Here is a 112,877-nt window from a genome sequence, read left to right as displayed (position 1 = left end):
CCGGCGTGATGCGTTCCTTCACCCACGCGTAGCCGTGCTGTTCCAGCTCGAGCGCGAGTTCCGGGCCGCCGGTCTCGACGATGCGGCCGTCGGCCAGCACGTGCACCACGTCGGGCTTGATGTAGTCGAGCAGGCGCTGGTAATGCGTGATCACCAGGAACGCGCGCTCCGCTGAGCGCAGCGCATTGACGCCATCGGCGACGGCCTTGAGCGCGTCGATGTCCAGGCCCGAATCGGTTTCGTCCAGGATCGCCAGCTTCGGCTCGAGCAGCGCTAGCTGGAAGATCTCGTTGCGCTTCTTCTCGCCGCCGGAGAAGCCTTCGTTGACGCCGCGATGCAGCAGCTCGTCCTTCAGGTGCAGCACGGCCAGCTTCTCGCGCACGAGTTTGAGGAACTGCATCGAATCCAGTTCGCTCTCGCCGCGCGCCTTGCGCTGCGCGTTGAGCGCCGAACGCAGGAAGTAGGTGTTGTTCACGCCCGGGATCTCGACCGGGTACTGGAACGCGAGGAACACGCCGGTCGCGGCGCGCTCTTCCGGCTCCAGCGCGAGCAGGTCGCGGCCTTCGAACGTGACGGTACCTGCGGTGACCTCGTAGCCTTCGCGGCCGGCGAGCACGTTGCCGAGCGTGGACTTGCCCGCGCCGTTGGGACCCATCACCGCGTGCACCTGGCCGGGCGTGAGTTCCAGCGTGAGGCCCTTGAGGATCTCCTTGCCGGCGACGGAGACGTGGAGGTTTTCGATCTTGAGCATGGGGGCGTGATTCGTGATTCGTGATTTGTGATTCGAAGCGCGCGTCAGCCGACGCTGCCTTCCAGCGACACTTCCAGCAGCTTCTTGGCTTCCACCGCGAACTCCATCGGCAGTTCGCGGAAGACGCTCTTGCAGAAGCCGTCGACGATCATCGACACGGCGTCTTCCTCGCCGATGCCGCGCGAGCGGCAATAGAACAGCTGGTCCTCGCTGATCTTCGAGGTGGTCGCTTCGTGTTCGACGGTGGCGCCCGGATGCTTCACTTCGATGTACGGGAAGGTGTGCGCGCCGCACTTCTTGCCGATCAGCAGGCTGTCGCACTGCGTGTGGTTACGCGCGCCTTCCGCGCTGCCGAGCACCTTCACCAGGCCGCGATAGGTGTTCTGCCCGCGGCCGGCGCTGATGCCCTTGCTGATGATCTTGCTCTTGGTGCGCTTGCCTACGTGGATCATCTTGGTGCCGGTGTCGGCCTGCTGGCGATGATGCGTGAGCGCGACCGAATAGAACTCGCCGACCGAGTCGTCGCCGACCAGCACGCACGACGGATACTTCCACGTGATCGCCGAGCCGGTTTCGACCTGCGTCCAGCTGATCTTGCTGCGCGCGCCGCGGCATTCGCCACGCTTGGTCACGAAGTTGTAGATGCCGCCGCGACCTTCCTCGTCGCCCGGATACCAGTTCTGCACCGTGGAGTACTTGATCTCCGCGTCGTCCAGCGCGACCAGTTCGACGACCGCCGCGTGCAGCTGGTTCTCGTCGCGCATCGGCGCGGTGCAGCCTTCCAGGTACGACACGTAGCTGCCTTCCTCGGCAATGATCAGCGTGCGCTCGAACTGGCCGGTGCCCATCGCGTTGATGCGGAAGTAGGTGCTCAGTTCCATCGGGCAGCGCACCCCCTTGGGGATGAACACGAAGCTGCCGTCCGAGAACACCGCCGAGTTCAGCGCGGCGAAGTAGTTGTCGCCGGTCGGGACCACCGTGCCGAGGTACTGCTTCACCAGTTCCGGATGATCGTGGATCGCTTCGGAGAGCGAGCAGAAGATGATGCCCTTCTCGGCCAGTTCCTTTCGGAACGTGGTGCCGACGGAGACCGAGTCGAACACGGCATCGACCGCGACGCCGGCGAGCTTCGCACGCTCGTGCAGCGGCACGCCGAGCTTCTCGTAGGTGTCGAGCAGTTCCTGCGGGACGTCGTCCAGCGAGGCGTACTTGGCCTTCGGCGCGGAGTAGTAGCTCACCGCCTGGAGGTCGATCGGCGCGATGTTGAGCTTGGCCCAGTGCGGCATCGGCATCGTGAGGAAGTGCCGGTACGCGGCCAGGCGCCAGTCGGTCATCCACTGCGGCTCGTTCTTCTTCGCCGAGAGCGCGCGGATCACGTCCTCGTTGAGGCCGGGCGGGAGGCTGTCGGATTCGATGTCCGTGACGAAGCCGGCCTCGTACTTGCGGCCGAGCTGTTCGTGGATCTCGCGGTTTTCAAGGATTTCGGTGGCCATTGGCTGCCTACTGATCAAGCCATGTGCAGGTCGATGCGCCTGCGGGGTGGTTCGTTGGGCGGCGGGGCGAGCATCTGCGCGAGCGTCACCGCGCGCAGCGCCTCCACCACCACGTCGTTGATGCGGCGCCAGTTGGCGCGCACGCCGCAGGACTGCTCCAGCCCGCAGTTACCGGTGTGGACACTGCATTCGGTCATGCCCAGCGGCCCTTCCATGGCTTCGACGATCTCGATGAGGCCGATGTCGTCGGCCGGGCGCGCCAAGCGGTAACCGCCGTTCGCGCCGCGGAAACCCTCCACCAGGCCGGCCTGCGCCAGCGGTTTGAGGACCTTGGCCACGGTGGTGGCCTCCAGGCCCGAGCGCTCGGCCAGTTCGGAGGCGCTGAGCACGGCGGCATCGCCATGGGCCAGGACGGTCATGACGACCGTTGCGTAGTCGGTGAGCTTGGTGACGCGGAGCATGGGGCAGGGGTCTTTCAATCCGTACCGGAATTGTACGGTTTCCGGGCGCCGGGGCCAAGGGTGCGGTCGCGGCGGGATTCAGCTGGCCCGACGCGCCCCGAATTCCGCGAACGTGCCGGCATCGAACCGCAACGGCCGCGTCCGTGATGGGCATGCGATGGCGATGTCGCGCCGATCCGTACAGAATGGCCGCTTTCACCCAACCGGACCTCCGCATGCCCCGCAAGATCGTCGCCCGTCGTTCCGCCATCCACGGCAACGGTGTCTTCGCCGTCGCCCCGATCGCAAAGGGCGAGCGCATCGTCGAATACAAGGGCCGCCGCCGGACCCACGAGGAAGTGGACAACGATGTCACCGGCGACCCCGATTCGGGCCACACGTTCCTGTTCACGCTGAACGACGAATACGTGATCGATGCCAACTACGAAGGCGGCGTGGCGCGCTGGATCAACCACAGCTGCTCGCCCAACTGCGAGGCGGTGCTGGAAGAGGCCGACGGCGACGACCGCACGAAGGACCGCGTGTTCATCGAGGCGATCCGCGACATCAAGCCGGGCCAGGAGCTGTCGTACAACTACGGCATCACGCTCGAGGAAAAGCACACGCCCGAGCTGAAGAAGATCTGGGAGTGCCGCTGCGGCTCGCGCAACTGCACCGGCACGCTGCTGCAGCCGAAGACGCCGAAGAAGAAGGCTTCGAAGGCGAAGAAGGCTGCCTCGAAGAAGGCTTCCTCGAAGAAAGCCGCCGGCAAGAAGGCGACGAAGACCGGCGCGAAGAAGGCCGGACGCAAGGCAGCGTAAGCCTCGCGGCTCTTGTAGCCCGGGTAAGCGAAGCGCACCCGGGAATGCGGTCGCGTCTCCATCCCGGGTGCGCTTCGCTTACCCGCGCTGCAAACGCTGAAAGGAAACGGGTCGCCGCCCAACGCCGGCAAGCCGCAGCGCCCCGGCGCTGCGAAACAATCCCGCAATCCCCCATCCCGTACCATCGAACAATGGCGCCCGCGCCGACGCATGGCCACACTGCGTCCGCGCCGTCGGCGCACCCCACGCATCGACCAGGAGCCCGCATGACCGCCATCCCCCGCGTCCTCGACGGAAAGACCGCCCTCGTCACCGGCGCCGCCAGTGGCATCGGCCGGGAGATCGCGCTGGAACTCGCGCGCGCCGGAGCACGCGTGGTCATCGCCGACCTCAACGCGCAGGGCGCCCAGGCGGTGGCTGTCGAGATCGAAGGACAGGGCGGCGAGGCGCTCGGCATCGCGATGGACGTCGCCGACGAAGCCGCGGTCGAGGCCGGTGTCGCGCGCGCTAACGAAACCTTCGGCGGCGTGGACATCCTCGTGTCGAACGCCGGCATCCAGATCGTCAATCCGATCGAACAGTTCGCCTACGCCGACTGGAAGAAGATGCTCGCCATCCACCTCGACGGCGCGTTCCTGACGACCAAGGCCGTGCTTCCGTACATGTACGGCGCCCGGCCCGACGGCACGCAGCGGGGCGGCACGGTCATCTACATGGGCTCGGTGCATTCGCACCTGGCCTCGCCGCTGAAATCCGCCTACGTGACGGCCAAGCACGGCCTGCTGGGCCTGTCGCGCACGCTGGCGAAGGAAGGCGCGAAGCATGGCGTGCGCAGCCACGTCGTGTGCCCGGGCTTCGTCCGGACGCCGCTGGTGGACAAGCAGATCCCGGAGCAGGCGAAGGAACTGGGCATCAGCGAAGGGGAAGTGGTCAGCCGCGTGATGCTGGGCAACACCGTGGACGGTATCTTCACGACCGTGGAGGACGTCGCGCGCACGGTGCGCTTCCTCGCGGAATTCCCGACCGCCGTCTTCACCGGCCAGAGCTTCGTGGTCAGCCACGGCTGGCACATGCAGTAACGCCCGCCCCGTGATGACGGGGTTCCACATCCCCTGATGCGCCGCGGAACGAAAGGGTTGCCATGACTCACGCCACTGCGTAGGGTTCGCCGCGCCGCTTAGTCTGCGCCTCGCCCGGGGACACGCCGCGGGCCGGCACGAAGCCGAATCTCCAGCACGGAACGCCGGTGGCCGCGCAACGCGCAGCCGGGGCGACGCGCTGGGCCACATGGACCGCGAAGACCTTCCGCATGCGCGCAACGCTGCTCCTCATCCTGGCCGTTTTCTCGATGCCCACCTTCGCGGTGGAAATCGACGGCCGCATCGACCCCGCCGAATGGCAGGGCGCACGCCACGTCACCGACTTCCGCAAGGTCCAGCCTCTGTCGCTGGAACCAGGCACGCTGCCGACCGAAGCCTGGATCCTCGCCACGCCCGAAGGCCTGGCCATCGCGTTCCGCAACCAGCAGCCGCTGGACACGCGCACGCGCCAGCGCGTCCGCCGCGACTTCGAGGAGCAGGTCGACCGCGTCAACCTGATGATCGATTACGACGGCGACGCGCGCACGGGCTACAACTTCACCGTGTCGTCCACCGACGGCATCGCCGATGCGGTGATCACCAACGAGAACCAGTTCAACGACGACTGGGACGGCAACTGGCGCCACGCCGTCAGCGAGGACGACACGTCGTGGTCGGTGGAGATGCTGGTTCCCTGGTACATCGCGCCGATGCGCGAGGGCAGGAATGGCGTGCGCACGGTGAGGATCTACCTCGACCGCGTGATCGGCTCGACCGGCGAACGCTCGGCTTGGCCCGGCGCCAGCTACACGCGCCCGCGCTTCCTGTCCGATTTCGCGCCGGTGGAGATGCCGCAGTACGACCAGTCGCTGCTGGCGATCACGCCGTACGTGTCGGGGCTGCACGACATCGCCAACGGCGGCGACGAGTTCGACGGCGGCGCGGACCTGTTCTGGAAGCCGAACGGGCAGTTCCAGCTGTCGGCCACGGTCAACCCGGATTTCGGCCAGGTGGAGAGCGACGACCTCGTCGTCAACTTCGACGCGACCGAGATCTTCATCAGCGACAAGCGCCCGTTCTTCACCGAGAACCAGGGCATCTTCGAGTTCACGACGCCTTCGGATTACAGCCAGCTGCTGTACACGCGCCGCGTCGGCGGCCCGGCCGACGACGAAGACGGCGCCGGCGACATCACCGCGGCGGTGAAGCTCAACGGCAGCATCGGCGCGACCAAGTACGGCGTGTTCGCCGCCGACGAGGCCGATGAAGTCGGCCGCACGTTCGGCGCGGTGCGCGTGGTACGCGACCTGGCGAAGCAGAACCTCGGCGCGATGGTGACCTACGTCGATCGCCCGTTCCTGGATCGCACCGCCACCGTGATGGGCGTGGACCACAACTGGCGTCCCACCGCGCGCGTAAGCGTGGAAACGCGCGTGATCGGCAGCCAGATCGACGAGCAGGGCCGCACCACCGACGACAACGGTGCGACGGTGTGGGTGAACTACGAGATGGACCATGGCTGGCGCCAGCAGTGGCTGGCGATGCACTTCGGCAACGAGCTGGAGATCAACGATTTCGGCTACCTCCAGCGTGCCAGCACCAACTACCTCAACTGGCAGGTGATGCGCCGCTTCACGGATCTGCCGAAGGAGTCGCGCTACGCATCCAAGGACTGGCGCGCGCGCATCAGCGGCACCGACAACGACCACGGCGACACGCTGCAGCGCCAGCTGCGCATCAGCCGCGAAAGCAACCTGCGCAACGGCAGCTACGAATACGCGCAGATCAACATCAACAGCTCCGGCGTGGACGACCTGCTCACGCGCGGCAACGGCGTGGTCGACAAGCCGGCGAACTTCAACGCGTACTTCGAGTTCGAACGGCCGCGCAAGGGCGACTGGGGCTGGGAAATGGAGTCGGAGGTGTTCTCAGGCGGCTTGGCCGGCAACGACAAGGTCGGCTACAACCTGCGCATCCAGCCCACGTATTTCATCAGCGATGCCTTCAGCGTGTACCTGGGCGGCTTCTACGAGCGCATCCCGAGCTGGCTGGTGTGGCAGGAAGACAACCTGATCGGCGAGTTCGACGAACGCATGCTGCAGCTCGACGCCGGCCTGGACTGGACGATCACCAACAAGCAGGAACTGCGCGTGAAGATGCAGGCCATCGGCCTGGACGCGAGCATCGAGCAGGCGTATCGCGTGATGCCGGGCGGCGCATCGATCGCGTCGAACGACGACGTCGAGGATTTCAGCGTGCGCAACCTGGGTTTCCAGGTGCGCTACCGCTACGAGATCGCGCCGTTGTCGTACCTCTACGTCGTGTACGGGCGCGGCGGGTATCGGCAGGATCCGTTCACCGAACGGGTGGACGACGTGCTGCGCGACAGCCTGGAACTGCGCGACGACGAGCAGTTGCTGGTGAAGTTGAGTTACCGGTTCGAGCTTTGAGGCGAACCCACCCGCCTCACCGTATTCCGTCAGCGCCGCCAGTTTTCCACCCATTCCCGTGGCGCAAGGATGTCGAACGCACCATCCCGCTTCATTCTTCGCGCCAGCTTCAACAGCGCATCGTCCCGGCTGAGCAGCCACCGCGCGCCGCACGCGGCGGCGAGCTCCAGGAATTTCTGGTCGTCCGGATCGGCACAGCGGGGCAGGGCGATGTGGGGAGGGCAGGCTCCGTCGGCCTCACGCATCGCGGCGTCGTATTCGACCCGCCGTGCCGCACGCGCCGCTTCGTCGAGCCGCAGCACCGGATAGGCGAGCACACGCTCCCATTCGCTGCGGCACGCATCGCTGGTCATGCCGGTGACCGCGCCGGATGCCAGCGCCTCGCGCAACACGGCGACGGCCGGATCGCCGAACACGAACAGATCCAGGCACACGTTGGTATCGAGCACGATGCGCGGCGTGGCATCGTCGCGGACATCGTTCACTTCATGCCGCCCGCATCACGGCGCCACCTCGCGAAGATCCGCGGTGCCGATGCGCCACGCGCGCTGTTCGGCGGTGGCGCCATCGACCATCGCGCGGCGCAGCGTGTAGGCGCCGACGAAACGCTGCTGGCGACCGTCCGCATGCGTCGCGGTCAACGCCACCGGCACTTCAATGTAGCGCGAACCGGCCGCGGCATCGACCCGTCCCGGCGCCATGATCTCGACCGACACGCCCGTCGTATCGGCGAATCCCGCGGCGAACTGCTCCGGCGTCTGGTTGCTCGACCGGCCGCCGTCGGACCACAGCGCATAGGCCTGGGCGAAATCGCGGCGGTTGATCGCGGCGTAGTACTCGCGGATGACGGCGACGGCGTCCTGCGGCGTCGGTTCGGTCGCTGCGGTATCGGCCGGGGCGTTCGGATCACCCGGCGCATCCGGATCCAGCGGCGCGGCCGGGTCCATGACGGTCTCGCCCGTCGGCAACACCGGATTGCCTTCGGCATCCAGCGGCACGGCGTCCTCGGGCTTCGGCGGACCGATCGGGCCGGGGCCGGGCGCATCGGGCATGCCCGTCACGCTGCCGGGCGCGCCGGCCGGGGCGGGCAGGGCTTCGGTGTCGTCGGCGGTGGCGCCGGGCGCGCGCGATCCATCGCCGCCGCAGGCCGACATCACGATGCACAGGGAGAGAAGCGAGGCAAAACGCAACGGCAGCATCGTCATTGATCCAGATGGACGACCACGTTGCCATTCTCGATGGCGGTCGTGCCGATGCGGCGTGAACCCAGGCGGTCGAGCAGGCTGTTGTCGAAACGGTAGACGGGCTCTTCGCGTGCGTATTCGCCCAGCCAGGAATTGAGCAGGGCGCGTGCGCTGGTGTTCATCGCGCCGCCGAGCGCCGGCACTTCGACCTGTTCGATGCGGGGATCGAGCAGGTGCAACCCGCGCGTGGACGGATCGAAGCGCAGCGCGCTGGTCAGCGCGAAATGGCCGGACGGCTTGCCGCTGTCGCTGCCCAGCGCGCCCAGGCCCAGGTCGAAATCCAGGCGCAGGCGGTCGTCGTTCTGCGGGATCGTCAGGCGCGGGTTCATCAGCGTCAGCGAGACCAGCCCGCCTAGCTTGTCGTAATGCCTGGGGAAATTGCGGTCGAGCGAACGCTGCAGTTGCATCGGCGTGAACCGCACCTCGTCGCCCAGCAGCGCGCCCACGGTGGAACAGGCGGCCAGCAACGAGAGGGAGACGGCGGCGAAGAAGGCGGCGAACGGAATGCGGAGATTGCGGCGCGGGTTCATCTCGTGCTCCACGGGGATGCCCGGACGATACCCGCGCCGCATGAACAACACCACTCACCGGCGCGCAGCGATGCTAACGCCGGCGCGTCCACGCGGGGTGACGACCCGACGGACGGACCTCGCGGCGCGGGAATCAGCCGCGCTGCTGCATCGCCAGTCGCAGGCCCAGCCCGATGAAGAGCGTGCCGGTGACGCGCTGCGTCCAGCGTCCACCCCCGCCGGCGAAGCGTCGGCCGAAGCGTCCCGCGGCGAAGCTCAGCACGAGGTCGTTGCAGAAGCCGATCGCCGCCAGCAGCGCGCCCAGCACGAGGAACTGCAGCCACACCCAGCCGCGTTCGGGATGCACGAACTGCGGCAGGAACGCGAGGAAGAACAGCGCCACCTTCGGGTTGAGCACGCCGGTGACGACCGAGCGCAGGTAGACGCTGCGGCCGGACACGCGCGGCTTGGGCGCTTCGGGATCGGCTGGCGTCGTGTCGCCGTCGCCGTTGCGCCAGGCCTTGATGCCCAGCCACACCAGGTACGCGGCACCGAGGTATTTGACGAACTCGAACGCCATCGCCGAGGTCGCCAGCAGCGCAGACAACCCCAGCCCGGCGGCGAGCGCGTGCAGCAGCGTCGCCGTTTCCAGCCCGAGCCCCGCCTGGATGCCGCGCCGCGTGCCGCCGGCCAGGCTCTGCCCGACGATCCACGCCGTGCCCGGCCCGGGCAGCAGCACCAGCACGAGCGCGGCGGCGGCATAGGCCAGCAGGGTCTGGAGGTCGAACAGATGCATCGTGCGGGTGTCCGGTAGGGGGACGCACAGGTTACGCGGCGTTCGTCGCCTGCGGGTGTGCGGCGACGGGGACGGATTGTTGCAGTGGCGCGTGCACCTATCCGTGCGCCTTCATTCCTGCCAACGGAGCCCGCAACGTCACCTACGGCGAAGCCGCGTCCGCTTTCGCCCGCCCTCCGCGCGACTGCAAAGGCACCGGCGCCTGTCCGCGTCGTGCGCCTGCATAGCGCGCGTAATCGCGGTAGAGCATCTGCACCGTCGGCGTGCCGTCCAGGTCGTGCGCGACGTTGCCGCCGGCGCGCGCCTTGAGCACCGCGAACCAGCGGTGCGCGCCGATGACGTCGGCGTCGGTCAGCGGCCGGCCCTTCGCATCGGTGGCGATCACCGACATCGTGACCGCATGGTTCACGTTCCCGCCGATCGCATAGAGCCGGTTGTGCTTCGTGTCGGTCTTCACGACCAGATCGCAGTGCAGCGCGTTCGACGAACTGTTGCCGTTGCGCACGTCAGCGATGGACCGGAACGTACTGTCGCTCCGTGCGGTGCACAGCAGGTCGCCGGCGTCCGGCGTCGCTTCGCCGAGGTCGTAGGCGATGAACGCGTGCTCCGGATCCTGCCCGTCGCGCGCGCGCACCGCCGCGCGCACGTAGTCGATGTGGCCGCCGCTGCGGCGGAACTGCGCGGTCGACAACCCGGCTTCGCACGCGAGCCAGGAAATGAACGCCGCCGACCACGGCATTGCCCAGCCGGCCCCGTCCCAGCCGTAGTCGACGATGCTCTGCACGCGCATCGCTTCCTCGCTGCCGGTCGCCGCCCAGTAGCCGGCGATGGCATCGCTCACCTCGTAGTCGTCTTCCGACAGTCCCAGGCGCGGCGCCCGGCGCAGCACGCGATCGCCGATGGACGCGTTCTTCTGTGGTGAGATGATCTCCACCACGCCCGACGGCTGCGGCACGCGCGGCACGATCGCCGCCGGTTCCACCGCCATGTCGAGGATCGGCAGGCCGAAGTACGCCCACTCCGCGGCGGCGAGGTCGATCATGCGCGAGCGGTAATCGGCGCGGGTCGTGATCGACGGACACGACGTCATCGCGATGCGGTAGCCCGCCGCGCGCGCCGGTGCGTAGCCGCCATCGGGCGTGCGCCGGTACAGCGGCTCGAACGTGTTCTCTCCGGTGCGCACCATCAACGGCGGCGCCTCGTCGGCGCGCGCGTAGGTCACACGGAAGGCCGGGTTGGGAAAGCCGCCCGGGCGCGGGAACGCCAGGATCGAACGGCTGGCGCCGGGGGCGGTCTGCGCCAGCGCGGGCAAGCTCACGAGCACGGCCAGAGACAGGCCGAACGCAAACCCCAGAGCCTGCGGAACCTTTCGTGACGGTCGCATTGTGGCTTCTCCTTTGGTCCTGGCCAGCATGAACACAGCGGTGTGAAGCCTGCATTCGCAGAGGAAAGAAAAGTTCCCATGGACGCAAGAGGCCATCGCAACTGACCTTGCCGGCTTCCCATCACGGAGCGAAGCATGGCAGCAGCGCAATCGGATCTGTCATTCCAGTTCGAAGGAGTGGGAGGAGCGACATTCGATGTCGTCCGTTTCGAACTGATCGAAGGACTGTCGCAGCCATTCCGGCTGGAGCTGGAGCTCAGCAGCCCGGAGCCCAACGTCGAGTTGGACGCGCTGCTCGACTCCGAAGTCACCTTCACCATTGCACGGGACGGCAAGCCGGTGCGCACGGTGCACGGCATCGTGACGATGTTCGAGCAGTCCGAAACGGGCTTCCGACGCACGCGCTACAGGGCCACCGTCGAACCCACGCTCGCAAGGCTCGGGTTCGGGCATGGGAGCCGGATTCATCAGCAACTTTCAGTGCCGGACATTCTGAAGTTGCGACTCAAGGAGCGCGGCCTGCATGCACGCTTCAATGTGTCCCGGCCGCACGAAACGCGGGAGTACTGCACGCAGTACCGCGAAGCCGATCTCGCCCATTTCGCCCGGCTCGCTGCGGAGGAGGGCATCGTCTACTACTTCGATCCGCGGCACCGCTCGGAGCTCGTGCTGACGGATGCGCTCCCGTCCGGGCCGGCGTTGCCGGGGGCCGACGACATCGGCGCCGTGATCTATCAGGCCCTTCCCGGCGGTACGGCGGTCGAACCGCGGCTCTGGCACTTCGCGCTGCGCCAACAGCTTGCGCCGGCTTCAGCGGTGCAGCGGGACCATACCTTCAGAAATCCGAGGTACTCCCTCGAGCATCGCAGCGACGCACGCGATGCCGTAGGCCGATACGAGCACTACGACTACCCGGGGAGATTCAAAAGGGATGAATCTGGCCGGCCATTCACTGCGACGAAACTGCGGGCGCTGCGCAGCGATGCCTTGGTTGCCACACTCGAAGGCGACGACGCGCGGCTCTGGCCGGGGCTGAATTTCCTGCTCGAAGACCATCCGTCCGAGCCGCTCAACCGCGACTGGCGCGTCGTCGCCATGCATCACGTGGGCGAACAGTCGGTATCGCAGGAAGAAGACGGTGCGAACGGCGAACGCGGAACGCACTACTCGTACACCGCACGGGCCGTGCCGGGCGATATGGAGTGGCGTCCGAAGCCGCTGCCGCGACCGGTCATCGACGGGCCGCAGATTGCCCACGTCGTGGGCCCGCCCGGGGAAGAGATTTTTCCAGACGAGCACGCGCGCGTGAAGGTGCACTTCCCGTGGGATCGCGAGGGCACCCGGCAGGAAAACGACTCGTGCTGGATCCGCGTCGCGCAAGGCTGGGCGGGGCCCATGTATGGCTTCATGGCCATTCCACGCGTCGGCATGGAAGTGATCGTCAGCTTCATCGATGGCGACCCCGATCAACCGTGCGTCACGTCTTGTGCGTTCAATGCGGAGAACAGGCCGCCGTACCCGCTTCCCCAGCACAAGGCGAGGACCGTATTTCGTACGAACACCCACAAAGGCAAGGGCTACAACGAACTTCGTTTCGAGGACGAAGCCGGCCAGGAAGAGATCTTCGTCCACGCGCAGAAGGACCGGAACATCGTCGTCGGGAACGACGAGACCACGCGTGTCGGGCACGACCGCAGCGAAGACGTCGGCAACGACGAAACGATCCAGATCGGTCACGACCGCAAGGAGACCGTCGGCAACGATGAAACGCTGGGCATCGGCCAGGATCGGCGCGAAACCATCGGTCGCGACCACACGCTGGAGATCGGCCGAACGCGGCAGGTCACCATCGGCAAGGACCTGATCGAAGACGTCGGAAATACCCGCACCGAGACAACCGCTTCCGACCGCAAGGTCGAAACCGGCGGCCATTACGAACACCAGGTCGCAGGCAAGCACGACATCGAAGCCGGTGAGCGCATCACGCAGCGAACACGTCAGTACACGCTCGCCGCGGCCGGTTCGCTCACCATCCGTGGTCCAGGCGGCACCATCAGAATCGACCGCAATGGCGTCACGCTGGAAGGCGTGCAGATCCAGCTCAAGGGGCAGATCAAAGCCGATGCGGAAGGCCTCGGCAACGACTTCTCCATTCACGGCGTTCCGGCATTGGCCGAAGTCATCGACCGGCGCTACTGGATCGGCCTGCACTACCTGGATCAGGAGACGGGTGAACCGATCGACGGAGCCGATTACGAGATCCATTTCAAGGATGGTTCGATGCTCGAAGGCACGCTCGACGCGCAAGGGCAAGCGCGGCACGACGATATCGATCCGAAGCGTGTGGAGAAGGTGCTGTACAAGCCGCGCAAGGCGAATGATGAACCGGCCATTCCCCAGCTTGAAGACCTCGCGCGGACGAAGAGCGGGGGCGGCCGATGAACGCAGCCGACCGGCAGAACGAAGCCCCGCTGCTGAACGTCGATCAGTTGCGCGAAGCGCTGGCCTTCATGACGCGTCAGTACGGCCGCGTGGCCGACAGTACGCAGAACGTGTTCGTGTGGTTGTGGGAGGCGATACAAGGCGACTTCAACCAGGAACGCTCGCTGGGTCAGGTCGCCTTCGATACCGCCATTTCGATCATCCCCGGCGTGGATCAGGTCTGCGACGTGCGCGACCTGATCGCCAACGGCAAGCAGATCAACGAGGACAAGACCAACGTCTGGGCCTGGGTGTCGCTGGGCCTGACGCTGATCGGGTTGTTCCCCAGCCTTGGCTCGCTGGTCAAGGGCGTGCTGAAGATCTTCTTCCTCTTCATCCGTCGCAGCGGCGGCAATGCCGTGGCGAAAGCGGTAGACGAAGCGATGACGTGGGTCATCGCCTTCCTGCGCCGTCGCGAGGTGGCGAAGTACTGGAAAGCGCTGAAGTGGGACGACCTGTTCGGAGAACTGGCGCGATATGTACGACAGGTTCGCGAGCGACTGAACCTGCAGGCGTTGCTGCAGGCGTTCGATCGGGGGATGGCGTTGTTGCGGAATCTGCTGGGAATGGTGGCGAACATTCCCGTCGTCGGAAGGCGCGCGGCTGAAACCGTGGAGATGATGGCCCGCATCCGGCGCGAGGCGGACGAGTACCTCCAGCACGCGCTGAAACCGCTGCAGGATGCGCTCGACGCGATCATCCGCCGGCTGGAACTGGAAGACCTGGCGCAACGCTGCGGCATCCTCAACGCGCGGAACGTGCATTTCCGCGGCGGCTTACCGGAGGCGCGCGCGGTGACGTTGATGCGGGAGGCCAAGCCGAGGCCGAAGTGGTTGAGTGATGGGGCGGTGGAGTTCAAGCCGGTGAAGCCCGCGAAGTTCAAGCCGGAACTCGAACATGCCCGAAGCCTGGGATGGCCGACGCTTACTGATGACGAGATCAAGACGTTTGCTGAGGGGCTCCGGGCGGTGGAACTGAAAGGGCCCCTGCGCCTTTACCGTGTAGTGGGCCCGGGAAATATGGCTGCGGCGAAGGACTGGGTGAGCGAAGAGGTCTTCAAGCGGTTGCAACAGGCAGACGATCCAAAAACAGCTTGGCGCCGACATCTCGCGGTGTGGCCGGACTGGAACCCGGACGGCCAGTTCGTCGTGTTCGACCTCCAACCCGGCGAGTCCATCAAGGTGTGGGCGGGCCCGGCGTCCAGCCAGTTCAAGCCTGAAAAGCTTGAAATGGGAGAATTGCATCTGGAAGGCGGTTACGAGCAGATCAAGTTCGACGCCGCCCTGCCGCGCACGCCGGAGGACGGCTACCGCTTCGAACCGCGCAGCGGCCAACTGTACGACGAGATGCAGTATTACGAAGTGGACCGGCATACCGGCCAGATGCGCGCGACGCGACTGTCTCGTCAGGAATACCTGGCCTTGTCGCCACGAGAACGGGCGCGGTACGAGTCCGTGCGCGTCCGCATCACCAACCCCCGCATCAGCGGCCCGTTCGAGACCGGTTGGAGCTACACCGACTTCGACGCGCAATTGCCGGATGTGACGCTCGGCCTGCCGGCGTTGCCCGGCCAATTGACCCAACTTGGGAACACCCGATGAGCACGAACCCGACCGATCTAAGCCCGCGCCGCAAACGCCAGGTGGCGCTGATATACCACTTCGCATCGCTGGAGTATCTGAAAGGGCTGCTGCCCCGCGTGGAAGATCTGATCCTCTACGCCAGCGCCTTGGCGGACGGCCGTGCGCACCTGGACAAATTCCTGATGAGCGAGCGTTGGGGCGCTCGTGATACCAGCGCGAACTGGAGCACTTATGGGTTCCCTTCGCTGGTGGAATTCCGCGAAACGACCTTATGGGATATCCAGGCCCGTTCCCGCGATGTCTACGGCATCACCGGCGCCAACCAGTGCGCCCGCATGCTGGCCGAGTACAGCCTGATGTGGCTGACGCCGGAGCAGGAACAGCAATTCAAGGAACGCTTCGGTCTGGTGTATCGGTACGCCAGCCGGATCGATGATGTGACGGAACGTGATTCCACCATGGACGACTACACCTTTTGGGTCATCTGGAACGAACACAAAGAAGCGTTCTCACGCCTGCCCAGGTTCCGCGTGCGCACCGACATCGAGGGAGAAAGCGGCAAGGTGCCGCCTCGCACTGGCGTGTACATACCCCAGGATGACCCATGGGGCACGCCGCAGTTTGCGTGGGCAGGTGGCAGCCTCCGGAAGGACGGTAGCCGCTGGCACGGTGGCCGGCTGGGGGATGCCGTAACCTTCAATGCCATGGGCCTGGAAGCGATGGAAACAGTAGGCGGCTCGCACATCTGGCCGTGGGACGATGGCGCGGGCGCGGTGGATTTCCTGCGACGCAAGGAAATCAAAGACTGGGAAGGCAATGAGGTTCGCGACGAAAGCGATGCTGTTGCGCTTCTTGGCGGCGCCTCTTATGGAGAAGGAGTGTTTGACCCGAACGTGGCTGGAGGAACGACCACCCGCCCCTGCAAGTGGTACTACGTCGAACTATTGAAAGGCGAGTACGAAGACACGAACGAACCTGTGGCGAAGTCAGTGCCCCGACGCAGCGGTCCCGGCATGTACGCAAAGACAGGTGAGCACTGCCCGTATCCCGGCGTCTGGGAGTGCGTGGAGCGGCCAGTGGGAACCCAGACCATCGCCTATGGCGTGCCGATGCCGCAGGTCGATGGACAGGATGTCACCTGGCGTCTGAAGCAAGGCATCTGATGCGATCCGCGATGGAGCTGTCTCCCCGGCGCAAACGCCAGGTGGCGCTGATGTACCACTTCGCGTCGCTGGAGTATCTGAAAGGGCTGCTGCCCCGCGTGGAAGATCTGATCCTCTACGCCAGCGCATTGGCGGACGGCCGTGCGCACCTGGACAAATTCCTGATGAGCGAGCGTTGGGGCGCTCGTGATACCAGCGCGAACTGGAGCACTTATGGGTTCCCTTCGCTGGTGGAATTCCGCGAAACGACCTTATGGGATATCCAGGCCCGTTCCCGCGATGTCTACGACATTACCGGCGCCAACCAGTGCGCGCGCATGCTGGCCGAGTATAGCCTGATGTGGCTGACGCCCGAGCAGGAACGGCAATTCAAGGAACGCTTCGATGAGGTCTACAAGTACGCTGGTCAGATCGATCGCGTGGTGGACCGGAATCGCACTGTTGACGACTACGTTTACTGGGTCATCTGGAACGAGCACAAGGAAACGTTTCCGCGCCTGCCCAGGTTCCGCGTGCGCACCGACATCGAGGGAGAAAGCGGCAAGGTGCCGCCTCGCACTGGCGTGTACATACCCCAGGATGATCCATGGGGCACGCCGCAGTTTGCGTGGGCAGGTGGCAACCTCCGGGAGGACGGTAGCCGCTGGCACGGTGGCCGGCTGGGGGATGCCGTAACCTTCAATGCCATGGGCCTGGAGGCGATGGAAACAGTAGGCCGCTCGCACATCTGGCCGTGGGACGATGGCGCGGGCGCGGTGGACTTCCTGCGACGCAAGGAAATCAAAGACTGGGAAGGCAATGAGGTTCGCGACGAAAGCGATGCTGTTGCGCTTCTTGGCGGCGCCTCTTATGGAGAAGGAGTGTTTGACCCGAACGTGGCTGGAGGAACGACCACCCGCCCCTGCAAGTGGTACTACGTCGAACTATTGGAAGGCGAGTACGAAGACACGAACGAACCTGTGGCGAAGTCAGTGCCCCGACGTAGCGGTCCCGGCATGTACGCAAAGACAGGTGAGCACTGCCCGTATCCCGGCGTATGGGAGTGTGTGGAGCGCCCGGTGGGAACGCAAACCATCGCCTATGGCGTGCCGATGCCGCAGGTCGATGGACAGGATGTCACCTGGCGTATTCTCAAATCCGTCTGACGTAGACGAATTGAAACTGGAGCTGCGCACGAATCGAGATCGTGCGCAGCAAGCGGCCTCAGTCCTCTTCGTGCCTGGGCTTGTACGCCTCGACGAGCTTCTGCTGCACGTTCGTCGGCACCGGTTCGTAGTGGCTGAAATCCAGCGAATAGCGTCCGCGGCCGGCGGTCACCGACTTGAGTTCGGCCGCGTAGCCCTCCAGTTCCGACAGCGGCACCTGCGCCTTCACCACGATCTCGTTGCCACGCACGCTGTCGGTGCCGCTGATGCGCGCGCGCTTGCTCGCCAGGCCGCCGCTGACGTCGCCCATGTGCTGCTCGGGCGCGTTGACCTCCAGTTCGACGATGGGCTCCAGCACCTGCGGACGCGCCTTGCCGATCGCATCGAGGAACGCCTTCTTGCCCGCGGCGACGAACGCGACTTCCTTGCTGTCCACCGGATGATGCTTGCCGTCGTACACGATCACGCGCACGTCCTGGATCGGATAGCCCGCCACCGCACCGCTGCGCAGCACTTGGCGAACGCCTTTCTCCACCGCCGGCATGAACTGGCCGGGAATCGTGCCGCCCTTGACCTCGTCGACGAATTCGAAGCCGGTGCCGCGCGGCAACGGTTCGATGCGCAGGAACACTTCGCCGAACTGGCCCGCGCCGCCGGTCTGCTTCTTGTGGCGATGATGGCCTTCGGCCTTGCCGCTGACGGTTTCGCGATACGCGATGCGCGGCGGACGCGACGTCACTTCCACGCCGTAGCGTTCCTTCAGCCGTTCCAGGTTGATGCGCAGGTGCAGGTCGGATAATCCGCGGATCACGGTTTCGTTGGTTTCCGCCTCGTGCTCGACGATGAAGCAGGGGTCCTCTTCGGCCAGCTTGTGCAGGGCGGTCGCGAGTTTCTGTTCCTGTCCCTTGCTCGCCGCTTCCACCGCCAGGCCGAACATCGGGCGCGGGAAATCCAGCGGCGACAGGCGGATCTGGTCCTCGTCGTGGCTGTCGTGCAGCACCGCGTCGAAGTGCAGTTCCTCGACTTTCGCCACGGCCGCGATGTCGCCGGGGATCGCCTGTTCGATCTCGACGTGGTCCTTGCCGCGCAGCTTGAACAGATGGCCGACCTTGAACGGCTTCTTGCCGTCGTCGACGAACAGCTGCGTGTCCTTCTTCACCGTGCCCTGGTACACGCGGAACACGCCAAGCTTTCCGACGAAGGGGTCGTTGACGATCTTGAACACGTCGGCGATGACGTGGGCCTTGGCATCGGGCGAGGCCTGGATGCGCGCACGCTCCGGGCCTTTCTCGAATGGTGGTGCGTTGGCCTCGGCCGGATTGGGGAACCAGCGTTCGGCGGCATCGAGCAGCTCGTTGATGCCCACGCCGGTGCGCGCGGAACAGAACAACACCGGCACCAGGTGGCCTTCGCGCAGGCATTGCTCGAACGCGTCGTGCAGTTCCTCGCCGGACAGGCCTTCCTCGCCCATGTCGAGGTAATGCTCCATCACGGTCTCGTTGATTTCGACGATCTGGTCGATGATCTTCTGGTGCCAGTCCGCGACCGGGCCGAAATCGCTGTCGCCCTGCGGGTTGATCAGGCAGTCGACCACGCGTTTTCCACCATCGGCAGGCAGGTTGAGCGGCAGGCATTCGGGGCCGAAGGTGTCGCGAAGATCGGCCAGCACGCCGTCGAGCGCGACGCCGTCATGGTCGATCTTGTTGACGACGATGGCCCGGCACAGGTTCCGGCCGCGGGCGTACTCCATCATGCGGCGCGTGCCGTATTCCACGCCGGCGGCGGCATCGACGACGATCGCCACCGTCTCCACCGCGCCCAGCGCCGACAGCGCGGGGCCGCGGAAATCCGGGTACCCGGGGGTGTCGATCAAATTCACGTGCATGCCTTCGTGGTCGATCGACGCGATGCTGGCGTCGATGGAATGCCCGCGTTGTTTCTCTATCGGATCGAAGTCGGACACGGTGTTGCCGCGTTCGATCGTGCCTGCCGTCTGGAGTGCGCCGCCGGCCTGCAGCAGGGCTTCGAAGAGCGTTGTTTTGCCGGCGCCGGGGTGGCCTGCCAGGGCCACGTTGCGGATGGATTGTGTGCTGTAGGACATGAGCGGACTTCTCCCGTGAGGGTGGGAAGGCCGTCATGGCTGTCCGGCGCTGCGCCTGCGCGGTGGGCGCTCGGCGGGCGGTCATGGCGGGTGCCGGCCGGAAGGCCGGGAGCGAAAGCCTCGCGCAAGGGGGAAGGGTGGTCAAGCCGGCGCGGGGCGAACTGCGAAGCGGCGACGGATTTCACGCCGGCCACCGGCTGGCGGCCCACCCCCATGCGCGCCTAACACCCGGCAGGGTAGGCTGCCGGTTCTTTCACCCCACGAAGGAGCAGCGACATGGCGTTCAAGCGTATTGCCGAAGCGGTCTGGAAAGGCGACCTGCAAGGCGGCAAGGGCAGCATGAGCACACCGCAGAGCGGTCTGTTCACCGATCAGAACTATTCCTTCAAGACCCGCTTCGGCGACGAGAAGGGCACCAATCCCGAGGAACTGCTGGCCGCCGCGCACGCGGGCTGCTTCTCGATGGCGCTGTCGGCGGTGCTGGGCAAGGCCGGCCTCACGCCGGAGACCATCCAGACCCGCGCCGAAGTGACGATGGAGCCCGGCATGGACCCCGGCCCGACGGTCACCGGCGTGAACCTGGTGGTCACCGCGAAGGTCCCCGGGGTGGACGAAGCCGGCTTCCGGCAGCACGCCGAAGCGGCCAAGGCCGGCTGCGTGATCTCGCGCGCGCTGTCGGTTCCGGTGACGCTGCAGGCCTCGTTGCAGGGCTGATCGCGGTCGATGACGTCCAGGGCGATCCGCCGCGCCGTGCTGGTGCACGGCGCGGGCGGAGGCGGTTGGGAATGGAACGTGTGGCGGCGCGTGTTCGCCGCGGTCGCAGTGGACGTCCACGCGCCCGACCTGCAACCGGTCGCCGCGGGACTCGCGGCGACCGGGTTCGACGACTACGCCGCGCAGGTACGCGCCGCGCTCGAAGCCGTGCCCGGCCCGCGCGCACTGGTCGGTGCGAGCCTGGGCGGCCTGCTCGCCCTGGCCTGCGCCGACGCGGCCGATGCGCTGGTCCTGGTGAATCCCTTGCCGCCGGCGCCGTGGGCCGACCGGCTCCCCGCGCGCGACTGGCCCGACAGCGTGCCCTGGCGGCGGAACGCGCGCCTCGCCTCGACGCGCCGCGCGCTGCCGGATTCGGACGACGCCACCGCGCTGTTCGCCTTCCGCCGATGGCGCGACGAGTCCGGCGCGGTGCTGCGCCATGCGCACGCAGGCCTGGTGCTGGATGCGCCGGCGTGCCCGACGCTGTGCATCGCATCGAGCCAGGACGAGGACGTCCCACCCGAGCTCACCGCCGAACTGGCGCGTGCCTGGGACGCGGACCTGTTGCGGGTCGCCTCGACCGGGCACGTCGGGCCGCTGCTCGGGCGCGATGCGGCGGCGGTCGCGATGCAGGCCGCGGCCTGGCTGTCGGCGCGGTAAACCCCGCCGCGCCTTGGTCCGCAAGGACACCCGGATTCAGCACCCGTTGCCGGCACGGGCCGGACGATGCGGGCACGCCCTCCCGGCGCCGGAGCCTCCCCATGAATCGCCTGATCGCCGTTTCCCTCGCGCTGGCCGCCGCCGCGAGCGGCCCGGTCCATGCCCAGTCCTACCCGCGCTCCTATCCGGCGTACGGCTCCACCAGCAGCAGCGACTACGCGCGCGTGGTCCGCGTTGATCCGGTGTTCGACCGCTACGAAACCGCCGCGCCGCAGCAGCGCTGCTACGAGCGCCCGGCCTATGTGGGTGGAGACGGATACCGCAACGACGGTTATCGCGACGATGGCTACTACGGCAATGGCAGCAGTTATCCATCCGGCGGCACCCAGACCGGGCGCACCGTCTCGACGATCGTCGGCACCATCGTCGGCGCGGCGGTCGGCAGCCAGATCGGCGGCGGCAGCGCGCGCTATGCGACCTCGGCGATCGGTTCGGTGGTCGGCGGCATGGCCGGTCGCCAGATCTACGACCAGAGCCAGCGCGAACGCGTCGGCACGGTGCGCGTGTGCGATCCGGTGTACGAAGGCGACGGTTACTACACCTCGCGCAACGGCGCGCGCAGCGCGAGCGCTTACGACGTGACCTACGAATACGCCGGGCGCACCTATACCACGCGCACGAACTACGACCCGGGCGACCGGATCCGCGTGCGGGTGGATGTCACGCCCGAGTAATCGCCTGCTGTCGTAGCCCGGCTAAGCGGAGCGCACCCGGGGCGGGCGCATGAATCCCCAGGTGCGATTCGGCTGCCCGGGCTGCGAAACGTCACGCCCAGTCGATCGTCCCGCGCACCACGTTGCACACCTGGCCGCCGGACCACACCTCGCCGTCCGCGTCCACGCGCAGTTGCAGGCGCGCGTCGAACCCGACTTCGCGACCCTGGCTCACGGCGTACCGGCCATCGCGGCCGGGCAGCGCATCGTTGTGCTTCAGCCACGCGGCGAGCGTCGCGTTGGCCGCGCCGGAAGCGGCATCCTCGAACCGCGCCGGTGCACCGACGAAGGCGCGCACGACCAGGTCGTAATCGCGGCCGGCATCGGCGCGGGCGAACGCGCAGAGCCCCATCGTCTCGGTCGATTCGGCCAGCTGCGCGATCGCATCCCAGTCCGGCGCAGCGCCGCGCAGCGCCGCTTCGCTGGCGACTTCGGCCAGCCACCAGCGCCGACCGCCGTCCATCAGGGCGACCGGCAGCGCACCGGGTTCGAGCGGCGCCAGCGCCGCCGCCAAGCGCGCATCGCCGGCTTCGGCCACCTCGACCACCCGCGCGCGCGGCGTGCGAACCGCGATCGTCCGCGTCGCGCCGCTGCCTTCCACGGCCAGCGGCAGCGTGCCGACCACGCCTTCCTGCACCAGCTGCCCGTCGACGAGCTCGGCCAGGCCCGCATCCAGCACGACGTGCGCGGTGCCGACGCTGGGATGTCCCGCGAAGGGCACCTCGCGGCGCGGGCTGAACATGCGCACCCGGTACGCCGAGCCCGGCTGCGTGGGCGGGAAGACGAAGGTGGTTTCCGGAAGCCGCGTCCAGCGGGCGATCGCCTGCATGCGGGCGTCGTCCAGGCCCTGCGCGTCGAGCACCACGGCCAGCGGGTTGCCGGCACCGGGCCGGTCGGCGAACACATCCAGTTGCAGGTAGCGGCGAAGCGTCATCCGGGCGGGGGTCCGAGTGGATTATTCGACTAGAATTGCGCAGTTTACGGCGACGTCTCCGCCTGCGCAGGCGAGCGCGCCATTCTAGTTTCCGTGACGGCTCCGCGCCGGCATGGTTTCGGCGGCAATCACATTCCATCTCCTCATCTACACACTCCAGAACCTCATCAAAGGAACCGTTGCAGTGGCGGAAGCGAATCGCTGGGTAGTACTCAAGTTCGGCGGCACCTCGGTGTCCCGCCGGAACCGTTGGGACACCATCGGACGCCTCGCCGGAAAACGCATGTCCGAAGAGGGCGTTCGCGTGCTGGTCGTGGTGTCCGCGCTGTCGGGCGTCACCAACGAGCTGCAGGCGATCGCGAACGGTGAGGACGTCGACAACCGCATCGCCGCGCTGGTCGAACGCCATCGCGCGTTCTGCAGCGAACTCGACCTCGACGCCGACACCGTGCTCGGGGAGCGCGTGGCTGCGTTGCAGGCGCTGGGCACGGACGCGCGCGCCGCGACGCGTCCGCTCGACTGGCAGGCCGAAGTGCTGGCGCAGGGAGAACTGCTGTCCTCGACGCTCGGCGCGGCGTACCTGCGCACGCAGGGGCTGGACTTCGGCTGGTGCGATGCGCGCGACTGGCTCGATGCGGTGTCGCTGCCCAACGCCAGCGCGTGGTCGCAGCGGTTGTCGGTGAACTGCCGCCTCGACGGCGAGGGCTTCGGCGAGCGCTTCTCCACGCAGCCGACGCGCGCGCTGATCACGCAGGGTTTCATCTCGCGCCACGGCGACGGTGGCACGGCGATCCTCGGCCGCGGCGGTTCCGATACGTCGGCCGCATACTTCGGCGCGTTGCTGAAGGCGCAGCGCGTGGAAATCTGGACCGACGTGCCCGGCATGTTCAGCGCCAACCCGCGCGACGTGCCCGAAGCGCGCCTGCTCACGCGTCTGCATTACGCCGAAGCGCAGGAAATCGCGACGACCGGCGCGAAGGTGCTGCATCCGCGATCGATCGCGCCGTGCCGCGATGCCGGCGTGCCGATGGCGATCCTCGATACCGAACGCCCCGAACTGCCCGGCACGCGCATCGACGCGACCGCCGCGACGGTGCCGGGCGTGAAGGCGATCAGCCGCCGCAACGGCATCGTGCTGGTGTCGATGGAAAGCATCGGCATGTGGCAGCAGGTCGGCTTCCTCGCCGACGTGTTCGAACGCTTCAAGCGTCACGGCCTGTCGATCGACCTGATCGGTTCGTCGGAAACCAACGTCACCGTGTCGCTGGATCCCAGCGAAAACCTGGTCACGACGAACGTGCTCGAAGCGCTGAGTGCGGACCTCGCCGAGATCTGCCGCGTGAAGGTCATCGCGCCGTGCGCGGCGATCACGCTGGTCGGCCGCGGCATGCGTTCGCTGCTGCATCGCCTGTCGGACATCTGGGCGACGTTCGGCCGCCAGCATGTGCACCTGATCTCGCAGTCGTCCAACGACCTCAACCTCACCTTCGTCATTGACGAAGCCGATGCCGAAGGCCTGTTGCCGCACCTGCACGCCGAACTCATCCGCTCGCGCGCGATGCCGGTGCGCGATGCGACGGTGTTCGGCCCGAGCTGGCGCGAGATCGCGTTCGGCGCGCCGCAGCGCGTGCCGGCGTGGTGGCGCGCTCGCCGCGACGAGCTGCTTTCGCTCGCCGCGAAGGGCACGCCGCGCTACGTCTACGACCTCGCCACCGTGCGCGATCGCGCGCGTTCACTCAGTGCAACGAATGCGGTGGATCGCTGCTTCTACGCGATCAAGGCCAATCCGAACGCGGACATCCTGCGCACGCTGGTCGGCGAAGGCTTCGGCCTGGAATGCGTATCGCAGGGCGAGTTCGACCACGTCTTCGCGACTCTGCCGCACATCGCGCCGAGCCGCGTGTTGTTCACGCCGAGCTTCGCGCCGCGTCGCGAGTACGAAACGGCCTTCGAGCGCGGCATCATCGTCACGCTCGACAACATCGAAGCGCTGCAGCGTTGGCCCGAGGTGTTTCGCAACCGCACGATCTGGCTGCGCATCGACCTCGGCCACGGCGAAGGGCATCACGAGAAGGTCAAGACCGGCGGCGTCGCGGCGAAGTTCGGTTTGCCGATGACGCGCTTCGATGCGTTCGTCGAAGAAGCGCGCAGGCTCGGCATCCGCATCAGCGGCCTGCACGCGCACCTGGGCAGCGGCATCGAGGATCCGCAGCACTGGCGCGGCGTGTACGCGCATCTGGCGGGCCTGGCGGATAGCATCGGCACGATCGAGACCATCGACATCGGCGGGGGGTTGCCGATCCCGTACACGCCCGAAGCGCCGCAGTTCGACCTGCCGCTTTGGCGCGCGGGGCTGGAGGAAATCAAGGCGGCGTATCCGCGCTACGGGCTGGTGATCGAGCCGGGCCGCTACCTCGTCGCCGAAAGCGGCGCGCTGCTGCTGACCGCGACGCAGGTCGTGGAAAAGGACGGCGTGCGCCGCGTGGGCTGCGACGCCGGCATGAACGCGTTGATGCGTCCGGCGATGTACGAGGCCTACCACGGCATTTTCAACCTGAGCCGTGACGATGCGAACGGCACGGCGGTGTTCGAGGTCGTCGGTCCGATCTGCGAAAGCAGCGACGTGATCGGCCGCGGGCGCACGTTGCCGGCCGACACGACCGAAGGCGACGTGATCCTGGTCGCCGACGCCGGCGCCTACGGCATGGCGATGGCCAACACCTACAACCTGCGGGCCCTTCCGGCCGAGGAAGCAATCGAATGAGTGAGTGGAAATTCAACCGCGACGCGATCCGCGCGTTCCGTTTCGTGCGTTGCGGGTTCGACGCGCAAACGGGCGTCGCGCAGCTGGTGTACGCCTTCGACGATGGCCCGGAAATGATCGAGACGATCACCGTGCCGGGTGCGCCGTTCGTCCTCGACGTGCAACGCGCCGAGGCAGCCGAGCGCGCGCTGCGCCTGCTGCACCTGATCGCCGGCGTGAGCTATTACAAAGCGGCGGTGCCGTCGGAAATCCGCATCGATTCGTACGCGATCGATGCGGACACCGCCGCATTGATCGAGCTGATCTACGTCAACGGCCTGGGCGAATTCGCCTATCGCAACGGCCTGAACCTGCACGGGAAGATCAACTTCCCGGTGAGTGAGCCTTCCCCGGCAAGGGGCGGGTTGGGTGGGGATGGTGTTCCGGGTAGCGCCAAAACCCTCGGCCTGCGCCATCACGCCCTCGTCGCCATCGGCGGCGGCAAGGATTCGCTGGTCAGCATCGAAGCGCTGCGCACGCTGGGCGTCGAACAGACGGTGACGTGGATCGGCGGCTCGCAGCTGATCCGCGCCTGCGCCGAACGCACCGGCCTGCCGACGCTCAACCTAGGTCGCGCGCTGGCGCCGCAGCTGTTCGACTACAACCGCGAAGGCGCGTGGAACGGGCACATCCCGGTCACGGTGCTGAACTCGGCGATCATGGTGTTCGCCGCGGTGCTGCTGGGCGTGGACCAGGTGGTGTTCTCGAACGAACGCTCCGCCAGCTACGGCAGCGTGATCGAAGGCACGGGCGAGGTGAATCACCAGTGGTCGAAGGGCTGGGCGTGCGAGCGCGCGTTCGGCGAATACGTGCAGCGGCACGTCGCGGCGGATCTGCATTACTACTCGCTGCTGCGTCCGCTGAGCGAACTCGCCGTCGCGCGCCAGTTCGCGAAGACCGATCGCTACGACGCGCACTTCAGCAGCTGCAACCGGAATTTCCACATCCTCGGCGAACGTCCTGCGAGCCGCTGGTGCGGCGTGTGCCCGAAGTGCCACTTCGTGTTCCTCGCACTCGCACCGTTCATGCCGAAGCCGCGCCTGATGGGCATTTTCGGCCGCAACCTGCTCGACGATCCGGCGCAGATCCCCGGCTTCGACGCGCTGCTGGAATACCAGAACCACAAGCCGTTCGAATGCGTCGGCGAAGGGCGCGAATCGCGTGCGGCGATGGCCGCGCTGGCCGACCGCCCGGAATGGCGTGAAGACGCGTTGGTCGACCGCTTCGCGCACGAGATCCGCCCGCAGCTGGATGCGGGCGAACTCGCCATCGAGCCGCTGCTCGTCATCGACGACGAGCACCGCATCCCGGCCGTCCTGTGGGAACGCCTGCGTGCGCAGTTCGCCGCCTGACATCGCCTCGCTCGACGGTCGCAAGGTCGCGCTCTGGGGCTGGGGCCGCGAAGGACGCGCGGCGTATCGCGCGATCCGCGCGCGATTGCCGGCGCTGCCGTTGACGCTGTTCTGCTCGACAGCCGAAGCCGTGGAAGCGACGGCGCTGCACGATGCGAACCTCGTCGCCGAAACGGACGTGTCCGCGCCGACGCTCTCGGCGTTCGACATCGTCGTGAAATCGCCCGGCATCAGCCCGTACAAGCCCGAGGCCGTCGCCGCCGCGCAGGCCGGCACGCGTTTCATCGGCGGCACGGCGCTGTGGTTCGCCGAACACGCGGGCGTCGATGGCGTCGCCGCGAACACGATCTGCGTCACCGGCACCAAGGGCAAAAGCACGACGACGGCGCTGCTCGCCCATCTGCTGCGCGCCGGCGGCCATGTCACCGCGCTCGCCGGCAACATCGGGCTGCCGCTGCTGGAAGCACTGGAGCCGGACATCGCGCCGGAATTCTGGGCGATCGAGCTGTCCAGTTACCAGACCGGCGACGTGGCCGGGAGCGGGGTACGGCCGCAGGTGGCGATCGCGCTGAACATTTTTCCCGAACACCTCGACTGGCACGGCTCGCACGAGCGCTACGTCGAGGACAAACTCCGCCTGATCACGCAGGCTCGGCCGCGCACCGCCGTACTCAACGCGAACGATCCGCGACTGGCGCAGCTGGGCGCGTCGCTCACCGACAGCGAGGTGCGCTGGTTCGGGCGCGCCGACGGCTGGCATCTGCGCGGGGACGACCTGTACCGCGGCGATGCATTCGTGATGGACACACGCGCACTGCCGCTGCCGGGACGCCACAATCGCGGCAACCTGTGCGCGGTGCTGACGGCGATCGAAGCGCTGGGGCTGGACGCGGCGCCGCTCGCGCCGCATGCCGCAAGCTTCCGCCCGCTGCCGCACCGCCTGCAAACGATCGGCACGCGTGACGGCATCACCTACGTCAACGATTCGATCAGCACCACACCACACGCGAGCCTCGCGGCGCTGGAGTGTTTCGCCTCGCGTCGCGTGGCGATCCTGATCGGCGGGCACGATCGCGGCCTGCCGTGGGAGGACTTCGCCGACGCGATGCACACGCACGCGCCGCTGTCGATCGTCACGATGGGTCAGAACGGGCCGCGCATCCACGCGCTGCTCGCACCGCTCGCCGCGCAGGCGGGCTTCGTGTTGGGTGAAGCCGGCGATCTCGCCGATGCGATGGCGCAGGCGAAGTCGGCGCTGGGCGGGGAGGGCGTCGTGCTGCTGTCGCCCGGCGCGCCGAGTTTCGGCCCCTATCGCGATTACGTGGCGCGCGGACGCCACTTCGCCGAACTGGCGGGATTCGATCCGGAAATGATCAGCGCGATTCCGGGACTCGGCGTCGCCTGAGTCCCGATGTCGCGCAAGATCGCGACCTCGTCAGTGATCGCGACTGACCGCGTAACGCGCCAGTCCACGCAGCGCCAGCGTGTAGTCGTTCTCGTCCAGGCCGTCGAGCGCCCGCTCGGCGGCCTGCGCGTATTCGTGCGCGCGGCGGCGGCTGTAATCGAGGCCGCCGGTGGCGTGGATCGCGGCCAGCACGTCGGGCATCGCGTCGGTGTCGCCGTGCTCGACGGCGTTGCGCAGGACCTCGCGCGTAGCCGCGTCGCTGTGCGCGATGGCGTGGATCAGCGGCAGCGTCGCCTTGCCTTCGGCGAGGTCGTCGCCGAGGTTCTTGCCGAGCGTCGCCGTGTCGGAGGCGTAATCGAGCACGTCGTCGGCGATCTGGAACGCGTAGCCCAGGTTCAGGCCGTAGTCGTGCAGCGCATCGCACGTCGCTTCGTCCGCATCCGCCAGCAGCGCGCCCAGGCGGGTGGCGGCGGCGAACAGCACCGCGGTCTTGCGCTCGATCACGCGCAGGTAGGCGGCCTCGTCGGTATCGGGGTTGCGCACGTGCAGCAGTTGCAGCACTTCGCCTTCGGCGATGCGGTTGGTGGTGTCGGCGAGGATCTGCATCACCGCCATGCGTTCCAGCTCGACCATCAGCTGGAAGCTGCGCGAATACAGGAAATCGCCGACCAGCACGCTGGCCGCGTTGCCCCACACCGCGTTGGCGGTCTTGCGGCCACGGCGCAGGTCGGATTCGTCGACGACGTCATCGTGCAGCAGCGTCGCGGTGTGGATGAATTCGACCACCGCCGCGAGCTGGTGGGCGTCCTCGCCGATGTTGCGGCCTTCGCGTCCGCCCAGCGCCCCGTTGGCGAGCAGCAGCAGCATCGGCCGCAGGCGCTTGCCACCGGCACCGACGATGTACTCGGCGACCTGGTTGATCAGCACCACGTCCGATGCGAGCCGGCGCCGGATCAGCGCGTCCACCGCCGCCATGTCCTGACGGGCCAGGGCCTGGATGGTGGCCAGGTCGGGGACGGCCGGGGTCGTCGTCGGACTGGGTTGCATGGGCGAACCGCGAGTGAGGGGCTCTGGATTATACGGGGCGCACTCGTTGCGAGGATTTTTCGGACAGTTCCGATGTACGTCGCCGGGTCGCGCACACAACCTGTGGTTTCGATGCGCCGCATCGCCCAGACCCGCCACCGGAGCGAACGCTTCATGACCACACGATGCAATGCCGCCGCGGACGCCGCGGTTACCCCGGTCGCCATCCCGCAATGGCCGGGGCTGCGCCACGCCGATCTGATCGAACGCAGCCTGCGCCTGCTCGGCGGCGCGCGGCGCGAGGCGCTGCTGGAGGCGGTCGCGCACGCGCTGGATCGCTACGTCGCCGGCACCACCCAGCGGACCGGCACCGCCTGCATCGACCTGGATGCCGAACTGGACGAAGTCCTGCGGCGCCTCGGCCCGACGGGTGCGGCCCGGCCCGTCGAAGGAGCGATCGCCTGATGGCAAGTCGCGCCGCCCGTGGCAAGGACAAGGACCGTATCCTCGCCCGGGAGGCGCTCGCCATTCCCGAAGGGGCGCAGGAGGATCCGGCGTCGTTCGAACTGTTGCGGCTGTGGGCCGTCGACCGCAGCCTCTCCATGACCGTCTGCCCGTGCATCGAAGGCGGACCCACGGACTTCGGCACGCTCCTGGCCGACCTGTTCAGCCACGCCTGCGAGCGCTATGCCCTACGCACCGGTGAGGCCGAGTCCGACGTCCGGGCAAGCATGTTCCTGGCCTTCGCCTGCCGTTTCGGAGACCTCACGCGCATGTGATTGCCGACGTCCGCGCCGCCGGTTCGCGCCGGTGGCGGACGACGGACGGCTGTTATGATGCTTCCCCTGCCGGCACGGTGGCTTTGCCCCGCGTGCCCGGCCTCCAGACGAAGCACACATACGAAGAGGGGAACGCACTCCCATGGCACGCGGCATCAACAAGGTGATCCTGGTCGGCAACCTGGGCGACGATCCCGAAACCAAGTACACCCAGGGCGGCATGGCGGTGACCAAGGCCCGCCTGGCCACGACCAGCGTGCGCAAGGACCGCGATGGCAATACCCAGGAGCGCACCGAGTGGCACCGGGTGACCTTCTTCGGCAAGCTCGGCGAGATCGCCGGCGAATACCTGCGCAAGGGCAGCCAGGTCTACGTCGAAGGCTCGATCCGCTACGACAAGTACACCGGCCAGGACGGCGTGGAGCGCTACTCCACCGACATCATCGCCGACGAGATGCAGATGCTCGGCGGTCGCCCGGGCGGCGAGGGCGGCGGCGGCAGCCGTGGCGAATATCGCGGCGGTGGCGGCGAGCGTTCGTCGCGTCCCCCGGCGCGCCAGGAATCCGCCCCGCGTCGCGAGGCCCCGCCGGCCAAGTCGAGCAGCTTCAACGACGATTTCGCGGACGACGATATTCCGTTCTGAGTCCGTCCAGGTCATTTCCGTATTTCAAGAGTCGATAAGGAATTTCAGTGACGACATGGCTCGTGACGGGAGGTGCAGGCTTCATCGGCGGCAACTTCGTCCTGGAAGCTGTACAGCGCAACATCAATGTCGTGAATCTCGACGCGCTTACCTATGCGGGTAACGTCGACACGCTCGCGTCGCTTGAGAACGATCCCCGACACGTGTTGGTGCAGGGCGACATCGGTGACGCCGCACTCATCGAGCGCCTGCTGCGCGAACATCGTCCTGACGCGATCGTCAACTTCGCGGCCGAAAGCCACGTGGACCGCTCCATCGACGGGCCGGCCGCGTTCGTGCAGACGAACGTGGTGGGTACGCTGAACCTGCTGGAAAAATCGCGCGATTACTGGAAGTCGCTGGACGCCGCAGGTCGCGACGCGTTCCGCTTCCTGCACGTTTCGACGGACGAGGTGTACGGAACGCTGGGCGAATCGGGCAAGTTCACCGAAGAAACCCCGTATGCGCCGAACTCGCCCTACTCGGCGTCGAAGGCGGCATCGGATCATCTGGTTCGTGCGTTCCACCACACGTACGGCCTGCCGGTGCTCACCACGAACTGCTCGAACAACTACGGTCCGTACCAGTTCCCGGAAAAGCTCATTCCGCTGATCATCGCCCGCGCGTTGGCCGGCGAACCGCTGCCGGTGTACGGCGACGGCCGCAACGTACGCGACTGGCTCTACGTGGGGGATCACTGCGCCGCGATCCGGCGGGTCCTTGAGTCTGGTCGCGTCGGCGAGACCTACAACGTCGGCGGAGACGCGGAACGGCAGAATCTTGAGGTCGTGAAGGCGATCTGCCGCTTGCTCGACGAGCGTTCGCCGCTGGCGGATGGTCGCTCCCGCGAGTCGCTGATCACCTTCGTCGCCGATCGTCCCGGTCACGATCGCCGGTACGCGATCGATGCTTCCAAGCTCAAGAACGAACTGCGGTGGGCGCCGACCGTGACGTTCGACGAGGGCATCGCGCTCACCGTCGGCTGGTACATGGACAACCAGCCGTGGGTGCAGCGTGTGCTGGACGGCAGTTACCGTCTTGAGCGCATCGGTCAGGGATGAGGGTAGGCAAATGAGTCGCAAGGGAATCATCCTGGCCGGCGGAAGCGGTACGCGGCTGTATCCGATCACGCAGGGCATCAGCAAGCAGCTGCTGCCGGTGTACGACAAGCCGATGATCTATTACCCGCTCAGCGTGCTGATGCTGGCGGGCATCCGCGAAGTGCTGATCATCAACACGCCGCACGAGCAGCCTCTGTTCCGCGCGCTGCTTGGCGATGGTTCGCAGTGGGGCATGCGCATCGAGTACGCCGTGCAGCCGAGCCCGGACGGGCTGGCGCAGGCGTACCTGATCGGCCGCGATTTCGTCGCAGGCCAGTCCAGCTGCCTGGTGCTGGGCGACAATATCTTCCACGGCCCGGGCCTGACGGCGATGCTCCGACGCGCCGATTCGCGGCACGACGGCGCGACGGTGTTCGGCTACTGGGTGCGCGATCCGCAGCGCTACGGCGTGGCGGAGTTCGATGCCGCCGGCCGCGTGATCGGCCTGGAGGAAAAGCCGGCGCAGCCGCGGTCGAACTACGCCGTCACCGGCCTGTACTTCTACGACGGCCGGGCGAGCGACTTCGCGGCCGAACTCAAGCCGTCCGCGCGCGGCGAGCTGGAAATCACGGATCTCAATCAGCGGTACCTCGACGAAGGCTCGCTGCATCTGGAGCAGCTCGGCCGCGGTTATGCCTGGCTCGACACCGGCACCCACCAGTCGCTCCTGGAAGCGTCCAACTACATCGAGACGATCGAGGCGCGTCAGGGCCTTCGCGTGTGCTGCCCGGAAGAGATCGCCTGGAACAACGGCTGGATCAACGCCGAACAGCTCAACGCACTCGCGCGTCCGCTCGCCAAGAATGGCTACGGCGAATACCTGTTGAGCCTGGCCGAGCGGGGCCCGGTGCCGTGAAGGTCATCGAAACCGACCTGCCCGGATGCGTGGTGATCGAACCGCGCGTGTTCGGGGACGATCGCGGCTTCTTCTTCGAGTCGTTCAACCTCGACAGGCTGGGCGACTCGGGAATACGTCCAACCTTCGTCCAGGGCAACGTCTCGTCCTCGCGGCGCGGCGTGCTGCGCGGCCTCCATTACCAGTGGCCGAATCCGCAAGGCAAGTACGTCAGCGTGGTCGAAGGCGAGGTGTGGGACGTCGCGGTCGACATCCGTCGCGGCTCGCCGCATTTCGGCCGCTGGACCGCGGTGCTGCTCAGCGCGGAGAACAAGCGGCATTTCTGGATCCCCGAAGGCTTCGCGCACGGTTTCGTCACGCTCAGCGAGCGCGCGGTGTTCACCTACCTGTGCACTGCGACCTACGACGCGACGGCCGATGCGGCCATCCGCTGGAACGATGCGCGGCTCGCGATCGACTGGCCGGTGTCCGACGTCACGCTGTCTGACAAGGACGCGCGCGCGCCGTTCCTGGACGAAATCCCCGAGGACCGTCTGCCGGTCAATTCGCCGTGAGGCGCGCATCGTGAAGCTGCTTCTCGTCGGCGCGAACGGGCAGGTCGGCCATGCGCTCACGCGCAGCCTTGCGCCGCTGGGCGATGTGGTCGCCACCACGCGCAATGGTCGGCTCGATGATGGTGCGGCGTGCGAATCGCTGGACCTGTCCGACCTGGATGCGATTGCGCCGCTCGTTGCGCGCGTGCGTCCGGACGTCGTCGTCAACGCCGCCGCGTACACCGCGGTGGATCGCGCGGAGGACGACGCCGAAGCCGCGTTCCGGATCAACGCGCAGGCTGCGGGGCACCTCGCGGCGGCGTGCGCCGCATCCGGTGCCGCGCTCGTGCATTACTCCACCGACTACGTCTTCGACGGCCGTGGCACGCGTCCGTATCGCGAGGACGATCCGACCGCGCCACTGGGCGTCTACGGCGACAGCAAGCTCGAAGGCGAGGCGGCGATCGCCCGGAGCGGCGCGCGCCACCTGATCCTGCGAACCGCCTGGGTCTACGGCCTCCACGGTCACAATTTCCTGCGAACCATGCTGCGCATCGGCGCCGAACGCGACGAACTGCGCGTGGTCGCCGACCAGCATGGCTGCCCCACGCCGGCATGGCTCATCGCGGATGCGACGGCGGCGATCCTGCGCCGCGGCATCGTCGCCGCCGGCGTGCGTCATCTCGTCGCGGACGGACAGACGACCTGGCACGGCTTCGCCGAGGCGATCTTCGACGAAGCGACGGCACGCGGGATGCTCGCGCGTCGCCCCCTCGTGCATGCGATCGCGACCGCCGATTACCCCACGCGCGCGGCACGCCCGGCGTACTCGGTGCTCGACACCGCACGCCTGCGCGTGGAGTACGCGCTGGACCTGCCGCACTGGCGGGATGCGCTCGCGCGGACGCTGGCCTGATTCCGCGCCACCGTTCGCCACAACGCGTTAGGCTTGCAGGCGTCGCCAGCGGGGAGCTGGGCGACGAACTCACACGGAAGGGGCCCCATGAAGAAGCTTCTGCTCGTCGCTGCTCTCGCGGCGTTATCGCTCAATGCCGCGGCCGGTGGCGTCGATGTATCGGTCTACACGCGCAAGGACCAGTTCACCGACATCAGGATCTCGCCAGGCGGGCAGTATTTCGCGGCGACGCTGCCGATGGAGGACCGCAGCGTGCTGGCGGTGATCGAACGCCAGACCGGCAAGCTCACCGGCACGTTCAGGCTGCCCCGCGACAACTACATCGCGGATTTCGAATGGGTCGGCCCGGAGCGCGTGGTGCTGAGCGCCGCCGAGAAGTTCGGTTCGCTCGACGAGCCGCAACCCACCGGCGAGCTGTTCGCGATGAACGCCGACGGCGGCAAGGCCGAGATGCTGGTCGGTTATCGCACGCAGGACGGCGGCCTGGGCACGAACATCAAGCCGAAGAAGGGCAACGACCGGATCTGGGCCTACCTGATCCCGACCCCGGTCGGCGATGGGCGTACCGCGCTGATCTCTGCGCAGCCGTATTCGCGGGATCCGCACTCGACCGCCGAGCGCATCGACGCGTTCACCGGGCGGATGCAGCGCGTGGCGATCGCACCGATGCGCAACGCGCGCTTCGCCACCGACAACCAGGGCGTGGTGCGGTTCACCTGGGGCTCGAATTCGGACAACATCCGTCACCTCTACTACCGCACCGGCGACGGCGCCGCGTGGGACCTGGTGACGATCGAGAAGGATGGCCTGTTCGAGGTGCCGGTCGGCTTCTCCGCGGACAACCAGACGGTGTACCTGCAGGTCGAACAACCGAGCGGTCCCGATGCGATCGTCGCGATGGACCTGGCGACGCGCAAGCGCACGCAGGTGCTGCGCGACGACCGCGCCGACCCGTGGCGCATCATCTACCGCAACAACACGCGCGTGCCGATCGGCGCGTACTTCTCCGACGGCCGCCTCCATTCGGATTTTTTCGAGCGCGAGGCCCCCGAGGCGCGCCTTCAGAAGAGCCTTGAGGCGGCGTTCGCGGGACAGGGCGTGGTCGTCACATCGCAGACCAACGACGGCTCGCTCGCGCTGGTCCAGGTGTACAGCGACCAGAATCCGGGCGACTTCTACCTTTTCGACACGAAGGCCAGGAAGGCCGCGCACGTACTGGCCAAGCGTGAATGGTTCGATCCGGCGCAGCAGGCGACGTCGAAGCCGATCGAGGTGAAGGCGCGCGACGGCATGCTGCTGCACGGGTACATCACCACGCCGAACGGCAGCAACGGCCGGAACCTTCCGCTCGTGGTGATGCCGCACGGCGGCCCGATCGACGTGCAGGATCACTGGGAGTTCGACTCCGACGCCCAGCTCCTGTCGGCGGCGGGCTATGCCGTGCTGCAACTGAACTACCGGGGTTCGTCCGGTTACGGCAAGTCCTACGTCAGCGCCGGTGCGCGCGAGTGGGGCGGCCGGATGCAGGACGACCTCACCGACGCCACGCGCTGGGCCATCGCCGAAGGCATCGCCGACAAGGGCCGCATCTGCCTGTACGGCGCAAGCTATGGCGCGTACGCCTCGTTGATGGGCGTGGCGAAGGAACCGGACCTCTACAAGTGCGCGGTGGGCTACGTGGGCGTGTACGACCTGCCGAAGATGATCGCCGACGACACCCGCGACAGTCGCCGTTCGGGCAACTGGCTGCGCGAATGGGTCGGCGATCCCGCCGCGCTGGGCGACGTTTCGCCGAACCGCCTCGCCGACCGCATCAAGGTGCCGGTGTTCCTCGCCGCGGGCGGTGAGGATCGCGTCGCGCCGATCGAGCACAGCCGGATGATGGAGTCGGCCCTGCGCAAGGCCGGCGTGCCGGTGGAAACCCTCTACTACGACACCGAAGCGCACGGCTTCTACACGCAGGAACACCGTCAGGCGTTCTACACGCAACTGCTCGCGTTCCTTTCGCGCAGCCTCGGCGGCGCGGTCGCGACGACCGGAGCCGGCGCCGCGGAAGCGAAGGCCGCGAAGTAGGCGATCGAAGGCGGCACACACGAACGGCGCCTGCGGGCGCCGTTCGTGTTTCCGGCGCGATCACTTCACGCCATGCATCAGCCGCCGCAGCATCGGCGCGGCGGTGAAGGCCAGCACCGCCCAGCCGATGCCGATGCCCGTCATCAGCCAGAACAGGTTCGCGTACTTCGCGCCGGCGGCGGCGAAATCGAGCACGGCGCCTTCGGGGACGTCGATCGCGGCGAGCTTGCCGAACAGCGCCGCCAGCGTTTCGGAGAACGCGGTCGCGAGGAACCACGTGCCCATCATCAGGCTCATCACGCTTTTCACCGACAGTTGCGTCACCGCGGCAAGGCCGACCGGCGCCAGGCACATCTCGCCGATCTCCAGCACCAGGTAGGCCAGCACGAGCCACCACACGCTGGCGAGCTGACCCGTTTCGCCCGCGTGCTGCGCGGCCCACGCCATCGGCACGAAGCTCAGCCCCGCGAAGAGCAGGCCAAGCGCGGATTTCGCCGGTTTCGAAGGATCCAGCCCGCGCCGGTCGAGCGAATCCCACAGCCGCGCGAACACCGGCGCGAGCAGCACCAGGAACAGCGCGCCCAGGTACGTCAGCGAACCAGCCGTCTGCGGCAGCACCACGCAGTCGCGCAGCAGGAACACGAGCATCAGCACGATCGCGCCGGCGAACAGCAGCTTCGGCATCGGCGAATCGGGATCGCGGTCCGACAGCATCGCCGCCGCGACGAACGCCATCGGCGCCAGCACCAGCGATACGGTCGACCACGGCCACGGCGTGCCTTCGCGGATCACCAGCGACGGGAAGACATCCTTGGTCAGCAGGCGATCGGTGAAGGTTACCCACGAGCCGTACGTCTGCTCGTACAGCGTGAAGTACACCAGCGCCATGAAGATCAGCGCCATCAGCGCGAGCATGCGATGGCGCTGCTCGCGCGTGCAGCGCGCCTTGAGGAACCACGCGAACCACGCCAGCACGGCGAGCATCACCAGCAACATCAGCATCAAGGCAAGCGAGATCTCGCCGCCAAGTGCGAAGCGGCCGTTGGCGACGGCCCACATCAGTGCCGCCAGCGGCACCAGTGCGAGCACCGCGCCGAGGTAGATCGCCCATTCGCGCGGGATGCCGAACACGGGTTCGCGCAGGCGCGCGGCATCCGGCGGCTCGGCGTGGCCGTGCAGGTATTTCTGGCCCCACAGGAATTGCGCCAGTCCGAGCAGCATGCCGATGCCGGCCGCGCCGAAGCCCCACTTCCAGCCGAGCGTCTGCCCGAGATAGCCGCACACCAGCGCGGAGAACAGCGCGCCCAGGTTGATGCCGGCGTAGAACAGCGAGAAGCCCGAGTCGCGGCGCGGATCGTTCTCCGGATACAGGCGCCCGACGATGGTGGAGATGTTCGGCTTGAGGAAGCCAACGCCGACGATGATCAGCGCGAGCGAAAGGTAGAACACGCGCAGCGCGCCTTCGTCGCGCACGACGGTGCCGCCGCTGACGGTGGCGGCGTGGCCTTCCACTGCCATGCCGAGGTGGCCGGCGACGAGCAGAAGCCCGCCGAACACCACCGCCTTGCGCATGCCGAGGTAGCGATCGGCGAGCAACCCGCCGACGACCGGCAGGCAGTAGACGAGACCGCCGTAGGCGCCGAGCACGTCCAGCCCCGGCCCGTCGCCGAAGCGGTGGTGCTGGAGCAGGTAGAGCAGCAGCAGCGCCTTCATTCCGTAGAACGAAAAACGCTCCCACATCTCGGTGAAGAAGCAGACGTAGACGCCCTTGGGATGGCCGAAGAGCTCGTCGCGCGGATCGCGGGCGACATCGTCGACATGGTGGTGCGGCAGGTCGATGGCGGCCACGACGGGCTCCGCGGTGAGTCGGTCGCGAGTATAGGAGCGACGGCGGAGGGCGCCCGCCGCGTCGGGATGCATGGTCCCTCGCGCGGGCACCGGCGAACGTTCGATCGAGTGCGCGCGAGCCTGCGTCGGAGAGGCCGGTGTCCTCGCGAGGCTGCAACGCAGTCGTGCGCTGCGACTTTCTCGCAATCCGAGGCTGCGCGGCAGCCGTGCGAGCCCTGCGCCATGCCCGCGCGAAGGTGCCGGCGAGCCGTCCGAGGGTGTCGCGCAGCCTCGGCAGGCTCCGCCGCAGCCGCGCGCGGGTGCGCCAGCGCCCGCCTGAGCCTCGCGCCGACCCGCGCGAGGCTCGCCGCGAGTCGTTCGAGGGCCGCGATGTGTCCGCGCGAGGCTGCACCGGCACCCATCGGCGCCGCCCGCCGGCCTTCGCCGCAGCATCGTCATCCCGCGCGATGACGAAGGTGGCCCTGTCGACCTGCCACGCGATACCCCCACGTATCGCTGCACCGCCGCATATTTGCCGCGTCCTGTCCATTTGCCGCGGAGTTTTTACAGGCCCCGGCAGCCAATGCGATGATCCGGGACCGCTCGATTTAACCGAGTCCTCCTGGAGCTCCCGATGGCCTCGCCCGCGACGCCACAATTGACCTTCCGAGCTGTCCTGCTGGCCATCGTGCTGGCGGTGATCCTCTCCGCCGCCAATGCCTACCTGGGCCTGTTCGCGGGCCTGACCATCGCCACCGCCATCCCGGCGGCGGTCGTCTCGATGGGCGTGCTGCGCCTGCTCGGCGGCGGCAGCATCCTGGAGAACAACATCGTCCAGACCGGCGCCTCGGCCGGTTCGTCGATCGCCGCCGGCGTGATCTTCACGATCCCCGCGCTGATCATCATGGGCGTCTGGCCCGACTTCAAATACTGGTGGGTCGTGGGCATCGCCGGTCTCGGCGGCCTGCTCGGCGTGCTGTTCTCGGTGCCGCTGCGCCGTTCGATGATCGTCGAGGAGCCGCTGCCGTTCCCCGAAGGCAAGGCCGCGGCCGAAGTGCTCAAGGCCGGCGAGAACCCCGGCCCGGGCCTAAAGATCCTCGGCGTCGCCGGCGCGCTCGGCGCGCTGGTGAAGCTCGCCGCCGAAAGCGGCCTGCGCCTGATCCCCGACAATGCCGTCGCCTCGGGCTTCATCGGCAAGTACCTGGGCTACATGGGCACGAACCTGTCGCCGGCGCTGCTGGGCGTGGGTTACATCGTCGGTCTGAACATCGGCATCGTGGTCGTGTCCGGTTCGATCCTGTCGTGGCAGTTCGCGATTCCGATCTACCACGCGTTCTTCCTCGACTCCGATCCCGCACTCGCCGCGCAGATCGCCGGCGCGTCCGCCGCTGACGCGGGCGGCGCGATCTGGTCGGCGAAGGTCCGCTACCTCGGTGTCGGCGCGATGCTGATCGGCGGCATCTGGACGCTGTTCTCGCTGCGCAATTCGCTCGCCTCGGGCATCAAGAGCGGCCTCGCCGCGGCGCGCAAGGGCGGCGGCCTGGCGGTCGCGGAAACCGAACGCGACCTGCCGATGAAGTGGATGCTCGTGGCGCTCGCGGTGTTCGTGATCCCGCTGTGGATGCTCTACCACGCCATCGTGCAGTCCTGGGGCGTGAGCCTGACGATGACGATCATCATGATCGTCGCGGGCTTCCTGTTCGTATCGGTGTCGGCGTACCTCGCCGGCCTGGTGGGTTCCTCGAACAATCCAGTTTCCGGCATCACGATCGCGACGATCCTGTTCGCCTCGCTGGTGCTGATGCTGCTCATGGGCCGCGATTCGTCGATCGGCCCGGTCGCCGCGATCATGATCGGCGCGGTGGTGTGCTGCGCGGCGGCGGTCGGCGGCGACAACCTGCAGGACCTCAAGGCCGGTTACATCGTCGGCGCCACGCCGTGGAAGCAGCAACTGATGCTGGGCATCGGCGCGTTCTCGTGCGCGCTGATCATGGCGCCGGTGCTGAACCTGCTTGCCGAGGCGTACGGCATCGGCCCGCGCACGGCCGCGCACCCGAACTCGCTCGCCGCGCCGCAGGCCACGTTGATGGCGTCGGTGGCGAAGGGCCTGTTCGGCGGCAAGCTGCCGTGGGACATGATCGCCATCGGCGCGCTCATCGGCGCGGTGGTCATCGCGCTGGACGAATGGCTGAAGTCGCGCAAGGCGCACTTCCGCGTGCCCGTGCTGGCCGCGGCCATCGGCATCTACCTGCCGCTGGAACTGATGGTGCCGATCTTCCTCGGCGGCCTGCTGGCGTACATCGTCGAGCGTCGCCATGGCCTGTCGATCGACAGCGACGAAGCCGAGCGTGATCGCGCGCATCGTCCGGGCACGCTGTTCGCCGCCGGCCTGATCACCGGCGAGGCGCTGACCGGCATCCTGATCGCGATTCCGATCGTCGTTTCCGGCCGCGCCGACGTGATGTCGCTGGGCGTGCACCTGGGCCCATGGGTCGGCCTGGCCATCCTCGCCTTCGTCGGCTGGCTGCTGTTCCGCACCAGCGTGCGCAACGGCGGCGCGGAATCGACCAAGCCGGTCGCCTGACGCATGCCATGCCGTCGTCCCCGCGCAAGCGGGGATGCGGCGACTCCGGCTTTCACGCATGAAAGGCACTGGATTCCCGCCGCGCGGGAATGACGCGCGGGAATCCAGCCGCCTCATCCATCTTCTGCAATCGGGAACCACCATGACGCCACGCCACGCCATCCTTCCGCTCGCCCTGCTGCTCGCCTGCGGTTCCACCAACGCACTGGCCGCCCGCGGCTTCGACGTGCGCGACCTTGCCTCGCTCGAACGCGTGTCCTCGCCGACGCTGTCGCCCGACGGCCGCCGCGTGGTGTTCGCCAAGCGCGTGGTCGACATGGCGGCGAACAAGTCCTCGACCGCGCTCTACATCGAAGACCTGATGGCGCGCGATGCCGCGCCGCCCAAGCGCCTCACGCCGGAAGGCTGGAACGTCAATTCGCCGGCCTTCTCGCCGGACGGCAAGATCGTCTATTTCCTCAGCGCGAAGGGCGGCTCGATGCAGCTGTATTCGATCCCCGCCGCCGGCGGCACCCCGAAGCAGGTGACCGCGCTGGACACCGACGTCGGCGGCTACAAGCTCTCGCCCGACGGCAAGCGCGTGGCGATCAATCTCGAAGCGTTCCCCGACTGCAAGGGCGACCTGGCCTGTTCGAAGAAGAAGCTCGACGAGCGCGGCGCGCAGAAGAACACCGGCGTGGTGTTCGACCGCATGTTCATCCGCCACTGGGATGCGTGGAACGAGGGTCGCCTCAACCGCCTGTTCGTGGCGACGCTCGGCGACAAGGCCGCGACCACGGCGACGCTCGTCAGCGGCGACGTCAACGGCGACGTGCCGTCGCGTCCGTTCGGTGACAGCAGCGAATACACCTGGTCGCCCGATGGCAAGTCGCTGGTGTTCAGCGCGCGCATCGCCGATGCGAAGGAACCGATGTCGACCAACTTCGACCTGTACCAGGTGAACGCGGACGGCACCGGCGCGGCGAAGAACCTCACCGCGTCGAACCCGGCGTGGGACACGGGCGCGACCTTCAGCAGCGACGGCAAGACGCTGTTCTATCGCGCGATGAAGCGCCCGGGCTTCGAGGCCGACCGCTTCGGCCTGATGGCGATGGACCTCGCGACCGGCAGCGCGCGCGAGATCGCACCGAAGTGGGACCGCTCCGCCGACGGCATCACGTTGGCGAACGACGGCAAGACGATCTACACCACCGCCACCGACCTGGGCGAGCACCCGCTGTTCGCCGTCGATGTCGCCAGCGGCGAGGCGAAGAAGCTCGTCGGCGACGGCAGCATTTCGGCCATTGACCTGGCCGGCCCGACGCTCGCGCTGACGCGCAACACGCTCAAGACCGGCGATGTGCTCTACACCACCAGCGCCGATGCGTCCGCGCCGCTGCGCGCGATCACGCCGACCGCGGGCGAGCGCCTGCCCGACGTCGCGTTCGGCGATTTCGAACAGTTCGACTTCAAGGGCTGGAACGGCGACACGGTGCACGGCTACATCGTCAAGCCGTGGAACTACCAGGAAGGCCGGAAGTATCCGGTCGCGTTCCTGATCCACGGCGGTCCGCAGGGCAGCTTCGGCAACGGCTGGAGCTACCGCTGGAACCCGCAGACCTACGCGGGCCAAGGCTACGCGGTGGTGATGATCGACTTCCATGGTTCGACCGGCTACGGCCAGGCGTTCACCGATGCGATCAGCCAGCACTGGGGCGACCGCCCGCTGGAAGACCTGCAGAAGGGTTGGGCCGCGGCGCAGAAGCAGTACGGTTTCCTCGACGGCGACAAGGCCTGCGCGCTGGGCGCGAGCTACGGCGGTTTCATGGTCAACTGGATCGCCGGCAACTGGAACCAGCCGTGGAAGTGCCTGGTCTCGCACGACGGCGTGTTCGACCAGCGCATGATGGGCTTCGCGACGGAAGAGCAGTGGTTCACCGACTGGGAGCAGGGCGGCAGCGCCATCGACAAGCCGGCGAACTACGAGAAGTTCAACCCGGTCAACCACGTCAAGGAATGGCGCGTGCCGATGCTCGTCGTGCACGGGCAGCAGGACTTCCGCATCCCGGTGGAGCAGGGCATCGGCGTGTTCACCGCGCTGCAGCGTAAAGGCATCCCGTCGCAGTTCCTGTACTTCCCGGATGAGAACCACTGGGTGCTCAAGCCGGCCAACTCGGTGCAGTGGCACGACACGGTCAATGCGTGGCTGAAGCGGTACATCGGCCAGGACCTCAAGTAAGCCGCCGCCCTCCGACGCAACGAAACGGAACGACACGATGCCCAACGACACCCCCGGTACCGCGCTGATCACCAACGACATCGTGATATTGGGGCTGATCGCCGCCACGCTCGGCGCGGTGTTCTGGACGTCGTCGCTCGCGTCGTTCCGCAAGTTCTATTCGGTCGTTCCCGCACTGCTGCTGTGCTACCTGATCCCGGGGCTGTTCAACACCTTCGGGATCATCGACGGCGAACACAGCAAGCTCTACAACCCGGTCGCCAGCCGCGTGCTGCTGCCCGCGGCGCTGGTGCTGCTGACGCTCTCCATCGATCTGAAGGCCGTGCTGCGCCTCGGGCCGAAACTGGTGGCGATGTACGTCACCGCGTCGCTCAGCGTCGTCGCCGGCGGCATCCTCGCGTTCCTGCTGTTCCAGGCCGTGCATCCGGAAACCGTCGCGGGCGATACGTGGGCCGGCATGACGGCGCTGGCCGGCAGCTGGACCGGCGGCGGCGCGAACATGCTCGCGATGAAGGAAATCTTCCAGGTCGACGCGACCACGTTCGGGCAGTTCGCGGTCGTCGACGTCGGCGTGGGTTACGTGTGGATGGCGGTGCTGATCTTCCTCGCCGGCCGCTCCGCGGCGATCGACGCGCGCAGCGGCGCCGACACGCGCGCGATCGACGAACTGAAGGACAAGCTCGCCGCCTTCAAGGCGCAGCACAGCCGCGTGCCGTCGCTGACCGACCTGATGGTGATCGTCGGCATCGCGTTCGGTACCGTTGGGCTGGCGCACTGGCTGGCGTCGCCGCTGTCGGCGTGGTTCGGCGCGAACGTGTCGTGGGCGCGCTCGGTGAGCCTGCACGAGCCGTTCGTGTGGGTGGTGCTCATCTCCACCTTCGTCGGCCTGGGCCTGAGTTTCACCCGCGCGCGCACCCTGGAAGGCGCCGGGGCGTCGAACATCGGCACGCTGCTGCTGTATTTCCTGATCGCCGCCATCGGCATGCAGATGGACATCCTGGCGCTGTTCGACCGCCCGTGGCTGTACCTGCTGGGCCTGGTGTGGCTGGCGATCCACGTCCTGCTGCTGTGGCTGGTCGGGCGCCTGCTGAAGGTGCCGTTCTTCTATTTCGCGATCGGTTCGCAGAGCAACATCGGCGGTCCGGCGTCGGCGCCGGTGGTCGCATCGGCGTTTCATCCTGCATTGGCGCCGGTGGGCGCGCTGCTCGGCACGCTGGGGTATGCGACCGGCACGGGGCTGGCGTATGCGTTGGGGTTGATCCTGCGGTCGCTGGCGGCGTGAGTGCAGCGCCTCTGTCGCAGCTCCGTACGGCGACGTTCCGGGTCGACTGAAGTTGCGATGGCGCACGATCGCGCCATGCGTCGCACGAAATCGCCGCCAAGACTCGGAAGCGTCTGATTCGAACCGCGCGTCCGCATGCCGAGAATGCGAGGCCGATTCCCCGATACGGGTGCGGCGCCGATGCGTTCTTCCCTGTCCGTCTCCAACGCCGCGGCCCGCTAGCGGGTGGCCGCGGTTCCGTTGTACTGCGCGGGTGTGCCCGGCGTCGCCCTCGCATGGCTGGCATGGCGGTGCGCGGAATCGCGCCCGATGGTCGCGGGCTTCGGCGCGGTCGCGGCGGCCGTGCTCGCGGCAGGCCTGATGAGCGCCTGCCGGAACCGCATCGGCGAACGGCTCTCGCGCGTGCGGCTCGATGGCGACGCGCTGCACGTCGAACACGGACACGGCGAGCGCCACGTCGCACTCGCGCAGGTCCGCGACGTTGAGGTGCGCGACGTGTTCCCGCTGGAAGTCGTCACGCTGCGTCTTGCCGACGACGCGCGGCTCGGCTTCGCCTTCGCGCATCGCAACGCGCTGACGCGGGTGCGCTCGCCGATGCTGGCCGAGCTGCTGCGGCGCTTGCCCGATCCGTCGATGCGCGAGTGCGCGCCGCGCCTGGGCGGCGACATCGCCGCGATGCCCTGGTGGGCGCGCTGCCCCGAACTGGTCGCGATGCCGTTGTCGACGGCGTCCGGGCTCGTGGTGGCCGTGTCGTGCCACGTGCCGGCGATGCTGTGGCCGGGGTCGTTCGATGCGCCGTCGTGGTGGCTCGCGCCGCTCGTCTGCGGTGCCGGCCTTGCGCTGGGGACGATCGCCTTCGTCGTGCTGCGCAGCTGGCGCACGCCGCCGGACGTGCGACTGTGGAAAGGCGTGCTGGTGGTCCGCCGCACGCGGCGGGGGCGGTTGATCGAACGCTGCCATCCGCTCGGCGGCGTCGCAGGCGTGCACTACTCGCGCGCGTTCGGACGGAAGCGGCGCGTGTGCCTGTTCGCCATCGAACTGCGCGGCGTGCTGTCCTCGCGCGCGCTGCGGATCACGTTCCCGGCGCATTCCTCGCAGGCCGTGCTGCGCACGTTGCGTTGGCCCGGAACCGAAGCGGTCGAGTAGCGCCTTGTATCCCGGGTAAGGCCGCGGGCCGCAGCCGGGGTTTGCGCGCGTGATCCCGGGCGCGCTCGCTTACCCGGGCTACAAAAGAAAAAGGCGCCTTCAAGGCGCCTTTTCCGTGAGACCGCTCAACAACAGCGGCTTCGTCCTTTCCCGTAACGCGCTTCCATCCGCTCGCGGAAGAACTCGTCCCGTGTCATCGGTTCGCGATCCGGATGCGTGCGCCGCACGTGCGCGACGTACACGTCGTAGTCGGGAATGCCGATGGCCAGCCGCGCGGTCTGGCAGCTCGCACGCCACCAGCGTGCGAGCAGCTCCAGCGCCACGCGGACGACGCGATCAGCGGGCGACGGCATCGAGCGCGACATAGTCCGACTCCTTCGCCGTCGGTGCGTTGCTGCGTCGTGCGGCGAGCGCGGCGCGGATGCCGAACAGCACCGTCGCCACCACGACCGCGACGAACAACCCGCACAGCGCGGCGTCGAGGTAGTTGTTGAAGATCACCCGCGACATGTCGTCCATCGACTTCGCCGGCGCGAGCACCTCGCCACGCGCGGCGGCGTCGGCGAACTTGCGGGCGTTGGCGATGAAGCCGATCTTCGGGTCCGGGTGGAACAACTTCTGCCAGCCCGCGGTGAGCGTGCAGATCAGCAGCCACGCGGTCGGGATCAGCGGGATCCACAGGAACTTCTCGCGCTTCATCTTCACCATCACCACGCTGCAGAACACCAGCGCGATGCCCGCGAGCATCTGGTTGGCGATGCCGAACAGCGGCCACAGCGTGTTGATGCCGCCCAGCGGATCGACCACGCCCTGGTAGAGGAAGTAGCCCCACAGCGCGACGGCGATCAAGGTGCAGGCGACGTTCGCGGCCCAGCTTTCGGTGCGCTGGAACGGCGGATACGCCAAGCCCGCGAGTTCCTGGATCATGAAGCGCGCCACGCGCGTGCCGGCGTCGACCGTGGTCAGGATGAACAGCGCTTCGAACAGGATCGCGTAGTGGTACCAGAAGGCCATCATGCCTTCGCCCGGCAGCAGGCCGTGCAGGATCTGCGCCATGCCCACCGCGAGCGTCGGCGCGCCGCCGGTGCGCGAGAGGATGGTGTTCTCGCCGATCTCCTTCGCCGTGGCGGTCAGCACGTCGGGCGTGAGCACGAAGCCCCAACTGGAGATCGCCGCGGCGGCGGATTCGGCGGTGGTGCCGATCAGCGCGCCGGGGGCGTTCATCGCGAAGTACACGCCCGGCTGCAGCACGCAGGCGGCGATCAGCGCCATGATCGCGACGAACGCCTCCATCAGCATGCCGCCGTAGCCGACCATCGGGATGTCGCGTTCGTTGGAGATCATCTTCGGCGTGGTGCCCGAGCTGATCAGCGCGTGGAAGCCCGACACCGCACCGCACGCGATGGTGATGAACAGGAACGGGAACAGCTTGCCCGAGAACACCGGGCCGGTGCCGTCGACGAACTTGGTCATCGCAGGCATCTGCAGGTCCGGCATCGCGACCACGATCGCCAGCGCGAGGATCAGCACGGTGCCGATCTTGAGGAAGGTGGAAAGGTAATCGCGCGGCGCCAGCAGGAACCACACCGGCAGCACCGAGGCCACGAAGCCGTAGCCGATCATCAGCCAGGCCAGCGTCGTGCCTTCCAGATGGAACGCCGGGCCCCAGGTCGGATGCGCCGCGACCACGCCGCCGCCCCAGATCGCCAGCAGCAGCAGCACGAAGCCGATGACGGAGACCTCCAGGATCCGGCCCGGGCGGAAGTAGCGCAGGTACAGGCCCATCAGGATCGCGATCGGAATGGTCATCGCGACGGTGAACGTGCCCCACGGGCTTTCCGCGAGCGCCTTCACCACCACCAGCGCGAGCACCGCCAGCAGGATCACCATGATCATGAGGATGCCGACCATCGAGATCACGCCCGCCGCGGGGCCCATCTCGGCGCGGATCATCTCGCCGAGCGAGCGGCCGTCGCGGCGCGTGGAGAAGAACAGCACCAGCATGTCCTGCACCGCGCCGGCGAGGACCACGCCGAACAGGATCCACAACGTGCCGGGCAGGTAGCCCATCTGCGCGGCGAGCACGGGGCCGACCAGCGGGCCGGCGCCGGCGATCGCGGCGAAGTGGTGTCCGAAGACGATGCTCTTGGCGGTGGGGACGTAATCCAGGCCGTCGTTGCGTCGCCACGCGGGCGTCGCGCGCGAGCCGTCGATCATCAGCGCGTTGCGCGCGATGTACAGGCCGTAGAAGCGGAAGGCGATGGTGAACGTCGTCACCGCCGCGACGACGAGCCAGATCGCGTTGATGGTTTCGCCGCGATGCAGCGCGATCGTGCCGATGCAGAACGCCGCCAGTACCGCCACGACGGCCCAGCCGAGCCAGGACAGAGATTTCATGACACCCCTCCGGAAGGATCACCGAAGGGTCGCGCCGGCGCGGGCACCGGGTCAATGCGCAATGCGTCAACTCGCCTGCGACTTTGGTCTAAACAATAAGAGAAATCCGAACCTTTACAGCCACTTGGCCCGTCGCAGCAGACCGTAGAGCACCACGCAGACCACGCCGACCAGGGCGATCAGGGCCGGGTAGCTCCAGCGGCCTTCCAGTTCGGGCATGTGCGCGAAGTTCATGCCGTACCAGCTGGTGATCAGGGTCGGCGCGGCGAGCAGGGCGGCCCAGCCCGCCAGCCGCTTCACCACCTCGCCCTGATGGATCGTCACCAGCGACAGGTTCACGCTCATCGCGGCGGTGAGCATTTCGCGCAGGGTGTCGGTGGTTTCGTTGAGCCGTACCGCGTGGTCGTGCACGTCGCGGAAATACAGCCGGCTTTCCTCGTCGATGAGGCTGCTTCGCCCGCGCGTGAGCTGGCCGAGGATGTCCTGCAGCGGCGCGACCGCCATGCGCAGCCGGGTGAGTTCGCGCTTGAGGTCGTACAGGTGCTTGACCGTGTCGCTGCGGAATTCCTCGGCGAAGATGTCCTGCTCCAGCTCGTTCAGGTCCTGGCTGAACTCCTGCACGATCGGCTGGAAGTTGTCGACGATGAGGTCGAGCACCGTGTACAGCGCGGCGCCGGGACCGTGCGCGAGATCGTCCGCGTCGCGCTCGTAGCGTGCGCGCGCCGGCGCGTAGCTGGTGGACGCGCCGTGGCGCACCGTGACCAGGTAGCGCGGGCCGACGAAGATGTGGGTCTCGCCGAAACGGATGTGGCTGTCCACGCTCTGCGCGGTGTGCACGACGATGAAGAGCGAGTTGCCGTACGTCTCGATCTTCGGGCGCTGGTGCGCGTTGCGCGCGTCCTCGATGGCGAGGTCGTGCAGGCAGAATTCCTCCTGCAGCTTGTCGAGGATGGCGTCCTCCGGCTCGTACACGCCGACCCAGACGAAGGTGTCGTCGTCCTTCGCCAGGACCTCGCTGATCTCGTCCAGGCCGATCTCGCGCCGCTTGCCGCCGGGTTCGTACGCGGCGCAGTTGACCACGCATTGCGGCAGGTCGGGACGATGGGTGTCGGCGGACGTCGGGACGGGCGTGCTCATCCGCGAATCGTGCGCCCGCGCCGCGCGCGCGGCAAGCCGTGGGCGGGCTTCAGCGACGCGCGCCGAAGCCCTGCAGCAGGCCCAGGTGGATCGGCAGCAGCAGCGCGATCCAGTGCACGTTGCGTTGCGGGTTCACCGGCAGCCAGTACACGAACAGCGAGGCCACAGCGCCCAGCGCGATCGCCGCCAGCACGCCGCGGAAGAAGCGCCCCGGATCGCGCCCGCGCAACGCACGCGCGCCGCCCGGAACCAGCAGCCAGCACAACGGGCTGAGCAACAGCAGGTTCGCGTTCGCCCATGCGTAGGTGTGCTGCGTGCCGAACCACAGGAACAGCATCAGCGCGCCGAGCAGGCCGGCGAGGATCCAGAACGGCAATGCGATCGCCGCGACCAGACGCGGACGCGTGCGTCCCAGCATCGCCGCGGCGATGCCGATGGCGATGCCGGCCAGCGCCCACGGCCACCAGCGCACCGGGCCGTCCTGCGGTTCCGGCGGCAGGCGATGCGGCAGGATCTGCTGTTCTTCCAGCACGAGCGGGCGGCCGTCGGTGTTCTTCACCTCGCGCAGCGCGGCGGCGAGGCGCATCGGCACGTAGGCTTCGCGCCACACCGGCATCGGCTGGTCGGCCGACGGGCCCAGGCCGACGTCGAAACCCAGCCACATCCACCACGCAGGCGACGCGAGTCGCACGGCTTCGCTGCGCGCGGTGGAGCCGTGCGAACGCCCTTCGATCTGCCGACGCAGGCCGCCGTCGAGCACGCGGTCGAGCGCGTCGCGCACGCGCGTGGAGCAGTTGTCGTCGAAGTATTCGTACTTGTAGAACGCGTTCTCGGGCCTGGCGTTCTCGGCCAGCGCGGCGGCGAGCTCGACCGCCTGCGCTTCGTCCAGGTCCAGCCACTGGATGCTCACGCCGCGGCCTTCCTCGCGGTACTGCATCAGGTCCTGTTCGAACGGCAGCGCCGCCAGGCGATAGCGCATGTCGCCCTTGACGAAGCGGCTGACGAAATCCTTCTCGGTCGGATCGAAGAAACCGAAGTTGTACGAGATCGCCTCGTTCGTCTCCGGATCGACCACCACGATCGCGTTGTGGCCGAAGCGCTCGAAGAAAATCTCGCCCGGCTGCATCGTCGCCACGCCGATGCGCGGCGCGGCGAAGGCGGGCAGGGCGACGAATGCGAGCAACAACGCGATCAGCGCGAACGCGCGGCGCATCGCGCCCGGCTTACGCGTCACCCAGCACCCCGACGTGGAAGGCGTGCACGCGGCGCGCGTCGGCACCGGAGACGCGGAACACGAAGCGTCCCAGCGTGAGTTCCTCGCCGGCTTCGGGCAGGTGGCCGATCGCGGCCGTGACGAGGCCGCCGATGGTGTCGTATTCGTCGTCATCGAAGTCGGCACCGAAGCGCTCGTTGAAATCGGAGATCGGCGTCAGCGCATCGACCACGAACTGGCCGTCCGCCTGCGCGGCGATGAGTGCGCTCGGATCCTCGGCGTCGTCGTGTTCGTCGTCGATCTCGCCGACGATCTGCTCCAGCACGTCCTCGATGGTGACCAGGCCGGCGACGCCGCCGTGCTCGTCGATCACGATCGCCATGTGGTTGCGCGACTGGCGGAACTCGCGCAGCAGCACGTTCAGGCGCTTGGATTCGGGGATCAGCACCGCCGGGCGCAGCAGCTCGTGGACGCTGCCCGGACCGTTGTCGGCGACCACGCCGCGCAGCAGGTCCTTGGCGAGCAGCACACCGAGGATCTCGTCCTTGTCCTCGCCGTGCACCGGGAAACGCGAATGGCCGGATTCGACCACCTGCTTCATCAGGTCCAGGAAGCGGGCGTCCGCCGGCAGCGAGACCATCTGCGAGCGCGGGATCATCACGTCGCCCACGGTGAGGTCGGACACCGCGATGGCGCCTTCCATCATGCGCAGCGTGTCGGCGGCGATCAGCCCGTCGGCCTGCGCGTCGCGCAGCAGTTCGACCAGGTCCTCGCGTGTGGTCGGTTCGCCGGAAAGCGCCGAGCTGATGCGTTCGAGCCAGGACCGCGGCCTTTCGTGCCCGCGCCGTTCGGCGCGCTTTTCCTGGAGCTCGGGCGAGTGGAAGCTACTACTGTCGTCCTCGGACATTGCGATAGTCAGGCGCCCCGGGGGGAAGGGGGACGTCCGGAGGAGTCTAGCGCGGATGCGCGACAGGCGCTTGGCGAGGCCCGTCGGGCCGGGCGCCAGGACCGGGCTCAGTCGCCGTAGGGGTCCTCGATGCCCAGCGTGGCGAGGATCTCGCGTTCCAGCTGCTCCATGCAGACGGCTTCCTTCTCGTCCTCGTGGTCCCAGCCCAGCAGGTGCAGCACGCCGTGCACGGTCAGGTGCGCGTAGTGGGCGGCCAGCGGCTTTTTCTGTTCCCTGGCCTCGCGCGCCACGACCGGCGCGCAGATGACCAGGTCGCCCAGCAGCGGCATCTTCACGCCCTTGGGCAGCCCTTCGGGCAGCTCGGCGGGAAAACTCAGCACGTTGGTCGCGTAGTCCTTGCCGCGATAGTGGTGGTTGAGCGCGCGGCCTTCCTTGGTGCCGACGATGCGGATGGCGAGGTCGGCCTCGCGGATGCGGCTGTGCAGCGCGGCGGCGACCCACTTGCGGAAGCTCACCGCCGAGGGAACGCCGGTGCGCGGCACCGCATAGTTGATGCTGACGTCGAGGCGGACCGGGCCCTGGGTCATGGCGTGGACGCTCAGGCGGAGGGGCCGGTCGACGCGTCCTTCGCGTCGCGGGCGTCGTAGGCGTTGACGATGCGCGCCACCAGCGGATGGCGCACCACGTCGCGCGATTCGAAGAAGGTGAAGCTGATGCCGTTGACGTTGCGCAGCACGTCCAGCGCGTCCTTCAGGCCGGACTTCTGGTTTCGCGGAAGGTCGATCTGCGTCAGGTCCCCCGTGACGACGGCGGTACTGCCGTAGCCGATGCGGGTCAGGAACATCTTCATCTGCTCGATCGTGGTGTTCTGCGCCTCGTCGAGGATCACATACGCGTCGTTAAGCGTGCGTCCGCGCATGTAGGCCAGCGGCGCGATCTCGATGACGTTCTTCTCCAGCAGCTTCACCACCTTCTCGACGCCTAGCATTTCGTACAGCGCGTCGTAGAGCGGACGCAGGTAGGGATCGACCTTCTGGGTGAGATCGCCGGGCAGGAAGCCGAGCTTCTCGCCGGCTTCCACCGCCGGGCGCACCAGGATCAGCCGCTGCACGCGCGCTTCGTTCAGCGCCTCCACCGCGCTGGCGACGGCGAGGAAGGTCTTGCCGGTGCCGGCGGGGCCGATGCCGAAGTTGATGTCGTGCGTGGCGATGGCGTGCAGGTATTTCGCCTGGTTGATGCCGCGCCCGCGGATGGTGCCGCGCTTGACGCGGATGGCGACTTCCTGCGGTTCGACGTCGTCGTTGGCGACGCCGTCGGCATCGATCTCGGTCAGGCGCAGGTGGATCGCCGGCTCGGTGAGCGTTTCCTCCGCCGCGTCGCGCCACAGATCGCGCAGCAGCCGTTCGGCCTTGCCGACCGCGTCCTGCGGGCCGACGATGCGGAAGATGTTGCCGCGATTCGCGATCTCCACGCCCAGGCGCAGTTCGATCATGCGCAGATGGCCGTCGAAGGGGCCGCTGAGGTTGGCCAGGCGCTCGGTTTCGGCCGGCTCGAGGACGAATTCGGACGTGGTTCGTGAAGCCATCGTGAGGATCGGGGGAAGCGACGCAGGAATGAAGCTTGCGCCTGCGCTGCCGATTTCGCAAAGGAACCGTGTCGGCGTCGGTTACCGGAACAGGTCGCGGCGTGCGATCCACAATCCCATCGCAGCCGTACCCGCGCCGCCGACGATATCCCACGCGTAGTGCTGGCCCGTCGCGACGACACTGGGGAACAACGAGATCGCCAACGGCCACGCCCACGCGCGCGCGCGCGGATGCTGCGCGCAGTAGCCGGCGACGGCGACGACCGGTGCGGTGATGTGTGCGGAGGGAAAGCAGTTGCCGCTGCCGTCGAGGAAGTGCAGCAGGCGCCATGCCGCGGCGGTCGCACCGTGCAGGTCGATCGGAACCTCGCGCCGCGCGAGCGAGGTCGGCCACAGCACCCAGATCGCGGCGTTGGCCGCCATCGACCACGCGTATGCACGCAGCGTCGCCAGGAAGATGCGGCGGTCGCTGATCGCCAGGATGAAAGCCGGCGCGATCACCAGCAGCAGCCAATAGGGCCAGATCGCCCACGCATGCCAGCCGATCACCCGATCGACGGCCGTCGGGGTCATCGGCCGCGGAACGCGCAGTGGCAGGTGCACCGTCACCAGGTACACCAGCGTCACCATGCCGATGACGGCGCTGGCGAGCAGCATGCGGCTGGACGCGGGCAGGCGGGATTGCGCGATCGTCAGGGCGGACAGGGTGGTGCCTTCATGCGCTGGGGACACGCGAGGATCGCCGCGCGTCGCGGACTTGCCAAGTCCGCGTGCGTCGCTCGGGTCGCGCAGGCGTCTATCGGCTTTGCGTGGACGTCCGATCGCGCCGGTGCGCTGCGAACGCCCGCAGGATCGCGATCGAACCGAATGCCGCAAGTGCCAGCGAACCCCATAGCCACGCATGCATCACCGCATCGTGGAAGACCTGCGCGTCGCGTGCGTAGCGCATCCACCAGCGCAGCAATCCGAGCAGGCCGAGCCCGAGGAACCACAGACCGAGGGCGCAGCGCTGGAACAGGGTGGGCATTGGGTTCATGGCGGGGAACCGGACTGGACCATTCGCATCATGGACCTCCGCGGCGTCGATGGGGTTGCCGTTGCGGGCCGGCTCGACCGTTCGTCGGCTCGGGCTTGAATTCTAATTAATCGAACAATTAAATAAGCGCCATGAACGCCGAGCACCCGAAGACGCCGCGCAGGAAGGCGGAAAAGACCCCAGCCACGACGTCCAGCCGACGCTCCGGCGCGGGCCGTCCCGCCGGCCAGCGATCGCCCGGACGCCCCGGCGCCGACGGCCCGGACCTGCGCGAACGCCTGCTCGACGCCGCCATCGCCTGCTTCGTCCGCGAGGGCATCGCCGGCACGTCGCTGCGCACCATCGCGGCCGAGGCCGGTGTGACGCCGGCGCTGCTGCACTACTACTTCGGCGACAAGGCGCAGTTGCAGGAAGCGGTGATCGGCGAGCGCGTGCTGCCGGCATTCGGGCAACTGCGCGAGCCGATCATGGCCGCCGGCGACGACGTGGCCGCGCTGATCGCCGCCTTCGTGCAGGGTGTGGGGCGTGTGGTCGCCGCGCATCCCTGGCTGCCGCCGCTCTGGGTGCGGGAGGTGCTGTGCGAGGGCGGCGCCCTGCGCGACGTGCTGTTCGAACGCATCGGTCCGCAACTGCCGCAGATGATGACCACGCGCTTCGCCCAGGCGCAGGCACGCGGCGAGATCAACGAAGATCTCGATCCCCGCCTGCTGATGGTGTCGCTGGTCGGCCTGACGCTGTTTCCCGCCGCGGGCGCGCCGATCTGGCGCCGCCTGCTGCAGGCGGACGACCTCGATTTCGAAGCGCTGCGCCGGCACACGCTGGCGCTGCTGGATCGCGGGCTGGGGCTGGCATGAGGACGGAAGGAAACGAGGAACGAGCGGAGAGGAACGAGAAACCAGGCGAAGGTGGTGCACCTTCGTTTCTCGTTCCTCATCTCTCGTTCCTCGCATGAGACCGGGATTGGAGTGACGCCATGAAGATCCGGAAGCACCAGTGGAAAGGAACGGGAAACGGGAGGAGGGCGTCTCGCGCGTTCTTCGTTTCTCTCGTCATCGTCCTCGCCACGACGCTCGCGGCCTGCCGCGACGACACGCCGCAGGCGCTCGGCACGCTGGAATGGGACCGCATCGCGCTGCCCGCGCCCGCGGCGGAGAAGATCGTCCGCATCGACGTGCGCGAAGGACAACGGGTGAAGGCCGGCACGCGCCTGCTGCAATTGGAGGTCACGCGCACGCAGGCGCAGTTGCAGGCCTTGCAGGCGCAGGCGCAGCAGGCGGGCCAGGCGCTGGAGGAGCTCGAACATGGCCCTCGCAGCGAACAGATCGCGCAGGCGCGCGCGAACCTCGCCGCCGCGCAGGCGCAGGCGGTCGACGCGCGCGCGTACTACGCACGACTTCAGCCGCTGGGGCGTCAGCAGCTTGTCGCCGCGTCCGAAGTCGATCGCGCCCGCGCCGCCGCCGGCAACGCCGACGGCCAGGTGCGCGCCGCACAGGCCGTGCTGCTCGAACTCGAACGCGGCACGCGCAGCGAACAGATCGCGCAGGGCCGCTCGGCGGTCGCGTCGGCGCAGGCGCAGGCCGCCACGCAGGCGGCGACGCTGCGTCGGCTCGACCTCACCGCACCGCGCGCGGGCGTGGTCGACAGCCTCCCGTACCGTCTCGGCGACGAAGCGCCCATCGGCGCGCCGCTGGCGGTGATGCTGGTCGGCGATCGCCCGTACGCGCGGATCTACGTGCCCGAGCCGATCCGCGCGAACGTCAAGGTAGGCGACACCGCAAACGTATTCCTCAGTGGACGCGACGCCGCCCTGCAGGGCCGCGTGCGCATGATCCGCAGCGAACCCAGCTTCACCCCGTACTACGCATTGATCGGCGAGGACGCCGCGCGACTGAGCTATCTCGCCGAAGTGGAGATCACCGGCGCGCCCGGCGAGCTGCCGGCCGGCGTGCCGGTGCGCGTGGAATTCGCGCGATGAACGGCGCGCCCGACGAGCTCGCCATCCGCGCGCGTGGCCTGACCAAGCGCTTCGGCCAGCTCGTCGCGGTGGACCACGTCGATCTGAGCGTGCCGCGCGCGAACGTGTACGGCTTCCTCGGCCCGAACGGATCGGGCAAGACCACGACGATCCGCATGCTGTGCGGCCTGCTCACGCCGAGCGACGGCGATGTGGAAGTGCTCGGCCTGCGCGTTCCGGAACAGGCCGAGGAGTTGCGTCGCCGCATCGGCTACATGACCCAGAAGTTCTCGCTGTTCGAGGACCTGACCGTGCGCGAGAACCTGGAATTCCTCGCCGCCGTGCAGGACATCCCGCGCGCGGCGGCGGGCAAGCGCATCGATGAGCTCGTCGAGCAGTACCACTTCGCCGATCGCCAGAAACAGCTCGCCGGCACCATGAGCGGCGGCCAGAAGCAGCGCCTCGCGCTCGCCGGTGCGGTGATCCAGAAGCCGGAACTGCTGTTCCTGGACGAACCGACGAGCGCGGTGGATCCCGAATCGCGCCGCGATTTCTGGGAAAAACTGTTCGATCTGGCCGACGCCGGCACGACGATCCTCGTGTCCACGCATTACATGGACGAAGCCGAGCGCTGCCATCGCATCGCAATCCTCGACCGTGGCGCGCTCGTCGCCGACGGCACGCCCGACGAACTCACCCACGCGCTCGCCGGGCGCACGCTGGAAGTGATGGCGAAGCAGCCGCGTCGCGCGCAGCAGGTGCTGATGGGCGTGCCGGGCGTGCTCAGCGTGGCGCAGATCGGCAACGCGCTGCGCGTGCTCAATGACGCCAACGGCGATGCCGCCGATCGCGTGAGGAAAGCGCTCGCCGACGCGGGGCTCGACGCCGAAGTCGCCGCTTCGCATCCGAACCTGGAGGACGTGTTCGTCTCCTCCACGCGCGGACGCGACCACGAGGCGCCGGAGAAGGCCGCATGAACCTGCGCCGGCTGTTCGCGATCGTGATGAAGGAACTGCGGCAGATGCGCCGCGACCGCATCACGCTGGCGATGATCGTCGGGATTCCGGTGATGCAGCTGGTGCTGTTCGGTTACGCGATCAACCTCAACCTGCGCGGCCTGGACACCGGCATCGCGGATCAATCCAACACCGCCGCCTCGCGCGCGCTGGTGATGGACATGGTCGCCACCGGCGTGATCGATCCGACCGTGAGCGCGACCTCGCCGCAGCAACTGATGGAGAGCCTGCGGCGCGGGGAAATCAGCATCGGGGTGGTGATTCCGCCGGACTTCGAACGCCGCCGCTTCGAAGGCCGCGAAGCCGTGCAGGTGCTGGTCGACGGCAGCGACACGGTGGTGCAGAGCGCGGCGGTGCAACTGGCGCAGTTGCCGCTCGACACGCGACCCGCCGACAACCGCGTCGTCGGCAGCGTGGGGCAGGTCGGGCCGGGGCAGGTGAGCGTGGTGAGCTTCTACAACCCGCAGCGACGTTCGGCCATCAACATCGTGCCGGGCCTGATCGGGGTGATCCTGACGATGACGATGGTGCTGTTCACCGGCGTCGCGATCGTGCGCGAACGCGAGCGCGGCAACATGGAGCTGCTGATCGCCACGCCGCTGTCGAGTTCGGAACTGATGATCGGCAAGGTGCTGCCGTACGCGGCGATCGGCCTGATCCAGACGACGGTGATCCTGGTGCTGGGCACGTGGCTGTTCGACGTGCCGGTGCGTGGCAGCCTGCTCGACGTGTACCTCGCCGGCGTGCTGCTGATCCTCGCCAACCTGACGCTGGGCCTGCTGATATCGACCAAGGCGCAGTCGCAGTTCCAGGCGATGCAGATGACCTTCTTCGTGTTCCTGCCGTCGATCCTGCTGTCGGGGTTCATGTTCCCGTTCGCGGGCATGCCGAAGGTGGTGCAGTGGCTGGCCGAACTGCTGCCGCTCACGCATTTCCTGCGGCTGATCCGCGGCATCATGCTGCGCGGCGCGGGCCTGATGGAACTGTGGCCGGACGTGCTGGCGCTGATCGCCTTCATCGTGGTGATGATGACGCTGGCGATATCGCGGTTCCGCAAGCGGCTGGATTGAGTCGCCGCACCGCGGCCGGGACTTGCCACGACGCACGCGATTGCGCACAGTCCGGACACTTTCGGACATGAGGGGAACGGGATGCGCAAGCTGGTGTCAGCGGTTTCGGCGGTGCTGGTGGCGATGTCCGGTCACGCGATCGCCGCGCAGGTCACGGTGCTCAGCGCGGCGCGCATCCACACCATGGAAACCGCGCAACCGAAGGTGCAGGCGCTGGCGTTCGACGACACCGGCCGCATCCTCGCGCTGGGCGCGACCGCAGACCTGATGAAGCGCTATCCGAAGGCGGACCGCATCGACGCGGGCCAGGCGACGGTGATTCCGGGCCTGATCGACGCGCACGCGCACGTGTCGGGCCTGGGCATGACGATGCTCAGCGCGGACCTCGTCGATGCGGCGAGCAAGCAGGAAGTGCTGCAACGCCTCAAGACGTTCGAGAAGCAGTTGCCCGCCGGCGCGTGGCTGATCGGCCGCGGCTGGGACCAGAACGACTGGCCGGAGAAGGCATTCCCGAGCGCCGCCGACCTGGATGCCGCCTTCCCCGATCGCCCGGTCTGGCTGGAGCGCATCGACGGCCACGCCGGATGGGCCAACAGCGCCGCGATGCGCGCGGTGAAGCGCGGTCTCTCCGGCGACTGGCAGCCCGACGGCGGTCGCATCGAACGCGATGCGCGCGGGCAGCCGACCGGCATTTTCATCGACGCCGCCACCGCGCTGGTCGACGAAGCCCGCCCGCCGCTCGACGAAGCGACCGCCGAGCGCGCACTGACGCTGGGCATGCAGTCGGCGGTCGAACACGGCCTCACCGGCGTGCACGATGCGGGCGTGAGCCTGGCCGAACTGAAGCGCTACCAGCGCCTCGCCGATCGCGGTGCGATGCCGCTGCGCATCACCGCGATGGCCGACGGCAATAGCGAAGCGCTGGAATCGCTGTGCCAGCACGGGCTGTACACCCATCCGTCGGGCCGCCTGCAGATGCGCACGCTGAAGCTCTACGCCGACGGCGCGCTGGGCAGTCGCGGCGCGGCGATGCTGAAGGAATACAGCGACGATCACGGCAACCTCGGCATCATGGTGACCTCGCCCGAACAGATCGCCGTCGCCGTGGACAAGGCGAAACGTTGCGGCGTGCAGGTCGCCACGCACGCCATCGGCGATCGCGGCAACCACGTCGTGCTCGAAACCTACGCGAAGGCGCTCGGCCAGAACGCGGCGACGACCGATCACCGCTGGCGCATCGAACATGCGCAGGTGCTGTCGCCGGCGGACCTGCCGCGCCTGGCGCGGATGCACGTCATCGCGTCGATGCAACCCACGCACGCGACCAGCGACATGCCCTGGGCGGAGGACCGCGTCGGACCGCAGCGCATCATCGGTGCGTACGCGTGGCGGCAGTTGCGCGACAGCGGCGCGCGACTCGCGCTGGGCTCGGATTTCCCGGTGGAATCGGTCGATCCGCGCTTCGGCCTCTACGCCGCCGCAACGCGCGCCGACGCGCAGGGCCTGCCCGCTGGCGGCTGGTTCCCGCAGGAGAAGCTCACGGCGTTCGAGGCGCTGCGCGGCTTCACCCTCGACGCCGCCTACGCAGGCTTCGCCGAAACGCAGGTGGGCAGCCTCGCCGTCGGCAAGCGCGCGGATTTCGTGGTGCTGAGCGAAGACCCGCTGGCGATCGCGCCGAACGGCCTGCGCAACCTCACGGTGCAGGCGACGTACGTGGACGGGAAGGCGGTGTATCGCGCGAAGTGAGTCGGCGCGCCGGATGCGCGGCTGTCATCCGGCATCGGGCTTGAACCGCAACGGATGAAGGCGCGACGTGGCCGTCAGGCCACGTCCGCGTCCGCCATCGCCACGCGTCCGCGCAGCGAATTGCTCATCGCCTCGGTGATCACCACGTCGACGAACTGGCCGATCAGGCGCGGATGGCCCGGGAAGTTCACCGAGCGCATGTTCTCGGTCTTGCCGGTGAGTTCGTTCGGATTCTTCTTCGACGGGCCTTCGACCAGCACGCTCTGCACGCTTCCGACCATCGCCTCGGAGATCGTGCGCGCATGCGCGTTGATGTGCGCCTGCAGGCGCGACAGGCGCGCGTGCTTCTCCTCGCTGGAAACGCTGTCTTCCAGGTCGGCCGCCGGCGTGCCGGGGCGACGCGAGTAAATGAACGAGAACGACTGGTCGAAGCCGACGTCCTCGATCAGCTTCATGGTCTTCTCGAAATCCGCGTCGGTCTCGCCGGGGAAGCCGACGATGAAATCCGAGCTGATCGAGATGTCCGGACGCACCGCACGCAGCTTGCGGATCTTCTGCTTGAATTCCAGCGCCGTGTAACCGCGCTTCATCGCCGCCAGGATGCGGTCGCTGCCGGCCTGCACCGGAAGATGCAGGTAGTTGGCGAGCTTGGGCACGTCGCGATACGCCTCGACCAGCGAGTCGGAGAACTCCAGCGGATGCGAGGTGGTGAAGCGGATGCGGCCGATGCCTTCGATCTCGGCGATGGCGCGGATCAGCAGGCCGAGGTCGGCGACTTCGCCATCGCCGAACGGTCCGCGATACGCGTTGACGTTCTGCCCGAGCAGATTGATCTCGCGCACGCCCTGCGCGGCGAGGTCGGCCACTTCCACCAGCACGTCCTCGAACGGGCGGCTGATTTCCTCGCCGCGCGTGTAGGGCACCACGCAGAACGAGCAGTACTTGCTGCAGCCTTCCATGATCGACACGAACGCCGACGGTCCTTCGGCGCGCGGCTCGGGCAGGCGGTCGAACTTCTCGATCTCCGGGAAGGAGATGTCGACCTGCGGCAGGCCGGTGTCGCGGCGGGCCTGGATGAGTTCGGGCAGGCGGTGCAGCGTCTGCGGGCCGAAGACCAGGTCCACGAACGGCGCGCGCTTCACGATCGCCTCGCCTTCCTGCGACGCCACGCAGCCGCCGACGCCGATCACCACCGGCTTGTCACCCTGCTTGAGCGACTTCCAGCGGCCGAGCTGGCTGAAGACCTTCTCCTGCGCCTTCTCGCGGATCGAGCAGGTGTTGATCAGGATGACGTCGGCCTCTTCGGCGTTGTCGGTCAGCACCAGACCGTCGCTGGCGGCGAGCACGTCGGCCATCTTGGCCGAGTCGTACTCGTTCATCTGGCAACCGTGGGTCTGGATGTAGAGCTTCTTCGTCGCGGGCGCGGGGGAAGCGTCGGTGCCGCGCGTGGCGGCCGGGGTCTGGGTCTGGCTCATCTGGCTCGATCCGGGAAGGGCGGCGGTTATTCCGCGCCGGAGGGAGCGCCATTCTACAGGCCCGGGCGACCGCAGGCCGCGCCGGCCCGGGAATCGCGTTTGCTGGTCCGAGGGCAGGAGGAGGGCGCGCGGGCCGCGCCGGCAGGCCCGTACGTTCGTGGAATCGCTGAAGGCTCGCCTTGCATCGCTGGGGTTCGCCGGGCTGCTGGTGGCGGCGACCTCCGCGTGGGCGCAATCCGCTCCGGCCCAGCTCGGGCAGCCGAGCCGGCCGACCGCGCCGGGGCGGACGCTCGGGTTCGCGGGCGGGGCGGCGGTCCATGCGGATGCGCCCGCGACCGGCCAAGCGCCGGGCTCCGCCGCGGCGACGCCGCCGATGCGCGTCGCCCAGGGCCAGGTCTACCGGTTCGTCGAGGGCGGCGTGGTCCACTACGCCAGCCAGCGGCCCAGCCCGCGCGCCGGGCTCGGCCAGATCAGCCGGCTCACCTATACCTACATGGAAACCTGCTACGCCTGCGCGCTGCAGCCGGGCGTGGACTTCGCGACGATCCGGCTCGACACCCAGACCTTCAGCGCGGAAATCGCCGCGGCCTCGCGCGACTTCGGCGTCGACGAGGCGGTGGTGCGGGCGATCATCCACGCCGAATCGGCCTACAACCCCAACGCGATCTCGCGCGTCGGCGCGCAGGGCCTGATGCAGCTGATGCCGGCGACGGCGCGGCGCTTCGGTGTGGTCAACGTGTTCGACATCCGCCAGAACATCCGCGGCGGCGTGCAGTACCTGGCGTGGCTGCTGCGGCGGTTCGACGGGAACCTGGTCCTGGCCGCGGCCGGCTACAACGCGGGCGAGGGTGCGGTCGACCGCTATCGCGGCGTTCCCCCGTTCGACGAGACCCAGCGCTACGTGCAGCGCGTCGCCCTGCTGGCCGAGCGCTACCGCACGGCGAGCGCGATGCGGCGCTGAGCGAGGTGGCCGGTTCGCGTTCCGCGGACGGGTCGCAGATGCGGATGCGGGCGTGGTCACGTTTCCCGCTCCCTGCGCAATCAAGGACTTGTGAAGGGGCGGGAGACAGGACACACTCGCCGCCATGAGGGGGGGCTCGCTGCTGCTGGGGATCGTCTGCCTGTTGGCCGCGGCGCCGTCCGTGGCCGGCACGCTCTACCGTTGCGAAGGCGCCGACGGCGCGCGCAGCTACGTGAGCAAGCGCGTGGCCGGCGCCCGGTGCACCGTCATCAGCCACTCGGCCGACCGCCCCGCGCGCACGTCCGAATCCCCGAAGCCGGCCGCAGCGGTCGGCGGCATGACCTCGGCCTCGTCCGTCACGGTGGCGGCTTCGGCGCCCGCCGTGGCCTCCGTACCGGCCGTCGCGACCGTCGCCACGTCGGCGCCGATCGCCCCGACGCCCACGACTTCCTACAACGCGCCGCGCGTGGTGCGCGGGCAGGTGTACTCGTACATCAAGGACGGCGTGCGCCACTACACCAGCCGCAAGCCGCACGGCGTGGCGAACGCCTCGGCGGTGCGCACCATCCGCTACAGCTACATCCAGACCTGCTATGCGTGTTCGGCCCGCCCGGGCGTGAACTTCGGCACGGTCCGCCTCAACACCGACGCCTACCGCGACGAGATCGCCGCCGCCGCGCGCCAGCACGGCGTGGACGAGGCGATCGTGCGCGCGATCATCCACGCCGAATCGGCCTACAACCCCAACGCGCTCTCGCGTGCGGGCGCGCAGGGCCTGATGCAGTTGATGCCGGGTACGGCGCGGCGCTTCGGCGTGAGCAACGCGTTCGACGCGAAGCAGAACATCCAGGGCGGCGTGCAGTACCTGGCGTGGCTGCTCAAGCGTTTCAACAACAACCTGACCCTCGCCGCCGCAGGCTACAACGCGGGCGAGGGCGCGGTGGACAAGTACAACGGCGTGCCGCCCTACAGCGAGACCCAGCGATACGTCCAGCGGGTGGGCGTGCTGGCGGACCGCTACCGGGGCGCCATGGCCGTGATGCGCTGACGTTTTTTCCCGTCCCGCGCCCGGTCGGGCGTGGGCCGCGTGCGCGCCCGTCGAGCGGACGAGTCGTGCAACGTGAAGCGGATTGTCGGCTCATTCACGGTTCCGTTACACTTCCCCGTCTTTTGTGCCGCGAGCCGTCGCCAGTGGCGTGGGTTGTGCGGCGAAACTTCGTTCCAGCTTTGCGGAGTGCCGGATGGCCAACCAAGGGGTCAACGATCCTGTCAACCAGGGCCGCCGTCGGTTCCTGACCGCGACCACTGCCGTGGTCGGTGCGGTCGGTGCCGGTTTCGTGGCGGTGCCGTTCATCAAGTCCTGGAATCCGAGCACGCGGGCGAAGCTCGCCGGTGCGCCGGTGACCGCCGACATCAGCGCCCTCGAAGAAGGCCAGCGCCTGATCCTGGAATGGCGCGGGCAGCCCATCTGGATCGTCAAGCGTTCCAAGGCGATCCTCGACGCGCTGCCGACCCTGGATTCGCGCCTGCGCGATCCCAAGTCCGAGAACAAGGACCAGCAGCCGGCGTACATCACCGGTGAGCTGCGTTCGATCAAGCCCGAGATCTCCGTCCTCGTCGGCCTGTGCACCCACCTGGGCTGCTCGCCCGAAATGAAGGCCGAGATCCGCCCCGAGCCGTTCGATCCCGAATGGAAAGGCGGCTACTTCTGCCCGTGCCACAAGTCGCGCTTCGACATGGCCGGCCGCGTGTTCCAGGGTGTCCCGGCGCCGACCAACCTGCTCGTGCCGCCGCACCATTACGAGAACGACACCACGATCGTCATCGGTGTCGACCCGTCGTCCAGCAGCAAGGGAGCGGCGTAAGCCATGGCGAACATCTTCACGAAGGCCGCCAACGGCGTGATGGACTGGGTCAACGAGCGGGCCCCGGCGATGATGCCGGCGTACCGCAAGCACATGACCGAGTACTACGCGCCGAAGAACTTCAACTTCTGGTACTACTTCGGTTCGCTCGCGCTGCTGGTGCTGGTCAACCAGATCGTCACCGGCATCTTCCTGACGATGCATTTCAAGCCGTCCGCGGCCGAAGCGTTCGCGTCGGTCGAATACATCATGCGCGACGTGGAGTGGGGCTGGCTGATCCGCTACATGCACTCCACCGGCGCGTCGATGTTCTTCATCGTCGTGTACCTGCACATGTTCCGCGGCCTGATGTACGGCTCCTACCAGAAGCCGCGCGAGCTGGTGTGGATCCTGGGCATGCTGATCTACCTGGTCCTGATGGCCGAGGCCTTCATGGGCTACGTGCTGCCGTGGGGCCAGATGTCGTTCTGGGGCGCCAAGGTGATCATCTCGCTGTTCGGCGCGATCCCGGTCATCGGCAACGGCCTGACCGAATGGATCATGGGCGACTTCCTGCCGGGCGACGCCACGCTGAACCGGTTCTTCGCGCTGCACGTCATCGCGCTGCCGCTCGTCCTGCTGCTGCTGGTCGTGCTGCACCTGGGCGCGCTGCACGAGGTGGGTTCGAACAACCCCGACGGCGTCGAGATCAAGAAGGGTCCGAAGGGCAACCGCTGGGATCCGAACAAGCCGGCCGACGGCATCCCGTTCCATCCGTACTACACGGTGAAGGACCTGTTCGGCGTCGGCTTCTTCCTGATCATCTGCGCGTTCGTGATCTTCTTCGCGCCGGCCTTCGGCGGCTGGTTCCTGGAGCACGACAACTTCACCGAGGCCAACCGCCTGGTGACGCCGGAGCACATCAAGCCGGTGTGGTACTACACGCCGTACTACGCGATGCTGCGCGTGGTCCCGGACAAGCTGCTGGGCGTGATCGTGATGTTCGCGGCGATCGCCATCCTGTTCTTCGTGCCGTGGCTCGACCGCTCGCCGGTGAAGTCGCACCGCTACCGCGGCTGGATCACCAAGGTGATGCTCGCCATCCTCGCCATCTGCTTCCTGTGGCTGGGCAAGATCGGTGCCGGCCCGGGTACCGATCCGGTCGAAACGATCATCGGTCGCGTGCTGACGTTCCTGTACTTCGCCTTCTTCATCAGCATGCCGATCTGGACCAAGCTCGACAAAACCAAGCCGGTACCGCAACGGGTGACGATGCATGACTGAGATGACCGCTCACGCCATCCACCGCCCCGTCCAGAAGATGCGCATCGTGAACAAGTTCGCCACCTTTGCCGCCGGCCTGCTGGTGTCCTTCGCCGCGCTGACGACCAGTGCGTCGGCAGCCGAGGGCGGCCACCTGATGCAGTCGGGCACCGACCTGGGCGACCGCGCGTCGCTGCAGCGCGGCGCCCAGCTGTTCATGAATTACTGCTCCGGCTGCCACTCGCTGAAGTACCTGCGCTACTCGCGCATGGCCGAGGACCTGGGCCTGACCGAAGAAGAGGTGATGAACAACCTCAACTTCACCGGCGCCAAGTTCGGCGAGCAGATCCAGGTCAGCCTGACCCCGGACCACGCCAACCAGTGGTTCGGCAAGATGCCGCCGGACCTGAGCCTGATCTCCCGCGTCCGCGGCAGCGACTGGATCTACACCTACCTCAAGTCGTTCTACCTGGACGAATCGCGTCCGCTGGGCTGGAACAACAAGCTGTTCCCGAACGCCTCCATGCCGAACCCGCTGTGGGAGCTGCAGGGCCTGCAGCACGCCGAGTTCGGCGAGGCCGACAAGGCCACCGGCGAGCGGCCGGTGCTGGGCCTCAAGGTCACCCAGCCGGGTCACCAGGGCGCCGAGGAGTTCAACCAGTCGGTGCGCGACATCACGGCATTCCTCGAGTACGCCGGCGAACCGGCCGCCCTCAAGCGCCAGAGCATGGGCGTGTGGGTGATCCTGTTCCTGGCGATGTTCACCCTGCTGGCCTACCTGCTCAAGCACGAGTACTGGCGGGACGTGGACAAGCACTGATCGCATGCTGTATCCCTTGGAGCCCGTACAGGAATGTGCGGGCTCCTTGGTTTGCAGGCAGCAGCAGCTGATCGAGGCCGTGACGACCGTCCACACGGGGTGGACGGCGTCTAACCACCGGCGGAATCCGGTGGCCGGAGAGGTCGAATGGCGGCGAGTCCACGTATGCGCAATGCCCTGACGCTGTTTTCTTCCACCGACTGCGTGCTGTGCCATCGCGTGCGCCTGGTGCTGGCCGCGAAAGGCGTGACGTACGACCTGGTGCCGGTCGATCCGCAGAACCCGCCGGAAGACCTGGTCGACCTCAACCCGTACCACTCGGTGCCGACGCTGGTCGAGCGCGACCTGGTCCTCTACGCGGCCAGCGTGGTCAGCGAATACCTCGACGAACGCTATCCGCATCCGCCGCTGATGCCGGTCGATCCGCTCTCCCGCGCGCGCCTGCGCCTGGCGATGCTGCGGCTGGAGCACGACTGGGTGCCGCAGGTGCAGGCCATCCAGTTGGGCAACAAGGCCCAGGCCGAAGCCGGCCGCAAACGCCTGAAGGAATTGCTGACCGCATCGGTCCCGCTGTTCAAGGCGAGCAAGTTCTTCCTGAACCCCGAAATGAGCCTGGCCGACTGCGCGATGGCGCCGATCATCTGGCGCCTGGACGCGCTGGGCGTGCCGCTGCCGAAGGACGGCAAGGCCATCGAGGATTACGGCAACCGCATCTTCCGCAACCCCGGCTTCACCCGCAGCCTGACCGAACAGGAACGCAAGCTGCGCGAACTGCCAGCCTGAGGGGGCCTGATCGGGTGCGAGAACGACACGGGCCTTCGGGCCCGTTTTCGCTTCCCGCGCGTCCGTTTGGCCGACGCCGAGCACGCCGCGCGTGTACCTGGGGGCGACCCCGCGGCGCTACACTCCCGACATGAGTCAGGAAAGCACTTCTTCGATGACCAGCCATCGTCCGTACCTGCTGCGGGCGCTGTACGAGTGGATCGCCGACAACGGCATGACGCCACACCTGCTGGTCGATGCCACCCGCCACGGCGTGCAGGTGCCCACGCATGCGGTGAAGGACGGCAAGATCGTCCTCAACATCGCCGAGCGCGCGGTGTCGCGCCTGGAGATGGCCAACGACGCCATCCGCTTCAGTGCCCGCTTCGGCGGCGTGAGCTATCCGGTGACGGTGCCGGTGCAGGCGGTGCTGGCGATCTACGCGCGCGAAACGGGGCAGGGCATGGCGTTGCCCGAAGACATCCATGCGGCGGGAGAGGAAGGCGAGGTCGACATCGAACTGGCCGACGAAACGCCCGCAAGTCCGCTCAGCGCCGTGCCGAGCGAGCCGGCGCCCGACGGCGACGACGAGGGCCCGCAGACGCCGACGCCGACGCCGCGGCGCGGGGCGCACCTGCGCATCGTGAAGTGACGCATCGGCGCGTTCGCGCGAAGCGCGGGCGCGTCTGCCGATAGGTCATCCCCGCGAGGCGGGGAACCCGGCTTGTTCCCGCATCAGCGCGCCGGCGTTTGTAACGCGGGTAAGCGAAGCGCACCCAGGATGGGCGCCCGCGAACCCCGGTGCGCTTCGCTTGCCCGGGCTAATGCAAAGCCGAAGGCTCCCGCGTCACCGGCCCGGTGAACGCCACCAGCCGCTCGCCGCGCAGCACCAGCTTGCCGACGTGGCGGTCCTCGCCGTTGATCGAGTAATCGAAGCGGAACGTGCGCTCGAAGCCGAGCCAGCCGCTCTCCTGGCGATACAGCCGAATGCCGATCGCGTGCACGCTCTGGTCCAGCCACTGCACGCCGGCGGCGCGGCAGGCGTCGCGCCCGACGGCTTCGGCGCGTTCGGCGGCGGCACGGCTGGCGCTCCAGAATGCGAACGCCATCGCAGCGACGATCATCAAGATCAGTAGAGTCATGCCGATTACTGTGGCGACGTGCCGCGCCGCTCGCAAGTTCCGGAGCGCAGGCCTGTCGGCACAGTCGGACCAGGGAACCGCTGCAGGGGGCAGATCCCGCTTGAAACTCGTCTTTCCGGGTGGCGAACACCCGCAGGTACTGCTCGGTCACGGCGTAAACCGCGTCGGCTCCGATCCGGAATCCACCATCGTCATCGACCGTCCCGGCGTCATGCCGCAACACTGCCAACTGCACGTCACCGCGCAGGGCGTGATGCTCGACGTGCCGGCCGGCACCACGGTCAGCGTCAACGGACGGCAGGTGCAGGGCCTGATCGCGCTACGCCCAGGCGACAGCGTCGGCTTCGACCAGGTGCAGGCCAAGCTCGCCGCGCTCGGTCCGCCGCCGGTGGTCGCGCGCCAGTCGGTGCCCGGGCCGGATCTGGTGTCCGCCAACGACGACCCCGGCGTCACCGCCGTGCGTCCGGTGCTGCCGCGCTTCTTCCTGCGCAGCGTCTCGGCGGAGCTGGGCACGCGCAGCGATGCGATCGTCGGCGTGCTGACCGTCGGCCGCGGACCGGACTGCAACCTGCGTTTCGATGCGCCGGGTTTGTCGCGCATGCACGCGCGGCTCATTCCCACCGACGCCGGAGTGCAGGTCGAGGACCTTGGCTCCAGCAACGGCACCTTTCTCAACGGCAAGCGCGTCCTGCGCGGCGAGGCGAAGGTCGGCGACGAACTCGCCTTCGACGTGCTGCGTTTCCGCCTGGCCGGCGCGGCGGCGACGGAGCCGGTGCAGGTGGTGGCGACGTCGATGCGCAAGCCGCAGTCGCGGCGTTCGCCGTGGCCCTGGGTTGCGCTGGTGCTTGCGCTGGCCGCCGCGGGTGCCGCGGCCGTGGTGCTGATGCCCTGACGCGCCGCCGCCTCAGGCAGGCGGCGGACCGAGCTTGAGCGACAGGTCGATCGCGCGGACGTGCTTGGTCAGTCCGCCGATCGAGATGCAGTCCACGCCGTCTTCGGCGATCGCGCGCAGGGTCTGCATGTCGACCCCGCCGGATACCTCCAGCGGGATGCGCCGGGCGACCGGCGCCTCGTGCGCGATACGCACCGCCTCGCGCCGCATCGCCGCATCGAAATCGTCGATGAGGATGCGGTCGCAGCCTTCGTGCAGCGCTTCGCGCAGCTGCGCGATCGATTCGACTTCCACGATCAGCGGCAACGCCGGATGCATCGAGCGTGCGGCGCGGATCGCCGCGGCGATCGAGCCGGCCGCGCGCACGTGGTTTTCCTTGAGCATCACCGCGTCGAACAGGCCGATGCGATGGTTGACGCCGCCGCCGACGCGCACGGCGTACTTCTGCGCCTGGCGCAGGCCAGGCAGGGTCTTGCGCGTGTCGAGGATCTTCGCCGCCGTACCGCGCACCGCTTCGACGTAGGTCGCGGTGGTCGTGGCCGTGCCCGACAGCGTCTGCATGAAATTGAGCGATGCACGCTCGGCGCTCACCAGCGCACGCGCGCGGCCGTGCAGCGTCGCCAGCACCGTGCCGGCCTTCACGCGGTCGCCTTCGTCCACGCGCCAGTCGATGCGTACCAGCGGATCGAGTGCGCGATGGCAGGCATCGAACCACGGCCGCCCGCACACGACGGCGTCTTCCTTGCACAGCAGGTACGCGTCGTCGGCGACGTCCGGCAGCAGCGCCGCGGTGACGTCGCCGTCGCCCAGGTCCTCGGCGAGCGCGAGCGCGACGTCCTGCGCGACGGCCTCTGCCGGCGGCGGAGCGAAGGCGCTCATGCGCCGGGGAAGGCCGGGATCTGCGCGGTGGCGATGGCTTCCTCGGCCAGCAGCACCGGGATGCCGTCGTCGATGCGGTAGACGGTGCGGCGATCGCGCGTGACCAGCGCCTCGCGCAGCGGCTCGGTCTGGGCGCTGCCGTCGGCGCGCTGCAGCCCGCCGGACTCGATCGCGGCGTTCAGCGCCGTGAGGCCCCGGCCGTCCAGCATCTGCAGCGGCTGGCGGGTGGTGGGGCAGACGAGCAGGTCGAGCAGCTTGCGGTCCATGGAATGCGGTGCCGGGGGAAGACGGGGCGTTAGAATACGTCTTTGTCTCAGGACCCGCCCAATGTCCGGAACTGCCGCCGCCCCGCTCGTGGGCATCGTGATGGGATCGCGCTCCGACTGGGAGACGATGCAGCATGCCGCCGCGAAGCTGGAGGCGCTGGGCGTCCCGCACGAAGTGCGCGTGGTGTCCGCCCACCGCACGCCGGACGTGCTCTTCGAATACGCGGCCACGGCGAAGGCGCGCGGCCTGCGCGCGATCATCGCCGGCGCCGGCGGCGCGGCGCACCTGCCGGGCATGCTCGCGTCCAAGACCGCCGTTCCGGTGCTGGGTGTGCCGGTGCAGAGCAAGGCGCTCAACGGCATGGATTCGCTGCTGTCGATCGTGCAGATGCCGGCGGGCATTCCCGTTGCCACCTTCGCCATCGGCAACGCCGGCGCGGCCAACGCCGCGCTGTTCGCCGCCGCGCTGCTGGCGAACGAGCAGCCCGCGATCGGCGCGGCGCTCGACGCCTTCCGTACCCGCCAGACCGACGACGTGCTGGCCAACGACGATCCGCGCAAATGACCACGGTCGGCATCCTCGGCGGCGGCCAGCTCGCGCGCATGCTCGCGTTGTCGGGCGCGCCGCTCGGCCTGCGCTTCCTCGTGATGGACAACGTCGCCGACGCGTGCGCGGGGCAGTTCGCGCCGATGGTCGTGGGCGATTACCGCGACGAAACCACGCTGGCCGAATTCGCCTCGCGCGTGGACGTGGCGACGTTCGATTTCGAGAACGTGCCGGCCGAATCGGCGCAATGGTTGAGCGAGCGCGTGCCGGTGTTCCCGAATCCCGGCGCGCTCGCGACCGCGCAGGATCGCCTGGCCGAGAAGACGCTGTTCCGCGAACTGGGCATTCCGGTGCCGCCGTTCGGGGCGATCGACACGCGCGAGCAGCTCGATGCCGCACTCGCCGACATCGGCACGCCGTGCATCCTCAAGACGCGTCGGCTCGGTTACGACGGCAAGGGCCAGTTCCGCATCAGGACGCTCGCCGATGCCGATGCCGCGTGGGACGCGCTCGGTGCGCAGGCGCCGAAGGTCGGGCTGATCCTGGAAGGCTTCGTGCACTTCCAGCGCGAGCTGTCGGTGGTCGCCGTGCGCGGTCGCGATGGCGAATTCCGCGCATGGCCGCTTACCGAGAACTGGCACGTCGATGGCGTGCTCTCGGCGAGCCTCGCGCCGGCGCGCGTGGACACCGCGCTCGGTGAGATCGCCTACGACTACGCACGCCGCCTCGCCGAGGCGATGGATTACGTCGGCGTGTTCGCACTCGAATTGTTCTGCCGCGACGGCGAACTGCTCGCCAACGAGCTCGCGCCGCGCGTGCACAACTCCGGCCACTGGACGATCGAAGGCAGCGAGACCAGCCAGTTCCAGAACCACCTGCGCGCGGTGCTCGGCCTGCCGCTGGGCGACACGCGCATGGTCGGGCTGGCGTGCATGCTCAACTGGATCGGCGAGATGCCCGACGCGCTGCCGATGCTGCGCGAGCCCGGCGGCCACTGGCACGACTACGGCAAGCTGCCGCGCGCGGGCCGCAAGGTCGGCCACGCGACGTTGCGCGCGGACGATGCGAATGCGCTGGCGATGTCGCTGGAGCGCGTCGGTGCGGCGCTGGGGCGTGAGGCGCAGGTGGCGCCGGTGATCGGGGCCTTGCGCTGACGCGACGTCGTTCGCGCCTCCACGGGTTCGCGCCTTGGCGGAATGACGATCGCCTGCCGTTGCAGCCCGGGTCAGCCAAGCGCACCCGGGATCGACGTGCATCGACGCGGAGACGTCGCCCCGGGTGCGCTGCGCTTACCCGGGCTACAAAGGCACGGCTGGGGCGTGAAGCGCGGGTGGCGCCGGTGATCGGGGCGTTGCGCTGACGCGACGCTGTTCGCGCATCCACGGATTCGCGCCTTGGCCGAATGGGGTTCGCCTGCATGGCGCCGCGCGGAAAAGAAAACGGCCGGGTTTCCCCGGCCGTTCTCGCATCTCGAAACGCGACGCGAACTTACTTCAGGTTCGACGCCACGAAGTCCCAGTTGACCAGGTTCCAGAACGCCTCGACGTACTTCGGGCGGGCGTTGCGGTAGTCGATGTAGTACGCGTGTTCCCACACGTCGCAGGTCAGCAGCGGGGTGTCGTCGCCGGTGATCGGGGTGTTGGCGTTGGAGGTGCTCACCAGGCCCAGCGATCCGTCCGGACGCTGCACCAGCCAGCCCCAGCCCGAACCGAAGGTGGCGATGGAGAGCTTCGAGAACTCGTCCTTGAACTTGGCGAAGTCGCCGAAGGCCTTGTTGATCAGCTCGGCCAGCTTGCCGGTCGGCTCGCCGCCGCCGTTGGGCGAGAGGCAGTTCCAGTAGAAGGTGTGGTTCCATACCTGCGCGGCGTTGTTGAACATGCCGCCCTGCGCCTTGCGGATGATCTCCACCAGCGACAGCTGCTCGAACTCCGTGCCCTCGATCATCTTGTTGAGGTTGTCCACGTAGGTCTTGTGGTGCTTGCCGTGGTGGTAGTCGAGCGTCTCGGCCGAGATGTGCGGTTCCAGCGCGGTGCGGTCGTAGGGCAGGGGGGGCAGTTCGATGGCCATTGCGGGCTCCTGGGGGCTGGCTAGGGAATGCCGGGCGGCGCTGGTGAACTGCGCGCGTCCGCGGCTTGCGGAAGGCTTACAATTGGACATTCTATCCCCACGTTCCGTTGCCGTGCCGTCAACCGCCCGGCAACGCACCATTGCAGGAGTTGTCGCCATGTCCGTGATGGAGCGGATCCAGGCCGAGGTCGAAAGCCATCCCATCGTCCTTTTCATGAAGGGCACCGCGCAGTTCCCGATGTGCGGCTTTTCCAGCCGCGCGGTCCAGGCGCTCAAGGCCGCCGGCGCGACGCAGCTGCATACGGTCAACGTGCTGGAGGATCCGGAGATCCGCGCGAACCTGCCGCGCTATTCGAACTGGCCGACCTTCCCGCAGCTCTTCATCCACGGTGAGCTGATCGGCGGTTGCGACATCACGCTGGAGCTGTTCGAGTCGGGGGAACTGGCGCGCATGATCAGCGAGACGCAGCGCCAGTGAGTCCGTCGGAAGGTCAGGGCGCCCGGGCCGGAGCGGCGCTCGAAGGACGCGTCGTCCTGGTCGCCGGCGCGCATGGGGGGCTGGGCAGCGCGGCGGCGCAGGCCTGCGCACGCGCCGGGTCCACGGTCGTGCTGCTCGGCCGCAAGGTGCCGAAGTTGAATCGCGTGTACGACGCGCTGGCGCAGGTCGGGCCCGAGCCGCTGCTGTACCCGCTCGACCTCGAAGGCGCCAGCGCCGACGACTACGCCGAGCTCGCGCAGCGCATCGAAGCCGAACTCGGACGGCTCGACGGCGTGCTGCATTGCGCCGCCGATTTTGCCGGCCTCACGCCGCTGGCGCAGACCGATCCGGCGACGTTCGCGCGCGCCGTGCACGTGAACCTCACCGCGCCGTGGTGGCTCACGCAGGCGTGCCTGCCGTTGCTGGCGAAGGCGGAGGACCCAGCGGTGGTGTTCGTCGTCGACGACCTCGCGCGCGTCGGCCAGGCGTACTGGGGCGGATACGGCCTCGCGCAGCAGGGCCGCGAAGGCCTGGTGCGCATGCTGCACGCCGAACTCGCCAACTCGCCGATCCGAGTCGCCGGCCTGAGACCCGGCCCGATGCGCACGCCGCTGCGCGCGAAGGCCTACGTGGAAGAGAACGATCGCGCCGCCGTCGAACCGACGGCCTACGCCGCCGCCTGCGTGACGCTGCTGTCGTCCGCCGGTGCCGTCCATCGCGGACAGGTGTGGGCGCCGAAGCCCGCCGCGGTCGCGCTGACCCAGCTGCAATGACGGAACGTCCATGACCATCGCTTCCGCAGCGCTGCTGCTGTTCCTCATCCTCGACCCGCTCGGCAACGTGCCGGTCTTCCTGAGCCTGCTGCGCGGCCTGCCGCCGCAACGCCAGCGCATCGTGCTCGCGCGCGAGCTGCTGATCGCGTTCGCCGTGCTGATGATGTTCCTGTGGGGCGGCAAGTACGCGCTGGAACTGATGCACCTGCGTCAGGAGTCGGTGTCGATCGCCGGCGGCATCGTGCTGTTCCTGATCGGCATCCGCATGATCTTTCCGCCGCCGGAAGGCCTGATGGGCGAGATCCCCGACGGCGAGCCCTTCATCGTGCCGATGGCCATTCCGCTGGTCGCCGGCCCATCGGGCATGGCGGCAGTGATGCTGATGGGCAGCAACGAGCCCGAGCGCCTCAACGAATGGAGTCTCGCGCTGCTGATCGCCTGGGGCGCGACGGCGGCGATCCTGTTCTCGGCCACGCTGCTCTACAAGCTGCTCGGCCGCCGCGCGCTGACCGCCATCGAACGCCTGATGGGCATGCTGCTGGTGGCGATCTCCGTGCAGATGCTGCTCGACGGCCTGGGTACGTACCTCCAGATCTCGCCTCCATAACGCGCGCGAGTCGGCGACGCCCGATCCGGTTTTGCCGGGTCGGGCGTTTTCGCATCGGCGTTGACGCATGACGGCGGGAACCTGCGTCAGGGCAGGTTTACGGCGTGTGGCCGTTGGTGACCGCCGTCACGTCCCTGTCACACACCCCTCCTAGCCTGTTAAACTGACGTTAACCGGCGGGCTCCGGCCCGACGCCCCAGGGGGCGAAAACCATTTCCTGCTCAGGCGCGACCGGGGTCGCGCCTGACATCCCTCTTGTGAACCCTGTAATCGAGGCCATCGTAATGACCCATCCCAACCGCGTCCGCATGTCCAAGCTCACGCTTGGCCTGCTTGCCGCCCTGGCTGCCGCTCCCGTGTTCGCGCAGTCCACCTCCGCCGGTGTCGGCGGCATGGTGACGAGCAACGACGGCCAGCCGGTCGCCGGCGCCGAAGTCGTCATCACCCACGTCGAATCGGGCACGGTGAGCCGCGCCACGACCGACGCGAGCGGTCGTTACGCCGCGCGCGGCCTGCGCGTCGGTGGTCCGTACACGGTGACCATCACCAAGTCGGGCGAAGGCACGAAGACGGAAGACAACGTCTACCTCGACCTCAACAAGATCAACACGATCAACGCCGCCCTCACCGGCGACGTGACCACGCTGGACTCGGTGACCGCGGTCGCCGTCGGCGGTTCGGATGTCTTCAGCGCGACCAAGATGGGCGCCGGCACCGCCGTCTCCCGCCAGACCATCGAAGCCCTGCCGACCAACGGCGGCAACATCCAGGACTACATGCGCCTGGATCCGCGCGTGGCGTTCATCGATCGCGCCTCGGGCAGCATCAGCGCCGGCGGCCAGAACCCGCGCTACAACGCCATCCGCATCGACGGCGTGTCGGCTTCCGACACCTTCGGCCTGGAAGGCAACAACATGCCGACCCGCCGCCAGCCGGTCTCGATGGAAGCCATCGAAGCGATCAACGTCGACCTGGCCAACTACGACGTGACCATCACCGGCGCCACCGGCGCGGTGGTCGACGCGGTGACCAAGTCGGGCACGAACGAATTCCACGGTTCGGTGTACGGCTACTACCGCGATGGCGACTGGTTCGGCGACGACCCGACCGGCGCGCCGTTCAACGGCTTCACCAAGGAAGAAACCTACGGCATGACCCTCGGCGGTCCGCTGGTCAAGGACAAGCTGTTCTTCTTCGCCAACTACGAGAAGTTCAAGCAGGCCGCGCCGGGCGCCGACATCGCCAACACGCCGCTGGGCCTGGGCATCATCCCGTCGGATGATCCGGCCGAAGCGCGCGACATCGCCCTGGCCGGCAACGGCAACTTCGCGCCGTTCGACGCGGGCGACCTGAGCAGCGACGGCGACACGGACCTCGAGGAATACGCGGTCAAGCTCGACTGGAACATCAGCGACAACCACCGCGCCGACTTCCGCTACAGCAAGCTGGAGCAGAGCAAGCTGCGCCTCAACGGCTTCTTCTCCGGCAGCACGGGCGCGGCCTCGCTGAGCTCGTACTGGTACCAGCACGACAAGACCATCGAGAACTACGTCGCCCAGCTCTTCAGCGACTGGACCGATACGTTCTCGACCGAGTTCAAGGTCTCGTACCGCGACTACTCCGCGATCCGCAACACCCCGACGCAGGGCACGCCGGCGATCGAACTCGCCTACGGCGACGCGAACGACGACGGCGTCGGTCAGCGTCCGCAGCTGTACCTGGGTACGGAAACGAACTCGCAGTACAACGACCTGTTCACCAAGACCTGGAACTACTTCGGCGCCGGTACGTTCACCCTGGGCGACCATGATCTGAAGTTCGGTGCGGACTACTCGACGAACGAGATCTTCAATCTCTACGCGCCGTACGTCGACGGTTACTACACCTACAACAGCATGGAAGACTTCCGTGCCGGCCGCTGGAGCTACCGCCAGTTCCGCACCCCGCTCGGCGGCGACGTCAACAACATGGCCTCCGACTACACCTACAAGGCGATGGGTGTGTTCGTGCAGGACCAGTGGTACGTCAGCCCGAACCTGACGCTGACCTTCGGCGTGCGCGGCGATCGCTTCAAGATCGACGAGAACCCGGCGCACAACGCGCTTGCGCAGGAAGTCTACGGCTACGACAACAGCGACGTGGGCGGCGACGAGTGGCTGTGGCAGCCGCGCTTCGGCTTCAACTACACCTTCGACACCGAGCGTCCGACGCAGCTGCGCGGCGGCCTGGGCCTGTTCCAGGGCGATTCGCCGCAGGTGTGGCTGTCCAACGCCTACAACACCACGGGCCTGACCTACACGCAGGTCGAAGAGTTCGCGCAGCCGGGCGTCACCCCGTCCACGCCGCGCCAGAACGTCAACTTCATCTCGCCGGACTTCGAAGCGCCGTCGGTGTGGAAGGCCAACCTGGCGTTCGATCATGAGCTGCCGTGGTACGGCCTGGTCGGTTCGGCCGAGCTGCTGCTGACCAGCGTCAACAGCGGCCTGTTCTACAAGCGCCTGGACATCGGCGAGTCGACCGCCGCCGGCCAGGACGGTCGCGCGCTGTACTGGCGCAACCCGAACACGTTCTCGTCGGCCCGCGCCAACCGCGATCCGCGCTTCGGCGACGTGCTGCTGCTCGACACCACCGACAAGGGCGAGAGCCAGCAGTTCACGGTCAGCCTGAGCAAGCCGTGGACCGAGGCGAGCGACTGGTCCTGGTCGCTGGGTTACACCTACACCAACGCCACCGAAGTCAGCGGCCTGACCAGCTCCACCGCGACCTCGGGCTGGAACTACAACTACGTGTTCCAGGCCAACGAGGAAGTCGCTTCGACGGCTCGCTACGAGATCAAGGACCGCATCTCCGGCCAGCTGAACTGGAAGCACAAGTTCTTCGGCGACAACACCACCAGCGTCGGCCTGTTCTACGAAGGCCGCAGCGGTCGTCCGTTCAGCTACGTCTTCACCAACGACATGAACGGCGACAGCCGCACGAACGACCTGTTCTACGTGCCGAACGGCCCGGGCGACGTGCTGTTCACCGGTGGCGCGGCGATGGAAGCGGAGTTCTTCGACTGGCTCGCGCGTAATCCGGAACTGGCCCGCTACGCCGGCCAGGTGGCTCCGGCCAACGCCGGTCGCGCGTCGTGGGTGAACACCTTCGACGTCCGCATCAGCCAGGAACTGCCGGGCTTCTTCGAGGGCCACAAGTCCGAGATCTGGCTCGACATCATCAACGTCGGCAACCTGCTCAACAAGGATTGGGGCCACATCTACGACTACGGCTTCTTCGCCGACCAGACCGTGCTGCGCGCGGTGGGCATCGATCCGGCCACCGGCAAGTACATCTACAACTTCTCGCCGGACTCGGTGGAAGCTCCGGCGGTCGCCAACGCGGACGCCGACGGCTTCAACCAGGGCGTGTCGCAGTGGTCGCTGCAGCTGGGCTTCCGCTACAAGTTCTAAGTTCCAGGCGTCATCGCTGCACCGAAAACGGCCGGGTTTCCCCGGCCGTTTTCTTTTTATGGGGCAGGGGGCTAGAGTCGCAGGGCTGAAGAACGAGAACGAATGAAGAACCACATGAGCACCGCCATCCCGCTGGAAACCACCCTTCCCACCGTCAACGCCCGGATCTATCCGAAGGGCGGACTGGACGTCCTCTCGCACGCCGAGGTCGCGCGCCTGCGCGACGTCTCCACCGGCATGCACGACCTGCTGCGCCGCTGCGCGCTGGCCGTGCTGACCAGCGGCAGCGCGTCCGACGATCCGCGCGCCGCGCGCGAGCTGTATCCCGAATTCGACATCGAAGTGCACCAGCAGGATCGCGGCATGCGCATCGACCTGCACAACGCGCCGGCGATGGCGTTCGTCGATGGCGAGATCATCCGCGGCGTGGCCGAGCTGCTGTTCGCCGTGGTGCGCGATCTCGCCTACACGGCGATGGACCTCGGCCCCGACTGCGGTCGCGACCTGGAGAGCACCGAAGGCATCACCGACGCGGTGTTCGGCCTGCTGCGCAACGCGCGCATCCTGCATCCGACCGATCCGAACCTGGTCGTGTGCTGGGGCGGCCATTCGATCTCGCGCGACGAATACGTCTACACCAAGCAGGTCGGGTACGAACTGGGCCTGCGTGGGCTGGACATCTGCACCGGCTGCGGCCCGGGCGCGATGAAGGGCCCGATGAAGGGCGCGACGATCGCGCACGCCAAGCAGCGCCGCTTCAAGACGCGCTACATCGGCATCACCGAGCCGGGCATCATCGCGGCCGAATCGCCGAACCCGATCGTCAACCACCTGGTGATCATGCCGGACATCGAGAAGCGCCTGGAGGCGTTCGTCCGCATCGGCCACGGCATCATCGTGTTCCCGGGCGGCGTCGGCACGGCGGAGGAAATCCTCTACCTGCTCGGCATCCTGCTGCGCGAGGAGAACGCGAACCTGCCGTTCCCACTGATCTTCACCGGCCCGGCATCGGCGGCGCCGTACTTCGAGCAGATCGACAGGTTCATCCGCCTCACGCTCGGCGAGGCGGCGACCTCGCGCTACGAGATCGTCATCGGCGATCCCGACCAGGTGGCCAGGCGCATGGCCACGGGCATCCGCAAGGTGCGCGAGCATCGCATCGCGCAGAAGGACTCGTTCTTCTTCAACTGGTCGATCGACATTCCGCTGACGTTCCAGCGTCCGTTCGTGCCGACGCACGAAGCGATGGCCGCGCTCGACCTGCACCACGGCCGCAAGCCGCACGAACTGGCGGCGGATCTTCGTCGTGCGTTCTCCGGCATCGTCGCCGGCAACGTGAAGGAAGACGGCATGCGCCGCATCGAGCAGTTCGGACCGTTCGAGATCCACGGCGATCCGGACATGATGCAGTCGCTCGACGCGCTGCTGCGCGCGTTCGTCGAACAGCGCCGCATGAAGATCGCGGGCGAATACAAGCCCTGCTATCGCGTGGTGGCATAAGGCCTCACCGAAGGCCGGCGCGGTTGGCGCCGGCCTTCGTCATGCCGGCGCACGTGGACCGGTGATCAGGCGTCCGTCGGCAACCGCACCGTCGCGATGAACCGCCGGCCTTCCTGCTGCGTCAGCACGCTGCCGCGACCGCCGGTCAGCGCTTCGATGCGCACCTGCGAGGCGTTCAATCCGACCTGATGGCCCGGCCGGTTCTCGCCGCCGGGCGCGAGCGGGTTGATGATCCGCACGATGACGGTCTCGGGCATCGTCGACACCGCGATCTCGATCTCGCCGCCTTCGGGGCGACGTTCGATGCCGTGGCGGATCGCGTTCTCCACCAGCGGCTGGATCGACAGCGCCGGCACCATCACGTGGGGGATCTCGCGCGGCAGCTTCCATTCGATGCGCAGGCGTTCGCCGAAGCGCAGCGATTCGATTTCCAGATAGCGTCGGGCGAGCGCCAGCTCGTCCTCCAGCGAAATGTCGCGCGGCCCCGCGAGCGCCGCGCGGAACAGGTCGGCCAGGTCCAACAGCAAACGCTCGACTTCCTCCGGCCGGCGATGCACCAGCGCCGCCCCGGTGTTGAGCGTGTTGAACAGGAAGTGCGGACGGATGCGGGCCTGCAGGGCTTCCAGCTCGGACTGCTTCGCATGCAGCGCGAGCTTCTGCGCGCGCCAGTGGCTCTGGAACGCGGCGAAACCGAGCACGCCCACCGTCAACGCGATGCCGGTGAGTTGCAGCAGCAGGGTCCGTACATCGGGGAACGTTTGCGAAAGCGCCGATCCCAGCAACTGGGTGATGGTGAATGCGGCCAGCCACGTGTTCAGCAGCAGCAGCACGAGGGCGACGAGGGCGATGTGGACCGGCCTGAGCCGTTCCAGGGGCACGCGCAACACGTACAGCATCGCCAGGCTCAACAGGCAAACCCACATCGCGCCGAACGACGCCAGGCCGAAGTACACCATGCGATCCAGCGTGAGTCCCGGCGCCAAGGCGAGGACGATGGCCAGTCCCTGGCCGCCCAGCAGCGTCCAGATGATCGCCGGCGGTTGCCAGAGCGGATCGAGCGGCCTGACGGAAGAGTCGGTCTTGCGCACGGCGATGAAGGCCTGATTCGAGACGGGCATCATGCCATTTGTGTCGGATTCCGCCGCGTCCTGCCACTCGCTCCGCCCGGCGGGCCGTCCGTCGCGGCGAGCTTGGCGGCGGGTCGGGCGCTCGCTAACGTATCGCCATCAATCCGCTAGGGGGCAGGCATGGGGAGCCTTGCGAGCCGGAGCGCTCGGTCGACGGCGGGGATGGGGAAGCAGTCCGGTGTATCGCTAATTGAGCTGATGGTCACACTTGCCGTGCTCGGCGTGCTGATCGGCCTTGCGGTGCCGTCGTTCTCGCAACTCATTGCCCGCAACCGGCTGACCGCTGCAGCCAACGAATACGTATCCGCGATCCAGACGGCGCGCATGGAAGCCGTGCGTCGCAACGGGCGGGTGGTCCTGTGCCCGAGCGCCAACGGCACCACGTGCTCCGGCGCCGACTGGCAGCGCGTGATCCTGTTCTTCGACGCCGACCGCAACAATGATGCCGGCGCGGGCGACACGTTGATCCGCGATGTGGTCGCGACACAGGGCGGCATCGTCGTGAAGGGGACGGCGCCGCTGGCGACCAACAACCGGATGTGGTTCAGCGCGGACGGTTTCGTGCGCATGGGCAATCCGGTCGTGCGCAGCGCGGACATCACGCTGTGCTCCAGCGCCGTTGACAGCGGGCCGAACCTGCGCAGCGTGAAGGTCAACGTCAGCCGCGTCCACGTCGAGCCGTCCGTCGTCGCCGGCTGCAACTAGCGGCACGTGGGAAACATCTGTTCGCGAACGCACAGGACGTGCGTTCCCGACAACCTGAAAGACATCCGGGAGTTCGCATGATCCATTCGCCACCTCCGCCCCGTCGGCGGTCGCAGCAGGGCGCCACCCTGCTCGAGGTGCTGATCGCCGTGCTGATCATGGCGATCGGCCTGCTCGGCATCGCCGCCCTGCAGGCCGTGACGTTGAAGAACACCAGCAGTTCGGCCGAGCGCACGCAGGCCATCATGCAGACCTACACCATCTTCGACGCGATGCGCACCAACCGCGAAACCGCGCGCAGTGGCGGCTACAACCGCGCCTGGACCTGCGAAGCGCCGGCCGCGGGCGACGACGACGACGCGCGCGCCATCGGCGAGATCGGCGCGTGGATCTCGCAGCTCCAGGCCAACATGGGCGAGACCGCATGCGGACGCATCCAGTGCGGCACGCAGAGCTGCACGGTCGGCGTGCGCTGGAGCGACAGCCGCGGCACCGGTGCCAAGGCCGACAGGCCGGTCCAGATCGAAATCCAGACCACGAGCAGGCTGTGATCATGAAACAGACTCCCACCTCACGCAGCCGCCAGTCGGGCCTGTCGCTCATCGAGCTGATGATCTCGCTCGTGCTGGGCCTGATCGTGGTCGGCGCGGCCAGCGCGGTGTTCCTGTCGAATCGTCGCGTATACGGCACCTCCGAAACGGTGAACCGCATCCAGGAGAGTTCGCGCGTCGCCTTCGAACTCATGTCGCGCGATGTGCGCGAGGCCGGCGGCAACCCGTGTTCCTCGTCCGCCACCCTCATCAACCAGCTGACCACCGCCGACGACAGCTGGTGGCAGTCGTTCGCGCAGGGAATCCGGGGATACAACGGCGCCACCGCGACGCCCGGCACCGTGTTCGGCTCGGCCGCCGCGAACCGCGTGAACGGCACCGACGCCATCGACCTGCATCTGGCGAACACCGGCGATTACCGCGTCACCGCCCACACCAACCCGAGCGCCGAACTCGATCTGAATACCAACGCCGGCGTCACCGAAGGCGAGATCCTGATGGTGTGCAACATGGATTTCGCCCTGATTTTCCAGGCGACCGGCTTGAGTTCCACCGACAAGGTGCAGCACAACGGCGGTGGCGGCGCCGCCACGCCAGGCAATACGTGCGCGGCGTTCAAGTTCGATCGCACCGGCACCTGCTCGGTGAACCGGTATTGCATGCTGGTCCCGACCGGCGGCGCCGCGAGCGCGGAGTGCGACCTGAAGAGCGACACGCCGGCGCGCATGGCGCGGGTGGTCTCGGTCCGCTGGTACATCGGCAACAACGGTCGCGGCAGCACGTCCCTCTACCGCGCCACGCTCACGACCAAGGACAACAACGCCACGCCGGATCCGCTGGAACCGCCGGTGGAAATCGCCGAAGGGGTCAGCGGCTTGAGCATCACCTACCTGTCGAACGGCGGTGCCGCCTATCAGGCGCCCGCGGCCGTCGCGAACTGGAGCAACGTCGTCTCCGCGCGTATTTCGCTCACCTTCTCCGGCGTCGAAGGCGGCCTCGCCGCGGGCGACATCCGCGGTACCGACGGCAACCTGCTGACCCGGACCGTCGTCAACACGGTTGCCCTGCGCAACCGGCAGGGGGTGCTGTGATGCGCTCGTATTCTCCCGCGCAGCGCGGTAGCGCGCTTCCTGTCGTGCTGCTGCTGTTGCTGCTGGTCACCGTGCTGGGGCTGGCCGCGATGCGCGGTTCGCTCATGCAGGAAAAGATGACCTCCAACGCCGTCGCGCGCAGTTACTCGTTCCAGGCCGCCGAGGCGGTGCTCCGCGAGGCGGAGTCGTTCGCCCAGGCCAAGCCGGCGATGCCGGCGGCGGGTTGCAACGGCGGCTTGTGCGCGCAGCCGCTGGACGGCGCCCAGTCCGCGTGGGAAGCCGCCGGATTCTGGGACGACGGCGGAGCGGGGTACCGCATCGCCACGACGGAGTTCAAGACCGGCGATCCCGATGATCCGGTCGTGATCCGGCCGAAGTACGTGGTGGAGGACTTCGGCCTTGGGTCGATCAACTCCAACTGCTCCACCGACCTGGACGTGTCCGCCGCGCCTTGCTCGACCAAGGTGCAGCGCTATCGCGTCACCGTCTACAGCCGCGCACCCAATGGCGCGGAAGTGATCCTGCAGTCCGCCTACGAAGTACCGTGACGGAGCCGCCCATGAAAACCAAGAACAAGATTGCATCCATGTCGAGCCGCGCTCCGCTGGCCGCGTTCATCGCCACCCTGCTGGCCTTGCCCGTGCACGCCGCGACGTTCCCGAACTACCCGCTGCAGACCGGCACGAACTCCGTGCCGCCGAACATCCTGTTCATCCTGGACGATTCGGGATCGATGGAATGGCGGTACATGTACAACCCGAGCGTCAGCAGGATCTACTACGGCTCCGATGAGGTAAGCAGGCCCACCGGCAACAACAGGAGCTCAGACAGCTCCTACGATCCGTTCGACAACGACATCCGCGCGGTGTACGACCAGTCGCCGGCCACCAACACGCTCTACTACAACCCGGAGATCACGTACGAGCCCTGGCTCGGCAGCGACGGCAAGCCGATCGCCGGCGGTACCACTTACGGCAGCGCTTACAGCAGTGCCCGGAGCGCCGGCCCCGGTTCCTCCACGATCAGCCTTTACAACCAGGGCACCGCGTACTTCTACGTGTTGAAGTCAAGCACGGCCGATGCGACAGACCTCGGCAACTACGACCGCTACACCATCTCGAACAAGGGTGTCATCACGCGCTGCACGACCGTCAGCCGCAGCAACTGGGGCGGCAACTACTCCTGGTCGAAGTGCGACCCGGCGACCCCGGTGCTGAAGGATGGCACCCAGCGCAGCGAAGAGGCCGAACGCAACAACTTCGCCACCTGGTATTCGTTCCACCGCACCCGCATGAAACTCGCCAAGGCGGGCGCGAGTCGCGCCTTCGACGCGGTGGACAACGTGCGCATGGGGTTCTGGTCGCTCCACAACAATGCCGATGGCGACTTCAACATCCCGGTCAAGACGAACGAGGGAAAGTTCGAAGGCGCCAACCGCGACAAGTGGTACGAGAGCCTGCTGGACGCCGACCCGAGCGACGGAACGCCGTTGCGAAGCACGCTCGACAAGGCGGGCAAGTACTTCTCGCGAGACGATGGCGATGGTCCGTACGGCCCCAACGAGGCCGCATCGGAGCAGCTCGCGTGCCGCCAGAACTTCACCGTGTTGACCACGGACGGTTACTGGAACGGCGACAGTGGTTTCAGCATGGCCAACTACGACGGCACGGATGCAACGGACACGATCACCAGTCCCAAGCTCGACGACGGAACCACCGCGCACTCGTACACGTACAAGGCCGTCGCTCCCTACACGGACGGCCAGAGCAACACCCTCGCCGACGTGGCCATGAAGTACTGGCGCACGGACCTGCGCACCGATCTGCCGAACGTGGTGCCGCGTCCGAAGACGGGCGACGCGTTCTGGCAGCACATGATCACGTTCGGTATTTCCATCGGCCTGAAAGGCACGCTGGACCAGTCCTCCGTGGAGGAGGTGCTGGCGCAGAAGGGTGTGACCAAGGATGGCAGGACCGTGGGCTGGCCGACGCCGAGTGCTGACAGCACCAACAACATCGACGACCTGCTGCATGCCGCCGTCAACGGCCACGGCGAGTTCATCGCCGCGACCGACTCTCAGAAGTTCTACGACGCGCTGAAGGACGTGCTGGGCAAGATCGACGCGAAGCGCGCGTCGGGCTCGAACGTTGCCACCAACAGCACCTCGTTCCAGTCGAACACCCGCGCCTACCAGGCGACCTACATGTCGGGCGAGTGGACGGGCGACATGCTGGCCTACGACGTGACTGCCAAGGGGATCTCCACCACGGCGGCCTGGACGCTGTCGAAGCAGGTGGCGTTGCCGGAGAACAAGTTCGCCGATCGCGGCGTGTTCACCTGGAGCGGTACCCAGGGCACGTCGTTCCCGACCGGCGACCAGGCTACCGCACTGACCCGCACCGGCTCCATCGCGCCGGTGGAGGGCGACGACAACGCCGCCTACATCAAGGGCGACCAGTCCCTCGAGCAGTCCAAGGGTGGCAAGCTGCGTACGCGCAGCGGCCTGATCGGCGACATCGTCAATTCCTCGCCGTTCTACGTGAAGGAATCGGAGAGCATCTTCATCGGCGCCAACGACGGCATGATGCACGCCATCGATGCGCTGACCGGCAAGGTCAACTTCTCCTATGTCCCGGCCGGCCTGGATTTTGCCGCGCTGTCGACGATCAGCAAGCCCGAGTACGAACACCACTTCTTCGTGGACGGTCCCATCTCGGTGTCGGCTTACCGCCAGACCGCCGACAAGAATTACCTGGTTGGCACCCTGGGCCGCGGCGGCAAGGGCGCGTACGCACTGGATGTCACCCGGCCGTCGAACTTCAGTGCCAGGAGCGTCCTGTGGGACCACACGGCCGATGTCGACAACGACATGGGCTATGTCCTGGGCGCGCCGCTGATCACGCGCGGCAACAACAACGTGGACATCGCCATCGTCGCGAACGGTATCGACAGCGCGAACGGAAAGGCCGTGCTTTACGTCTACAACCTGACGACCGGCGCCGAGATCAAGCGCTTCGACACGGGCGTTGCCGGTGGCAACGGCTTGTCCGCTCCGCGCGGCGCCGATCTCAACGGCGACGGCAAGGTGGACTACGTCTATGCGGGCGACCTGAAGGGCAACGTCTGGAAGTTCGACATGACCGGGACCGGCGCCGGTTCCTGGACCATCTCGGGGAATGCGCCGTTCTTCACGACGGGCACCAACCAGCCGATCACCGGCGGCCTGGCGCTGGCGCGCGACCCGGTCAACCGCAACAACATCTGGGTCGCGTTCGGCACCGGCCGCCTGATCACGGATGGCGACATCGAAACGACCGACACGCAGCGCATCTATGGCCTGATGGACGACGGCACCGCCATCGTCAACCATTCCGCGCTGGTGCAGCGCTCGATCGCACTGGTGACCGACGACGGTAAGTACCGCGCGTTCGAGAAGTACTCGGCGCTCCCGACCGGCAAGCGTGGCTGGTACGTCAATCTTGGCGTTCCGACCGAAGGTGAGCGCGTCGTCAGCGGTCCGCGTATCAACGGGCGTGCGCTCTGGGTCTCGAGCATCATTCCGGAAGCAGGCAAGGGGTGCGAGTCCGGCGGTACCGGCTACCTCAACGCCCTGGACCTGTTCACCGGCACCAGCGGCGGAGACGACTCCGGCTCGTCCACCTCGTACATCGACGTCAATGGCGACGGCAACGGCAAGAACGACAACATCGGAAGCGGCGATGGCGAGTTGCCGGTGGGTTCGGTGAACCTTGGCATCGGCATGCCGACCGAGTCGAACCAGATCGACAACCTGGTGCTGGTGTGCGGCTCGGATGGCAAGTGCGGTACGGTTCCGACGCCACCGGGTGGCGGTACGCCGAAGCGGCTGTCGTGGCGCGAGCTCTACAATCGGGAGTAGCAGGGGCTTTGGAACACCTCGCCGGCGCGGCGCAGGAGCGGGCGCGCCGGCGGAGCAGCGTCGAATCCGCCGTAAGCCAGGCCGGGCTTCCACCGGGCTGGCGATCTGGAGAACGCACAGGACGTGCGTTTTTCAACTATCTGACAGGGAACCTGACAATGCGTAACAAAGCCACCGGCTTCACGCTGATCGAGCTGATGATCGTGGTCGCGGTCATCGCCGTCCTGGCGGCGCTCGCCTACCCGAGCTATCAGGCACACATCGCCAAGACGCGCCGTGTCGCCGCAGGTGCGTGCCTGACCGAGCTTTCGCACTTCGCCGAACGCTACTACACCACCAAGATGACCTACGAGGGCGCGCAGAACGAGCTGCCTGCGACGACCTGCCGCACCGAACTGGCGAATCACTACGATTTCAGCTTCGCGGCCGATCCCACGGCGTCGACCTATCGGCTTATCGCACAACCCAAGGGCGTGCAGGCGTCGAAGGAGACCAAGTGCGGAACGCTGGGCGTCAATCAGTCCGGCACGAAGGACGTCAGTGTGAGCGGCGCCGTCGCGAGCGATTGCTTCTGAAATGCAAAGGCCTGCTTCGCGCAGGCCTTTCTCGGCAGCGGCGTGACGCCGGGAAACCAGACAAAGAAAAAGGCCTGCAGTATTCGCTGCAGGCCTTTTCGAATCTGGCGCCCGAAGTTGGACTCGAACCAACGCTCTCCGGATTGGCAGTCTCAGGTTGCCTGACAGCTACGCGCTTGTTGCGTATGGGCCGACGCTAGAGCGGCTGTGCAGGACTCCGACGAGTCGGTCCGAAGCAGGCAGCTTCTGACAGCAGATCTGCGGTGCACTCCGCAGCCGTCGGGTCGGAATGGTGGCATCCTTCCCACCCAGCGTGATGCTGGGAGAAGGGCGTGTCGGCAGGAGCAATCGTTCGGAAGATCGCGGGACCGCTAGAGCGCAAACTCTGCGCCGCCTATCGCGCCGTCTTCATCAATGTCCATCGGTGCACTGAGCAGATCGTCCAGGCGATTCCCGAGAACGCCTACCTGATCGACGTGGGCGGGGGCGACGGTGAGCCGCTGAACTACCTGCTGCGCATGCGGCCGGACGTCACGGTCGCCATGCTCGACCTCCGCGCCCAGATAGGCATGTTCCTGGACCCTGATGTCCGCGAGCGCGTCACGCTCCACCCCAGCACGTCGCTCGCCGCGTACCGCGCCCAGGCCGGCCGCCGCGCCGACGCGCTGCTGGTGAGCGATGTGATGCACCACGTGCCGTCGCAAGGACGCGCCGAGTTCATTCGCGACTGCCTCGCGCTGCTCAAGCCGAACGGCGTGCTGATCGTGAAGGATGTCGCCCCGGGCGGCCTGATCTCCCATCTCGGCGTTCTGGCCGACCGGTACATCACGGGCGACCGGCATGTGGCCCTGATGGAACCATCGGAGCTCGTCGCCCTCGTGGAGGGCTCCGGCGATCTGCGCATGAGTGGTGTACTCCTCGACCGCCGCGAGCATCCGAACTTCGCGATAGCCTTCCAAGGCCCCGCCGATCGCCTCGCATGATTCGGGACGGGTCGGCGTGCGATGCCGGGATGTCCGGTCTCGGCTACCTGATCACCACGGCCATTGATGAGCCACCAACGTCTACCAGCGGTGGTTCGCGGCCCTGGACATGGTCGGGTCGTCCGACGGCTTGAAGCTTGGCCGTGCCTTCGTCTGCAGCCGTGCCGGAACGAGTCCATCTGAAGACGATCCAGGTGAGCACAACTATGGCGACGACGGTTCCCTCCACGCGGCGACGTCGCCCCTGAATCGGATTTCGGACACGCCCCGTTTTCGCGACACAACAAAAAGGCCCGCATCGCTGCGAGCCTTGATGTGCTTGGCGCCCGAAGTTGGACTCGAACCAACGACCCCCTGATTAACAGTCAAGTGCTCTAACCGGCTGAGCTATTCGGGCGGGGAGCGACATTGTAATGCCTCCAGCAGTAGGGTCAAGCCTGCCCCTTACGGTTCTGGTGCGCATTCCTGGAGCCTGGTCGGACGCTCGGAACGTGCTCGTCCGCCGTTGTTGACGACAACCCTGCCGAGTTCGCGATGGTCCCCGAGGCGACATATTCGCAGGGTGACATTGCTGCCGGCGCTGAAGCCGCTCGGCTGGTAGCGAACCAGGTGTCGGCCCACGGTACTGCGGACCGAAATGCCGGACAGATCCGGTGTCGCGTGCTGGAGGATTGCGTCCGTCCCCGCCGGCACGCCGTTCCGCGCGCGGTCGATGAAGGTGATCCAGCCCTGATCCCAGATCAGGTCCTTCCGGCATTGGCGTCCGTCGCGGCTCGGGCAGACGCCGACGGTGATGCGGCGGCTGACTGCCGAAAGCCGGGCGTGCGCCAGCGACGTGGTGAGGGCGCTGAATGCGCCATGCACCCGCACGCGCTCCAGCGCGCCCATGAAGGCGGGCACGCCCAGCGTCAGCAGCACGGCGGTGACGGCGACGACCACCAGCAATTCCAGCAGCGTGAGGCCGTTCGCGCGTGCTGCCATGGTTCAAATCCGTTCAGATAAACGGAAACCAGTATTCGTACGAGCCATCGCCGACGGCAGCGGGCGAGCGCCCGGCGAAGGGTAGGGAAACGCCGTTCCCGCCCCCATCCATAAAGCCCACTACACTGAGGAATTTTCCGGAGCCATGCCGATGAACGACAGCCTCCATCCCGCCGGATTCCAGCTCGTCTCGCCGTACCAGCCCGCCGGCGACCAGCCGCAGGCGATCGAGCGGCTGGTGGCGGGCTTCGAGAACGGGCTGGCGGCGCAGACGGTGCTGGGCGTGACCGGTTCTGGCAAGACGTTCACCGTCGCCAACGTCGTCCAGCAGGTGCAGAAGCCGACGATCGTGATGGCGCCCAACAAGACGCTCGCCGCGCAGCTGTACGGCGAGTTCAAGGCATTCTTCCCGAACAACGCGGTGGAGTATTTCGTCAGCTACTACGACTACTACCAGCCGGAAGCCTACGTGCCGTCCTCGGACACGTACATCGAGAAGGACAGCTCGGTGAACGAGCACATCGAGCAGATGCGTCTTTCGGCGACGAAGGCCCTGCTGGAGCGCCGCGACGCGTTGATCGTCTGCACCGTGTCGGCGATCTACGGCCTGGGCGATCCGAACGAATACTTCCGCATGGTGCTGCACATGGTGCGTGGCGAGCGCATCGACCAGCGTGAGCTGATCCGTCGCCTCACCGAGATGCAGTACACCCGCAACGACACCGAACTGCGTCGCGCGACCTACCGTGTGCGAGGCGAGGTGGTGGACGTGCATCCGGCCGAAAGCGATGCCGAGGCGTTGCGCATCGAGCTGTTCGACGGCGAGATCGAACGCCTCACGCTGTTCGATCCGCTCACCGGAGAGTCGCTGCGCACCGTGCCGCGCTACACCATCTACCCCGGTTCGCATTACGTGACCACGCGGCGCACCGTGCTCGACGCGATCGAAACCATCAAGGAAGAACTGCGCGAACGCCTGGAGCAGCTCTACGCGCAGAACAAGCTCGTCGAAGCGCAGCGCCTCGCGCAGCGCACGCAGTTCGACCTGGAGATGCTGGCCGAAGTGGGCTACTGCAACGGCATCGAGAACTACAGCCGCCACCTCACCGGCCACATGCCCGGCGAGCCCCCGCCGTGCCTGTTCGATTACCTGCCGCCGGACGCGCTGCTGGTGGTCGACGAATCGCACGTGACCGTCCCGCAGATCGGCGCGATGTACAAGGGCGACCGCTCGCGCAAGGAAACGCTGGTGGAATTCGGTTTCCGCATGCCGTCCGCGCTCGACAACCGCCCGCTGCGATTCGAGGAATGGGAAGGCCGTTCGCCGCGCGCGATCTACGTCTCCGCGACGCCCGGTCCGTACGAACTGCGCAAGTCGGAGGACCAGATCGTCGAATTGGTGGTACGGCCCACCGGCCTGATCGATCCGGAAGTGGAGATCCGCCCGGTCGCCACGCAGGTCGACGACGTGCTGGGCGAAATCAACGAACGCGTGAAGATGGGCGATCGCGTGCTGATCACCACGCTCACCAAGCGCATGGCGGAGAACCTCACCGAATACCTCGGCGAACATGGTGTGCGCGTGCGTTACCTGCACTCCGACGTGGACACGGTCGAGCGCGTGGAGATCATCCGCGACCTGCGGCTGGGCAAGTTCGACGTGCTGGTCGGCATCAACCTGCTGCGCGAGGGCCTGGACATGCCGGAGGTGTCGCTGGTGGCGATCCTCGACGCGGACAAGGAAGGCTTCCTGCGTTCGGCGGGCTCACTGATCCAGACCATCGGCCGCGCCGCGCGCAACGTGCGCGGCAAGGCGATCCTGTACGCCGACCGGATCACGAAGTCGATGCAGGCGGCGCTCGACGAGACCGATCGCCGTCGCCAGCGCCAGGTCCAGCACAACCTCGAGCACGGGATCACGCCGCGATCGGTCGCCAAGCCCATCGTCGACATCATGGAAGGCGCACGCGCCGAGCCCGGCGAGGCCGCGAAGGGGCGCGGCAAGGGGAAGAAGGTCGCCGAAAGCATGGCCGACTACGCCAAGCTCACCCCGGCGCAGTTCGCCGCGCGCATCAAGGCGCTCGAGCAGCAGATGTACGAGCACGCGAAAAACCTGGAGTTCGAGGAGGCCGCGGCCGTGCGCGACCAGCTGCGGCAGCTGAAGGACGCCGGATTCGCCGCCTGAACCGGCCGCAGCGGTCCGGTGCCGCCGACCTGTTGCCGCAGCGGGGCCGACGGTTTACACTGCGCGCCCCTCGACGAGCGGTTCGCGGCGGGGGGAATCCGGATGAAGTCCGGCGAAATTCCGGGCGGTTAGCTCAGCGGTAGAGCACTACCTTGACATGGTAGGGGTCACAGGTTCGAACCCTGTACCGCCCACCACTACACAGTGGTTCGAACGGCGCGATCCTCACGGGTCGCGCCGTTCTTCTTTTCCGGGCCAGCCAGCGATCGCCGGCGTTGACTTGGCCGCCAGCAGCCCCAACACTTCCCGCATTCCCGGGCGATCGCCCGAACCACGAAACGAAGGTGGCCCGCGGCATACCGCCGGCCGAGCGTGCGACATGAGCACTACCATCGCCCACCGCTGAGCGCCCACGACGCCCTTCCAGACGGCGCCGCGGCGCCGTTTTTCGTTTTCCGGTTCCCCATATCAGCCAGCCGCGCACCGCGCGCCCGCATCCCATGATCGCCATCACGCTCCCCGACGGCAGCCGCCGCGAGTTCGAAAATCCCGTTTCCGTGGCCGAAGTGGCCGCCTCCATCGGCGCCGGCCTGGCGAAGGCCGCGCTCGCCGGCAAGGTCGACGGCAAGCTGGTCGACACCAGCTACCGCATCGCCAACGACGCCTCGCTCGAGATCGTCACCGACAAGCATCCCGACGCGCTCGACGTCCTGCGCCACTCCACCGCGCACCTGCTCGCGCAGGCCGTGCAGCGCCTGTACCCCGGCGCGCAGGTCACCATCGGTCCGGTGATCGACAACGGCTTCTACTACGACTTCGCCTACGAGCGCCCGTTCACGCCGGAAGACCTGCCGGCCATCGAGGCCGAGATGCAGAAGATCGTCAAGGAATCGCTGCCGGTCTCGCGCAGCGTGAAGTCGCGCGACGACGCGGTGGCGTTCTTTCGCGGCCTGGGCGAGGCGTACAAGGCGGAGATCATCGAATCGATCCCGGCGAGCGAAGACCTCTCGCTGTACAGCCAGGGCGAGTTCACCGACCTGTGCCGCGGCCCACACGTGCCGTCCACGGACAAGCTGCGCGCGTTCAAGCTGATGAAGGTGGCTGGCGCGTACTGGCGCGGCGACCACAACAACGAGATGCTCAGCCGCATCTACGGCACGGCGTGGCTCAACGACAAGGACCTCAAGGCGTATCTGACGCAGCTGGAGGAAGCCGAGAAGCGCGACCACCGGAAGATCGCCAAGGCACAGGACCTGTTCCACCTGCAGGAAGAAGGCCCCGGCCTGATCTTCTGGCATCCGAAGGGCTGGTCGATCTGGCAGGTCGTCGAGCAGTACATGCGCCGCGTGTACCGCGAGACGGGCTATGGCGAGGTGCGTTGCCCGCAGATCCTCGACGTGTCGCTGTGGCAGAAATCCGGCCACTGGGACAACTACAAGGACAACATGTTCTTCACCGAGTCCGAGAAGCGGACCTACGCGCTGAAGCCCATGAACTGCCCGGGCCACGTGCAGGTGTTCAACCAGGGCCTGCACAGCTACCGCGACCTGCCGATCCGCTACGGCGAGTTCGGCGCGTGCCATCGCAACGAGCCTTCGGGCGCGCTGCACGGCATCCTGCGCGTGCGCGGCTTCACGCAGGACGACGGCCACATCTTCTGCACCGAGGACCAGATCGAGTCCGAAGTGCGCGCCTTCCACGAGCAGGCGCTGAAGGTCTACGGCGATTTCGGCTTCACCGACATCCAGATCAAGATCGCGCTGCGCCCGGACTCCCGCCTGGGCGACGACGCCACGTGGGACAAGGCCGAGAACGCGCTGCGTTCGGCGCTCAGTGCCGCCGGCGTGGAGTGGCAGGAGCTGCCGGGCGAGGGCGCCTTCTACGGCCCGAAGATCGAATACCACCTGCAGGACGCCATTGGCCGCACCTGGCAGCTGGGCACGATGCAGGTCGATTTCATGATGCCTGGCCGCCTGGGCGCCGAATACGTCGACGAACACAGCCAGCGCCGCCACCCGGTGATGCTGCACCGGGCCATCGTGGGCTCGATGGAGCGCTTCATCGGCATCCTGATCGAGCACCACGCCGGCCAGTTCCCGGCCTGGCTGGCCCCGGTCCAGGCCGTGGTCATGAACATCACCGACGTCCAGGCCGACTACGTCGACGAAGTCCGGAAAACCCTTGCAAATCAAGGCTTCCGGGTCCATTCCGATTTGCGCAACGAGAAGATCGGCTATAAGATCCGCGAGCACACGCTGCAGCGCGTGCCTTACCTGCTGGTAGTCGGCGACCGCGAGAAGGAAAACGGCCAGATCGCCGTCCGCACGCGGGGAGGGGAGGATCTGGGGACGATGACCGTCTCCGATTTCGCCTCGCGTTTGCGCAGTGAAGGCGTACAGTAGCGCCTGCAGCCAGACCTGACCCCGGCCGCCACGGCGGCCGGCACGTTCCATACCGGAGATTGCAACATCAGTACCCCCGAGAAGCCGAATCGCAAGAACCAGGAAATCCGCGTCCCGCGCGTGCGCGTGATCGGCAGCGATGGCGAGATGATCGGCGTGCTCACGCGCGACGAAGCGCTGCGCATGGCCGAGGACGAGGATCTGGATCTTGTGGAGATCCAGCCGAACGCCGATCCGCCGGTCTGCAAGATCATGGACTTCGGCAAGTTCCGCTTCGAGCAGCAGAAAAAGGCCAACGAGGCCAAGAAGAAGCAGAAGCAGGTCGAGATCAAGGAACTCAAGTTCCGTCCCGTGACCGACGAGGGCGACTACCAGATCAAGCTGCGCAACATGCGCCGCTTCCTGGAAGAGGGCGACAAGGTCAAGGTCAACATCCGCTTCCGTGGCCGCGAGATGAGCCACCAGGAACTGGGCCGCGAGATGGCCGCACGCATCGAGGCCGACCTCGGCGAGGACATCGTCATCGAGTCGCGCCCGCGCCTGGAAGGCCGCCAGATGGTCATGATGATCGCGCCGAAGAAGAAGTGAGCCTCGCGTCGGCTCCCGCCTGCGGGAGCGGACCAGGCAATGAGAGAGGGGCGCCGGAAGGCGCCCTTCGTTTTGCAGGGGCGGGCTGCGGCCCCGGCCGGCAGGCGGATCGGACAGAATCGACCCGCAGCGCCGCCTTCGCGCCAAACCCGCTGATTTTCAAAGAAAAGATTTGCAACCCGCCCGCCGGCCCCGCATAATGTGCGGCCCGGTTCGCCGGGTTTGTTGTTGCTGTATCACGGAACCTGTCTTGATCCTCCGCGTATTTTCTTGAGGATCAATGACTTACAAGCCGGCAGGGCAGGACGGAAAGAGTGGCCATGCCACCGCCCACGCCAGTCATCGAAATCCGAAAGGACATCGCAATGCCCAAGATCAAGACCAATCGGGCGGCGGCCAAGCGCTTCCGGAAGACCGCTTCCGGCAAGTACAAGTGCGGCCACGCCAACAAGAGCCACATCCTCACCAAGAAGGCGACCAAGCGGAAGCGCAACCTGCGGCAGACGAACCACGTTCGTGCCGAGGACGCAGGCCGTCTCGATCGCATGCTGCCGTATCTCTGAGGAGGGCTGAACAATGGCACGAGTCAAGCGTGGCGTGCAGGCGCGCCGTCGTCACAAGAAGATCCTGAAGCAGGCCAAGGGCTACTACCACGCCCGTCGCAAGGTTTTCCGCGTCGCCAAGCAGGCGGTCACGAAGGCACTGCAGTACGCCTACATCGGTCGCAAGCAGAAGAAGCGCAACTTCCGTTCGCTGTGGATCACCCGCATCAACGCGGCTGCCCGCATCAACGGCCTGAGCTACAGCCGTTTCATGAACGGCCTGATGAAGGCCGGCATCACCCTCGACCGCAAGGTGCTGGCGGACATCGCCGTGCACGACGCGCAGGGTTTTGCGGCGCTGGCAGAGAAGGCGAAGGGCGCGCTCGCAGCGTAAGTTGTTCGCTTCACCGCGCGCCGGCCACGGTCGGCGCAGGTCGAATGCACAACGCAATACACGCATGGGGAAGGGCGCAAGTCCTTCCCCATGTTTCGTTTTGGGTGCCCGCATCGCGAACTGCGCGCCGGTATCGTCAATGCCGCGCGCGCGGCCGATAGCGGTGAACGACGGGCTTCAACGCAACACAACGATCGAAAAGGTTCGGCAGCACATGACCGGAATCGAATCACTGACCCAGCAGGCGCTGGCCGACATCGCCGCGGCGGAAACGCCGGACGCGATCGAAGCCCTTCGTGTGTCGCTGCTGGGCAAGAACGGCAGCGTGACCGCGCAGCTCAAGCAGCTGGGCGCATTGCCGGCCGACCAGCGCAAGACCGCCGGCGAAGCGATCAACAAGGCGCGCGACGAGCTCACGGCCGCGCTGACGCAGCGCCGCACCGTGCTCGACGACGCCGCGCTCAATGCGCGCCTGGCGTCGGAAAGCATCGACGTCACGCTGCCCGGCATCGACTCCGCGCGCGGTGGCCTGCATCCGGTCAGCCGCACGATGGAGCGCATCGCCGACATCTTCGGCCGCCTGGGCTTCGAGCTCAGCAACGGGCCGGAGATCGAGGACGACTGGCACAACTTCGAAGCGCTGAACTTCCCGCCGCACCATCCGGCGCGCGCGATGCACGACACGTTCTACTTCGGCGACGGCCGCCTGCTGCGCACGCACACCTCCGGCGTGCAGGTGCGCTACATGCAGGAACACCAGCCGCCGCTGCGCATGATCGCGCTGGGCAAGGTGTACCGCAGCGACAGCGACCAGACGCACACCCCGATGTTCCACCAGTGCGAAGGCCTGCTGGTCGACGAGCACGCCAGCTTCGCCGACCTCAAGGGCACGCTCACCGAATTCGTGCGCGCGTTCTTCGAGCGCGACTTCGAAATGCGCTTCCGCCCGAGCTATTTCCCCTTCACCGAACCGTCGGCCGAAGTGGACATCGCCTGGCAGCAGCCCGACGGTTCGACCCGTTGGCTGGAAGTGCTCGGCTGCGGCATGGTGCATCCGAACGTGCTGCGCAACGTCGGCATCGATCCGGAGAAGTACACCGGCTACGCGTTCGGCCTCGGTGTCGAGCGTTTCGCGATGCTGCGTTACGGGGTCGACGACCTGCGCAGCTTCTTCGACAACGATGTGCGTTTTTTGAAGCAGTTCGCCTGAAGCGGGAACCGGGAATGGGGAATGGGGAATCGTAGAAGCGAAACCCATCACCGCATTCCGATTCCCGATTCACCATTCCCGATTCCCGGCTTTCACCATGAAATTCTCCGAAAACTGGCTGCGCCATCACGTTCCGACCACCGCTTCGCGCGACGAGCTCGCCGCGACGCTGACCGCGATCGGCCTGGAAGTCGAAGAGGTCACGCCGCTGGGCGACTCGCTCGACGGCGTGGTCGTGGCGCGCATCGTCAGCGCGAGCAGGCACCCCGAAGCCGACCGCCTGCAGGTGTGCGAAGTCGACACCGGCAACGGCACCGTGCAGATCGTCTGCGGCGCGCCGAACGCGCGCGCGGGCCTGATCGCGCCGCTCGCCACCGTCGGTGCGAACCTGCCGGGCGGTATCGCGATCAAGGCGGCGAAACTGCGCGGCGTGGAATCGTTCGGGATGCTGTGCTCGGCGAAGGAACTGGGCGTTGATCCGGACGCCTCGGGCCTGCTCGAACTGCCCGACGGCGCCCCGGTCGGCACGCCGCTCGCGCAGTACCTCGGCCTGCCTGATGCCAGCATCGAGATCAAGCTGACGCCCAACCGTGCCGACTGCTTCAGCGTGCGCGGCATCGCGTACGACGTTGCCGCCGCGCTCGGCAGTGAAGTGAAGCCACTCGACGCCACCGACGTTTCCGCGCAGAGCGGGGCGACGATCCGCGTCGAGCTCGACGCCGGACCGCGCGTGCCACGCTTTGCAGGCCGCGTGATCGACAACGTCGACGCCACCGTGTCCACGCCGGCATGGATGGCCGAGCGCCTGCGCCGGAGCGGCGTGCGGCCGATCAGCTTCCTCGTGGACGTCACGCAGTACGTGATGCTCGAACTCGGCCAGCCGATGCACGCCTTCGACAAGGACACGCTGGAAGGCGACGTCGTCGTGCGCCCGGCCCGTGCCGGCGAATCGCTCAAGCTGCTCGACGGGCGCACCGTCGAACTCGACGACGATTTCCTCGTCGTTTCCGACAGCACCGGTGGCAAGGGTGCGCGCGCCGTCGCACTGGGCGGCATCATGGGCGGCTACGACACGCGGGTGACCGACACCACGCGCAACGTGTTCCTCGAAGCCGCGCATTGGATTCCGTCGGCGATCATCGGCCGCAGCCGCAAGCTCGGCCTGCACACCGACGCCGGCCACCGATTCGAACGCGGCGTCGATCCGGAACTGCCGCGCATCGCGGTGGAATACGCGACGAAGCTGATCGTCGACATCGCAGGCGGCGTGCCGGGCCCGACGCTGGACGTGACGCTCACCGAACACCTGCGCAAGCCGCAGCCGATCGTACTGCGCCGTGCGCGCCTGGCACGCGTGCTGGGACTGACGGTCGCCGATGCCGAGGTCGAACGCATCCTGAGCGCGCTTGGCCTGCAGGTCGAAACCGTCGCCGACGGTTGGCGCGTGGTGCCGCCAACCCGTCGATTCGATCTGGAAATCGAAGAGGACCTGATCGAGGAAATCGCTCGCATCCACGGCTACGACACGATCCCGACGACGCTGCCCGCCGGCGCCGCGCGCCTGGTGGCGCCGAGCGAAACCCGCGTCGACGAATCCACCGCGCGCCGCCAGCTCGCCTCGCGCGATTACCTGGAAGCGGTGAACTACGCCTTCGTCGATGCCGACCTGCTCGCGACGTGGGGCCTCACCGACGGCAGCGTGCCGTTGGCCAATCCGCTCAGCGGCGAACTCGGTGTCATGCGCACCGCGCTGCTGCCGGGCCTGGTCGCCGCGCTCGCGCGCAACGCCGCGCGCCAGCAGCCGCGCGTGCGCCTGTTCGAGCTGGGCAATGTGTTCCGCGCCAACGCGGGCGATGCGCCGATCGAAACCGGCCGCATCGCCGCCGCCGCGTGCGGCGACGTGCATGCGGAGCAGTGGGGGGCGACGGCACGTACCATCGGCTTCCACGATCTGAAGGGCGACCTCGACAGCCTCGCCGCGCTCGCCGGTGCCTCGCTCGACTACCGCGCCTCCCAGCCCGCCTGGGCGCATCCGGGGCGCTCGGCCGACGTGTACCGCGACGGCGTGAAGCTCGGCTGGATCGGCCAGCTGCATCCGCGCCTGCAACGTGCGCTGGAACTGGACGTGGACGTGATCGCTTTCGAGCTCGACCTGTCGCCCCTGTTCAGCCGCGCCGTGCCACGCGCCGGTGCCCTGTCGAAATACCCGTCCGTCCGCCGGGACCTCGCGTTCGTCGTCCCGGAGAACGTCGAATGGGCCGCCATCGGCCAGGCCGTGAAGGCCGCCGCGGGCCCGTTCCTGCGCGATCTGGTGCTGTTCGATCGCTACCAGGGCAAGGGCGTTGAACCGGGTTTCAAAAGTCTTGCTATGGGCTTGATTCTGCAGGATGAATCGCGCACCCTGACTGACCGTGACGTCGATTCCGCAGTGGCGTGCGTGACCGACGCGCTGCAGCGGGAGTACGGGGCAACGATCCGCGGCTGAGGTTGAGGAAAGCGACGATGGCATTGACCAAGGCCGAGATGGCCGAACGCCTGTTCGACGAAGTCGGGCTGAACAAGCGGGAGGCGAAGGAATTCGTGGACGCGTTCTTCGACGCGCTGCGCGAGGCGCTGGAGCACGGTCGCCAGGTGAAGCTTTCCGGGTTCGGCAACTTCGACCTGCGCCGCAAGAACCAGCGTCCGGGCCGCAACCCGAAGACCGGCGAGGAGATCCCGATCTCCGCCCGCACCGTGGTGACCTTCCGCCCCGGCCAGAAACTGAAGGAACGCGTGGAAGCCTATTCCGGAGCTGAGCATGCTTGACCCCGGCAGCAATCGCGAACTCCCGCCGATCCCGGCCAAGCGCTACTTCACCATCGGTGAGGTCAGCGAGCTGTGCGACGTGAAGCCGCACGTGCTGCGCTATTGGGAAACCGAGTTCCCGATGCTCAACCCGGTCAAACGTCGTGGCAACCGACGGTACTACCAGCGCCACGAGGTGCTGATGGTGCGCCAGATCCGCGGCCTGCTGTACGAGCAGGGCTACACCATCGGCGGCGCGCGTCTGCGCCTGGAAGGCGAGACGGCGAAGGACGAGTCCGCGCTGAGCTCGCAGATCATCCGCCAGGTGCGGATGGAGCTGGAAGAAGTCCTGCAGCTGCTGCGACGCTGAATCGTCGCGAGGAAACGCCGCGGTGGCCGCGGCGAGGGTTCAACCGTTATACTTGCCGCCCGCTCGCAAGGGTGGCACAAGCAACACGTCGGGGCGTAGCGCAGCCTGGTAGCGCATCTGCCTGGGGGGCAGAGGGTCGTCGGTTCGAATCCGGCCGTCCCGACCATCTTGCGGAATCGAATTTTTCTCCCGCTGCATGCGGGAGTGCAGTTTCCACTTTGTTCGCAAGGTGTTGCGCGAGTCGATGGGACTTCGCGCTTTCGGCCTGATGCCGATTTCTCCTCTTAATGCGCTCTCTCCTCCGCTGTTATCTCCGTGCGCGGGGACTTCGCCGTTCGCGGTCCCGTGGCGCAGTTGGTCGGTCACTAGAGAGTGAGTCAAGCCGCGAGACCAACCCGCTGGCAAGCAGAGACGGCGGGCGAACGAGGGTGACCGAGCAAGCCACCTCGCAAGTCCTTTCCGAATGGCCTCGACCCTCCCCGCCGGAGATGCGCTACGTGGGCCAGCGTAGAGACAAATGCAAACCACGCTAAGCATCAGTCCGCGTTCATTCGCGACATTTTCGCCCCGTGTGGTGATGACAAACGCAGATGCGGTCGCCATCATCAATCGCAGCCGCCCTATTCAGGAGTATGAATGGGGGAAACAAGCGGCCCTCTTGCAGGCGTGTAGCTCAGGGGTAGAGCGCTGTGATTACTTCACAGAGGTCGCTGGTTCGACTCCAGCTGCGCCAACCAAACATCAGTAGTTCTAAGACTACGAGTCAAACACCTATTTCCCCTTCAGGGGCAACTTGCAAACTGTGGGCTGAAGCCAAAGATGAGTAGCGTGATGCGAAGTCATTCTAATGCCGCCATTGACGAAAGCATTGAAGCGGTCACCAGAGCGTGAAAAGAGCCTTCTTCAAGAACATGACGACTGCCCAGTTCAACAGAATCCGAGAAGTTCAGAAGCAGGGTTGGAGCGTTGTTGAGAAGCAGTACCAGAGGCTCGCCGAAATCGTCGTTGAGTAGTAATCGAGACGGCTGGCCCGCGCGCACCAACGGCCTTGCTCGTGGGCCAGCCGTGACCCGCACTGAGAGAGCGTCAAGCATCATTGCAAGTCTAACGCTCGGGACCTGAGTGGCCGCGGTAGCGCTTGCCCCCGGGTTGTGCGCTGTACGTGGGTCCATTCTAAGACGCGAACAAGAGCCGAAAAAGTCGAAGCAGACCATGAAGATCGCGCTGATAGGATTCGGTGGAGTCGGGCAAGAGGTTGTCAGGAATCTGGTGGAGTACTGCTCCATTACGTCATCGGTCGCTGAAATCTGCGTGATAAGCCGAAACGTGAAGAAGAGTAGGGCGATATGCAACGACATCATTGATGGCGTGCTGACAAAGTACATCTACGGCGCGCGCGAGAAGATCTCGCTTCCAAAACTAACATGCAGCGATGACTACGCGAATGTCGCCGGGGGCGACATCCTAATCTGCTGCTATGGTGTGGCGTCGAAGTTTCCGATGAACGACAGGCAGGAGCTGCTTGAAGATCACTTGCGGCTAACCGACGAAGTAGTTGCAAAGCTTCTTCCACACATCAAGAGCGAGCTCCTCTTGATCAGCACCGTAAACCCGGTAGATACAGTGTGTGGCTACATGGCCAGAATCACTAACTTGCCATTACGCCAGATCGTAGGGGTGGCCGGTAGCCATTCCACGGCTAGGCTATTGGCGACAATCCACGAAGAAACGGGAATAGGTTATGACGCCATCCACAAGTCTTCGTTGGTAACCTGCGGGGAGCACGGCAATGGATTGGTCCCGGTGGCAAGCAGGATAGCCGTGGGGAACCAGCTTCTGCAGGCGCTAGTGACGTCAACGACAATTGAGAGAATCATCAACGGCACCAAGCGACGGGGTCTTTCAATATTTCACGACATGATGGCCCCGCCGAAGTTCGGTCCAGCTGCTTCGGTCCAGATGCTGATGGAGCGGATCCTGTCCGGCGACGAAAGTCCGTTCTGCGCGTCCGTATGGACCCTAGTAGTCGAGCTGCGCGCGAAGAGAGCTAAGCACGAGGAGATCTTAAATGCCTCCGTTGATACGGCAATCGCCGAACTCGGACTTTCCGACCAGTACGATCGGCTTACTCGATCGTTTGCCGAAGTCAGTAGCGCTGTGATTCGTCTGAAGTCGCGGATTGAAGTTAAGGTGCGGGAGTTTCCGAAGAGCGTGAGGTCAAGATTGTTGACCGACGGCTTCGATGAGGACTTTGTACGCGACAACTGTCCCGTAGAGAAACTTCATCGGTACCTTGAGCACAGGATCAACGATGTGCTGGAGCTGAAGGATCCAAAGCTCGATGCTCAGCGGGAAAAGCTCTCTTTGTTCTGCGAAGCCGTGGTCGAAGGATGCAGTGGCGATGCAACCTACAAGTCTGTTGTCGCTGCGCTTAATACATTTGTTTGGTTAAACGGCAAGAGAGAGCAAGCTTCATTGCCGCTATACATCGAAAGACTGAAGGAAGTAGCGCCGGACTACTTTGATGTATCGGATAGAGAGGATAGCGTCGATCTCCTGGCTCGGTGGGCAGCGGACCTCCATTTCAACGAACTCGACGGACGTTACCTGCCTCCGCTTTGCGCCACCACGACGTGCATCCCCGCGCCGACCTCAAAGGTATTCTTCTCAGACTGCGGAGAAAGCTCCCTTCGGAACTTCATTAACGTTCTGGTAAAGAACCAGCGAACCGGTGAGCTGGACGTAAAGATACTAGCGACCACCGATCTCGTCGTGGATATCTGAGTGGCGCGCCTGTCTGTCGTCATGGCTGTGCGAATGGAGCTCGTAAGCACGTGCACTTGCTTGAAGCCTTCAGCCACGTAAGAAGGAATCATCGACTCGCTCTGTGCATCGCATTCGGCTCGTTCGATCTCATAACCATCGCTGTATTCAACCTGTTGCTCGCACCAGTCGTGTCGCTGAACTATGGAAACGAGGGGAGGTGGTTGACGATCATCGACGTTTCGTTCGCGATCGGTGCGGTTGCCGGTGGCATCTTTGTTCTCCGAAGCCCGATGTCGAAGAACCGGTTCTCCTACTCGCTGTGCTCCCTCTCAAGTGCCGCTGGCGTGTTCCTGTTGTACGCCGTCAACGCACCGGCACCCCTAGTGATTGGCGCGATAGTAACGTACGGATTTCTACTGACATTCTCAGCGGTGGGTTGGAGTTCTTCGATCCAGGAAATGTCACCGGACTGGATGAGAGGGCGGATCTCCGCTATCAGGAACGTCGCGATGTCAGTCCTTGTTTCGCTGGCGGTGACTGGAATCTCTGTTGCCAGCGACATCAACACACTTGCAGGCTTGTACTGTGCCGCTGCTGTCACATCTGTGCTTGCGATGGCCACCATTCCCTTCTTCTTTAGGTCTATAGGAGGGGATGACGAGGACATTGGGGTGAACGAGGTTCAAGGCGCAGACTCGAAGGATCTCGCAGCTTAGCTGAGTGGCCCTAGGAGCGCTTGTCGCGCCGGCTCGCCTACCAAGTAATTGCCGGCGGCGCCTGATTCTGGCCGGAGAGGCACCGAATGATGCTCAACGCGGAGACGCGTCGAAGCGCCAAGCAAACGCGCGTGCTTCACCGTAGTTTCAGCCAGTTATCTTCGCGTCCGTTGTGCAGTAAGAACACTGAGATAGGGAAGACTGTTACATGCGATGTTTGTTGGCAGTTCCGCTCTTGTTGATGGCCACGGCCCCTGCCGCCGCGATCGAGGTCGATGGCCGAATCGATCCCACTGAATGGGTCGGCGCACAGCACATCACAGACTTTCGGCTAATCCAGCCGTTGTCGCGCGCGCCAGCGCCGCAGCCTACGGAGGCATGGATCCTCGCCACGCCGGAGGGCCTGGCAGTCGCATTTCGAAACGTGCAACCTGCGAGCGTAGACCTTCAACGAATCTGGGGTGAGGTTACGTTTGCAGGTGGCGGCCAGCCCACAAGAAGTCGGCCGTAGAATCCGCTGACCATGCAGCTGGCGGCTGACGAAGTCTCGAGCGGCCGCTGCCCCGCACCGGCTTGTTCGCCTGCCCTGCGGACGCCGCTAGCACTTCGGCGGCGTGTTTACGAGACACGAACCGGTCTTGCCGAGGACAGGCGGCCGAACAGCCCCGTGTCAACACTTCAACTCGCGCGCGTGTCGTTCTCTAGTGTGCATGGAACTGGTGCGGGAGTAGAGCTCATCGGCGACTTGAATGCTTCGCGCGACTGAAGGCATGAATGTGTCGACTTCACCTGTACAGGAGTTGATGGATGGACACAATCGAAGCACAGCGCCGGCACGTCTCCCCGCTGGGACGAAAGTTCTGGACCTACGAGGGCATTGAGCCGCGCGATCACACGCTGGCAGCGCTGACCGGGATGCTGATGGGCGTGCATGCGCTGGCACGCGTACTGGCCAACAGCGACGCGTTCCGGGGGCAGCTCGAGAGCAGCCAAGAGCCACCCCTGAAGCAGCTACCCTTGGATGTGTCGATCACCGAGGGTTTGTTCGCGGCGCTCTATTTCCTCAGCGAGCATGCGCAGGAGACTGCTGAGGAACTACTGGGTCAACCCGGCGCCATCCCTTCGTCGCTGCAACCGAGATTGATCAAGCCCTGTAGCACGCCCTCCGTCCCGCTACCGGCTGATGCGGAGGGGACGAGGATAACGCGAACGGTTCGATTACCAGACCTCTCCACGACAGACTGGAAGGTGGGCATTCCTTCCTGGGGATCGAAGGGGGCGTACACCGTGTCTTGCCAGGAGACTCCGTAGGCGCAGAACGGCGAGTTGTCCAACTTGTACAGATCGTTGCCGAGTGGAACTGCCCACAGCGTCTCGACTGACGCGGATCCATCATCTTCAGGGATGCGGAATAGCACCTTGGCGGTGGGGTCATTGCTCATGCGTCACCAAACATGCGTATGTCCGCCATGGTTCGAAAGCGGACATTAGCACTCCCTCGGCCGACGCGACGCGCGCGGCCGTGGTCACCCCCGTACTCGCCGGATGGGGCTCCTGAGGCGCCATCCACATGACATCGCGCTTGTTCCCCGCCCCTCAGGAAACGGCTGCTCGAGCACACGCTGCTCACGGGCGATGCCCGAGGGCGACGATCGACGCGACCGCGCGCAGTACGCAATCGCCGGGTAAGGTGGCGGAGCTACTGCCGGTTCATTGCGATGCCCCGTGCTCGCCGGATCTACGCCTGAGCCAACATCAGGACATAACCGTCCGGGTCGCACAGCCGGAACTCGCCGCCCGGCATGTAGAACGGATGCCTGATTTCGCCCGGCTCGTGGCCGAGAGCCAGCAGCGTTGCGTGCACCTGCCTGATGTCGCCGTAGTACAGATAGAAGAGCACCGCCTGCTGGCTCGCCTCCACGGGCGCGGATGCCGCGCCCACCATCAGGTTCGCCTTCCCGCTTTCAAGCCACGCCCATACGGGAACCGTGCTGCCTTCCGGCACGACGCTGTTCGCAACGTGGAAGCCCAGGTCGGAATAGAACCGGATGGTCCGTTCCACATCGGCCACGTGAGCGAACGCCACGAGATCCCTCGTTGAGACTTCCATGCGCGACTCCTTTCGTACCCGCCGCGTCGATCGCGATCGAGAGGCAGGCTGCCTTGCGTGAGGACGAAGGCGTGACATTACCATCCAACTGCACACGCTTCCTGCGCGCCGCCGGCATGGCCCACGGCGCGTCCGAACATCGTCTGCCATCCCCAGGAACGTGCGGGGCGGCTGGCTGCATTGAAGCGTCAGTCGCCCCGGTCGTCGGTGCCGCGAGGGTGCATTCCCCTTGTTACTGCCAGGTGGAAACGTCCTGTCGATACCCCATCGCTTCCTGCAGCTGTTCGGTGAGCTTGCAGGCGCTTTCGTCCGGGCTGTGGACGAAGCGGATCTGCAGTCCGTGCGGGCTGGTGATGATGATGGTGCAGTTCGGCCATCCGCAGGCGGGGCCGTGCACTTCCAGCCTCCAGTCGGGCGGCAACGTATGCAAGGGCTGTGTCATGGTGGGCTCCCTTCGATGTTGGCGTGGACGGAAACGGCTTCGTGTGTTCTCACTCGCAGCCGGCGATCCGCTGCAGTGAAGGGAAGCCGTCCTTCCCGATCTGTTCCGGTCGTGCGATGCGAAGCGATGGATCGGCCTGTTCGCAAGGCGATTGCAACGCGCGAAGGTCGGCCTCGAACTCGCGCGTGATGTCGCAGGCGAACTGGAATGGCTTGTGGGTAAAGGTGATCTCCTGTCCGTGTGGGTTCGTAAGTCGAAGACAGCATTCCCGACGTTCGCGCGAAGGCGGCAATGCTTCGAGTCGCCAGCCTGGCGGCAGGCATTGGATGGCCAGATTCATTCGGACTGCTCCCTGTACAGTTCGCTATGACCCTATATGAACAAACGCGGCTTCCACGTGAAGCCAGCCACGCACGGCGCATGCGTTCACACGTGGTGCTCGAGTCCGGTTCGGTGGGGTAACTGGCGCTACACGCGGCTTCGACGCTTTTCCGACAACGGCGGGTTAGCATCGGTTCGCAGGGGGCTGCATGACTGGGAGACGCCGATGCGCCGCTCGCGTTCCATCCTCTTCGTCGAGGACAGTTACCTGCTGGCGCAGACCGCCGTGCAGGCGTTGAGTGCGGCCGGACTCGACGTGCGCGCGGTGCCAGACGCGCAAGCCGCGCTGCAGTTGTTCCAGCAGGAAAACTTCGACTGCGCCGTGATCGACGTCGAACTGCCCGGCGGCATGGGCGGCGTTGAACTCGCGTGCGCGATGCAGCGGATCAGGCCGGGTTTTCCGGTGGTATTGGCGACCGGATACGACGCGCAAAGCAGCGGGGCGCCCGCGCATGTTCCCGTCCTGCAGAAGCCCTACCGCTTCGAGGACATCCTTTCCGCGATCTCCACGCCGGGCGCTTCCGGGGAATGCGCGCGCTGAAGGCGGGCTCCGCCCTGAAGAGTCCGCTTGTGCGACAGCGCCCTCAACGGCTGCGGAGGTATTCGCGTACCTCCGAGACCGACGCGCCGACCGCACGCACGGCCTCGCGCAGCTCCTCTTCGGTGACGTCGAGCGCCTGCGTCCAATAGCGCAGTTCGTGTTCCTGGTTGACGTTGATGCGCGAACGGTCGGGCTCGCCGCGGGTGTTCGGGTCGTCGCTCATGAGGGATCTCCGGAAACCGATCGCAAGCGTAGCCCGCGATGCGTGAGCGGCCCCGTCATGCATGTGAAGAGCCAAAGCAATGTTCATTCAGGAACGGAAGAAGCGCTCGCAGGCGCAGTCAGAAACGTGAAGAAGCAACGCGTCTGACCGACTCGCCCGATATTTCTTGAGCTAAACCACAAATACGCAAAGTCACGCACGCATGTTCATCTCCGTCAGCGTGGCGTGAGCTAATGTGCGCACCAGTCACGAACATCATCGTGACGTGATGACCAGGCGAAGACGGTGTGAGCACACATGTTCTTCGCTTCGTCTCCGTGCCTGCCCAGCTCTCGCTGATTTTTACTCCGGAAACGAACGTGAACGATAACCGTGCGACCCGCGCGGCCGGTATGCCGCGCCGCGAATTCATCCAGAAGTCCCTCATCCTGTCGGTCCCGCCGGTGCTCGGCTTTGCCGGCATCGGCAAGGTGTTCGCGGCCGGTGCCACCACCGCCAACACCTACGCGCCGCCGGTGCGCGCGCGCGGCACCGCGGTGGTAAGCGTGAAGAACCATGGCGCCTATGGCGACGGCGTGCATGACGACACTGCCGCGTTCCAGAAGGCGATCAACGCGCTGCCGTCGACCGGCGGCACGGTGACGGTGCCGGCCGGCACCTACATCATCGACCCGACCGTCAACGTGCGCCTGCGCAGCAAGATGCGCCTGCAGATGGATCCCAATGCGATCCTGAAGGCCAAGAGCAACGCCGCCGAGCGCGCCTACGTGCTCATGGTCTACATGGTGAGCGACGTCGAGATCTCCGGCGGTCGCATCATCGGCGATCGCGACACGCACCTGGGCACGACCGGCGAATGGGGCCACGGCATCATGGTCCGCGGCGCCAACCGCGTGACCGTGCGCGACATCCACATCTCCAACTGCTGGGGCGACGGAATGTCGATCGGCGGCGCGATGCAGACCAATGCGCCGACGATTCCGTCGGTGGACGTGGTCGTCGCGAACATCGTCTCGACCAACAACCGCCGCCAGGCGCTGACGATCGGCTGCTCGCGCACCGTGAAGGTGTACGACAGCGAATTCAGCAACTCCAACGGCATCGCGCCGGAGTGCGGCATCGACATCGAGCCGGACATCAACGACCTGCGCACGACCGAAACCGTGCACATCCAGAACTGCCTGATCCGCAACAACAAGGGCAACGGCATCCTGGTGTACAAGCGCGTCAAGGGCGTGACGGTCAAGTCGTGCACGATGGAATACAACGGGGGCTACGGCCTGCTGACCGTCGGTGCGGTCTCCGGCTACATCGCGCAGAACCGCTTCCTGCACAACAACCTGTGCGGCCTGATGTTCAGCTCGACCACCAACGACTACCAGGCCAGCGGCAACGTGTTCCGCAACAACTACACGAAGATCTTCGGCCTCAACACCGTGGACAAGCCGCTGGTGACGATGACGGGGATCCTTCCCGGCCCGATGCCGAAGGGCAACGATCCGCACGTGCAGAAGTCCAGCACGACGACGAACATCCGCGTCACGACCAACCAGTACGCGATGTAAGCCGTGATGTGCGCCGTCGCCGGGGCGAGGGCGCACATGTTTTCCGGGAACGCCGCGGAACACCCGCGGCGTTTTTCTTCTGGGTGGTTACTTCGCTGCGGCCACGCTCTTCCTGCGTGTCTTCTTCGTCGCGTTCAACGCGACCGCGGCGCGGATCAGCGTCTTCAGTGCGTCCTCGTCGATCTCGTCGCCTTCGTGCAGGTCGATCGCGCGTCGCGTATTGCCGTCCAGGCTCGAATTGAACAGGCCGGCCGGGTCGTCCAGCGACGCGCCTTTCGCGAAGGTCAGCTTGACGTGCTGCTTGTAGGTTTCGCCGGTGCAGAGGATGCCATCGTGCGACCACACCGGCACGCCGCGCCATTTCCATTCCTCGATCACGTCCGGGTCGGCCTGCCGGATGATCTTGCGCACGCGCGCGAGCGTCTTGCCGCGCCAGTCGCCGAGTTCTTCGATGCGCGCATCGATGAGGCGCGAGGCGTCCGCGTGCGCGTCCGTGCTGCCGTTGCCGTTCTGCTTCTTCATAAGATGGTCTCGTCGGATTGGTCGGCGATCGCGCCAGCCGCTACATTTTTTCGCCGGGCAGCTTGCTGGCCTGGCGGATCCACGTCGCGAACTGCACCTCGTCCACGGCGTCGTCCTCGTGGATGTCGAGGTAGCGCACGTGCGCCATCTTCGATTCGCCCGGCGGCACAGGCTTGAGCGACGCGCCGCGGAAGAAGGACACCTTGATGTAGCGCGTGAAGCAGTGCACGCCGAGGAACCAGCCTTCATCGCCAGGTGCGCCGTAGAGCGGCGAGTTCCACTTCACCGCCTTGCGCACGTCGGGGACGGTCTTCTCGATCAGCGCGTCGAGGCGGCGCCACGCATCGCGCTTCCAGCCCGGCATGGCCGCGATGTAGGCCTGCACGGGCTCATCGCCATGGCCCTTGGGTATCTGCGGATTGCCACCGGAAAGCAGTTTCGGCCCGTCCTGCTTCGTAGCCGCCGCCTTGCGCGGGGACGTGCTGCTGACCGCCTTCTTCGCGGTGGTTTTCGCGGCCGCCTTGCTGGCGGCCTTCTTCACGACGGAACTCGCTTTCCTGGAGGTCGTCTTGGCGGGCATCCGGGCTCATCCTTACAACGCGGGACGCGCCGGAGGATAGCACCGCCTGCGGGAGCGGCCAGCTGCACGCCGTCCCGGAACATGCCGCTCAGGAAAGCGCCAGCGCCTCTCTCCCTGCGACGGCGCTTTCCCGAGCCGGCTCGTCGGCGAAAGCTCCGATCACGAACGGCGCGTTGCAGGCATAGCCCTGCAGGATGCCGTCGTTGCTGACGACGTCGAATCCCACGGCCACGTGGTCCTGCCACAACGCGTTTCGTTCTGCCGACTTCTCCATCTCCTGCCCCTCATGCGGATGAGGTGCGCAATCTCCGCGATGCACGGTGAGGAGGTGGTGAAGTGGCCGACGCGTTCGCCGCGAGCGCGCCGGACCCTCAGACAGGATCGCGTGCGGCGCGAGGGACGGTTGCGGCATGCGCGGGTCTGGCTTGCCGGATCGCCTGGTTCTGCAGGTTTTTCGACTTGGAACGCGCGGCGGCCAGCGCGGCTACGATGGCGCCATGGACACCTCCGGACCGACCGCGCGCCGTCTCATCGCCGACCTGCAACTGGTCCCGCATCCCGAGGGCGGCCATTACCGCCGCGTGTACGAATCGGCGCTGCCGGTCGAACATGGCGGGTATCGGCGCCCGGCGCTGACGGCCATCCAGTTCCTGCTGGCGGAGGGCGAGGCGAGCCGCTGGCACCGGGTCGACGCCGACGAGACCTGGCACTGGCAGGACGGCGGGCCGCTGGAGTTGCAGGAATTCGACGCCGACGATGGCGTGCTTCGCACCATCCGGCTGGACAGCGCCGCGCGAGGCGGCCCGGCGATGCACGTCGTGCGCGCGGGGCGCTGGCAGGCCGCGCGCCCGCTGTCTGCGTATACGCTGGTCGCGTGCATGGTCGCGCCGGGATTCGTCTGGGACGGCTTCGCGTTGCTCGATCCGGAAAGTGCGGTCGCGCAGGCCCTGCGTGAGGCTGGCGCATGGTCGCCGGCATGAACGGGAACTCGTGATCGCGGAGGCGGTCCATCCCGATCCGCGCGGGGCAGGAATGTCCGCGCATCGCCAGCCAAGGGAATGCCGAATGCTCCATCGAACCGCCATGCTGCTGTCCGCATTCCTGTTCGCCGCCGCGGGCGCGGCCCACGCGCAGGGTGCGCCGCCGGTCGAGCCGCCGATCCGCGACCTCGAACCGCTGGTGGTCAGCGGCGTCCAGCCCGGGCCCGGGCTGTGGAAAGTGCGCAGGGGCGGGCACACGCTGTGGGTGCTCGGCACCGTGTCGCCGTTGCCGCGCCGCATGGACTGGGAATCGCGCGAGGTCGAGCAGGTCATCGCGCAGTCGCAGGAGGTGATCGAGCCGCCGGGCGTGCGCATCGACACCGACCTGGGTTTCTTCGGAACCCTGGCGCTCGCGCCCAAAGCCTTCGGCGCGCGCAAGAACCCGGACGGCCAGACACTGCAGCAGGTGGTGCCGCCGGACATGTACGCGCGCTGGCGCGTGCTGAAGGAGAAATACATCGGCCGCGACCAGGGCGTGGAGAGTTACCGGCCGATCCTCGCGGCGATGGAGCTGTACCAGGAAGCCATCGAGGACGTCGGCCTGCGACAGGGCGGGGTGGTGTGGCCGGTCGTGGAGAAGCTCGCCAAGCGCCACAAGGTGCCGCGCACGGACCCGATGGTGACGGTGATGATCGAGGATCCGAAGGTCGCGCTGAACGAGTTCCGCAGCTCGCGACTGGCGGATCTGGATTGCTTCGCCAAGACGCTGCAGCGTCTGGAATCCGACCTGGGCACGATGCGCGATCGCGCCAACGCGTGGGCCGTGGGCGACCTGGAAGCGCTCAAGGCACTCCCGTACACGGATCAGAACGAGGCGTGCCTGCGCGCCGCCGCGCAGTCGGGCGTACTGCGCAAGCGCACGGGCGATATCGAGGAACAGGTCGCCGCGCGGTGGCTCGATGCGGCAGAGGCGGCGCTGGCGAAGAACGCGACGACGTTCGCGGTGTTGCCGATGCGCGAGCTGACGCGGGCGGATGGGTTTCTCGCGCGGTTGAAGGCGAAGGGGTATGTCGTGGAGGAGCCGGTGCCGGTTCCGTAGCGCCCATGACCCTCGTCCCGTCCTTCGCCGGGATGACGGTGATGTGGTTTTTCCGGGCGTCGCGGGACGAGGATGAAGCAGGCGTCGTGCGCGACGTCAACCCGCCGCGCTCACCGCCACATTCGCCCGTCCCAGATCCGGCCAGCGCCGCAGCACCGCCGCGCGGATGCCCGCGACATCCAGCCCGGATTCGGCCAGCAACTGCTCGCGGCTCGCGTGGTGCTGGAACTCGTCCGGCAGGCCCAGGTGCAGCATCGGCAGCGCGATGCCTTCGGCGTTCAACAGTTCCGCGACGCCAGAGCCCGCGCCACCCGCGACGACGTTGTCCTCGATCGTCGCGAAGCCCGCATGCGCATGCGCCAGCTCAAGGATCAGCGCACGATCCAGCGGCTTCACGAAGCGCATGTTGACCACCGTCAGGCCCAGCTCCGCGCCCACCGCTTCGGCGGCGGCGGTGACCGAACCGAACGCCAGCAGCGCGATCTTCGAACCGCTGCGGCGCACTTCGGCGCGGCCGATCGGCAGCGTGTCGAGCGTCGGCTGCACGGCCACGCCCGGGCCGGTACCGCGCGGATAACGTACGGCCGCCGGACCTTCGTGGTGATACCCGGTGCTCAGCATCTGCCGGCATTCGTTCTCGTCGGCCGGCGCCATCACCACCATGTTCGGCACGCAGCGCAGGTAACTCAGGTCGAGGTTGCCCGCGTGCGTCGCACCGTCCGGGCCGACCACGCCGCCGCGATCGATCGCGAACAGCACGTCGAGGTTCTGGATCGCCACGTCATGCACGAGCTGGTCGTAACCGCGCTGCAGGAACGTGGAATAGATGGCGACCACCGGCTTGGCGCCTTCGCACGCCATGCCGGCGGCGAGCGTCACCGCGTGCTGCTCGGCGATGGCGACGTCGAAATAGCGCTGCGGGTATTCGCGGCTGAAACGCACCAGGCCCGAACCTTCGCGCATCGCCGGCGTGATGCCCTGCAGGCGCGGCTCGGCGGCGGCCATGTCGCACAGCCAGTCGCCGAAGACGTCGGTGTACGTCGGCTTCTTCGCGCCGGGCTTGCTGATCAGGCCCTTCTCGGGATCGAACGGACCGACGGCGTGGTAGCCGATCTGGTCGCCCTCGGCGAGCTCGTAGCCCTTGCCCTTGGTCGTGATGATGTGGAGCAGCTGCGGACCCTTCAGGCCCTTGAGCGTCTTCAGCGCGGAGAGCAGGGCGGGAAGGTCGTGGCCGTCGATCGGGCCGGTGTAGTGGAAGCCCATTTCCTCGAACAGCGTGGACGGCACGAACATGCCCTTCCAGTGTTCTTCCCAGCGCTTGACGAACTTCGCCGCCGGCTTGTTCTTGTCGCCGAGCAGGCGCTTGCCGCCTTCGCGGATCGCGTTGAGCGTGCGGCTGCCGGTCAGGCGTCCGAGCATCTGCGTGAGGCCGCCGACGTTCTCGGAAATCGACATCTGGTTGTCGTTGAGGATGACCAGCAGGTTCGGCTCGGGATCCATGCCGCCGCCGTGGTTCAGCGCCTCGAACGCCATGCCCGCGGTCATCGCGCCATCGCCGATCACCGCCACGACCTTGCGGTCGTCGCCCTGCTGCTGCAGCGCGATCGCCATGCCCAATGCCGCCGAGATCGACGTGGA

The 112,877-nt window shown here is 66.9% G+C and carries 103 protein-coding genes, 4 tRNA genes and 2 pseudogenes (2 of these 109 only partly in view); 70 read left to right on the top strand and 39 right to left on the bottom strand.

What is annotated here, in order from left to right; all coding sequences use genetic code 11:
• The 3 genes in view from sufC to AC3ANK_RS14260 are tightly spaced (at most 44 nt apart) and all read right to left on the bottom strand, a layout consistent with a single transcriptional unit that may run on beyond the window.
• Positions 1–751, bottom strand: partial view of a Fe-S cluster assembly ATPase SufC gene (sufC, locus tag AC3ANK_RS14270; RefSeq protein WP_206861387.1) — the 5' portion only. 14 nt of this gene lie to the left of the window's left edge; 751 of the gene's 765 nt are visible here — the first part of the coding sequence; its start codon is at positions 749–751; its stop codon lies off the left edge, out of view.
• 44 nt (positions 752–795) lie between these two features.
• Positions 796–2,244 (bottom strand): Fe-S cluster assembly protein SufB, encoded by a 1,449-nt coding sequence (gene sufB, locus AC3ANK_RS14265; RefSeq protein WP_484171485.1) that lies wholly within the window; start codon positions 2,242–2,244, stop codon positions 796–798.
• 14 nt (positions 2,245–2,258) lie between these two features.
• On the bottom strand, positions 2,259–2,705 hold the full coding sequence (locus tag AC3ANK_RS14260; RefSeq protein ID WP_206861385.1) for an SUF system Fe-S cluster assembly regulator: 447 nt from the start codon (positions 2,703–2,705) through the stop codon (positions 2,259–2,261).
• Between the two features lie 215 nt (positions 2,706–2,920).
• Between AC3ANK_RS14260 and AC3ANK_RS14255 the strand changes: the two are divergent.
• The 3 genes and pseudogenes from AC3ANK_RS14255 to AC3ANK_RS14245 form a co-directional block, all read left to right on the top strand.
• Positions 2,921–3,382, top strand: a pseudogene (locus AC3ANK_RS14255) (SET domain-containing protein); the annotation flags it as partial.
• Between the two features lie 389 nt (positions 3,383–3,771).
• Positions 3,772–4,584: a 3-hydroxybutyrate dehydrogenase gene (locus AC3ANK_RS14250; protein ID WP_206861383.1), complete on the top strand. Its 813-nt coding sequence runs from the start codon at positions 3,772–3,774 to the stop codon at positions 4,582–4,584.
• Positions 4,585–4,814: 230 nt separating this feature from the next.
• Complete coding sequence (locus AC3ANK_RS14245; protein WP_206861382.1) at positions 4,815–7,034, top strand: DUF5916 domain-containing protein; 2,220 nt, start codon at positions 4,815–4,817, stop codon at positions 7,032–7,034.
• Between the two features lie 29 nt (positions 7,035–7,063).
• Here the strand turns inward: AC3ANK_RS14245 and AC3ANK_RS14240 are convergent, their stop codons facing one another.
• From AC3ANK_RS14240 to AC3ANK_RS14220, 5 genes are all read right to left on the bottom strand, one after another.
• The gene (locus tag AC3ANK_RS14240; protein ID WP_484171484.1) at positions 7,064–7,468 is read right to left on the bottom strand and encodes a PIN domain-containing protein; all 405 of its coding nucleotides are present in this window, start codon (positions 7,466–7,468) and stop codon (positions 7,064–7,066) included.
• A 66-nt stretch (positions 7,469–7,534) separates the two neighbouring features.
• Positions 7,535–8,233: a hypothetical protein gene (locus tag AC3ANK_RS14235; RefSeq protein ID WP_206861381.1), complete on the bottom strand. Its 699-nt coding sequence runs from the start codon at positions 8,231–8,233 to the stop codon at positions 7,535–7,537.
• A 2-nt stretch (positions 8,234–8,235) separates the two neighbouring features.
• Positions 8,236–8,808, bottom strand: a complete 573-nt coding sequence (locus AC3ANK_RS14230) for a YceB family lipoprotein (protein WP_206861380.1) — start codon at positions 8,806–8,808, stop codon at positions 8,236–8,238.
• A gap of 133 nt (positions 8,809–8,941) precedes the next feature.
• Positions 8,942–9,583, bottom strand: a complete 642-nt coding sequence (locus AC3ANK_RS14225) for a LysE family translocator (protein ID WP_484171483.1) — start codon at positions 9,581–9,583, stop codon at positions 8,942–8,944.
• A gap of 142 nt (positions 9,584–9,725) precedes the next feature.
• On the bottom strand, positions 9,726–10,967 hold the full coding sequence (locus tag AC3ANK_RS14220) for a DUF2272 domain-containing protein (RefSeq protein WP_484171482.1): 1,242 nt from the start codon (positions 10,965–10,967) through the stop codon (positions 9,726–9,728).
• Positions 10,968–11,102: 135 nt separating this feature from the next.
• On the opposite strand from AC3ANK_RS14220, the gene AC3ANK_RS14215 reads away from it, so the two are divergent.
• The 4 genes from AC3ANK_RS14215 to AC3ANK_RS14200 are packed head-to-tail and all read left to right on the top strand — an operon-like array spanning position 11,103 to position 17,339.
• The gene (locus AC3ANK_RS14215; protein ID WP_484171481.1) at positions 11,103–13,409 is read left to right on the top strand and encodes a type VI secretion system Vgr family protein; all 2,307 of its coding nucleotides are present in this window, start codon (positions 11,103–11,105) and stop codon (positions 13,407–13,409) included.
• A complete protein-coding gene (locus AC3ANK_RS14210) occupies positions 13,406–15,049 on the top strand; it encodes a hypothetical protein (protein ID WP_484171480.1) in 1,644 nt (547 codons plus the stop codon). The genes AC3ANK_RS14215 and AC3ANK_RS14210 overlap by 4 nt, the downstream gene beginning before the upstream one ends.
• Positions 15,046–16,194 (top strand): hypothetical protein, encoded by a 1,149-nt coding sequence (locus AC3ANK_RS14205; protein WP_484171479.1) that lies wholly within the window; start codon positions 15,046–15,048, stop codon positions 16,192–16,194. The genes AC3ANK_RS14210 and AC3ANK_RS14205 overlap by 4 nt, the downstream gene beginning before the upstream one ends.
• Positions 16,194–17,339, top strand: coding sequence for a hypothetical protein (locus tag AC3ANK_RS14200; protein WP_484171478.1), 1,146 nt, complete (start codon positions 16,194–16,196; stop codon positions 17,337–17,339). Before AC3ANK_RS14205 ends, AC3ANK_RS14200 begins: the two co-directional genes overlap by 1 nt.
• A 58-nt stretch (positions 17,340–17,397) precedes the next feature.
• Here AC3ANK_RS14200 and fusA read toward each other — a convergent pair whose 3' ends face one another.
• Entirely contained in the window at positions 17,398–19,440 is a 2,043-nt protein-coding gene (fusA, locus tag AC3ANK_RS14195) for an elongation factor G (RefSeq protein ID WP_484171477.1), read from the bottom strand.
• Between the two features lie 276 nt (positions 19,441–19,716).
• On the opposite strand from fusA, the gene AC3ANK_RS14190 reads away from it, so the two are divergent.
• The 3 genes from AC3ANK_RS14190 (at position 19,717) to AC3ANK_RS14180 (ending at position 21,587) form a co-directional block, all read left to right on the top strand.
• Entirely contained in the window at positions 19,717–20,154 is a 438-nt protein-coding gene (locus AC3ANK_RS14190) for an OsmC family protein (protein WP_206861374.1), read from the top strand.
• Between the two features lie 9 nt (positions 20,155–20,163).
• Complete coding sequence (locus AC3ANK_RS14185; RefSeq protein ID WP_484171476.1) at positions 20,164–20,853, top strand: alpha/beta fold hydrolase; 690 nt, start codon at positions 20,164–20,166, stop codon at positions 20,851–20,853.
• Between the two features lie 101 nt (positions 20,854–20,954).
• Positions 20,955–21,587 (top strand): glycine zipper 2TM domain-containing protein, encoded by a 633-nt coding sequence (locus AC3ANK_RS14180; RefSeq protein WP_484171475.1) that lies wholly within the window; start codon positions 20,955–20,957, stop codon positions 21,585–21,587.
• Between the two features lie 91 nt (positions 21,588–21,678).
• Here the strand turns inward: AC3ANK_RS14180 and AC3ANK_RS14175 are convergent, their stop codons facing one another.
• Positions 21,679–22,560 (bottom strand): PhzF family phenazine biosynthesis protein, encoded by an 882-nt coding sequence (locus tag AC3ANK_RS14175; protein ID WP_206861371.1) that lies wholly within the window; start codon positions 22,558–22,560, stop codon positions 21,679–21,681.
• Between the two features lie 184 nt (positions 22,561–22,744).
• Here AC3ANK_RS14175 and AC3ANK_RS14170 point away from each other — a divergent pair, with 184 nt between their 5' ends.
• From AC3ANK_RS14170 to murD, 3 genes are read left to right on the top strand one after another with little or no spacing between them, the layout of a single operon-like run.
• Positions 22,745–25,324, top strand: coding sequence for a bifunctional aspartate kinase/diaminopimelate decarboxylase (locus AC3ANK_RS14170; protein WP_484171474.1), 2,580 nt, complete (start codon positions 22,745–22,747; stop codon positions 25,322–25,324).
• Positions 25,321–26,715 carry a UDP-N-acetyl-alpha-D-muramoyl-L-alanyl-L-glutamate epimerase gene (gene murL, locus AC3ANK_RS14165; RefSeq protein ID WP_484171473.1) on the top strand — a complete coding sequence of 465 codons (1,395 nt, stop codon included), beginning with the start codon at positions 25,321–25,323 and terminating at the stop codon, positions 26,713–26,715. Before AC3ANK_RS14170 ends, murL begins: the two co-directional genes overlap by 4 nt.
• Complete coding sequence (gene murD, locus AC3ANK_RS14160) at positions 26,696–28,120, top strand: UDP-N-acetylmuramoyl-L-alanine--D-glutamate ligase (protein ID WP_484171472.1); 1,425 nt, start codon at positions 26,696–26,698, stop codon at positions 28,118–28,120. The genes murL and murD overlap by 20 nt, the downstream gene beginning before the upstream one ends.
• Before the next feature lie 30 nt (positions 28,121–28,150).
• On the opposite strand, the gene AC3ANK_RS14155 is transcribed toward murD, so the two are convergent.
• A complete protein-coding gene (locus AC3ANK_RS14155) occupies positions 28,151–29,167 on the bottom strand; it encodes a polyprenyl synthetase family protein (protein WP_484171471.1) in 1,017 nt (338 codons plus the stop codon).
• A 111-nt stretch (positions 29,168–29,278) separates the two neighbouring features.
• On the opposite strand from AC3ANK_RS14155, the gene AC3ANK_RS14150 reads away from it, so the two are divergent.
• From AC3ANK_RS14150 to AC3ANK_RS14115, 8 genes are all read left to right on the top strand, one after another.
• A complete protein-coding gene (locus tag AC3ANK_RS14150) occupies positions 29,279–29,611 on the top strand; it encodes a hypothetical protein (protein WP_206861366.1) in 333 nt (110 codons plus the stop codon).
• Entirely contained in the window at positions 29,611–29,925 is a 315-nt protein-coding gene (locus tag AC3ANK_RS14145) for a DUF5076 domain-containing protein (protein WP_206861365.1), read from the top strand. The genes AC3ANK_RS14150 and AC3ANK_RS14145 overlap by 1 nt, the downstream gene beginning before the upstream one ends.
• Positions 29,926–30,067: 142 nt before the next feature.
• Positions 30,068–30,568, top strand: coding sequence for a single-stranded DNA-binding protein (ssb, locus tag AC3ANK_RS14140; RefSeq protein ID WP_206861364.1), 501 nt, complete (start codon positions 30,068–30,070; stop codon positions 30,566–30,568).
• Positions 30,569–30,615: 47 nt separating this feature from the next.
• Positions 30,616–31,668 carry a dTDP-glucose 4,6-dehydratase gene (gene rfbB, locus AC3ANK_RS14135; protein ID WP_206861363.1) on the top strand — a complete coding sequence of 351 codons (1,053 nt, stop codon included), beginning with the start codon at positions 30,616–30,618 and terminating at the stop codon, positions 31,666–31,668.
• Between the two features lie 10 nt (positions 31,669–31,678).
• A complete protein-coding gene (rfbA, locus tag AC3ANK_RS14130; protein ID WP_206861362.1) occupies positions 31,679–32,563 on the top strand; it encodes a glucose-1-phosphate thymidylyltransferase RfbA in 885 nt (294 codons plus the stop codon).
• Entirely contained in the window at positions 32,560–33,117 is a 558-nt protein-coding gene (gene rfbC / locus AC3ANK_RS14125; protein WP_206861361.1) for a dTDP-4-dehydrorhamnose 3,5-epimerase, read from the top strand. Before rfbA ends, rfbC begins: the two co-directional genes overlap by 4 nt.
• 10 nt (positions 33,118–33,127) lie before the next feature.
• On the top strand, positions 33,128–34,012 hold the full coding sequence (gene rfbD, locus AC3ANK_RS14120) for a dTDP-4-dehydrorhamnose reductase (protein WP_206861360.1): 885 nt from the start codon (positions 33,128–33,130) through the stop codon (positions 34,010–34,012).
• An 87-nt stretch (positions 34,013–34,099) separates the two neighbouring features.
• A complete protein-coding gene (locus AC3ANK_RS14115; RefSeq protein WP_206861359.1) occupies positions 34,100–36,085 on the top strand; it encodes an alpha/beta hydrolase family protein in 1,986 nt (661 codons plus the stop codon).
• Between the two features lie 60 nt (positions 36,086–36,145).
• Here the strand turns inward: AC3ANK_RS14115 and AC3ANK_RS14110 are convergent, their stop codons facing one another.
• Positions 36,146–37,924, bottom strand: a complete 1,779-nt coding sequence (locus tag AC3ANK_RS14110) for a peptide MFS transporter (protein WP_320415191.1) — start codon at positions 37,922–37,924, stop codon at positions 36,146–36,148.
• 622 nt (positions 37,925–38,546) lie between these two features.
• Between AC3ANK_RS14110 and AC3ANK_RS14105 the strand changes: the two genes are divergently transcribed.
• The 4 genes from AC3ANK_RS14105 (at position 38,547) to AC3ANK_RS14090 (ending at position 45,142) form a co-directional block, all read left to right on the top strand.
• The gene (locus AC3ANK_RS14105) at positions 38,547–40,496 is read left to right on the top strand and encodes an OPT family oligopeptide transporter (protein ID WP_206861357.1); all 1,950 of its coding nucleotides are present in this window, start codon (positions 38,547–38,549) and stop codon (positions 40,494–40,496) included.
• Between the two features lie 142 nt (positions 40,497–40,638).
• Positions 40,639–42,714: a S9 family peptidase gene (locus AC3ANK_RS14100; protein WP_206861356.1), complete on the top strand. Its 2,076-nt coding sequence runs from the start codon at positions 40,639–40,641 to the stop codon at positions 42,712–42,714.
• A gap of 37 nt (positions 42,715–42,751) precedes the next feature.
• The gene (locus AC3ANK_RS14095; RefSeq protein ID WP_206861355.1) at positions 42,752–43,996 is read left to right on the top strand and encodes a DUF819 family protein; all 1,245 of its coding nucleotides are present in this window, start codon (positions 42,752–42,754) and stop codon (positions 43,994–43,996) included.
• A gap of 309 nt (positions 43,997–44,305) precedes the next feature.
• On the top strand, positions 44,306–45,142 hold the full coding sequence (locus AC3ANK_RS14090; RefSeq protein WP_484171470.1) for a hypothetical protein: 837 nt from the start codon (positions 44,306–44,308) through the stop codon (positions 45,140–45,142).
• 125 nt (positions 45,143–45,267) lie between these two features.
• Here the strand turns inward: AC3ANK_RS14090 and AC3ANK_RS14085 are convergent, their stop codons facing one another.
• The 9 genes from AC3ANK_RS14085 to AC3ANK_RS14045 form a co-directional block, all read right to left on the bottom strand.
• Positions 45,268–45,495 (bottom strand): YbdD/YjiX family protein, encoded by a 228-nt coding sequence (locus AC3ANK_RS14085; RefSeq protein WP_206861653.1) that lies wholly within the window; start codon positions 45,493–45,495, stop codon positions 45,268–45,270.
• Entirely contained in the window at positions 45,479–47,539 is a 2,061-nt protein-coding gene (locus tag AC3ANK_RS14080) for a carbon starvation CstA family protein (RefSeq protein ID WP_206861353.1), read from the bottom strand. Before AC3ANK_RS14080 ends, AC3ANK_RS14085 begins: the two co-directional genes overlap by 17 nt.
• A gap of 114 nt (positions 47,540–47,653) precedes the next feature.
• On the bottom strand, positions 47,654–48,676 hold the full coding sequence (corA, locus tag AC3ANK_RS14075) for a magnesium/cobalt transporter CorA (protein WP_206861352.1): 1,023 nt from the start codon (positions 48,674–48,676) through the stop codon (positions 47,654–47,656).
• Positions 48,677–48,725: 49 nt separating this feature from the next.
• Positions 48,726–49,889 (bottom strand): lipoprotein N-acyltransferase Lnb domain-containing protein, encoded by a 1,164-nt coding sequence (locus AC3ANK_RS14070; protein WP_484172886.1) that lies wholly within the window; start codon positions 49,887–49,889, stop codon positions 48,726–48,728.
• Between the two features lie 10 nt (positions 49,890–49,899).
• The gene (locus tag AC3ANK_RS14065; protein WP_206861351.1) at positions 49,900–50,796 is read right to left on the bottom strand and encodes a CorC family transporter; all 897 of its coding nucleotides are present in this window, start codon (positions 50,794–50,796) and stop codon (positions 49,900–49,902) included.
• A 107-nt stretch (positions 50,797–50,903) separates the two neighbouring features.
• Positions 50,904–51,383 carry an rRNA maturation RNase YbeY gene (gene ybeY / locus AC3ANK_RS14060; protein WP_206861350.1) on the bottom strand — a complete coding sequence of 160 codons (480 nt, stop codon included), beginning with the start codon at positions 51,381–51,383 and terminating at the stop codon, positions 50,904–50,906.
• Positions 51,384–51,394: 11 nt separating this feature from the next.
• Complete coding sequence (locus tag AC3ANK_RS14055) at positions 51,395–52,381, bottom strand: PhoH family protein (protein ID WP_206861349.1); 987 nt, start codon at positions 52,379–52,381, stop codon at positions 51,395–51,397.
• A gap of 81 nt (positions 52,382–52,462) precedes the next feature.
• Entirely contained in the window at positions 52,463–53,113 is a 651-nt protein-coding gene (locus tag AC3ANK_RS14050) for a phosphatase PAP2 family protein (RefSeq protein ID WP_206861348.1), read from the bottom strand.
• Between the two features lie 64 nt (positions 53,114–53,177).
• A complete protein-coding gene (locus AC3ANK_RS14045; RefSeq protein WP_206861347.1) occupies positions 53,178–53,417 on the bottom strand; it encodes a hypothetical protein in 240 nt (79 codons plus the stop codon).
• Positions 53,418–53,548: 131 nt separating this feature from the next.
• Here AC3ANK_RS14045 and AC3ANK_RS14040 point away from each other — a divergent pair, with 131 nt between their 5' ends.
• From AC3ANK_RS14040 to AC3ANK_RS14020, 5 genes are all read left to right on the top strand, one after another.
• On the top strand, positions 53,549–54,271 hold the full coding sequence (locus tag AC3ANK_RS14040; RefSeq protein WP_206861346.1) for a TetR/AcrR family transcriptional regulator: 723 nt from the start codon (positions 53,549–53,551) through the stop codon (positions 54,269–54,271).
• Between the two features lie 119 nt (positions 54,272–54,390).
• Positions 54,391–55,392 carry an HlyD family secretion protein gene (locus tag AC3ANK_RS14035; protein WP_206861345.1) on the top strand — a complete coding sequence of 334 codons (1,002 nt, stop codon included), beginning with the start codon at positions 54,391–54,393 and terminating at the stop codon, positions 55,390–55,392.
• A gap of 23 nt (positions 55,393–55,415) precedes the next feature.
• A complete protein-coding gene (locus AC3ANK_RS14030) occupies positions 55,416–56,348 on the top strand; it encodes an ATP-binding cassette domain-containing protein (protein ID WP_206861651.1) in 933 nt (310 codons plus the stop codon).
• On the top strand, positions 56,345–57,457 hold the full coding sequence (locus AC3ANK_RS14025) for an ABC transporter permease (protein WP_484171469.1): 1,113 nt from the start codon (positions 56,345–56,347) through the stop codon (positions 57,455–57,457). Before AC3ANK_RS14030 ends, AC3ANK_RS14025 begins: the two co-directional genes overlap by 4 nt.
• Before the next feature lie 81 nt (positions 57,458–57,538).
• Positions 57,539–59,203, top strand: coding sequence for an amidohydrolase (locus AC3ANK_RS14020; protein ID WP_484171468.1), 1,665 nt, complete (start codon positions 57,539–57,541; stop codon positions 59,201–59,203).
• Positions 59,204–59,277: 74 nt separating this feature from the next.
• Here the strand turns inward: AC3ANK_RS14020 and miaB are convergent, their stop codons facing one another.
• Complete coding sequence (gene miaB / locus AC3ANK_RS14015) at positions 59,278–60,678, bottom strand: tRNA (N6-isopentenyl adenosine(37)-C2)-methylthiotransferase MiaB (RefSeq protein WP_484171467.1); 1,401 nt, start codon at positions 60,676–60,678, stop codon at positions 59,278–59,280.
• A gap of 346 nt (positions 60,679–61,024) precedes the next feature.
• Between miaB and AC3ANK_RS14010 the strand changes: the two are divergent.
• From AC3ANK_RS14010 to AC3ANK_RS13980, 7 genes and pseudogenes are all read left to right on the top strand, one after another.
• A pseudogene (locus tag AC3ANK_RS14010) lies at positions 61,025–61,639 on the top strand (lytic transglycosylase domain-containing protein); the annotation flags it as partial.
• A 124-nt stretch (positions 61,640–61,763) separates the two neighbouring features.
• The gene (locus AC3ANK_RS14005; RefSeq protein WP_206861341.1) at positions 61,764–62,687 is read left to right on the top strand and encodes a lytic transglycosylase domain-containing protein; all 924 of its coding nucleotides are present in this window, start codon (positions 61,764–61,766) and stop codon (positions 62,685–62,687) included.
• A 193-nt stretch (positions 62,688–62,880) separates the two neighbouring features.
• Entirely contained in the window at positions 62,881–63,504 is a 624-nt protein-coding gene (gene petA, locus AC3ANK_RS14000) for a ubiquinol-cytochrome c reductase iron-sulfur subunit (RefSeq protein ID WP_484171466.1), read from the top strand.
• A gap of 3 nt (positions 63,505–63,507) precedes the next feature.
• Entirely contained in the window at positions 63,508–64,767 is a 1,260-nt protein-coding gene (locus AC3ANK_RS13995; protein WP_206861339.1) for a cytochrome b, read from the top strand.
• 37 nt (positions 64,768–64,804) lie between these two features.
• Entirely contained in the window at positions 64,805–65,566 is a 762-nt protein-coding gene (locus AC3ANK_RS13990) for a cytochrome c1 (RefSeq protein ID WP_206861649.1), read from the top strand.
• A gap of 147 nt (positions 65,567–65,713) precedes the next feature.
• A complete protein-coding gene (locus tag AC3ANK_RS13985) occupies positions 65,714–66,349 on the top strand; it encodes a glutathione S-transferase N-terminal domain-containing protein (protein WP_158984988.1) in 636 nt (211 codons plus the stop codon).
• A gap of 130 nt (positions 66,350–66,479) precedes the next feature.
• Positions 66,480–66,980 carry a ClpXP protease specificity-enhancing factor gene (locus AC3ANK_RS13980; RefSeq protein ID WP_320415182.1) on the top strand — a complete coding sequence of 167 codons (501 nt, stop codon included), beginning with the start codon at positions 66,480–66,482 and terminating at the stop codon, positions 66,978–66,980.
• A gap of 169 nt (positions 66,981–67,149) precedes the next feature.
• On the opposite strand, the gene AC3ANK_RS13975 is transcribed toward AC3ANK_RS13980, so the two are convergent.
• The gene (locus tag AC3ANK_RS13975; RefSeq protein WP_206861337.1) at positions 67,150–67,470 is read right to left on the bottom strand and encodes a DUF3301 domain-containing protein; all 321 of its coding nucleotides are present in this window, start codon (positions 67,468–67,470) and stop codon (positions 67,150–67,152) included.
• Between the two features lie 100 nt (positions 67,471–67,570).
• Between AC3ANK_RS13975 and AC3ANK_RS13970 the strand changes: the two genes are divergently transcribed.
• On the top strand, positions 67,571–68,362 hold the full coding sequence (locus AC3ANK_RS13970; protein ID WP_206861336.1) for an FHA domain-containing protein: 792 nt from the start codon (positions 67,571–67,573) through the stop codon (positions 68,360–68,362).
• Between the two features lie 12 nt (positions 68,363–68,374).
• Here AC3ANK_RS13970 and nadC read toward each other — a convergent pair whose 3' ends face one another.
• Positions 68,375–69,241 (bottom strand): carboxylating nicotinate-nucleotide diphosphorylase, encoded by an 867-nt coding sequence (gene nadC, locus AC3ANK_RS13965; protein ID WP_206861335.1) that lies wholly within the window; start codon positions 69,239–69,241, stop codon positions 68,375–68,377.
• Positions 69,238–69,507 carry a Trm112 family protein gene (locus AC3ANK_RS13960; RefSeq protein ID WP_206861334.1) on the bottom strand — a complete coding sequence of 90 codons (270 nt, stop codon included), beginning with the start codon at positions 69,505–69,507 and terminating at the stop codon, positions 69,238–69,240. Before AC3ANK_RS13960 ends, nadC begins: the two co-directional genes overlap by 4 nt.
• Positions 69,508–69,568: 61 nt before the next feature.
• Between AC3ANK_RS13960 and purE the strand changes: the two genes are divergently transcribed.
• Together purE and AC3ANK_RS13950 are read left to right on the top strand one after the other, a co-directional pair.
• Positions 69,569–70,072, top strand: a complete 504-nt coding sequence (purE, locus tag AC3ANK_RS13955; protein ID WP_206861333.1) for a 5-(carboxyamino)imidazole ribonucleotide mutase — start codon at positions 69,569–69,571, stop codon at positions 70,070–70,072.
• Positions 70,069–71,208 carry a 5-(carboxyamino)imidazole ribonucleotide synthase gene (locus AC3ANK_RS13950; protein ID WP_484171465.1) on the top strand — a complete coding sequence of 380 codons (1,140 nt, stop codon included), beginning with the start codon at positions 70,069–70,071 and terminating at the stop codon, positions 71,206–71,208. Before purE ends, AC3ANK_RS13950 begins: the two co-directional genes overlap by 4 nt.
• Before the next feature lie 334 nt (positions 71,209–71,542).
• Here AC3ANK_RS13950 and AC3ANK_RS13945 read toward each other — a convergent pair whose 3' ends face one another.
• Positions 71,543–72,121, bottom strand: a complete 579-nt coding sequence (locus tag AC3ANK_RS13945) for a superoxide dismutase (protein WP_206861331.1) — start codon at positions 72,119–72,121, stop codon at positions 71,543–71,545.
• 157 nt (positions 72,122–72,278) lie between these two features.
• Between AC3ANK_RS13945 and grxD the strand changes: the two genes are divergently transcribed.
• The 5 genes from grxD to ppnN all read left to right on the top strand — a co-directional run bounded on the left by grxD (position 72,279) and on the right by ppnN (position 78,928).
• Positions 72,279–72,599 (top strand): Grx4 family monothiol glutaredoxin, encoded by a 321-nt coding sequence (gene grxD / locus AC3ANK_RS13940; RefSeq protein WP_206861330.1) that lies wholly within the window; start codon positions 72,279–72,281, stop codon positions 72,597–72,599.
• On the top strand, positions 72,596–73,372 hold the full coding sequence (locus tag AC3ANK_RS13935; RefSeq protein WP_484171464.1) for an SDR family NAD(P)-dependent oxidoreductase: 777 nt from the start codon (positions 72,596–72,598) through the stop codon (positions 73,370–73,372). Before grxD ends, AC3ANK_RS13935 begins: the two co-directional genes overlap by 4 nt.
• A gap of 10 nt (positions 73,373–73,382) precedes the next feature.
• Complete coding sequence (locus AC3ANK_RS13930; protein ID WP_484171463.1) at positions 73,383–73,979, top strand: YhgN family NAAT transporter; 597 nt, start codon at positions 73,383–73,385, stop codon at positions 73,977–73,979.
• Between the two features lie 284 nt (positions 73,980–74,263).
• Positions 74,264–77,428 carry a TonB-dependent receptor gene (locus AC3ANK_RS13925; protein ID WP_484171462.1) on the top strand — a complete coding sequence of 1,055 codons (3,165 nt, stop codon included), beginning with the start codon at positions 74,264–74,266 and terminating at the stop codon, positions 77,426–77,428.
• A 114-nt stretch (positions 77,429–77,542) separates the two neighbouring features.
• Positions 77,543–78,928: a nucleotide 5'-monophosphate nucleosidase PpnN gene (gene ppnN / locus AC3ANK_RS13920; protein WP_206861327.1), complete on the top strand. Its 1,386-nt coding sequence runs from the start codon at positions 77,543–77,545 to the stop codon at positions 78,926–78,928.
• Between the two features lie 65 nt (positions 78,929–78,993).
• Here ppnN and AC3ANK_RS13915 read toward each other — a convergent pair whose 3' ends face one another.
• Positions 78,994–80,049, bottom strand: a complete 1,056-nt coding sequence (locus AC3ANK_RS13915) for a sensor histidine kinase (RefSeq protein WP_484171461.1) — start codon at positions 80,047–80,049, stop codon at positions 78,994–78,996.
• A gap of 168 nt (positions 80,050–80,217) precedes the next feature.
• Between AC3ANK_RS13915 and AC3ANK_RS13910 the strand changes: the two genes are divergently transcribed.
• The 7 genes from AC3ANK_RS13910 (at position 80,218) to AC3ANK_RS13880 (ending at position 87,858) form a co-directional block, all read left to right on the top strand.
• The gene (locus AC3ANK_RS13910) at positions 80,218–80,760 is read left to right on the top strand and encodes a GspH/FimT family pseudopilin (protein WP_255542050.1); all 543 of its coding nucleotides are present in this window, start codon (positions 80,218–80,220) and stop codon (positions 80,758–80,760) included.
• 77 nt (positions 80,761–80,837) lie between these two features.
• Positions 80,838–81,311 carry a type IV pilus modification protein PilV gene (gene pilV, locus AC3ANK_RS13905; RefSeq protein WP_206861324.1) on the top strand — a complete coding sequence of 158 codons (474 nt, stop codon included), beginning with the start codon at positions 80,838–80,840 and terminating at the stop codon, positions 81,309–81,311.
• 2 nt (positions 81,312–81,313) lie between these two features.
• The gene (locus tag AC3ANK_RS13900; RefSeq protein ID WP_206861323.1) at positions 81,314–82,402 is read left to right on the top strand and encodes a prepilin-type N-terminal cleavage/methylation domain-containing protein; all 1,089 of its coding nucleotides are present in this window, start codon (positions 81,314–81,316) and stop codon (positions 82,400–82,402) included.
• Positions 82,402–82,950 carry a pilus assembly PilX family protein gene (locus AC3ANK_RS13895; RefSeq protein ID WP_206861322.1) on the top strand — a complete coding sequence of 183 codons (549 nt, stop codon included), beginning with the start codon at positions 82,402–82,404 and terminating at the stop codon, positions 82,948–82,950. Before AC3ANK_RS13900 ends, AC3ANK_RS13895 begins: the two co-directional genes overlap by 1 nt.
• A gap of 11 nt (positions 82,951–82,961) precedes the next feature.
• Positions 82,962–86,300 (top strand): pilus assembly protein, encoded by a 3,339-nt coding sequence (locus AC3ANK_RS13890; protein ID WP_484171460.1) that lies wholly within the window; start codon positions 82,962–82,964, stop codon positions 86,298–86,300.
• Between the two features lie 8 nt (positions 86,301–86,308).
• Positions 86,309–86,875 (top strand): type IV pilin protein, encoded by a 567-nt coding sequence (locus AC3ANK_RS13885; RefSeq protein WP_305062268.1) that lies wholly within the window; start codon positions 86,309–86,311, stop codon positions 86,873–86,875.
• A gap of 332 nt (positions 86,876–87,207) precedes the next feature.
• Positions 87,208–87,858 (top strand): methyltransferase domain-containing protein, encoded by a 651-nt coding sequence (locus tag AC3ANK_RS13880; protein WP_484171459.1) that lies wholly within the window; start codon positions 87,208–87,210, stop codon positions 87,856–87,858.
• A gap of 320 nt (positions 87,859–88,178) precedes the next feature.
• On the opposite strand, the gene AC3ANK_RS13875 is transcribed toward AC3ANK_RS13880, so the two are convergent.
• Positions 88,179–88,255, bottom strand: a tRNA-Asn gene (locus AC3ANK_RS13875).
• 47 nt (positions 88,256–88,302) lie between these two features.
• Positions 88,303–88,839 (bottom strand): GspH/FimT family protein, encoded by a 537-nt coding sequence (locus AC3ANK_RS13870; RefSeq protein ID WP_206861320.1) that lies wholly within the window; start codon positions 88,837–88,839, stop codon positions 88,303–88,305.
• 151 nt (positions 88,840–88,990) lie between these two features.
• Here AC3ANK_RS13870 and uvrB point away from each other — a divergent pair, with 151 nt between their 5' ends.
• From uvrB to AC3ANK_RS13810, 12 genes are all read left to right on the top strand, one after another.
• Positions 88,991–91,024 carry an excinuclease ABC subunit UvrB gene (gene uvrB / locus AC3ANK_RS13865; protein ID WP_484171458.1) on the top strand — a complete coding sequence of 678 codons (2,034 nt, stop codon included), beginning with the start codon at positions 88,991–88,993 and terminating at the stop codon, positions 91,022–91,024.
• Positions 91,025–91,146: 122 nt separating this feature from the next.
• Positions 91,147–91,221, top strand: a tRNA-Val gene (locus tag AC3ANK_RS13860).
• A gap of 303 nt (positions 91,222–91,524) precedes the next feature.
• Positions 91,525–93,426, top strand: a complete 1,902-nt coding sequence (thrS, locus tag AC3ANK_RS13855; RefSeq protein ID WP_484171457.1) for a threonine--tRNA ligase — start codon at positions 91,525–91,527, stop codon at positions 93,424–93,426.
• 66 nt (positions 93,427–93,492) lie between these two features.
• The gene (gene infC / locus AC3ANK_RS13850; protein WP_206861645.1) at positions 93,493–94,014 is read left to right on the top strand and encodes a translation initiation factor IF-3; all 522 of its coding nucleotides are present in this window, start codon (positions 93,493–93,495) and stop codon (positions 94,012–94,014) included.
• Between the two features lie 365 nt (positions 94,015–94,379).
• On the top strand, positions 94,380–94,577 hold the full coding sequence (rpmI, locus tag AC3ANK_RS13845; protein WP_027083463.1) for a 50S ribosomal protein L35: 198 nt from the start codon (positions 94,380–94,382) through the stop codon (positions 94,575–94,577).
• A gap of 13 nt (positions 94,578–94,590) precedes the next feature.
• The gene (gene rplT, locus AC3ANK_RS13840) at positions 94,591–94,950 is read left to right on the top strand and encodes a 50S ribosomal protein L20 (RefSeq protein WP_206861317.1); all 360 of its coding nucleotides are present in this window, start codon (positions 94,591–94,593) and stop codon (positions 94,948–94,950) included.
• Between the two features lie 214 nt (positions 94,951–95,164).
• Positions 95,165–96,160 carry a phenylalanine--tRNA ligase subunit alpha gene (pheS, locus tag AC3ANK_RS13835; RefSeq protein ID WP_484171456.1) on the top strand — a complete coding sequence of 332 codons (996 nt, stop codon included), beginning with the start codon at positions 95,165–95,167 and terminating at the stop codon, positions 96,158–96,160.
• Positions 96,161–96,257: 97 nt separating this feature from the next.
• Positions 96,258–98,645: a phenylalanine--tRNA ligase subunit beta gene (gene pheT / locus AC3ANK_RS13830; protein WP_484171455.1), complete on the top strand. Its 2,388-nt coding sequence runs from the start codon at positions 96,258–96,260 to the stop codon at positions 98,643–98,645.
• Between the two features lie 17 nt (positions 98,646–98,662).
• Complete coding sequence (ihfA, locus tag AC3ANK_RS13825) at positions 98,663–98,965, top strand: integration host factor subunit alpha (RefSeq protein WP_115842431.1); 303 nt, start codon at positions 98,663–98,665, stop codon at positions 98,963–98,965.
• Positions 98,958–99,314, top strand: a complete 357-nt coding sequence (locus tag AC3ANK_RS13820; protein WP_115842430.1) for a MerR family transcriptional regulator — start codon at positions 98,958–98,960, stop codon at positions 99,312–99,314. The genes ihfA and AC3ANK_RS13820 overlap by 8 nt, the downstream gene beginning before the upstream one ends.
• An 89-nt stretch (positions 99,315–99,403) precedes the next feature.
• A tRNA-Pro gene (locus AC3ANK_RS13815) sits at positions 99,404–99,480 on the top strand.
• Between the two features lie 496 nt (positions 99,481–99,976).
• Positions 99,977–100,051 (top strand) — tRNA-Val (locus AC3ANK_RS13810).
• Between the two features lie 102 nt (positions 100,052–100,153).
• Here the strand turns inward: AC3ANK_RS13810 and AC3ANK_RS13805 are convergent.
• Positions 100,154–100,354, bottom strand: a complete 201-nt coding sequence (locus tag AC3ANK_RS13805) for a hypothetical protein (protein ID WP_484171454.1) — start codon at positions 100,352–100,354, stop codon at positions 100,154–100,156.
• A gap of 172 nt (positions 100,355–100,526) precedes the next feature.
• Between AC3ANK_RS13805 and AC3ANK_RS13800 the strand changes: the two genes are divergently transcribed.
• Entirely contained in the window at positions 100,527–102,098 is a 1,572-nt protein-coding gene (locus AC3ANK_RS13800; RefSeq protein ID WP_484171453.1) for a lactate/malate family dehydrogenase, read from the top strand.
• A 56-nt stretch (positions 102,099–102,154) separates the two neighbouring features.
• Entirely contained in the window at positions 102,155–102,796 is a 642-nt protein-coding gene (locus AC3ANK_RS13795) for an MFS transporter (RefSeq protein ID WP_484171452.1), read from the top strand.
• A 1,103-nt stretch (positions 102,797–103,899) separates the two neighbouring features.
• On the opposite strand, the gene AC3ANK_RS13790 is transcribed toward AC3ANK_RS13795, so the two are convergent.
• The 4 genes from AC3ANK_RS13790 to AC3ANK_RS13775 form a co-directional block, all read right to left on the bottom strand.
• Positions 103,900–104,238, bottom strand: a complete 339-nt coding sequence (locus tag AC3ANK_RS13790) for a DUF4265 domain-containing protein (protein WP_206861311.1) — start codon at positions 104,236–104,238, stop codon at positions 103,900–103,902.
• A 296-nt stretch (positions 104,239–104,534) separates the two neighbouring features.
• The gene (locus tag AC3ANK_RS13785) at positions 104,535–104,906 is read right to left on the bottom strand and encodes a VOC family protein (protein ID WP_484171451.1); all 372 of its coding nucleotides are present in this window, start codon (positions 104,904–104,906) and stop codon (positions 104,535–104,537) included.
• A gap of 232 nt (positions 104,907–105,138) precedes the next feature.
• Positions 105,139–105,348, bottom strand: coding sequence for a hypothetical protein (locus AC3ANK_RS13780; protein ID WP_206861309.1), 210 nt, complete (start codon positions 105,346–105,348; stop codon positions 105,139–105,141).
• A gap of 49 nt (positions 105,349–105,397) precedes the next feature.
• The gene (locus AC3ANK_RS13775; RefSeq protein WP_484171450.1) at positions 105,398–105,688 is read right to left on the bottom strand and encodes a hypothetical protein; all 291 of its coding nucleotides are present in this window, start codon (positions 105,686–105,688) and stop codon (positions 105,398–105,400) included.
• A gap of 36 nt (positions 105,689–105,724) precedes the next feature.
• On the opposite strand from AC3ANK_RS13775, the gene AC3ANK_RS13770 reads away from it, so the two are divergent.
• Positions 105,725–106,270 (top strand): response regulator, encoded by a 546-nt coding sequence (locus AC3ANK_RS13770; RefSeq protein WP_484171449.1) that lies wholly within the window; start codon positions 105,725–105,727, stop codon positions 106,268–106,270.
• Positions 106,271–106,313: 43 nt separating this feature from the next.
• Here the strand turns inward: AC3ANK_RS13770 and AC3ANK_RS13765 are convergent, their stop codons facing one another.
• Positions 106,314–106,493, bottom strand: a complete 180-nt coding sequence (locus AC3ANK_RS13765; RefSeq protein ID WP_206861306.1) for a DUF3606 domain-containing protein — start codon at positions 106,491–106,493, stop codon at positions 106,314–106,316.
• A gap of 359 nt (positions 106,494–106,852) precedes the next feature.
• On the opposite strand from AC3ANK_RS13765, the gene AC3ANK_RS13760 reads away from it, so the two are divergent.
• Positions 106,853–108,058 carry a right-handed parallel beta-helix repeat-containing protein gene (locus tag AC3ANK_RS13760; protein ID WP_206861305.1) on the top strand — a complete coding sequence of 402 codons (1,206 nt, stop codon included), beginning with the start codon at positions 106,853–106,855 and terminating at the stop codon, positions 108,056–108,058.
• An 87-nt stretch (positions 108,059–108,145) separates the two neighbouring features.
• Here the strand turns inward: AC3ANK_RS13760 and AC3ANK_RS13755 are convergent, their stop codons facing one another.
• From AC3ANK_RS13755 to AC3ANK_RS13745, 3 genes are all read right to left on the bottom strand, one after another.
• The gene (locus AC3ANK_RS13755) at positions 108,146–108,580 is read right to left on the bottom strand and encodes a DUF1801 domain-containing protein (RefSeq protein ID WP_206861304.1); all 435 of its coding nucleotides are present in this window, start codon (positions 108,578–108,580) and stop codon (positions 108,146–108,148) included.
• Between the two features lie 40 nt (positions 108,581–108,620).
• Positions 108,621–109,160, bottom strand: coding sequence for a DUF1801 domain-containing protein (locus tag AC3ANK_RS13750; protein ID WP_242525129.1), 540 nt, complete (start codon positions 109,158–109,160; stop codon positions 108,621–108,623).
• Between the two features lie 88 nt (positions 109,161–109,248).
• Positions 109,249–109,434, bottom strand: a complete 186-nt coding sequence (locus AC3ANK_RS13745; RefSeq protein ID WP_206861303.1) for a hypothetical protein — start codon at positions 109,432–109,434, stop codon at positions 109,249–109,251.
• Positions 109,435–109,657: 223 nt separating this feature from the next.
• Between AC3ANK_RS13745 and AC3ANK_RS13740 the strand changes: the two genes are divergently transcribed.
• Together AC3ANK_RS13740 and AC3ANK_RS13735 are read left to right on the top strand one after the other, a co-directional pair.
• Positions 109,658–110,140 carry a cupin domain-containing protein gene (locus AC3ANK_RS13740; RefSeq protein ID WP_484171448.1) on the top strand — a complete coding sequence of 161 codons (483 nt, stop codon included), beginning with the start codon at positions 109,658–109,660 and terminating at the stop codon, positions 110,138–110,140.
• Between the two features lie 85 nt (positions 110,141–110,225).
• Positions 110,226–111,239, top strand: a complete 1,014-nt coding sequence (locus AC3ANK_RS13735; RefSeq protein ID WP_484171447.1) for a TraB/GumN family protein — start codon at positions 110,226–110,228, stop codon at positions 111,237–111,239.
• A gap of 96 nt (positions 111,240–111,335) precedes the next feature.
• Here the strand turns inward: AC3ANK_RS13735 and dxs are convergent, their stop codons facing one another.
• On the bottom strand, positions 111,336–112,877 hold the 3' portion of the coding sequence (gene dxs / locus AC3ANK_RS13730; RefSeq protein ID WP_484172885.1) for a 1-deoxy-D-xylulose-5-phosphate synthase. The gene runs 366 nt beyond the window's last position; the window shows 1,542 of its 1,908 coding nt (coding positions 367–1,908); the start codon falls outside the window, past its right edge; its stop codon occupies positions 111,336–111,338.

This window comes from Lysobacter sp. SCRH-1R (assembly GCF_057747855.1).
This window is presented reverse-complemented; position numbering and strand designations above follow the sequence as displayed.

What these genes read in the sequence shown, in the direction of transcription:
- sufB (WP_484171485.1), bottom strand. Translation starts at nt 2,244, where the DNA reads ATGGCCACCGAAATCCTTGAAAACCGCGAGATCCACGAACAGCTCGGC.
- AC3ANK_RS14260 (WP_206861385.1), bottom strand. Translation starts at nt 2,705, where the DNA reads ATGCTCCGCGTCACCAAGCTCACCGACTACGCAACGGTCGTCATGACC.
- AC3ANK_RS14250 (WP_206861383.1), top strand. Translation starts at nt 3,772, where the DNA reads ATGACCGCCATCCCCCGCGTCCTCGACGGAAAGACCGCCCTCGTCACC.
- AC3ANK_RS14245 (WP_206861382.1), top strand. Translation starts at nt 4,815, where the DNA reads ATGCGCGCAACGCTGCTCCTCATCCTGGCCGTTTTCTCGATGCCCACC.
- AC3ANK_RS14235 (WP_206861381.1), bottom strand. Translation starts at nt 8,233, where the DNA reads ATGCTGCCGTTGCGTTTTGCCTCGCTTCTCTCCCTGTGCATCGTGATG.
- AC3ANK_RS14230 (WP_206861380.1), bottom strand. Translation starts at nt 8,808, where the DNA reads ATGAACCCGCGCCGCAATCTCCGCATTCCGTTCGCCGCCTTCTTCGCC.
- AC3ANK_RS14225 (WP_484171483.1), bottom strand. Translation starts at nt 9,583, where the DNA reads ATGCATCTGTTCGACCTCCAGACCCTGCTGGCCTATGCCGCCGCCGCG.
- AC3ANK_RS14220 (WP_484171482.1), bottom strand. Translation starts at nt 10,967, where the DNA reads ATGCGACCGTCACGAAAGGTTCCGCAGGCTCTGGGGTTTGCGTTCGGC.
- AC3ANK_RS14215 (WP_484171481.1), top strand. Translation starts at nt 11,103, where the DNA reads ATGGCAGCAGCGCAATCGGATCTGTCATTCCAGTTCGAAGGAGTGGGA.
- AC3ANK_RS14210 (WP_484171480.1), top strand. Translation starts at nt 13,406, where the DNA reads ATGAACGCAGCCGACCGGCAGAACGAAGCCCCGCTGCTGAACGTCGAT.
- AC3ANK_RS14205 (WP_484171479.1), top strand. Translation starts at nt 15,046, where the DNA reads ATGAGCACGAACCCGACCGATCTAAGCCCGCGCCGCAAACGCCAGGTG.
- AC3ANK_RS14200 (WP_484171478.1), top strand. Translation starts at nt 16,194, where the DNA reads ATGCGATCCGCGATGGAGCTGTCTCCCCGGCGCAAACGCCAGGTGGCG.
- fusA (WP_484171477.1), bottom strand. Translation starts at nt 19,440, where the DNA reads ATGTCCTACAGCACACAATCCATCCGCAACGTGGCCCTGGCAGGCCAC.
- AC3ANK_RS14190 (WP_206861374.1), top strand. Translation starts at nt 19,717, where the DNA reads ATGGCGTTCAAGCGTATTGCCGAAGCGGTCTGGAAAGGCGACCTGCAA.
- AC3ANK_RS14185 (WP_484171476.1), top strand. Translation starts at nt 20,164, where the DNA reads ATGACGTCCAGGGCGATCCGCCGCGCCGTGCTGGTGCACGGCGCGGGC.
- AC3ANK_RS14180 (WP_484171475.1), top strand. Translation starts at nt 20,955, where the DNA reads ATGAATCGCCTGATCGCCGTTTCCCTCGCGCTGGCCGCCGCCGCGAGC.
- AC3ANK_RS14175 (WP_206861371.1), bottom strand. Translation starts at nt 22,560, where the DNA reads ATGACGCTTCGCCGCTACCTGCAACTGGATGTGTTCGCCGACCGGCCC.
- murL (WP_484171473.1), top strand. Translation starts at nt 25,321, where the DNA reads ATGAGTGAGTGGAAATTCAACCGCGACGCGATCCGCGCGTTCCGTTTC.
- AC3ANK_RS14155 (WP_484171471.1), bottom strand. Translation starts at nt 29,167, where the DNA reads ATGCAACCCAGTCCGACGACGACCCCGGCCGTCCCCGACCTGGCCACC.
- AC3ANK_RS14150 (WP_206861366.1), top strand. Translation starts at nt 29,279, where the DNA reads ATGCGCCGCATCGCCCAGACCCGCCACCGGAGCGAACGCTTCATGACC.
- AC3ANK_RS14145 (WP_206861365.1), top strand. Translation starts at nt 29,611, where the DNA reads ATGGCAAGTCGCGCCGCCCGTGGCAAGGACAAGGACCGTATCCTCGCC.
- ssb (WP_206861364.1), top strand. Translation starts at nt 30,068, where the DNA reads ATGGCACGCGGCATCAACAAGGTGATCCTGGTCGGCAACCTGGGCGAC.
- rfbA (WP_206861362.1), top strand. Translation starts at nt 31,679, where the DNA reads ATGAGTCGCAAGGGAATCATCCTGGCCGGCGGAAGCGGTACGCGGCTG.
- AC3ANK_RS14115 (WP_206861359.1), top strand. Translation starts at nt 34,100, where the DNA reads ATGAAGAAGCTTCTGCTCGTCGCTGCTCTCGCGGCGTTATCGCTCAAT.
- AC3ANK_RS14105 (WP_206861357.1), top strand. Translation starts at nt 38,547, where the DNA reads ATGGCCTCGCCCGCGACGCCACAATTGACCTTCCGAGCTGTCCTGCTG.
- AC3ANK_RS14100 (WP_206861356.1), top strand. Translation starts at nt 40,639, where the DNA reads ATGACGCCACGCCACGCCATCCTTCCGCTCGCCCTGCTGCTCGCCTGC.
- AC3ANK_RS14095 (WP_206861355.1), top strand. Translation starts at nt 42,752, where the DNA reads ATGCCCAACGACACCCCCGGTACCGCGCTGATCACCAACGACATCGTG.
- AC3ANK_RS14090 (WP_484171470.1), top strand. Translation starts at nt 44,306, where the DNA reads ATGGTCGCGGGCTTCGGCGCGGTCGCGGCGGCCGTGCTCGCGGCAGGC.
- AC3ANK_RS14085 (WP_206861653.1), bottom strand. Translation starts at nt 45,495, where the DNA reads ATGCCGTCGCCCGCTGATCGCGTCGTCCGCGTGGCGCTGGAGCTGCTC.
- AC3ANK_RS14080 (WP_206861353.1), bottom strand. Translation starts at nt 47,539, where the DNA reads ATGAAATCTCTGTCCTGGCTCGGCTGGGCCGTCGTGGCGGTACTGGCG.
- corA (WP_206861352.1), bottom strand. Translation starts at nt 48,676, where the DNA reads ATGAGCACGCCCGTCCCGACGTCCGCCGACACCCATCGTCCCGACCTG.
- AC3ANK_RS14070 (WP_484172886.1), bottom strand. Translation starts at nt 49,889, where the DNA reads ATGCGCCGCGCGTTCGCGCTGATCGCGTTGTTGCTCGCATTCGTCGCC.
- AC3ANK_RS14065 (WP_206861351.1), bottom strand. Translation starts at nt 50,796, where the DNA reads ATGTCCGAGGACGACAGTAGTAGCTTCCACTCGCCCGAGCTCCAGGAA.
- ybeY (WP_206861350.1), bottom strand. Translation starts at nt 51,383, where the DNA reads ATGACCCAGGGCCCGGTCCGCCTCGACGTCAGCATCAACTATGCGGTG.
- AC3ANK_RS14055 (WP_206861349.1), bottom strand. Translation starts at nt 52,381, where the DNA reads ATGGCTTCACGAACCACGTCCGAATTCGTCCTCGAGCCGGCCGAAACC.
- AC3ANK_RS14045 (WP_206861347.1), bottom strand. Translation starts at nt 53,417, where the DNA reads ATGAACCCAATGCCCACCCTGTTCCAGCGCTGCGCCCTCGGTCTGTGG.
- AC3ANK_RS14040 (WP_206861346.1), top strand. Translation starts at nt 53,549, where the DNA reads ATGAACGCCGAGCACCCGAAGACGCCGCGCAGGAAGGCGGAAAAGACC.
- AC3ANK_RS14035 (WP_206861345.1), top strand. Translation starts at nt 54,391, where the DNA reads ATGAAGATCCGGAAGCACCAGTGGAAAGGAACGGGAAACGGGAGGAGG.
- AC3ANK_RS14025 (WP_484171469.1), top strand. Translation starts at nt 56,345, where the DNA reads ATGAACCTGCGCCGGCTGTTCGCGATCGTGATGAAGGAACTGCGGCAG.
- AC3ANK_RS14020 (WP_484171468.1), top strand. Translation starts at nt 57,539, where the DNA reads ATGCGCAAGCTGGTGTCAGCGGTTTCGGCGGTGCTGGTGGCGATGTCC.
- miaB (WP_484171467.1), bottom strand. Translation starts at nt 60,678, where the DNA reads ATGAGCCAGACCCAGACCCCGGCCGCCACGCGCGGCACCGACGCTTCC.
- AC3ANK_RS14005 (WP_206861341.1), top strand. Translation starts at nt 61,764, where the DNA reads ATGAGGGGGGGCTCGCTGCTGCTGGGGATCGTCTGCCTGTTGGCCGCG.
- petA (WP_484171466.1), top strand. Translation starts at nt 62,881, where the DNA reads ATGGCCAACCAAGGGGTCAACGATCCTGTCAACCAGGGCCGCCGTCGG.
- AC3ANK_RS13995 (WP_206861339.1), top strand. Translation starts at nt 63,508, where the DNA reads ATGGCGAACATCTTCACGAAGGCCGCCAACGGCGTGATGGACTGGGTC.
- AC3ANK_RS13990 (WP_206861649.1), top strand. Translation starts at nt 64,805, where the DNA reads ATGCGCATCGTGAACAAGTTCGCCACCTTTGCCGCCGGCCTGCTGGTG.
- AC3ANK_RS13985 (WP_158984988.1), top strand. Translation starts at nt 65,714, where the DNA reads ATGGCGGCGAGTCCACGTATGCGCAATGCCCTGACGCTGTTTTCTTCC.
- AC3ANK_RS13980 (WP_320415182.1), top strand. Translation starts at nt 66,480, where the DNA reads ATGAGTCAGGAAAGCACTTCTTCGATGACCAGCCATCGTCCGTACCTG.
- AC3ANK_RS13975 (WP_206861337.1), bottom strand. Translation starts at nt 67,470, where the DNA reads ATGACTCTACTGATCTTGATGATCGTCGCTGCGATGGCGTTCGCATTC.
- nadC (WP_206861335.1), bottom strand. Translation starts at nt 69,241, where the DNA reads ATGAGCGCCTTCGCTCCGCCGCCGGCAGAGGCCGTCGCGCAGGACGTC.
- AC3ANK_RS13960 (WP_206861334.1), bottom strand. Translation starts at nt 69,507, where the DNA reads ATGGACCGCAAGCTGCTCGACCTGCTCGTCTGCCCCACCACCCGCCAG.
- purE (WP_206861333.1), top strand. Translation starts at nt 69,569, where the DNA reads ATGTCCGGAACTGCCGCCGCCCCGCTCGTGGGCATCGTGATGGGATCG.
- AC3ANK_RS13950 (WP_484171465.1), top strand. Translation starts at nt 70,069, where the DNA reads ATGACCACGGTCGGCATCCTCGGCGGCGGCCAGCTCGCGCGCATGCTC.
- AC3ANK_RS13945 (WP_206861331.1), bottom strand. Translation starts at nt 72,121, where the DNA reads ATGGCCATCGAACTGCCCCCCCTGCCCTACGACCGCACCGCGCTGGAA.
- grxD (WP_206861330.1), top strand. Translation starts at nt 72,279, where the DNA reads ATGTCCGTGATGGAGCGGATCCAGGCCGAGGTCGAAAGCCATCCCATC.
- AC3ANK_RS13930 (WP_484171463.1), top strand. Translation starts at nt 73,383, where the DNA reads ATGACCATCGCTTCCGCAGCGCTGCTGCTGTTCCTCATCCTCGACCCG.
- AC3ANK_RS13925 (WP_484171462.1), top strand. Translation starts at nt 74,264, where the DNA reads ATGACCCATCCCAACCGCGTCCGCATGTCCAAGCTCACGCTTGGCCTG.
- ppnN (WP_206861327.1), top strand. Translation starts at nt 77,543, where the DNA reads ATGAGCACCGCCATCCCGCTGGAAACCACCCTTCCCACCGTCAACGCC.
- AC3ANK_RS13915 (WP_484171461.1), bottom strand. Translation starts at nt 80,049, where the DNA reads ATGATGCCCGTCTCGAATCAGGCCTTCATCGCCGTGCGCAAGACCGAC.
- AC3ANK_RS13910 (WP_255542050.1), top strand. Translation starts at nt 80,218, where the DNA reads ATGGGGAAGCAGTCCGGTGTATCGCTAATTGAGCTGATGGTCACACTT.
- pilV (WP_206861324.1), top strand. Translation starts at nt 80,838, where the DNA reads ATGATCCATTCGCCACCTCCGCCCCGTCGGCGGTCGCAGCAGGGCGCC.
- AC3ANK_RS13900 (WP_206861323.1), top strand. Translation starts at nt 81,314, where the DNA reads ATGAAACAGACTCCCACCTCACGCAGCCGCCAGTCGGGCCTGTCGCTC.
- AC3ANK_RS13895 (WP_206861322.1), top strand. Translation starts at nt 82,402, where the DNA reads ATGCGCTCGTATTCTCCCGCGCAGCGCGGTAGCGCGCTTCCTGTCGTG.
- AC3ANK_RS13890 (WP_484171460.1), top strand. Translation starts at nt 82,962, where the DNA reads ATGAAAACCAAGAACAAGATTGCATCCATGTCGAGCCGCGCTCCGCTG.
- AC3ANK_RS13870 (WP_206861320.1), bottom strand. Translation starts at nt 88,839, where the DNA reads ATGGCAGCACGCGCGAACGGCCTCACGCTGCTGGAATTGCTGGTGGTC.
- uvrB (WP_484171458.1), top strand. Translation starts at nt 88,991, where the DNA reads ATGAACGACAGCCTCCATCCCGCCGGATTCCAGCTCGTCTCGCCGTAC.
- thrS (WP_484171457.1), top strand. Translation starts at nt 91,525, where the DNA reads ATGATCGCCATCACGCTCCCCGACGGCAGCCGCCGCGAGTTCGAAAAT.
- rpmI (WP_027083463.1), top strand. Translation starts at nt 94,380, where the DNA reads ATGCCCAAGATCAAGACCAATCGGGCGGCGGCCAAGCGCTTCCGGAAG.
- rplT (WP_206861317.1), top strand. Translation starts at nt 94,591, where the DNA reads ATGGCACGAGTCAAGCGTGGCGTGCAGGCGCGCCGTCGTCACAAGAAG.
- pheS (WP_484171456.1), top strand. Translation starts at nt 95,165, where the DNA reads ATGACCGGAATCGAATCACTGACCCAGCAGGCGCTGGCCGACATCGCC.
- pheT (WP_484171455.1), top strand. Translation starts at nt 96,258, where the DNA reads ATGAAATTCTCCGAAAACTGGCTGCGCCATCACGTTCCGACCACCGCT.
- ihfA (WP_115842431.1), top strand. Translation starts at nt 98,663, where the DNA reads ATGGCATTGACCAAGGCCGAGATGGCCGAACGCCTGTTCGACGAAGTC.
- AC3ANK_RS13820 (WP_115842430.1), top strand. Translation starts at nt 98,958, where the DNA reads ATGCTTGACCCCGGCAGCAATCGCGAACTCCCGCCGATCCCGGCCAAG.
- AC3ANK_RS13800 (WP_484171453.1), top strand. Translation starts at nt 100,527, where the DNA reads ATGAAGATCGCGCTGATAGGATTCGGTGGAGTCGGGCAAGAGGTTGTC.
- AC3ANK_RS13790 (WP_206861311.1), bottom strand. Translation starts at nt 104,238, where the DNA reads ATGAGCAATGACCCCACCGCCAAGGTGCTATTCCGCATCCCTGAAGAT.
- AC3ANK_RS13785 (WP_484171451.1), bottom strand. Translation starts at nt 104,906, where the DNA reads ATGGAAGTCTCAACGAGGGATCTCGTGGCGTTCGCTCACGTGGCCGAT.
- AC3ANK_RS13780 (WP_206861309.1), bottom strand. Translation starts at nt 105,348, where the DNA reads ATGACACAGCCCTTGCATACGTTGCCGCCCGACTGGAGGCTGGAAGTG.
- AC3ANK_RS13775 (WP_484171450.1), bottom strand. Translation starts at nt 105,688, where the DNA reads ATGAATCTGGCCATCCAATGCCTGCCGCCAGGCTGGCGACTCGAAGCA.
- AC3ANK_RS13770 (WP_484171449.1), top strand. Translation starts at nt 105,725, where the DNA reads ATGAACAAACGCGGCTTCCACGTGAAGCCAGCCACGCACGGCGCATGC.
- AC3ANK_RS13765 (WP_206861306.1), bottom strand. Translation starts at nt 106,493, where the DNA reads ATGAGCGACGACCCGAACACCCGCGGCGAGCCCGACCGTTCGCGCATC.
- AC3ANK_RS13755 (WP_206861304.1), bottom strand. Translation starts at nt 108,580, where the DNA reads ATGAAGAAGCAGAACGGCAACGGCAGCACGGACGCGCACGCGGACGCC.
- AC3ANK_RS13750 (WP_242525129.1), bottom strand. Translation starts at nt 109,160, where the DNA reads ATGCCCGCCAAGACGACCTCCAGGAAAGCGAGTTCCGTCGTGAAGAAG.
- AC3ANK_RS13745 (WP_206861303.1), bottom strand. Translation starts at nt 109,434, where the DNA reads ATGGAGAAGTCGGCAGAACGAAACGCGTTGTGGCAGGACCACGTGGCC.
- AC3ANK_RS13740 (WP_484171448.1), top strand. Translation starts at nt 109,658, where the DNA reads ATGGACACCTCCGGACCGACCGCGCGCCGTCTCATCGCCGACCTGCAA.
- AC3ANK_RS13735 (WP_484171447.1), top strand. Translation starts at nt 110,226, where the DNA reads ATGCTCCATCGAACCGCCATGCTGCTGTCCGCATTCCTGTTCGCCGCC.